The sequence below is a fragment of the Escherichia sp. E4385 genome, from assembly GCF_963883145.1.
Classification (GTDB): domain Bacteria; phylum Pseudomonadota; class Gammaproteobacteria; order Enterobacterales; family Enterobacteriaceae; genus Escherichia.
Genome location: NZ_CAWOOJ010000012.1, coordinates 1 through 115343, shown reverse-complemented (window position 1 = coordinate 115343; position 115343 = coordinate 1). Strand labels below are relative to the sequence as shown.

The window sequence follows — 115343 nt, the reverse complement described above, 5'->3', positions numbered from 1 at the left end:
GCCTGACGTTATTCTGGATGAATATGAATCCGATTTATCGCAGGATAACCTTGCAGAGATGATTCGTCGCTTTGATGAAACTGGTCACAGCCAGATAATGGTGGAGCCTGTTGCTGATGTGACGGCATATGGTGTTGTGGATTGCAAAGGTGTGGATTTAGCGCCTGGCGAAAGTGTACCGATGGTCGGCGTGGTAGAAAAACCGAAAGCAGATGTAGCGCCGTCTAATCTTGCTATTGTCGGCCGTTATGTTCTCAGTGCTGATATTTGGCCGCTGCTGGCAAAAACCCCTCCGGGAGCAGGTGATGAAATTCAGCTCACCGACGCGATTGATATGCTGATCGAAAAAGAAACGGTTGAAGCCTATCATATGAAAGGGAAGAGCCATGACTGCGGTAATAAATTAGGTTACATGCAGGCCTTCGTTGAATACGGTATTCGCCACAACACTCTGGGTACTGAATTTAAAGCCTGGCTTGAAGAAGAGATAGGCATTAAGAAGTAACATCTATCACGACGTTTTCTACGAAACGGCATTGAGTGATCAATGCCGTTTTTTTATAGCGTATTCTTATCAGCGAGTCTTAAAACGGACAATAAAAAATCCCGCCAATGGCGGGATTTTAAGCAAACAGAATCAAGAAAAGATTATTGCTTGATCAGGAAATCGTCGAGGGATTTACCTTGCTCATCCATTGCTTTTTTGATTACAGCTGGAGTACGGCCCTGGCCAGTCCAGGTTTTGGTTTCGCCGTTTTCGTCAACATAGCTATATTTAGCCGGACGCTGTGCGCGTTTAGCTTTGGTGCCAGATTTAACAGCAGCAATGCTATTCAGCAGTTCGTTCGGGTCAATACCGTCAGCGATCAGCATTTCACGATATTGCTGCAGTTTACGAGTACGCTCTTCAACTTCAGCAGCAGCTGCGCTTTCTTCTTCGCGACGTTCGTTAACAACAACTTCTAATTTTTCCAGCATTTCTTCCAGCGTTTCAAGTGTACATTCTCTTGCCTGCGCACGAAGAGTACGGATGTTGTTCAGAATTTTAAGTGCTTCGCTCATTGTAGTAATCTCAAACTTATATTGGGGTGGTTTGTTGAGGTAATAATAGAGCCTTAAATTCAGTTGTGCAATAGCCAGGAATGTAAGGAATTCAAAAATGTTCTTTATTTCGTACCGACAATAAATATCTTTTCATAAAATTAGCCAGAAATGACGTGGCATATAGCCCTATTTACATCGATGCTTTGACATCACTTAAGGTTAAAACTTCCTGATTCATGTCACATTTTATGTGGAGATTAACATGCGCTGGAACCTTTTCACTCTTGGGTATTAGCCCTGTTTATGAAAATCCCCTATTAAGCGAATGATGAAAAGTAGAACAGTCGCAATAAATGCAAGGACTTCGTATTGCTCTTTCCTGGAGGCCAACAGGGTTATTACGTGCGCAACAGGTTAAAGATTGTGAATAGTTACCAAGAGTCATTTACGCGTTTATAACAAGCAAGGCCGTGGTAAAGATAGCTCTGAAGGATTATGCCAGTCATTCGTAATGGATGACGAATATACTACTTCTGTGCGCACTGTTACGCTGTAAAACTGACGAATTATGATAAACTCCTGCCAACTTTATTTCATATCATTGAGGGCCTGTGGCTGATGGCGCAGCTATATTTCTACTATTCCGCAATGAATGCGGGTAAGTCTACGGCATTGTTGCAATCTTCATACAATTACCAGGAACGCGGTATGCGCACTGTCGTATATACGGCGGAAATTGATGATCGTTTCGGGGCAGGGAAAGTCAGCTCGCGTATAGGTTTGTCATCACCTGCAAAATTATTTAACCAAAATTCATCATTATTTGATGAGATTCGTGCGGAACACGAACAGCAGACAATTCATTGCGTACTTGTTGATGAATGCCAGTTTTTAACCAGACAACAAGTATATGAATTATCGGAGGTTGTCGATCAACTCGATATACCCGTACTTTGTTATGGTTTGCGTACCGATTTTCGCGGTGAATTGTTTGTTGGTAGCCAATACTTACTGGCATGGTCAGACAAACTGGTCGAATTAAAAACTATTTGTTTTTGTGGCCGCAAAGCAAGCATGGTGCTACGTCTTGATCTGGCGGGTAGACCTTATAACGAAGGTGAGCAGGTGGTTATTGGTGGTAATGAGCGTTACGTCTCGGTTTGCCGTAAACACTATAAAGAAGCGTTAGAGATCGGCTCTTTGACGGCGATTCAGGACAATCATCGGCACGACTAATAAATTTTTCTTTACTGACAGGGTGAATAGGGCGCTTTTATCCTGTCAGTCCGTTTTACTAACTTCTTCCGAGTCATCATCCTTTCTCTATTCTTAATCATCACTCAACGTACCACAGAACGATTTTAGTGCGTCGATGCCTCATTACCTACGAGGTAGAGTTATTTGTCGACAATCTCGCTTTGTGCTCGTTTTCCGACAATGCAAACATGATGAATTAATACAGCTGGATTATTTGAGTTTACATAGCCGTTCTTTGCCTGAAACAAAAAAACGGCCCCGAATGGGACCGTTTATGATGTTATACAGAGCTACCGATTAAGCGGATTTTTTCGCTTTTTTCTCTGCTTTAGCCGGAGCTGCTTCTTTAGCAACGGTTGCGCCTTCTACGTAATCACGACCGTAGTAGGTGTCCAGCAGAATCTGTTTCAGCTCGGAGATCAGCGGATAACGCGGGTTAGCGCCGGTGCACTGGTCATCGAATGCATCTTCAGACAGTTTATCAACGTTTGCCAGGAAGTCTGCTTCCTGAACGCCAGCTTCACGGATAGATTTCGGAATACCCAGTTCAGCTTTCAGCGTTTCCAGCCATGCCAGCAGTTTCTCGATCTTAGCAGCAGTACGGTCGCCCGGAGCGCTCAGACCCAGATGGTCTGCAATTTCAGCATAACGACGACGTGCTTGCGGACGGTCGTACTGGCTGAATGCAGTCTGCTTGGTCGGGTTGTCATTCGCGTTGTAGCGGATAACGTTACAAATCAGCAGGGCGTTTGCCAGACCATGCGGAATGTGGAACTGAGAGCCCAGTTTATGTGCCATTGAGTGACATACACCCAAGAAGGCGTTAGCAAACGCGATACCTGCGATAGTTGCCGCACTGTGAACACGTTCACGCGCTACCGGGTTTTTAGACCCTTCGTGGTAGGACGCTGGCAGATATTCTTTCAGCAGTTTCAGCGCCTGCAGAGCCTGACCATCAGAGAACTCAGAAGCCAGTACAGAAACATATGCTTCCATGGCGTGAGTTACTGCGTCCAGACCACCGAAAGCACACAGGGACTTCGGCATATCCATAACCAGGTTGGCGTCAACAATCGCCATATCCGGGGTCAGAGCATAGTCTGCCAGCGGATATTTTTGGCCAGTTGCGTCATCGGTTACAACCGCGAACGGTGTAACTTCAGAACCGGTACCGGAAGTTGTGGTGACTGCGATCATTTTCGCTTTCACGCCCATTTTCGGGAACTTGTAGATACGTTTACGGATGTCCATAAAGCGCAGCGCCAGTTCTTCGAAATGAGTTTCTGGGTGTTCGTACATAACCCACATGATCTTCGCGGCATCCATCGGGGAACCACCACCCAGCGCGATAATCACGTCTGGTTTGAAGGAGTTCGCCAGTTCTGCACCTTTACGAACAATGCTCAGAGTCGGGTCAGCTTCAACTTCGAAGAACACTTCAGTTTCTACGCCAGCTGCTTTCAGTACAGAAGTGATCTGGTCAGCATAGCCGTTGTTGAACAGGAAGCGGTCAGTCACGATGAGCGCACGTTTGTGGCCATCAGTAATCACTTCATCCAGCGCGATTGGCAGAGAGCCACGGCGGAAGTAGATAGATTTCGGAAGTTTGTGCCACAACATGTTTTCAGCTCGCTTAGCAACGGTTTTCTTGTTGATCAGGTGTTTCGGACCAACGTTTTCAGAGATGGAGTTACCACCCCAGGAACCACAACCCAGAGTCAGGGAAGGCGCGAGTTTGAAGTTGTACAGGTCACCGATACCGCCCTGAGAAGCCGGGGTATTGATCAGGATACGGGCAGTTTTCATTTTCTGACCGAAGTAAGAAACGCGTGCCGGCTGGTTATCCTGGTCGGTGTACAGGCAAGATGTGTGACCGATACCGCCCATAGCAACCAGTTTCTCTGCTTTCTCTACCGCGTCTTCAAAATCTTTCGCACGGTACATTGCCAGAGTCGGGGACAGTTTTTCATGAGCGAATGGTTCGCTTTCATCAACAACAGTCACTTCACCGATCAGAATCTTAGTATTTTCTGGTACAGAGAAGCCTGCCAGTTCAGCAATTTTATAAGCTGGCTGACCAACGATAGCTGCGTTCAGCGCGCCATTTTTCAGGATAACGTCCTGAACAGCTTTCAGCTCTTTGCCCTGCAGCATGTAGCCGCCGTGGGTGGCAAAACGCTCACGTACAGCATCATAAACAGAATCAACAACAACAACAGACTGTTCAGAAGCACAAATTACGCCGTTGTCGAAGGTTTTGGACATCAGTACGGATGCAACTGCACGTTTGATATCAGCAGTTTCATCAATAACAACTGGGGTGTTGCCTGCGCCTACGCCGATCGCCGGTTTACCGGAACTGTATGCTGCTTTAACCATGCCTGGACCACCGGTCGCAAGGATCAGGTTAATGTCAGGGTGGTGCATCAGTGCGTTGGAGAGTTCAACAGACGGTTGATCGATCCAGCCAATCAGATCTTTTGGTGCACCAGCAGCAATAGCAGCCTGCAGAACGATATCAGCAGCTTTGTTGGTTGCATCTTTAGCACGCGGGTGTGGTGAGAAAATGATGGCGTTACGGGTCTTCAGGCTAATCAGAGATTTGAAGATAGCGGTTGAAGTCGGGTTAGTTGTTGGAACGATACCGCAGATAATACCGATTGGTTCAGCGATAGTGATGGTACCGAAAGTGTCGTCTTCAGACAGAATACCGCAGGTCTTTTCATCTTTGTAGGCGTTATAGATATATTCAGAAGCAAAGTGGTTTTTGATCACTTTATCTTCAACGATACCCATGCCGGATTCGGCAACGGCCATTTTGGCGAGTGGGATTCGAGCATCTGCGGCAGCCAGAGCGGCGGCGCGGAAGATTTTGTCTACTTGCTCTTGAGTGAAACTGGCATATTCACGCTGGGCTTTTTTTACACGCTCTACGAGTGCGTTAAGTTCAGCGACATTAGTAACAGCCATAATGCTCTCCTGATAATGTTAAACTTTTTTAGTAAATCATCTGCTCGAATACGAGAGTATAGTCAGTGCGATGATGATTTGCTTAACCTTTGAAAATCAAAATCTTACTCGTGCTCACACTCACTGTGATTTACTAAAAGAGTTTAAACATTAGAGTCATTAATCTCTAATGCGTCACTTCCAGGTGGCGTAAGCAAGATTACTCACTTCTGGGTACCGATTAAGTGATCCAGATCAAAATTTCGCGAAGCTGACACCTTTCAGCTCCGCTTTTAGCCATAATAGCTAATAGTTAATAAATTGTAGTATTAATTGTTGGCTACCTTAGCATGTTTTGTACGACTAGATAACAATAATGAATGATAGTAATTTTAGATAGTTAGGAGGTGAAAAATGCTGACAAAAGGCGTATTGTCAGCACGTATTTTTACCCTTGTTTAAAGATAACATTATCCGGCTTTTGCTTCGGAGCTAACCGTGATTCAGACACTTTTTGATTTTCCCGTTTATTTTAAGTTTTTCATCGGGTTATTTGCGCTGGTTAACCCGGTAGGGATCATCCCCGTGTTCATCAGTATGACCAGCTATCAGACTGCGGCAGCGAGAAACAAAACAAATCTGACCGCCAACTTGTCTGTAGCCATTATTTTGTGGATCGCACTGTTTCTCGGCGACACGATTCTGCAACTTTTTGGAATATCTATTGATTCGTTCCGCATCGCGGGCGGCATACTGGTCGTGACAATTGCAATGTCGATGATCAGCGGTAAGCTTGGCGAGGATAAACAGAACAAACAAGAAAAATCAGAAACCGCAATTCGTGAAAGCATTGGCGTTGTACCGCTCGCATTACCTCTGATGGCAGGACCAGGGGCAATCAGTTCAACTATCGTATGGGGAACGCGTTATCACAGCATTGGTTATCTGTTCGGTTTTTTTGTAGCAATCGCGTTGTTCGCTTTATGTTGCTGGGGTTTATTCCGCATGGCACCCTGGCTGGTGAGGGTTCTGCGTCAGACAGGCATCAACGTCATTACCCGTATTATGGGGCTCTTGCTAATGGCATTAGGGATTGAATTTATCGTCAATGGTATCAAAGGGATTTTCCCGGGTCTGCTCAATTAATTCCTTTCATATGAAACGGAGTCATGATGCTCCGTTTCTTTCATCATTATTTTTACTGCAAGCCAACGTAGTTAACAAAAGAAATAGATAATTTTATCCCCATTTTACAGATAGTTATAAGACTATCCTTATCTGGCGATCCACAACATCATGTTATTTTCATCACATCATAATCCTGGGCCTTGCTGAAGAATAATTGAAATGATATTAGTAATTCTACTGGCTTTGGCAGAGAAAAGTGCTAAATAGCATTCATTTGTTAAATTATTGTGCGTATTTTCTATCTGGACTATAACCGGAAAAGGCAGTATTGCTTTCTTTAGTTATATCCCTTTGTTTTTAAATTATTTTATTGATTGGATAACGAGGGGTATACGTACTGGTATGGTTAGTAAAAGAGAATTGCGTAACAATTTTGCAAAATGTATTGGCTGGCAAGAAGGGCATTTGATACTTTTCGGCCAACCGTTTGGCGATTTTTATTGGCAATGAGAATGATTTGCGATTAAAAGACGCTGCAAAAAATAATGTGTCTCGACAGGGGAGACACAGTAAGAATCGACATAAGGTGGTCATCTGAATCACCAGAATAAATAAAGTCGGTGATAGCAATTAGTAACGATAAAGCAACCTGGCAGCAAAAAGTCTCCGAGCTGTACAGGTATCCTAATCCGGGATTACACATGCTGGTAAAAACCAGTAATTATAATGAGGGAGTCCAAAACACAATGACCAACATCACCAAGAGAAGTTTAGTGGCAGCAGGCGTTCTGGCTGCGCTTATGGCAGGGAATATCGCACTGGCAGCTGATGTACCCGCAGGAGTCACACTAGCGGAAAAACAAACGCTGGTTCGCAACAATGGTTCTGAAGTTCAGTCATTAGATCCGCACAAAATTGAAGGGGTTCCTGAGTCTAATATCAGCCGTGACCTGTTTGAAGGTTTGCTGGTTAGCGATCTTGATGGTCATCCGGCCCCTGGCGTGGCTGAATCCTGGGATAACAAAGACGCTAAAGTCTGGACGTTCCACCTGCGTAAAGATGCGAAATGGTCTGACGGCACGCCAGTCACGGCACAAGACTTTGTGTATAGCTGGCAACGTTCTGTTGATCCGAACACCGCTTCTCCCTACGCAAGCTACTTACAATACGGGCATATTGCGGGTATTGATGAAATACTGGAAGGGAAGAAACCAATTACCGATCTCGGTGTTAAAGCCCTCGATGACCACACATTAGAAGTCACCTTAAGTGAACCTGTTCCGTATTTCTATAAGTTACTGGTTCACCCATCTACTTCCCCGGTGCCAAAAGCCGCTGTTGAGAAATTTGGCGAAAAATGGACCCAGCCAGGCAATATCGTTACTAACGGCGCCTATACATTAAAAGATTGGGTTGTTAACGAACGTATCGTTCTTGAGCGCAGCCCGACCTACTGGAATAACGCTAAAACGGTAATTAACCAGGTGACCTATTTACCGATCGCTTCTGAAGTCACCGATGTTAACCGTTATCGTAGCGGCGAAATCGATATGACTTATAACAACATGCCGATCGAACTGTTCCAGAAACTGAAAAAAGAAATCCCGAACGAAGTTCACGTTGATCCATACCTGTGCACTTACTATTACGAGATTAACAACCAGAAACCGCCATTCAATGATGTGCGTGTGCGTACCGCACTGAAACTGGGTATGGATCGCGATATCATTGTTAATAAAGTCAAAGCGCAGGGCGATATGCCGGCCTATGGTTACACGCCACCATATACCGATGGCGCAAAACTGACGCAACCAGAATGGTTTGGCTGGAGCCAGGAAAAACGTAACGAAGAAGCGAAAAAACTGCTGGCAGAAGCGGGCTATACCGCAGACAAACCGCTAACGATTAATCTGTTATATAACACGTCCGATCTGCATAAAAAGCTGGCGATTGCCGCCTCTTCACTGTGGAAGAAAAATATCGGCGTGGACGTTAAACTGGTTAACCAGGAATGGAAAACATTCCTCGATACCCGCCACCAGGGTACTTTCGATGTGGCCCGTGCAGGCTGGTGTGCAGACTATAATGAACCAACTTCCTTCCTGAACACCATGCTGTCGAACAGTTCGATGAACACCGCGCATTATAAGAGCCCGGCCTTTGACAGCATTATGGCGGAAACCCTGAAAGCTACAGACGAGGCGCAGCGCACGGCGCTGTACACGAAAGCAGAGCAACAGTTGGATAAAGATTCGGCCATTGTTCCGGTTTATTACTACGTGAACGCGCGTCTGGTAAAACCGTGGGTTGGGGGTTATACCGGTAAAGATCCGTTGGATAATACCTACACCCGAAATATGTACATTGTGAAGCACTAATGGCAATGCGTGGGGCAGGTGTATCCTGCTCCACGGTGTCTGCTTTTTATCGCATTACAGAAGGCACAGGCCAGAAGGTACGGCAATGTTAAAATTTATTCTACGTCGCTGTCTGGAAGCGATTCCGACGCTATTTATTCTTATTACTATTTCGTTCTTTATGATGCGCCTCGCGCCGGGAAGTCCCTTTACCGGCGAACGTACATTACCGCCAGAAGTAATGGCCAATATTGAAGCGAAATATCATCTTAACGATCCCATCATGACGCAGTATTTCAGCTATCTGAAACAACTTGCTCATGGCGATTTCGGCCCTTCATTTAAATATAAAGATTATTCGGTCAATGACCTGGTCGCATCCAGTTTTCCCGTTTCAGCAAAACTGGGAGCTGCTGCATTTTTCCTCGCAGTGGTACTGGGCGTTAGTGCTGGCGTTATTGCCGCATTAAAACAAAACACCAAATGGGACTATACCGTCATGGGATTGGCTATGACGGGAGTGGTTATACCAAGCTTTGTCGTTGCGCCATTATTAGTCATGATATTCGCGATCATTTTGCATTGGCTACCGGGCGGTGGCTGGAATGGTGGGGCGCTGAAATTTATGATCCTGCCGATGGTTGCCTTATCACTGGCTTATATCGCCAGTATTGCGCGTATTACCCGTGGGTCAATGATTGAAGTTTTACACTCCAACTTCATTCGTACCGCACGCGCGAAAGGTCTGCCAATGCGGCGCATTATTTTCTGCCACGCATTAAAACCTGCGTTGCTACCGGTACTTTCTTATATGGGACCCGCATTTGTTGGCATTATCACCGGTTCTATGGTTATCGAAACCATTTACGGTTTGCCGGGCATCGGACAATTGTTTGTTAATGGTGCCTTGAACCGTGACTATTCATTGGTGTTAAGCCTGACCATTCTGGTTGGTGCTTTAACCATTTTGTTCAATGCCATTGTCGATGTGCTATATGCGGTTATCGACCCGAAAATCCGTTACTGATACTGGAGCTCGCGATGATGTTAAGTAAGAAAAACAGCGAGACGCTGGAGAATTTCAGTGAAAAGCTGGAGGTCGAAGGCCGCAGTTTATGGCAGGACGCACGTCGACGTTTTATGCATAACCGTGCGGCAGTGGCCAGTCTGATTGTACTGGTGCTTATTGCACTGTTTGTTATCCTGGCGCCGATGCTCTCGCAATTTGCCTATGACGACACCGACTGGGCGATGATGTCCAGCGCCCCGGATATGGAATCTGGCCACTACTTTGGTACCGACTCTTCCGGTCGCGATCTGCTGGTGCGCGTTGCAATTGGTGGGCGCATCTCATTAATGGTTGGTGTTGCTGCAGCACTGGTGGCAGTAGTCGTAGGAACGCTTTACGGTTCACTTTCCGGTTATCTTGGCGGCAAGGTGGATTCCGTAATGATGCGCCTGCTGGAAATCCTCAACTCCTTTCCGTTCATGTTCTTCGTCATTTTGCTGGTGACCTTTTTCGGTCAAAACATCCTGCTGATTTTCGTAGCGATTGGGATGGTTTCCTGGCTGGACATGGCACGTATCGTGCGTGGTCAAACACTTAGTCTGAAGCGCAAAGAGTTTATTGAGGCGGCACAAGTTGGCGGTGTATCTACGCCCGGCATTGTGATTCGCCACATTGTGCCGAATGTGCTTGGTGTGGTGGTGGTCTATGCCTCTCTGCTGGTGCCCAGCATGATCCTCTTTGAGTCTTTTCTTAGCTTCCTGGGACTGGGTACGCAAGAGCCATTAAGTAGTTGGGGCGCATTGCTCAGTGATGGCGCGAACTCGATGGAAGTCTCTCCGTGGTTGCTGCTATTTCCGGCAGGTTTCCTTGTGGTGACACTGTTTTGTTTCAACTTTATCGGCGATGGCTTGCGTGATGCCCTCGACCCGAAAGATCGTTAAGGAGTGCAGCCATGAGCGTAATTGAAACTGCAACCGTGCCGCTCGCACAGCAACAGGCTGACGCACTGCTGAACGTGAAAGATTTGCGAGTGACATTTAGCACCCCGGACGGCGATGTCACGGCGGTCAATGATTTAAATTTTTCCCTTCGTGCCGGAGAAACTCTGGGTATCGTTGGCGAATCTGGCTCCGGTAAGTCGCAAACCGCGTTTGCTTTAATGGGGCTGCTGGCGGCTAACGGACGCATTGGTGGATCGGCAACCTTTAATGGGCGCGAAATCCTCAATCTGCCAGAACGTGAACTTAATAAACTGCGCGCCGAACAAATCTCGATGATTTTTCAGGATCCGATGACCTCGTTAAATCCATACATGCGCGTCGGCGAGCAGTTGATGGAAGTGCTGATGCTGCATAAAGGTATGGGCAAGGCCGAAGCGTTTGAAGAATCGGTACGAATGCTCGATGCGGTGAAAATGCCAGAAGCGCGTAAGCGTATGAAGATGTTTCCTCATGAGTTTTCTGGCGGCATGCGTCAGCGTGTGATGATTGCGATGGCGTTGTTGTGCCGACCTAAATTGCTGATTGCCGATGAACCGACTACTGCGCTGGACGTGACCGTACAGGCGCAGATCATGACGCTATTGAATGAACTGAAACGGGAATTTAATACTGCCATTATCATGATCACCCACGATCTCGGCGTAGTCGCGGGGATCTGTGACAAAGTGCTGGTGATGTACGCTGGGCGCACAATGGAATATGGCAACGCGCGCGATGTCTTTTATGAACCCGTTCATCCTTATTCTATCGGTTTACTCAATGCGGTACCGCGTCTTGATGCGGAAGGTGAAACGATGTTGACCATCCCAGGTAACCCGCCAAACCTGCTACGTTTGCCGAAAGGTTGCCCGTTCCAGCCGCGTTGTCCGTATGCGATGGAGATTTGCAGTAGCGCGCCGCCGCTGGAAGAGTTCACGCCAGGCCGACTGCGTGCCTGCTTTAAACCGGTGGAGGAACTGTTATGAATGCTGCAACCGAAGGAAGAAAAGTCCTCCTCGAAATTGCCGATTTGAAAGTGCACTTTGAGATCAAAGATGGCAAACAGTGGTTCTGGCAACCGCCGAAAACCCTTAAGGCCGTTGATGGTGTGACGCTCAGGTTATATGAAGGGGAAACGTTGGGCGTCGTAGGGGAATCAGGTTGCGGTAAGTCTACCTTTGCTCGCGCTATCATTGGTTTGGTCAAGGCCACCGATGGTCATGTTGCCTGGTTAGGTAAAGAGTTGCTGGGCATGAAGCCCGATGAATGGCGTGCCGTCCGCAGTGATATTCAGATGATTTTCCAGGACCCGTTGGCATCGCTAAACCCGCGTATGACCATCGGCGAGATCATCGCTGAACCGCTGCGTACCTATCATCCGAAAATGTCACGCCAGGAAATTCGCGAGCGTGTGAAGGTGATGATGATGAAAGTCGGCTTGCTACCTAACCTGATTAACCGCTATCCGCATGAGTTCTCCGGCGGTCAGTGTCAGCGTATCGGGATTGCGCGTGCGCTAATCCTTGAACCGAAGCTGATTATCTGCGACGAACCGGTGTCGGCACTGGATGTGTCAATCCAGGCGCAGGTGGTGAATTTACTCCAGCAGTTGCAACGTGAGATGGGATTGTCATTAATCTTTATCGCTCACGATCTGGCCGTGGTAAAACACATTTCCGATCGCGTGCTGGTGATGTATCTCGGCCATGCGGTAGAGTTGGGGACGTATGATGAGGTCTACCACAATCCGTTGCATCCCTATACCAAAGCATTGATGTCGGCAGTCCCCATTCCAGATCCTGATCTGGAGAAGAACAAATCTATCCAGTTACTGGAAGGGGAATTACCGTCGCCCATCAACCCGCCTTCTGGATGTGTGTTCCGTACCCGTTGCCCGATAGCCGGTCCTGAGTGTGCCAAAACACGCCCGGTGCTGGAAGGCAGTTTCAGACATGCCGTCTCTTGCCTGAAAGTAGACCCATTATAACGTGTTAAGGGCTGGCAGATTGCCGGCCCTTTTTCATGGGAGGTACAGGTGACAGCACATCTTTCAGAGTATCGCCAACGGGTTTATCATTTCCTTTTTGATCAGCATACGAAAACCGGGCGACGCTGCGAGGCGCTGTTTGGTTTCCTCGCATTGTTAAGCGTTGGCGCTGTCTTCATAGAATCCGGTATTGGATCGCAATTCCAGCTAACCTACGACGAATGGCATATCTTTGTTTGGGTAGAATTCTTCTTTACTTTTGTCTTCACGATCGAGTATTTCCTGCGAATATTAAGCTGGCCGAATCCGGTACGTTATGTTTTTAGCTTTTGGGGATTTATCGATCTGGCCACCATTTTGCCGCTGTATGTCATCTGGCTATGGCCTGAAATTGGTTTTACTTATTTATTTGCCTGGCGAGCGATGAGAGCGATTCGTGCGTTGCGAATTTTGCGCCTGCTCCGCTTTATGCCTGCCTTAAACAGTCTATGGCGGGCGATAAATAATGCCCGCCATCAGTTGATTCTTTTTTATGCTTTTATTGCCATTGTGATGATCGTCGCTGGGGCGTTAATGTACGCCATAGAAGGTGCATCAAACGAATTTAACTCGCTGGGCACAGCCGTATACTGGGCGATAGTGACGGTAACCACCGTTGGTTATGGTGATATTACACCACATACTGCGGCAGGAAGGATGGTGGCTTCGGTATTAATCTTGATTGGCTATTCAGTCATTGCAATTCCGACGGGGATTATTACTGCGCAACTCACCAGTGAACTTGAACAGACTAAAAAACTTCTCTGTTGTCCTAAATGCAATACCCAACATCATGCACACGATGCGAAGTATTGTCGTATTTGTGGCAATGAACTGGGAGGAGGGGAAAGATAGATGTGTAAAAGGAAGAACGGATGTGACGCAGCTACGTCACATCCGATGGCAAGCGTTATTCCCGCCAGATAATATGGCAAAGTTTGTGATCTTTTTCGCGGCATAACAAAATACGGGCGAAAATATCGTTGATTTCGCCATCTTCACTGTCTGCCAGACCAATCACCACTTCGGCAAAAAAGTCCGGGTTCAAGTCGAAATCAACATGTTCCTGCCAGTCTTCTGCCGGGTCAAATAACTCTGCACCACCGCGCTCTTCAAACTGCAGATTGAACAACAGAACATCAGCCGGATCGAGATTATCAGCGGCCAGTTCAAGAAAAATATCGTAGGCCTGCTCAAGCGTTTCATCTTCAGTCAGGCGATTGTTTAAATCCATATCCATAGTCACTACCTGTTTAATCTCTGTTGGCGACGTTTTACAGCAACGGGCTGAAGAAGTAAAACAGTCGCTCGGCGACACGTTGCCAAAGTGGACGTTTTAACCACAGCCGTGCATCGAGCAGACGCGAACGAGAAATATAGTCGTCCTGAACGGCAGCCAGATCGGCACCAAAACCTTTATCGTCAATAGCCAGCGTGATTTCAAAATTCAGCCACAGACTACGCATGTCGAGGTTAACGGTGCCAACCAGACTTAATTCGCCATCGACCAGCACGCTCTTGGTATGCAGTAACCCACCTTCAAACTGATAAATCTTAACCCCAGCAGCAAGTAGTTCTGTAAAGAATGCGCGACTGGCCCAGCCTACCAGCATTGAGTCATTTTTCCTCGGCAAAATAATACTGACATCAACCCCGCGTTGCGCCGCCGTGCAGATTGCGTGAAGTAAGTCATCGCTGGGGACGAAGTAGGGCGTCGTCATGATTAAATATTCACGAGCTGAATAAGCTGCAGTCAGCAAAGCCTGGTGGATCAGGTCTTCCGGGAATCCAGGGCCGGAAGCGATGGTATGAATCGTATGACCGCTGGCCTGCTCGAACGGCATAATATTGACATCAGGCGGTGGTGGTAAAATACGTTTTCCCGTCTCAATCTCCCAGTCGCAAGAGTAGATAATTCCCATCGCGGTGGCGATAGGGCCTTCCATGCGAGCCATCAGATCAATCCATTGTCCTACGCCCGCATCCTGTTTGAAGAAGCGCGGATCGACCATATTCATGCTGCCGGTGTAGGCAATGTAGTTATCGATCATGATCATCTTGCGGTGCTGGCGCAGGTCCATGCGGCGTAAGAATACGCGCATCAGGTTAACCTTTAAGGACTCGACCACTTCGATACCGGCATTACGCATTAACTCTGGCCACGGGCTACGGAAAAAAGCAACACTCCCCGCAGAGTCGAGCATTAATCGGCAATGAATACCGCGTCGTGCTGCGGCCATCAAAGATTCTGCCACCTGGTCTGCCATACCGCCTGGTTGCCAGATATAAAACACCATCTCAATGTTATGGCGAGCGAGTTGAATGTCGCGAATTAACGCCTGCATCACATCATCAGACTCGGTCATCAGTTGCAGTTGGTTACCCTTGACCCCGGCGATCCCCTGACGACGCTCACAGAGCTTGAATAACGGTCCAGCGACGCTGCTATTTTCTTCAGCAAAAATATGCTTACAGGCTTTAAGATCGTTAAGCCATTTCGCTGTGGAAGGCCACATCGCTCTGGCGCGTTCGGCACGGCGTTTGCCTAAATGGAGTTCGCCAACGGCCAGATAAGCAATAATTCCGACCAATGGCAGAATGTAAATGATCAACAGCCAGGCCATGGCGGAGGGAACTGCGCGTCGTTTCATTAGAATGCGTAAAGTTACGCCTGCAATGAGCAACCAGTATCCCAGAATGGCCAACCAACTCACCAACGTATAAACGGTTGTCATAGATTAGAAATCCTTTTGAAAGCGCATTGTTATGAGTTTACGCATATGGATTCATCTGGCAAATAAAAACGCGGTAAAAGCACTGGTCAGCGTCGGGACCGGGGGTATAATGACCGCTCTGTTATTGCATAGAGTAGTTAACATGAAGCGGAGTAGAACGGAAGTGGGGCGCTGGCGCATGCAGCGTCAGGCTAGCCGACGGAAATCGCGTTGGCTTGAGGGGCAGTCACGCCGAAATATGCGTATCCACAGCATCAGGAAGTGCCTTCTAAACAAACAGCGAAACTCGTTATTGTTTGCGATCTACAATATCTAAATGTTCTGGGCACCAACGCGGTGCCCATTAAGATTATCTTTCCGCCGTTAAAATCTATTTTTGCGCAGATTCATTGTTGTCAGTTTTGGTTTCGTCGTCATTGTTATCGCTGAAAATGCCATGCCCGGAGTTCAGCAACATCGAGACGAGCATATCATTATTAATTTCTTCCCCATTGAGAATACGCGCCAGTATCTCGCTACCAAATAGCTGCGGTGAAAGAATAATATCCGGATGCACCATCTTAATCTTATTCAGGTTTTTGCTATCACTGACGGCAAGCACGGTTTTAACATCTTTGCTCATATCTTTCGCCGACAGAACGACAAAAGCATTATCGGCGTCATTATCACTTAACGCCAGAATAGCTCGACAGTGATCAATTCCAGCTTTTTTTAGTACTGAACTGTCATTGCTGTCACCGGGGATAACATCGGCATTGTCACCGAGTCTTTGTTCAAGCTGTTTTATGTCATCCTCTGGCAGGTTGCTGATAACCGTGACGTTTTGTCCGCGTTGATTCAGTTGCAGAATCGTGTTGATTGCCAGAATGGAATGCCCGCAAACAATAAAGTGATCTTTACGATGCATTGTATGATTGTTTCCTTTCACAAGTTTATTGAATCCTCCGCGGATAAGCGGGCCGAAAATCGAGGTCATGGAGGTGGCAAAAACGGTAATACCGGAAATAATGACCGAAATAGTAAACAGGCGCGCTGATTCAGAAACCGGGACGATATCGCCGTAGCCCACGGTTGACATAGTTTCTATCGAAAAATAGAACGCGGTCATTAGACTCTCTATTCGCGGATTAAAACCTTCGCTTAAATAAAGTGCGCCGTAGGTAGAGTAAAACAGTAACGTCGTAAAACTAATAAAAGCAAAAATTGTCCCGGCCGCAGCACTACTGTGAGAGAAGTCTTTACGCAGCACCAACAAAATTATCAAGGTAAAGATGCAAAAACCAATGCTGAATTTCAGCCAGGGATAAAAGTGCAGGGTGTAAATCAGCGTTATCAGCAATAAAATGATACTGATAGCCCATGCCAGCTTTGCCCGAAATAGCAAGCCGATCGAGTTCAAAACAAGAAAGACGCCGAGCATAAACAGTGGCGCATTGGCCAGCAAGGAGAGGTCAAGTTCTGAAAACGCCTGGATATGGAAAATATCGAGCAGATTGACCGACATGCCATAAATTGTTTTAAAAATAAGCAATCCATTTGAAAGGACCGCCAGCGCGATAACATCGTGCCGCAGGGTCACCCATAAATTTACCGCTGTTTGCTTGAATGTAGCCCAGTGACTCACTGATACCTCTGTAACCACAATTTTGTTTAATTATCTTCACGCGTACAGAATGTGAAAAACATGCGGCACGTGAATGTGTTAAACCATAGTAGATGACTTTATCCGCAGCAATCAAAGGTTTTGATTGATCAAAACCGAATCAGGCAGAGAAATTTTGTCATTTTTAGACGGAGATGCCGAGGGTATATAGGGAGATACAGATAAAGTTATTATCTGTTTGTGGTGGTGGATTGGGGGTATCGGTAAATATAAAGAAAAAACAAGAGCACGGTTTCTGTCACCGCGCCCCTGGATGTTGATATTCAGAACACTTTCTTAAAGGGTTTCACGGAAACTTGCGCATAGACTCCCGCTGCCACGTACGGATCGGCATCTGCCCAGGCCTGGGCTGCTTCCAGCGATTCAAATTCAGCAATAACGGTTGAGCCAGTAAATCCTGCGGCGCCTGGATCGTTACTGTCTACCGCTGGCATTGGACCGGCGGTCAGCAGACGCCCTTCATCATGCAGTAACTGCAAACGTGCTAAATGTGCCGGACGAACGGAAAGGCGCTTTTCGAGGCTATCGGCTTTGTCTTGAGCGTAAATAACATACAACACGGGCACAACTCCTTGTTCGGAAAAGTTATAAAGTACGTTATTTGAAAGGGCGAAGATCTGCAACGGAAAGATGATGTCTTTGTTAAGGCGTCACTAAAAGTAAGGTTAATAGCGCCAAAAATTGCGTTTTCACTGATCCTGATCGCCTTGTCTTATTGAATATGATTGCTATTTGCATTTAAAATCGAGGCCTGGTTTTTTTACTGAAACGATTATGACTTCAATGACCCTTGATTTACCTCGCCGCTTCCCTTGGCCGACGTTACTTTCGGTCTGCATTCATGGTGCTGTTGTGGCGGGTCTACTCTATACCTCGGTACATCAGGTTATTGAACTACCTGCGCCCGCGCAGCCGATTTCTGTCACCATGGTTGCCCCGGCCGAACTTGAGCCGCCACAAGCCGTTCAACCGCCGCCGGAACCAGTGGTGGAGCCAGAACCGGAGCCTGAGCCGATACCAGAACCGCCAAAAGAAGCACCGGTAGTCATTGAAAAGCCGAAGCCGAAACCTAAGCCAAAACCGAAGCCGGTGAAAAAGGTACAGGAGCAGCCGAAACGCGATGTCAAACCGGTAGAGTCACGTCCGGCGTCACCGTTTGAAAATACGGCACCTGCTCGCCCAACATCAAGTACGGCAACGGCTGCAACCAGCAAACCGGTCACAAGTGTCGCGTCTGGTCCACGGGCATTAAGCCGTAATCAGCCGCAGTATCCGGCGCGCGCGCAGGCACTACGCATTGAAGGGCAGGTTAAAGTTAAATTTGACGTCACACCGGATGGTCGCGTGGATAACGTACAAATTCTTTCAGCCAAACCGGCGAACATGTTTGAGCGCGAAGTGAAAAACGCGATGCGCAGATGGCGTTATGAGCCGGGCAAACCTGGAAGTGGGATTGTGGTGAATATCCTGTTTAAAATTAACGGCACCACCGAAATTCAATAAACAGAAAATCAAAAGCCTCCGACTTGGAGGCTTTTGACTATTACTCTACAGGTAAGGCACGAGGCTTTCCTTCAGGGTCGACGGCAACATACTTAAATAACGCTTCCGTCGCTTTATAGCGCTGCCCAATCGGTTCAGACGCCACTTTTTTCACCCATACTTCAATATTAATGCTGACTGATGTCGTCCCTTTTTGGAGACAGCGCGCATAGCAGCACACCACATCACCAACCGCAACTGGCCGTAAGAAAGTCATTCCTTCAACCCGCACGGTCACGACGCGACCGTGGGCAATTTCTTTTGCCAGAATGGCACCGCCAATATCCATCTGCGACATCAACCAACCACCAAAGATATCGCCATTGGCATTGGTATCGGCAGGCATGGCTAAAGTACGTAAAACAAGATCGCCCTGAGGGACGTTAGGTGTTGTAGACATGGTAAAACCGACATAAAAGGAAAATCACAGGCGCGATGCTACTATGATTTTCCAAATGAGAACAGAGGATATGCAGCGCCGGCCCCGAAGGGCCGGCAGACAGATTATGATTTATCTTCCTGCGGCATATGGCGGTAGATATAAATACCGCTTAACAGTGTGAAGATTAAGGTGAGGGCGGTCAGACCGAACACTTTGAAGTTGACCCAAATATTTTGCGGTAGCCAGAATGCGATGTAGATATTCGCCAGACCACAAAGAATAAAGAAGACTGCCCAGGCCAGGTTCAGCTTCGACCATACTGGCTGCGGTAGAGTGAGTTCTTTACCCAGCATCCGCTGAATCAGCGGTTTTTTCATTACCCATTGGCTAACCAACAAAGCACCGGCAAACAGAGCGTAGATGACGGTGACCTTCCATTTAATAAACTCATCATTGTGGAAGAACAGCGTCAGACCACCGAAAACGACCACCAGAACAAAGGTGATCAGGGCCATCTTCTCAACTTTCCGGAAGCGAACCCAGCTATAAATAAGCACAATTGCCGTGGCGACGATGAGCGCCGCAGTTGCCGCATAGATGTCATAAATTTTGTAGAACGCGAAGAAGACAACCAGCGGTAAAAAATCAAGAAACTGCTTCATTTTACGATTCCGTAATCAAATACTTCAGGTTATTGGCGAATCAACATGTACAGGCGGAACAGATAGATAAGCAATACGGCTGAAATCAGGTTGCTTAAAGTATTCGCCAGTACGGCACCAATTTCCGGGGTTAATGCGGCAAACGAAGAGGCAAACAGCAGCAACAGTGTTTTTGCCAGTAACCAGCTTAGTACTGCAGGTGCCACCAGACGCATATTCGCCCATGTCAGCCGCATACTGCTGCGCATAGAGGCGAAAACGCCCATTTTATCCTGCACCAACATCACCGGCGCCAGTGCCAGTAAAATGGCCATTAAAATCCCCGGAACGACCACCAGCATGATGCCAATCTGTACTAAAAGGGTAGTCAGAAAAATCAGAATAAATAACTTTGGCAATATCGGCGCACTGGCACCAATAGCGCGTAGCGCACTGACTCTCTGACCCGCAGACACCAGTTGGATGATTAATATTACGCCTCCGGCGAGTATGGCGTTACCGATTAATCCTGAAAAAGTGGACGCAGCGGAAGCACGCAGCAAAATTTGTTGCTGTTCCGGGGACATATTTTGCACCAGATCGAACAACCCACCGCCGCCACTAACGGGCGCGCCGTCATTGAGCTGCGCAAGCTGTGCGTCACTGGGTGAGAAAACATGTCCTAACACCACTGTGATAAATGCACAAAGCAACGATACCAACAGAATGGTCATAAATTGATTACGGAAGAAATTTCCGGTGTCACGGTATACGGACTGCGCCGTGATAGACATGCACTCTCCTTGAGTTTTATGCAGGTGTTAATTAGCGGGCAATTGTACCCTGGTTATCCCTTCAGTGGCAGCATCACGACTTGTATGGAAAAGCATATCTTTGTAAAGCGCAGGTAATCCACAGCGTGCGTGGGTGCGATCACAGGATCCATTGCTTTCTCCGGACACGACAAATTCCTGACAAGCAGAAGGGCTGTTTGCATAAATACCGCAACTTACCGCCTGCTTAAAAGGCCAATAAGGTAGCAAAAGAATACTTTCGGAGATGGAAAGCATTCAAATTGATTTGAATCATGTTAACCAGGATTTGCGATACAACTTCTAAATTAATCCAGATCAATAAATGGTCATTTAGCGAATGCAATGTGATCTATGTAGGATCATTTGTTACTCCAATGTAGGTATATTCGTCACGTTTTTATAACCATAACGACGGAGCGAATATGAAAAAATTAACAGTGGCGGCATTGGCAGTCAGTACACTTCTCTCTGGTAGCGTCTATGCTCACGAAGCAGGCGAGTTCTTTATTCGTGCAGGTTCGGCAACGGTACGTCCAACGGAAGGCGCGGATGGAACTCTGGGAAGCCTGGGTGGCTTTAGCGTGACCAATAACACCCAACTGGGCCTGACCTTCACCTATATGGCGACTGATAACATTGGTGTGGAATTGCTGGCGGCATCTCCGTTTCGTCATAAGGTTGGCACAGCCACAACCGGAGATATTGCGACAGTCCACCATTTACCGCCAACACTGATGGCACAATGGTATTTCGGCGATTCCAGCAGTAAATTCCGTCCTTACATTGGTGCGGGTATTAACTACACTACCTTTTTTAATAATGACTTCAATGACACCGGTGAAGGTCTTGGTTTATCCGACCTTAGTCTGAAGGATTCATGGGGCGTGGCGGGACAAGTAGGTCTGGATTATCTCATCAACCGTGACTGGTTGCTTAATATGTCGGTCTGGTACATGGATATCGACACTGAGGTGAAATATAAATCCAATGGCGCAGTGCTGCCTGCAGGACGCTATTCTGACAACGTACGCCTCGACCCGTGGGTATTTATGTTCTCTGCGGGTTATCGTTTTTAATTATTTGCCCGTCAATAAACCGCCAGATGTTTTCTGGCGGTTTGTCTCGTATTAACTGCGCGTCGCCGCTTTCATCGGTTGTACAAAAGCTTTCAGTGCTTCCAGCATTTTCTCTGGCTGATTAATATGTTGCTCGATGATTTTAACAATGGCCGAACCAGAAATCGCGCCTGCGGCCCCTGCATCAATCGCTGCTTTTACCTGGTCTGGGGCGGAAATGCCAAAGCCCTGCAATGGAGGCGCAGCATTGTATTCTTTCAGCTTCGTGACCAGATGATTGAGCGGTAATGCCGCGCGGTTTTCCGCTCCGGTCACGCCCGCACGCGACAGTAAATAGGTGTAACCACGACCGTAAGAGGCAATCTGGCGCAGCAAGTCGTCATCGGCATTTGGCGGGCAGATAAAGATAGGTGCGACATTATGGCGCAACGCGGCCTGGCGGAAGGGCGCGGACTCTTCAACTGGCACATCGGCAACCAGCACCGAATCGACGCCGACTTTCTCGCACTGGGCGTAAAACTCATCAATGCCTTTGTTAAACACCAGGTTGGCGTACATCAGCAGGCCAACAGGAATGGTCGGATGTTTTTGACGAATCAGTGCCAGCATCTCAAAACATTGTGCCGGGGTCACACCTGCCGCAAAAGCACGCAGTGTGGCGTTTTGAATGGTCGGGCCATCTGCCAGCGGGTCGGAGAAGGGGATGCCTAGCTCCAAAGCATCAGCACCTGCTTCGATCAACGTATCGATAATTTTCAGCGACTGCTCAATGCCCGGATCACCGAGGGTGACGAAAGGAACAAATGCGCCTTCTTTGCGCTCCTTCAACTGGGCAAACAGAGATTCGTAGCGTTCCATCAGATTTCCCCTCGTGCTTTCAAAATATCGTGAACGGTGAAAATGTCTTTATCGCCGCGACCGGAAAGGTTAACCACCAGTAGCTGCTCTTTTTCTGGGTTTTCGCGCATCATTTTCAGCGCATGGGCCAGGGCGTGGGAGGACTCCAGCGCCGGGATAATCCCTTCGTGCAGGCACAGCGTTTTAAAGGCTTCCAGTGCTTCATCATCGGTAATCGACACGTAATCAGCGCGACCGATGCTGTTGAGATACGCATGTTGTGGGCCAACGGACGGGAAATCCAGTCCGGCAGAGATGGAGTAAGATTCTTCAATTTGCCCGTCTTCGGTCTGCATCATCGGTGCTTTCATGCCGAAATAGATGCCTACGCGACCATGTTTCAACGGTGCGCCATGTTCGCCGGTTTCGATGCCGTGACCGCCTGGCTCCACGCCAATCAGGCCGACATTGGTTTCGTTGATGAAATCAGCAAACATGCCGATGGCATTCGAACCGCCGCCAACACAGGCGATAACAGCATCCGGCAGGCGACCTTCTCTTTCCAGAATCTGTGCTTTCGTTTCTTCGCCAATCATCCGCTGAAACTCACGCACAATGGTCGGATAAGGATGCGGGCCAGCTGCGGTGCCCAGCATATAGTGCGCGGTTTCGTAACTACCGGACCAGTCGCGCAGCGCCTCGTTACAGGCATCTTTCAGCGTCGCGGAACCGCTATGCACCGGGATCACTTCCGCACCCATTAAGCGCATACGAAAAACGTTAGGCGACTGGCGTTCAACGTCTTTGGCACCCATATAAATACGGCATTTCAGGCCGAGCAGGGCGCTGGCAAGGGCCGACGCCACACCATGCTGACCGGCTCCGGTTTCGGCGATGATTTCGGTTTTACCCATCCGCTTCGCCAGCAAAGCCTGGCCCAGAACCTGGTTAGTTTTATGCGCGCCGCCGTGCAATAAATCTTCGCGCTTCAGATACAGCGTGGTGTTCGTCCCGGCTGTAATGTTCTGGCATTTGGTCAGCGCGGTTGGGCGCCCGGCATAGTTTTTCAGCAGGCCGTTGAACTGGGCCTGAAATTCAGGATCTTTTTGCGCGCTGACAAAAGCTTCTTCCAGCTGGCGCAGAGCAGGCATCAGGATTTGTGGCACGTACATGCCGCCAAACTCACCAAAATACGGGTTAAGTAATGTTGTCATTGTTCCTTTCCTTAATATGCGCGCAGCGTCTGGAAAACCGAGGCCAAAAGGCGTGCGTCTTTAATGCCCGGTTGCGACTCTACAGCAGAATTAAAATCAAGCCCGGCGCAGCCGGTTTGTGCCGCTTCCACGCAGTTATCTGCGCCTAAGCCACCCGCCAGCAGGACGTTGCCAAGCGATTGACCATTTAACAGTGACCAGTCGAAACGTTGCCCGCTTCCACCCTGGCCGTTGTCGAAAACATATTTATCGACGTGCTGAAAATCGCGCGCGGGAAGAGTTTCACCGACGCTCAATGCTTTCCAGATGGCAACGTTAGCGGGCAGCACGTCACGCAGTGCGTCGATATATTGCTGATCTTCATTACCATGCAGTTGCACTGCTGCCAGCGATAACGCGTTAGTTTTGTCCACCACATCGGCAATATCGTGATTGCGGAACACACCAACATACTGCAACGGTGCCGCAGCCATCACTTCCTGCGCCTGTTCAACGCTGACGCAACGCGGTGATGTCGCAACAAAAATCAACCCACCGTAAATCGCGCCCGCGTCATAAGCTGCTTTAGCATCTTGCCCACGCGTCAGGCCACATACTTTATTCTCACCCAGCAACACCCGGCGCACGGCGGCGTTCAAATCGTCATGGGCCATCAACGCCGAACCAATCAGAAAACCGTTAGCAAAGTGGCTTAACTCGCGCACCTGAGCGTAAGTATTGATGCCGGATTCGCTGATTACCGTCACGTTGTGCCCCAGTTTCGGCGCAAGCTCGCGGGTACGGTTGAGATCAATCGACAAATCACGCAGATCGCGGTTGTTGATGCCAACGACCTTTGCCCCCAATGCAATGGCGCGCTCCAGTTCCTCTTCATTACTGACTTCGGTCAGCACACCCATCTTCAAACTATGGGCGACGGCTGCAAGCTGGCGATATTGTTCGTCATCCAGTACTGAAAGCATTAATAAGCAGGCATCGGCCTGGTAATAGCGCGCCAGATAGATCTGGTAAGGATCGATAATGAAGTCTTTACATAAAATCGGCTGCGGGGCGATTTGGCTGACGATGGGGAGGAAATCAAAGCTCCCCTGAAAATATTTCTCATCAGTCAGCACCGAAATTGCCGAAGCGTAATGCTTATAAATCGAGGCAATGCGTGCCGGATCGAAATCATCACGGATCACGCCTTTTGACGGCGACGCTTTCTTGCATTCCAGAATAAACGCCGTGCGTGCACCCTGTAGCGCATCATAAAAATGTCGCGTGCTCGGCTGAACCTCATTCTGAAAACTGGCCAGCGGTTGCTGCTGTTTGCGGGCTTCTACCCAAATCGCCTTGTCTGCGACGATTTTCGCTAAAACGGTTTGCATCATTTACCCTCGTGCCGCCAGTGCGGTGACTCTGTCGTAAGCGGAACCACTGCGCAGTACCTCAAGAACGGTTTGCGCATTGGCTTGCAGATCTTCATGGCCATGCAGGCGCATTAACATGGCGACATTCGCCGCGACGGCTGCTTCATGGGCGGCGTCGCCTTTACCTTGTAACAAGCGTGTTAAAATGTCACGGTTTTCTTCCGGTGTTCCGCCAGCCAGTTGCTCCTGGTGGTAGGGCGTCAGGCCAAAATCTTCAGCGGTCAGTTGATAGCTTTTAATTTCACCATCGTGCAGCTCGGCAACAATGGTCGGAGCGTGTAAGGAAACTTCATCCATTCCACCGCTGTGTACCACCGCTGCACGTTGATACCCCAGCACGCGCAAGGTTTCGGCAATTGGCAGCACCAGTTCCGGGCTGTAGACACCAATTAACGCCAGCGGAGGATGCGCCGGGTTAATCAATGGCCCCAGCACGTTGAACAGGGTGCGAGTTTTCAGTTGCTGGCGAACCGGCATCGCGTGGCGGAATCCGGTGTGATATTTCGGCGCAAAGAGGAAACAGACGCCTAATTCATCCAGCGCCTGGCGCGATTTATCGGCATTCATATCAAGATTAATACCGAACGCCGCCAGCAGATCCGACGAGCCAGATTTACTGGAGACGCTGCGGTTACCGTGTTTCGCCACTTTCAGCCCACAGGCCGCGGCGACAAACGCACTGGCGGTCGAAATATTGATACTGTTGCTGCCGTCACCGCCGGTGCCGACGATATCGGCAAACAGATAATCAGGGCGCGGGAACGGCGCGGCGTTTTCCAGTAGCGCAGTTGCTGCCCCGGCGATCTCGTTCGGGTGCTCGCCGCGAATTTTCATGCTCACCAGCGCCGCCGCGAGCTGTTCTGGCTTCAGCTCGCCACGTACCACCGCTGAAAAAAGCTGGTGGCTTTCTTGTTGGCTAAGCGTCTGTGCCTGATACAGTTTTTCCAGAATCGGTTGCAGCGTGTTGGTTGGCTCTAGTTTCTGCTGCGCCCAGGCCAGCGTTTGTTCCAGCAGGCGAGCGCCCTGAGTGGTAAGAATGGATTCCGGATGGAACTGGAACCCACAAACGCGATCCGCATCGTGACGCACCGCCATCACCATGCCATTAAAATGGGCGTTGATGGTTAAACCTGCCGGAATGTTGCTGCCAACCAGCGAGTGATAACGCGCCACCGGCAGCGGGTTTGTTAATCCGGCAAACATCGCCTGACCGTCATGTTCAATGCTCGACGCTTTACCGTGAAGAATTTCGCCCGCCTGACCGACATAACCCCCGTAAGCTTCGACAATCGCCTGATGCCCGAGGCAAATGCCAATGATTGGCAGCTTGCCGCGCAGTCGGGTGAGGAGTTCCGGCATACAACCGGCTTCGCTCGGCACACCGGGGCCAGGAGAAAGCATCAGTACCGGATTGCTCATCGTCGCCAGGCGTTCAATTAAGGTCTGCGCTGGAATATGGTTGCGGTAAATCACCACGTTATGACCATTGCTGCGCAACTGATCTGCCAGGTTGTAAGTAAAAGAGTCGATATTATCGAGCAGCAGAATGTCAGCCATCAGAATGTCTCCTGTGCATGATGCGCGGTGGCAATAGCGCGCAGTACAGCGCGGGCTTTATTACGGGTTTCGTCGGCTTCCGACTGCGGAACAGAATCAAGTACCACGCCAGCACCGGCCTGCACGGTGGCGACTCCGTTCTCTACCAGCGCCGAGCGGATCACAATGCAGGTGTCGAGATCGCCATGCGCGGTGAAATAACCTACTGCGCCGCCGTAGCTGCCGCGTCGACGACCTTCCGCTTCGGCAATTAACTGCATAGCGCGTACTTTCGGCGCACCGCTTAACGTCCCCATATTCATACAGGCGCGATAAGCGTGCAGGGCGTCGAGATCGTGGCGCAGCTCACCGACAACGCGGGAGACCAGGTGCATCACGTAAGAGTAACGGTCAACTTTGGTGAGATCGGCGACGTAGCGGCTGCCGGGGGTACAAATGCGTGCCAGATCATTACGGGCGAGATCCACCAGCATCAGATGTTCAGACAGCTCTTTATGATCGGTACGCATTTCCAGTTCGATGCGGCTGTCGAGGTCTCTGTCCAGTGAACCATCGGCACGACGACCGCGTGGGCGTGTTCCGGCAATTGGGTAGATCTCAATCTGGCGGCTGGTGGCGTCATACTTGAGCGAGCTTTCCGGCGACGCGCCAAACAGGGTGAAATCATTATCCTGCATAAAAAACATGTACGGGCTGGGATTACTCTTTTTCAGCACGTAATAGGCCGCCAGCGGTGACGGGCAGGGCAGAGAGAAACGGCGAGATGGCACCACCTGGAAAATTTCTCCGGCGCGAATCGCTTTTTGCAACAAACGCACTACGCCACCGAACTCTTCATCGCTCTGGTTACATTCACAACGCATATGCGGCACGGAAACCACCGGCAGCGGCGGCGCGTCTTCGGTCAGTCGCTGGCGCAACTCGTGCAGGCGCGTAGTGAGACGCTGTTTTTCTTCTTCATTGGGAGCAAACAGGCTTGCCTGAATGCGGGTGCTTTTTTTCTGATGGTCAATCACCATCAGCGTTTCAGCGAGATAAAAACAGAAATCAGGGCAGTTATTTTCCGCTGACAATTGCGGTAAATCTTCAAATCCCGCCACAAGGTCATAAGAGAACAGCCCGCCGAAGAACATTGCTTCTCGTTCTTCCTTCGGTACATTCAACAGATTCTGTAATAAGCGGAAAGCGTCAAAAACCGAAAGGGAGCATAAGCGGGCGTCTTCATCCAGCAGTGGACTGACAGGGGGGAAGCGCAGCACACGGCAGTTTGGTGCTTGTTCATTTTCCACACCCGCAGGCAGGGCGTTATCCAGTAGTATCAGCAGGGCTTCGCCATTGCCGGAAAGCGCCTGAATTGTGACAGTGTCACCTAAAGCCGTAATGCGCAGCGCACTGTCTACCAGCAGCAGGCTTTTTAAATCATCTTTGCTGTCGATATCTGCGGATTCCAGCAGCAGCGTTGCTGGACGATCCCCACACAACTGGTGAAAAAGCGCGGTGGGATTATCGCGATAAGCGCCTTCGCAGGTTAACAATTCGAGAGTCGGTTTTTGTGTTTGCATTGTTATTCTCTAATTTTGTTCAAAAAAAAGCCCGCTTATAAGGCGGGCTGGGTATCTGATTGCTTTACGCATGGTGAATACACTGCCCGTTTCAGGAAGTGCGCCACCAACCTTTCAGTACGAAAATCGCTTTCATTGTCGATACCCTTTTTACGTGAACTTACGTACTAGTTAACTAGTTCGATGGTTAATTGTCAACAGCTCATTTCAGAATATTTGCCAGAACCGTTATGATGTCGGCGCCAAAAACATTATCCAACACGGGAGTGCGCCTTGAGCGACACGAATTACGCAGTGATTTACGACCTGCACAGCCATACCACAGCTTCCGATGGCTGCCTGACGCCAGAGGCGTTGGTGCACCGTGCGGTCGAGATGCGCGTCGGCACTCTGGCGATCACCGACCATGACACCACAGCTGCAATCGCGCCAGCAAGAGAGGAAATTTCACGTTCGGGACTGGCGCTGAATCTTATTCCCGGCGTGGAAATTTCCACGGTCTGGGAAAATCATGAAATTCATATTGTCGGGCTGAATATTGATATTACTCATCCGCTAATGTGTGAGTTCCTCGCGCAGCAGACAGAACGGCGCAATCAGCGGGCGCAGCTAATTGCCGAAAGACTTGAAAAAGCGCAAATACCAGGGGCGCTGGAAGGCGCGCAACGACTGGCGCAGGGCGGTGCGGTGACGCGCGGTCATTTTGCTCGTTTCCTGGTGGAGTGCGGCAAAGCCAGTTCAATGGCGGATGTCTTTAAAAAGTATCTGGCGCGCGGGAAAACCGGATACGTTCCGCCACAGTGGTGTACAATAGAACAAGCTATTGATGTCATTCATCATTCTGGCGGTAAGGCGGTGCTTGCTCATCCAGGGCGGTACAATCTTAGTGCTAAATGGCTGAAAAGATTGGTTGCGCATTTTGCCGAACACCACGGTGACGCGATGGAAGTCGCGCAGTGCCAGCAATCGCCCAATGAACGTACCCAGCTGGCGACACTTGCCCGCCAGCATCATTTATGGGCATCACAAGGATCTGATTTTCATCAGCCATGCCCGTGGATCGAACTGGGTCGTAAACTCTGGCTGCCCGCAGGCGTTGAAGGCGTCTGGCAGCTATGGGAACAGCCGCAGAACACCACAGAGAGGGAATTATGAGCCAGTTTTTTTATATTCATCCTGATAACCCGCAGCAACGTCTGATCAACCAGGCGGTGGAGATCGTGCGTAAAGGCGGGGTGATTGTTTATCCAACCGATTCCGGCTACGCACTCGGCTGTAAAATTGAAGATAAAAACGCGATGGAGCGTATTTGTCGTATTCGCCAGCTGCCGGACGGTCACAACTTTACCCTGATGTGTCGCGATCTTTCTGAACTTTCGACCTATTCATTCGTGGATAACGTTGCGTTTCGTTTAATGAAAAACAACACGCCGGGCAACTATACCTTCATCCTGAAGGGGACGAAGGAAGTGCCACGCCGTCTGTTGCAGGAAAAACGCAAAACCATTGGGATGCGTGTGCCTTCTAACCCGATTGCGCAGGCGTTGCTTGAGGTATTGGGCGAACCGATGCTTTCCACATCGCTGATGCTACCGGGCAGCGAATTTACCGAATCCGATCCGGAAGAAATTAAAGACCGTCTGGAAAAACAGGTGGATTTGATTATCCACGGCGGCTATCTCGGGCAGAAACCGACAACGGTCATTGATCTTACCGATGATACGCCGGTCGTGGTGCGTGAAGGCGTGGGTGATGTGAAGCCTTTCTTATAAAAAATTGCGTTCCACGGATGGAAGATTATGGCAGGGATATATCGCTGCATTTTGCTGTTGATAGTTGGGCTTTTTTTCTCTTCGTTGAGTTATGCGATAAACACGGAGATCCCTTCATATGAAGAAGGGATCTCGCTCTTTGATGTTGAAGCCACTCTGCAACCGGATGGGGTGCTCGACATCAAAGAGAACATTCATTTTCAGGCGCGAAATCAGCAGATTAAGCACGGGTTTTATCGTGATTTACCCCGACTATGGCTGCAGCCTAATGGGGATGCTGCACTGCTGAACTATCGTATTGTTGGCGTCACCCGTGATGGCGTTCCTGAACTCTGGCATCTTGACTGGCATATCGGGTTAATGAGTATATGAGTATTGTCGTGGGCGATAAACAACGTTTCTTGCCTCAAGGCGACTATCATTATCAAATTCATTATCAGGTTAAAAATGCTTTCCTGCGCGAGGATGATTCTGACCTGCTAATCTGGAACGTGACCGGTAACAACTGGCCGTTTGAAATCTATAAGATCCGATTTTCACTCAAGTTCTCTAATATTGCGGGTAATCCATTTAGTGAAATCGATCTCTTTACCGGAGATGAGGGCGACACATATCGAAATGGCCTTATCCTTGAGGACGGAAGAATTGAATCCCGCAATCCGTTTTATCGTGAAGATTTCACGGTTCTCTACCGCTGGCCTCCTGCCTTGCTGGATAATGCCCCGGCACAACACACGACGAATATTTTTAGCCATCTTTTTGGGCCCTCAACATCGTCTCTTATCATTTGGTTACCGTGTTTGCTCCTGGCTTGCGGATGGTTATATCTCTGGAAGCGCAGGCCGCAATTTACGCCGGTAGATGTGATTGAAACCGATGTCATTCCGCCAGATTACACGCCCGGCATGTTACGTCTCGATGCGAAGCTGGTTTACGACGATAAAGGTTTTTGTGCCGATATCGTAAATCTGATTGTGAAAGGAAAAATTCATCTGGAAGATCAGTATGACAAGAACCAGCAAATCTTGATTCGTGTTAATGAAGGCGCGACCAGAAATAATGCGGTATTACTGCCCGCAGAGCAGTTATTACTGGAAGCGTTATTTCGTAAAGGCGATAAGGTCGTCCTTACGGGGAGGCGCAACAGAGTCTTACGCAGGGCATTTTTACGGATGCAGAAATTTTATCTGCCGCGTAAAAAGTCTTCGTTTTACCGACCTGATGCGTTTTTGCAATGGGGCGGAATGGCGATATTGGCGGTCATTCTCTACGGTAACCTGAGTCCCGTAGGTTGGGCAGGAATGAGTCTGGTGGGCGATATGTTTATTATGATCTGCTGGCTTCTTCCTTTTTTATTTTGTTCCCTTGAGCTTTTGTTTGCCCGCGATGATGACAAGCCTTGCGTTAATCGTGTAATCATCACTTTGTTCTTACCACTGATTTGTTCAGGCGTGGCCTTCTATTCTCTCTATGTCAATGTCGGAGATGTATTCTTTTACTGGTATATGCCAGCGGGTTATTTTAGCGCTGTTTTCCTGACCGGTTATCTCACTGGCATGGGGTATATTTTTCTGCCAAAGTTTACCCAAACTGGGCAGCAACGTTATGCCCACGGTGAAGCTATCGTTAACTATCTTGCGCGTAAAGAGGCGGCAACGCACAGTGGGCGGCGGCGGAAAGGGGAAACACGGAAACTGGATTACGCTTTGTTAGGTTGGGCTATATCGGCAAATTTGAGGAGGGAATGGGCGTTACGCATTGCCCCTTCGCTTTCTTCGGCGATTCGCGCTCCAGAGATTGCCCGTAACGGCGTTTTATTCTCATTACAGACGCACCTGAGTTGCGGGGCCTATACCAGTTTGTTGGGGCGGAGCTATTCCGGTGGTGGTTCTGGCGCTGGTGGTCGTTGGTAATAAAGCCGATGTTAATCGAAACAAGCTTTAACCATAAAGATCGTGTATGATGTTCCGCCTCAAAGGCAGGCCAGCTACGGCCTGAAGAGTTCAAACAGACTTTACTATCAGTGAGTCAGATGTAAGTTCTGACTCATTGTTGCACAAAAGCATACCAGACGCCTGGGAAGGCGACACCAAAAGGAAGCTCAATGAGCGAAAAGTTACAGAAAGTGCTGGCGCGTGCCGGCCACGGTTCTCGCCGTGAAATCGAATCTATTATTGAAGCCGGTCGTGTGAGTGTTGATGGCAAAATTGCTAAACTCGGCGATCGCGTTGAAGTTACCCCTGGGCTGAAAATCCGTATCGATGGTCATCTGATTTCGGTACGTGAGTCCGCTGAACAAATTTGTCGCGTTCTGGCCTATTACAAACCAGAAGGTGAGTTGTGTACCCGTAACGATCCGGAAGGGCGTCCAACGGTGTTTGATCGCCTGCCAAAACTGCGTGGCGCACGCTGGATTGCCGTAGGTCGTCTGGACGTTAACACCTGTGGTCTGTTGCTGTTCACCACCGATGGTGAACTGGCAAACCGTTTAATGCATCCAAGCCGTGAAGTTGAACGTGAATATGCCGTGCGTGTATTTGGTCAGGTTGACGACGCGAAACTGCGTGATTTAAGCCGTGGTGTGCAGCTGGAAGATGGTCCGGCAGCCTTTAAAACCATCAAGTTCAGCGGCGGTGAAGGGATCAACCAGTGGTACAACGTGACTCTGACCGAAGGCCGTAACCGTGAAGTTCGTCGTCTGTGGGAAGCGGTTGGCGTGCAGGTAAGTCGCCTGATCCGTGTGCGTTACGGTGATATTCCACTGCCGAAAGGTCTGCCACGCGGCGGCTGGACGGAGCTGGATCTCGCCCAGACTAACTATCTGCGCGAACTGGTGGAGCTACCACCAGAAACCAGCTCTAAAGTCGCTGTAGAAAAAGACCGTCGTCGTATGAAAGCAAATCAAATTAGACGTGCGGTGAAACGTCACAGTCAGGTGAGCGGCGGTCGTCGCTCTGGTGGACGTAATAACGGTTAATCAAAGTATGCCGGACGTCATATCCGGCATTTTTACAGATTAATAATCAATCCCTATCTGCGCTTTTACACCGGCATCAAACGCATGTTTCACGGGGCGTAATTCACTCACCGTATCCGCCAGTTCAAGAATATCCCGATGACAACCACGACCCGTGATAATCACCGTCTGCTGATCTGGACGTTCATTTAACGCCTGCACCACTTCTTCCAGTGGCAAATAGTCATACGCCACCATATAAGTCAGCTCATCGAGCAAAACCATATCCAGTGAAGGATCTGCCAGCATTCGTTTGGCATGTTGCCAGACTTCACGGCAGGCGGCAGTATCAGACTCGCGATTTTGCGTATCCCAGGTAAAGCCCGTTGCCATCACCTGAAACTCAACGCCATGTGGCTCCAGCAAATTGCGCTCGCCGTTAGGCCAGGTACCTTTAATAAACTGCACGACCCCCACTTTTTTGCCATGGCCAACCGCGCGAGTTGCGGTACCAAATGCCGCGGTGGTTTTGCCTTTTCCATTGCCGGTAAAGACGATGACAATGCCACGCTCATCCTGCGCTTGCGCCACGCGAGCATCAACTTTCTCTTTAACACGCTGCTGACGCTGTTGGTAGCGTTCATCACTCATTGGGAAATTCCTGGTTTGCGGCCCGGTTGGGCGTCAAAGGTCATGCCGGTTTTACGGCGGCTGTCATCGCCCATCAGCCATAAATAGAGTGGCATGATATCGGCGGGTGTTTTGAGTTTCTGTGGATCTTCGGTGGGGAAAGCACTGGCACGCATTGCAGTACGTGTACCGCCGGGGTTAATGCAGTTGACGCGCAGGCGCTGCTGATATTCATCGGCCAGCACTTGCATCATTCCTTCGGTGGCAAATTTCGACACCGCATATGCGCCCCAGTTGGCACGCCCCTGACGCCCAACGCTTGATGAGGTAAAGACCAGCGAACCGGCGTCCGATTTGAGTAATAAAGGAAGCAGTGCCTGGGTGAGCATAAAGGTGGCATTAACGTTGACCTGCATGACGTCCTGCCAGACCTGCGGATTTTGTTCGTGCATTGGGCAAACATCGCCGAGCAATCCGGCGTTATGCAGCACGCCGTCCAGACGCGGGTAATTAACAGCAATACGCTGTGCCAGTTGTTGGCAGTCTTCGGACGTACAGGTCAGCAAATCGAGAAGAAACCATTGCGGCTGGCGTCCTGTCTCTTCGAACATGCTCTGGGCCACCTGACGTAATTTTTCTTCGTTCCGGCTCAGCAGAATGACCGTCGCGCCATAGCGCGCATAAGTTAAAGCGGCTTCACGACCAATGCCGTCGCTGGCGCCTGTCACCAGGATAATACGATCATTGAGTAAATCTTGTTTTGGTTGGTAATGCATGGCTACTCCCCGACGACATCAACAGTCGCGCTGCCAGTGTACTTTATGACTTTGGGGTTTTATGCCTGAAACAGGAGGGCATTTCAATCAGCCTGGGGCGATAACGCCGTAAAATGAATACTTTGTCATACTTTCGCCGCAATAACATCTCTGCGAGACGGCTTAACATGCCTGTTGTAAACTGTGAGCCAAAGCGTTGTTTAACCAAGGTGGGACTCGTGGAATTGTTGTCTGAATATGGTTTGTTTTTGGCGAAAATCGTCACCGTTGTGGTGGCGATTGCGGCTATTGCCGCCATTATTGTCAATGTTGCTCAACGTAATAAACGCCAGCGTGGCGAGTTACGAGTCAACAATCTCAGCGAACAGTATAAGGAGATGAAAGAAGAACTGGCTGCGGCGCTGATGGATCCACATCAGCAAAAACAGTGGCACAAAGCGCAGAAGAAAAAGCACAAGCAAGAAGCGAAGGCAGCGAAAGCAAAAGCCAAACTGGGCGAGGTGGCAGCCGAAAGCAAGCCACGAGTCTGGGTGCTGGATTTCAAGGGCAGCATGGACGCCCATGAAGTGAACGCGCTACGTGAAGAGGTTACTGCGGTACTCGCGGCATTTAAACCGCAGGATCAGGTCGTTCTGCGTCTGGAAAGCCCCGGAGGCATGGTACATGGTTACGGTCTGGCGGCTTCACAGTTGCAGCGCCTACGCGATAAAAATATTCCTTTAACCGTTACGGTAGACAAAGTGGCTGCCAGCGGCGGTTACATGATGGCCTGTGTGGCGGATAAAATTGTTTCAGCGCCGTTTGCAATTGTTGGCTCTATTGGTGTTGTGGCGCAAATGCCCAACTTTAACCGCTTCCTGAAAAGCAAAGATATTGATATCGAACTGCACACTGCCGGGCAGTATAAGCGCACGCTGACAGTGCTGGGTGAAAACACCGAAGAAGGGCGCGAGAAATTCCGCGAAGAACTGAACGAAACGCATCAGTTATTTAAAGATTTTGTGAAGCGTATGCGTCCGTCTCTGGACATTGAAATGGTGGCAACCGGTGAACACTGGTACGGACAACAGGCGGTGGAGAAAGGGCTGGTTGACGAAATCAACACCAGTGATGAAGTGATCCTTAGCCTGATGGAAGGTCGTGAAGTGGTCAATGTACGCTATATGCAGCGTAAACGGTTGATCGATCGATTCACTGGCAGCGCGGCAGAGAGCGCCGACCGATTGTTGCTACGCTGGTGGCAACGCGGGCAAAAGCCGTTGATGTAAAAGATAAACGCGAGGATAAAACCTCGCGTTTTGCTTTAATCGACCAGATGGTATTTTTCCGAGAGCACATGGGCCAGGTGTTTGAACATATTAAACACAGCGGTGCTTTTCGCTGTCGGCAATCCTTGTTCATCTAAAAAATAATCGCCGCTAAACACCAGCACGCCATTACGCTGCGTGACGCCGGTGGCTTCAATCCCTGCGAGCGTATCCTCATGCTCACGTATGATTTTGTTAGCCTCTTTCAACAGCGTTTCGCGGTCGATGGGTTGTGTCTCTTTGTTCATTATTTACTCCTTAAACAAGGACATTAGTCTACGCCAGGCATGGCTTGCAGACAAATATACCACGCTGACGGCAAGAGCGCCTTACTGGCAACTTTGGATTTTGCATGCTAATAAAGTTGCGTAACGGATTTTATCAGGTACAGTGTGACGCTTTCGTCAATCTGGCAATAGATTTGCTTGACATTCGACCAAAATTACGTCGTGCTATAGCGCCTGTAGGCCAGACCTGTTAACTCAGTCACCTGAATTATCGTGAACAGAGTCACGACAAGGGGTTGATATCCGCAGAGAGCGAGTCCATATCGGTAACTCGTTGCCAGTGGAAGGTTTATCAATGTGCGACGCATTCCTGGAAGAATCAAATTAGGTAAGGTGAATATGGGTAAAGCTCTTGTCATCGTTGAGTCCCCGGCAAAAGCCAAAACGATCAACAAGTATCTGGGTAGTGACTACGTGGTGAAATCCAGCGTCGGTCACATCCGCGATTTGCCGACCAGTGGCTCAGCAGCCAAAAAGAGTGCCGACTCTACCTCCACCAAGACGGCTAAAAAGCCTAAAAAGGATGAACGTGGCGCTCTCGTCAACCGTATGGGGGTTGACCCGTGGCACAATTGGGAGGCGCACTATGAAGTGTTGCCAGGTAAAGAGAAGGTCGTCTCTGAACTGAAACAACTGGCTGAAAAAGCCGACCACATCTATCTCGCAACCGACCTTGACCGCGAAGGGGAAGCCATTGCGTGGCACCTGCGGGAAGTGATTGGTGGTGATGATGCGCGCTATAGCCGAGTGGTATTTAACGAAATTACGAAAAACGCGATTCGTCAGGCATTTAACAAGCCAGGTGAGCTGAATATCGATCGTGTTAATGCCCAGCAGGCGCGTCGCTTTATGGACCGCGTGGTGGGGTATATGGTTTCTCCGCTGCTGTGGAAAAAAATTGCTCGTGGTCTGTCTGCCGGGCGTGTGCAGTCGGTAGCGGTCCGCCTGGTGGTTGAACGTGAGCGTGAAATTAAAGCGTTCGTACCGGAAGAGTTCTGGGAAGTGGATGCCAGCACGACCACGCCATCCGGCGAGGCATTGGCTTTGCAGGTGACTCATCAGAATGACAAACCGTTCCGCCCGGTCAATAAAGAACAAACTCAGGCTGCGGTAAGTCTGCTGGAAAAAGCGCGCTATAGCGTGCTGGAACGTGAAGACAAACCGACCACCAGTAAACCTGGCGCTCCTTTTATTACCTCTACGCTGCAACAGGCTGCCAGCACCCGTCTTGGTTTTGGCGTGAAAAAGACCATGATGATGGCGCAGCGTCTGTATGAAGCAGGCTATATCACTTACATGCGTACTGACTCCACTAACCTGAGTCAGGACGCGGTAAATATGGTTCGCGGTTATATCAGCGATAATTTTGGTAATAAATATCTGCCGGAAAGTCCGAATCAGTACGCCAGCAAAGAAAACTCACAAGAAGCGCACGAAGCAATTCGTCCTTCTGACGTCAATGTGATGGCGGAATCGCTGAAGGATATGGAAGCGGACGCACAGAAACTTTACCAGTTAATCTGGCGTCAGTTTGTTGCCTGTCAGATGACCCCGGCGAAATATGATTCCACCACGCTGACCGTTGGTGCAGGCGATTTCCGCCTGAAAGCACGCGGACGTATTCTGCGCTTTGATGGCTGGACGAAAGTAATGCCTGCGCTGCGTAAAGGCGATGAAGATCGTATTTTACCGGCAGTCGATAAAGGCGACTCTCTGTCGCTTGTTGAACTGACTCCGGCACAGCACTTTACCAAGCCGCCAGCCCGTTTCAGCGAAGCCTCGCTGGTTAAAGAGTTGGAAAAACGCGGTATTGGTCGTCCGTCTACCTATGCGTCGATTATTTCGACCATCCAGGATCGCGGCTATGTGCGTGTGGAAAACCGTCGATTCTATGCGGAAAAAATGGGTGAAATCGTAACCGATCGTCTGGAAGAAAATTTCCGCGAATTAATGAATTACGACTTCACCGCGCAGATGGAAAACAGCCTCGACCAGGTGGCAAATCACGAAGCGGAGTGGAAAGCCGTACTGGATCACTTCTTCTCGGATTTCACCCAGCAGCTTGATAAAGCGGAAAAAGATCCGGAAGAGGGCGGTATGCGTCCAAACCAGATGGTTTTGACCAGTATTGACTGCCCTACCTGTGGTCGCAAAATGGGTATTCGTACAGCGAGCACCGGGGTATTCCTTGGCTGTTCTGGCTATGCGCTGCCGCCGAAAGAGCGTTGCAAAACCACCATTAACCTGGTGCCGGAAAACGAAGTACTGAACGTACTGGAAGGCGAAGACGCTGAAACTAACGCCCTGCGCGCCAAACGTCGTTGCCCGAAATGCGGCACGGCGATGGACAGCTATCTCATCGATCCAAAACGTAAGTTGCATGTTTGTGGTAATAACCCAACCTGCGATGGTTACGAGATCGAAGAGGGTGAATTCCGCATTAAAGGTTATGACGGCCCGATCGTTGAGTGTGAAAAATGTGGCTCTGAAATGCACCTGAAAATGGGGCGTTTCGGTAAATACATGGCCTGCACCAACGAAGAGTGTAAAAACACGCGTAAGATTTTACGTAACGGCGAAGTGGCGCCACCGAAAGAAGATCCGGTTCCGCTGCCAGAATTAGCGTGCGAAAAATCGGATGCTTATTTCGTGCTCCGTGACGGCGCTGCTGGAGTGTTCCTGGCTGCCAACACCTTCCCGAAATCTCGTGAAACGCGTGCGCCGCTGGTTGAAGAGCTTTATCGCTTCCGCGACCGTCTGCCGGAAAAACTGCGTTATCTGGCGGAGGCTCCGCAGCAAGATCCAGACGGTAATAAGACAATGGTTCGCTTTAGCCGCAAAACTAAACAGCAATATGTCTCTTCGGAAAAAGACGGAAAGGCAACTGGCTGGTCAGCATTTTATGTTGATGGCAAATGGGTTGAAGGGAAAAAATAACCTTTAAGTCTGTCAGGTTTTTATAAACAAAGGGTCGCAAAAGCGGCCCTTTTTCATTGCATATTATTTTTTCTACATACCTATACACTAAAGCTATAAATGATATAGTGGTTATAGTTATCACTTTTTTTATTATTAAATCGTATTAGTCACCCGCCAGGTGTGGCGAAAAAACGATGTTCTGATGGCGTCTAATTGGATGGTTTAACATGAAATTACAACAACTTCGCTATATTGTTGAGGTAGTCAATCATAACCTGAATGTCTCCTCAACGGCTGAAGGACTTTACACATCACAACCCGGGATCAGTAAGCAAGTCAGAATGTTGGAAGATGAACTGGGCATTCAAATTTTTTCCCGTAGCGGTAAGCACCTGACGCAGGTAACCCCCGCAGGGCAGGAAATTATCCGTATTGCTCGTGAAGTGTTGTCAAAGGTCGACGCCATTAAATCGGTAGCCGGTGAACACACCTGGCCTGATAAAGGCTCGCTGTATATTGCCACTACCCATACTCAGGCACGTTATGCGCTGCCAAATGTCATTAAAGGCTTTATCGAGCGTTATCCTCGAGTTTCTTTGCATATGCATCAGGGCTCGCCGACACAAATTGCTGATGCAGTCTCTAAAGGTAATGCTGATTTCGCAATTGCCACGGAAGCCCTGCATTTATATGAAGATTTAGTGATGTTGCCGTGCTACCACTGGAACCGGGCCATTGTGGTAACCCCGGATCATCCTCTGGCGGGCAAAAAGGAGATCACGATTGAAGAACTGGCGCAGTATCCGCTAGTAACGTATACCTTCGGCTTTACCGGCCGTTCCGAACTGGACACAGCCTTTAACCGCGCAGGGCTGACGCCGCGAATTGTCTTCACAGCAACTGATGCTGACGTCATTAAAACCTACGTTCGTCTTGGGCTGGGAGTAGGGGTCATTGCCAGCATGGCGGTCGATCCGGTTTCAGACCCCGATCTGGTGCGTGTCGATGCACATGATATCTTCAGCCACAGCACAACTAAAATTGGTTTTCGCCGTAGTACGTTTTTACGCAGCTATATGTATGATTTCATTCAGCGTTTTGCGCCGCATTTAACGCGAGACGTCGTTGATGCCGCCGTTGCACTGCGTTCCAATGAAGAAATTGAAGTCATGTTCAAAGATATCAAATTGCCAGAAAAATAATTACCCACGTTATTTCCGGCATCTTTTTATGTGACAAAGGTGCCGGAATATATTCTCTATTCCTTTTTATTTGTTAGTCGCTCACAATATAAATATCCACAAAATTTTTATGGCAAATCGAGCATAAAGTAGTGTCTATTTATCCGCGTTGCAAACTCCACTCTTCAAATATCTATTTCAGGTCAAAAGATTGAATTATTCACTGGAAGCGATTCGTAAATTCGCTGGATTTTTGACTAAAGTTTCATTAGGATTTGTCCTATCATTTGATTAATTATCCCAATCGTTTAGCATCTTTCTGATAAGTGATGGCGATTATATGAGGTTAGCAATGCCTTCTGGAAATCAGGACCCCCGCCGGGACCCTGAATTAAAACGCAAAGCCTGGCTTGCGGTATTTCTTGGTTCTGCGCTCTTTTGGGTGGTTGTCGCACTGCTGATTTGGAAAGTGTGGGGATAACTATGGTCGTTCAGGAGCAACATCAGGAACCGTCACCATTATGTCAGCAGAATGACAATGCAACGGAAACGAAACGGGACTGTTCCGTCGTTATACCCCATAGCTGGAAACTAACACCGCAACAGCAAGCCTTTATAGAGATGTTTGCTGAAGATGATCAGCAGAAACAATAATTATCATCATTCTTGTTCCCCAATATATTAATGAATATAACGGCTTTTATTACACCACAGCAATAACAGGTTGAGTTATCTCAACATAAAGTAATAACTGTTAAGGGTGTAGCCTATGATCACTACAAATACGAAATACTGGTCCTGGATGGGCGCATTTTCTCTGTCGATGCTCTTCTGGGCTGAACTCCTCTGGATCGTTACTCACTGATCCCTGACCCCGCTGCGGCGGGGTTTTCTTTTGCTTTGCCACACGTTTTCTCCTCTTTTATCAATTTGGGTTGTTATCAAATCGTTACGCGATGTTTGTGTTATCTTTAATATTCACCCTGAAGAGAATCAGGGCATCGCAACCCTGTTATTAAGGAGGAGCTATGTCGTCAACCCTACGAGAAGCCAGTAAGGACACGTTGCAGGCCAAAGATAAAACTTACCACTACTACAGCCTGCCGCTTGCTGCCAAATCACTGGGCGATATCACCCGTCTGCCTAAGTCGCTCAAAGTTCTGCTCGAAAACCTGCTGCGCTGGCAGGATGGCAATTCGGTCACCGAAGACGATATTCATGCGCTGGCGGGATGGCTGAAAAATGCCCATGCCGACCGCGAAATTGCCTACCGTCCAGCCAGAGTGCTGATGCAGGATTTTACCGGCGTACCTGCTGTTGTTGATCTTGCGGCGATGCGGGAAGCAGTAAAACGTCTCGGTGGCGATACCGCGAAGGTGAATCCGCTCTCACCAGTCGATCTGGTGATTGACCACTCGGTGACCGTCGATCGCTTTGGCGATGATGAGGCATTTGAGGAAAACGTACGCCTGGAAATGGAGCGCAACCACGAGCGTTATGTATTTCTGAAATGGGGGCAGCAGGCGTTCAGTCGTTTTAGCGTTGTGCCACCAGGCACTGGGATTTGCCACCAGGTGAACCTCGAATATCTCGGCAAAGCGGTGTGGAGTGAATTGCAGGAGGGGGAGTGGATTGCTTATCCGGATACGCTCGTTGGCACCGACTCGCACACGACCATGATCAACGGTCTTGGTGTGTTAGGCTGGGGCGTTGGTGGAATTGAAGCGGAAGCGGCGATGTTAGGTCAGCCAGTTTCCATGCTTATTCCTGATGTGGTGGGCTTTAAACTCACCGGTAAACTGCGTGAAGGCATTACCGCCACCGACCTGGTGCTGACCGTTACTCAGATGCTACGTAAACATGGCGTAGTAGGTAAATTCGTCGAATTTTACGGTGATGGTCTGGATTCACTGCCACTGGCGGATCGTGCAACCATTGCCAATATGTCGCCGGAATATGGTGCGACCTGCGGCTTCTTCCCAATCGATGCTGTCACTCTCGATTACATGCGGTTAAGCGGCCGTAGTGAAGACCAGGTTGAACTGGTTGAGAAATATGCTAAAGCGCAGGGGATGTGGCGGAACGCAGGTGATGAACCGGTGTTTACCAGTACGCTTGAATTGAATATGAACGACGTAGTCGCTAGTCTTGCCGGTCCAAAGCGTCCACAAGATCGTGTTGCGCTGCCTGATGTGCCAAAAGCTTTTGCCGCCAGTAATGAACTGGAAGTCAACGCCACGCATAAAGATCGCCAGCCGGTCGATTATGTTATGAACGGGTATCAGTATCAGTTGCCTGATGGTGCGGTGGTTATTGCTGCGATAACGTCGTGTACCAACACCTCTAACCCCAGCGTGCTGATGGCGGCCGGATTACTGGCGAAAAAAGCCGTCACCTTGGGGCTGAAACGACAACCGTGGGTCAAAGCGTCTCTCGCGCCTGGCTCGAAAGTGGTTTCTGACTATCTGGCAAAAGCCAAACTGACGCCGTATCTTGATGAACTGGGCTTTAACCTTGTGGGCTATGGTTGTACCACCTGTATTGGTAACTCTGGTCCGTTGCCCGATCCTATCGAAACCGCGATCAAAAAGGGCGATTTAACCGTTGGCGCGGTACTGTCTGGCAACCGTAACTTTGAAGGACGTATTCATCCGCTGGTTAAAACCAACTGGTTGGCTTCGCCGCCGCTGGTGGTTGCCTATGCACTGGCGGGCAATATGAATATCAACCTGGCTTCCGAACCTCTGGGGCACGATCGTAAAGGCGATCCGGTATATCTGAAAGATATCTGGCCATCGACTCAAGAGATTGCTCGCGCTGTTGCGCAAGTCTCCACTGAAATGTTCCGTAAGGAGTACGCGGAAGTTTTCGAAGGGACTGCGGAGTGGAAGGAGATTAAGGTTGTACGATCAGATACCTACGGATGGCAGGATGATTCGACCTACATTCGCTTATCCCCTTTCTTTGATGAAATGCAGGCAACCCCTGCGCCAGTGGAAGATATTCACGGTGCGCGAATTCTGGCAATGCTGGGGGATTCGGTTACCACTGACCATATCTCTCCGGCAGGCAGCATTAAGCCTGATAGTCCCGCGGGTCGATATCTACAAGGTCGTGGTGTTGAGCGTAAAGATTTTAACTCCTACGGTTCGCGTCGTGGTAACCATGAAGTGATGATGCGTGGCACGTTCGCCAATATTCGCATTCGTAACGAAATGGTGCCTGGTGTTGAAGGGGGGATGACGCGCCATCTACCAGGCAATGATGTTATCTCTATTTATGATGCGGCGATGCGCTATCAGCAAGAGAAAACACCGCTGGCGGTAATTGCCGGGAAAGAATATGGGTCAGGTTCGAGTCGAGACTGGGCGGCAAAAGGCCCGCGTCTGCTCGGTATTCGCGTGGTGATTGCAGAATCGTTTGAACGTATTCATCGTTCGAATTTAATCGGCATGGGTATTTTGCCGCTGGAGTTCCCGCAAGGTGTGACGCGTAAATCGTTAGGGCTGACGGGGGAAGAGAAGATTGATATTGCCGATCTGCAAAATCTGCAACCTGGCGCTACGGTTCCTGTGACACTAACGCGAGCTGATGGTGTGCAGGACGTTGTGCCGTGCCGTTGTCGCATCGACACTGCAACTGAATTAACCTATTACCAGAACGACGGTATTTTGCATTATGTCATTCGTAATATGTTGAAGTAATTCAGCTTTATTTGCCGGATGTGGATCATCCGGCAAATATATTAAGTCTGTATCGAACAGGGTTATTTGTTGAGCAAATGGCCCATTTTCTCGGCTTTAGTATCGAGATAGTGTTCATTATTTGGGTTACGGCCAACAATCAACGGCACGCGTTCAACAATGTTGATACCCGCTTCGGTCAGAATTTCGACTTTTTTCGGGTTGTTGGTTAACAGACGGACTTCATTAACGCCCAGTAACTTGAACATGTCGGCGCAGAGGGTGAAATCACGTTCATCAGCGGCGAAACCTAACTGATGATTGGCCTCTACAGTATCGTAACCTTGATCCTGTAACGCATAAGCACGGATTTTATTCAACAAACCGATGTTACGTCCTTCCTGACGGTGGTACAGCAAAATACCACGGCCTTCTTCGGCAATATGCGTCAGTGCCGCTTCAAGCTGGAAGCCGCAATCGCAGCGCAAGCTGAACAGGGCATCACCGGTCAGACACTCAGAATGGACGCGTGCCAGGACAGGAGTATGTCCTGAAATGTCGCCATAAACTAACGCGACATGATCGTGTCCGGTTGCCAGTTCTTCAAATCCCACCATCAGGAAATCGCCCCATGGGGTTGGCAGTTTGGCTTCTGCCACACGTTTAAGCTGCATGAAATTCTCCAGATAATGCTGGTTCTGTATTGGCTTATTTTGCCATAACGCGAAGGGGTTCTCCTAATCACGACGCGCCAATCGTTCACTGAATGGCACAAATCTGTCAATTTTTACTGGAGCAGGCATTTTCAGTTATGATTGTGGGAATTATAAAAAGGAGAGGCCATGCGTTCGATTGCCAGACGTACCGCAGTGGGAGCTGCACTATTACTTGTAATGCCGGTAGCTGTATGGATTTCTGGCTGGCGTTGGCAACCAGGAGATCAAAGTTGGCTGTTAAAAGCGGCCTTTTGGATCACTGAAACCGTTACTCAGCCCTGGGGCGTCATTACACATCTGATTTTATTCGCTTGGTTTCTCTGGTGTCTGCGTTTTCGCCTCAAAGCCGCAATTATGCTGTTTACCATTCTGGCTGCGGCGATCCTCATTGGACAAGGCGTGAAATCCTGGATAAAAGATAAAGTTCAGGAGCCGCGCCCCTTTGTGATATGGCTGGAAAAAACACATCATATTCCGGTTGAGGAGTTCTACACTTTAAAACGTGCGGAACGCGGAAGTTTAGTGAAAGAACAGTTGGCTGCAGAAAATAATATACCGGGCTATTTACGCTCTCACTGGCAGAAAGAGACGGGTTTTGCCTTTCCTTCCGGTCACACGATGTTTGCTGCCAGTTGGGCGCTGCTGGCCGTTGGGTTACTGTGGCCGCGTCGGCGAACGTTCACCATTGCACTCTTGCTGGTTTGGGCCACGGGAGTCATGGGAAGCCGCCTACTGCTCGGGATGCATTGGCCGCGTGATTTGGTGGTGGCTACATTGATTTCGTGGGCGCTGGTGGCGGTGGCAACCTGGCTTGCACAACGAATTTGTGGGCCATTAACACCACCTCCGGAAGAAAATCGTGAGATAGCGCAACGAGAAGAAGAAAGTTAACGCTGGTTGATTTTCTGATTTTCGCCCTTAAATCACCAACAATGCACGTAGTTGCCATTTCGCAGTCGGCGTGAAAATGGTACTTTAAAGGGCTATTGCGGTAAGTTGACCATAATTTATGCGCTCTAACCACATAACGGGAAGTAATGTGAAATATTTACTCATTTTCTTATTGGTGTTGGCGATTTTCGTGATTTCGGTCACGTTAGGTGCGCAGAACGATCAACAGGTGACGTTTAACTATCTGTTAGCGCAAGGGGAGTATCGTATCTCTACTTTGCTGGCGGTATTGTTTGCTGCGGGTTTTGCTATCGGTTGGTTAATTTGCGGACTGTTCTGGCTGCGAGTTCGTGTTTCTCTGGCGCGTGCTGAACGTAAAATAAAGCGACTGGAAAACCAGCTTTCACCCGCGACTGATGTGGCGGTAGCGCCGCATGCGTCAGTGGCGAAGGAATAACCTTCTATGCTGGAGTTGTTGTTTCTGCTTTTGCCTGTAGCCGCTGCCTATGGCTGGTATATGGGCCGCAGAAGTGCGCAACAAAACAAGCAAGATGAAGCCAATCGCCTGTCACGTGATTACGTGGCGGGGGTTAACTTTCTGCTTAGCAATCAACAAGATAAGGCGGTGGACCTGTTCCTCGATATGCTCAAAGAGGACACCGGCACCGTTGAAGCCCACCTTACGCTCGGAAACTTGTTCCGATCCCGTGGCGAAGTCGATCGCGCAATTCGCATCCACCAAACCTTAATGGAAAGCGCCTCGCTGACCTATGAACAGCGCCTGTTGGCAATTCAGCAACTGGGTCGTGATTACATGGCTGCCGGATTGTACGATCGTGCGGAAGATATGTTTAATCAATTGACTGATGAAACTGACTTCCGTGTTGGCGCTTTGCAACAACTCCTGCAAATCTACCAGGCCACCAGTGAATGGCAAAAGGCGATCGATGTCGCCGAACGTTTGGTTAAACTGGGTAAAGATAAACAGCGGGTCGAAATAGCTCATTTCTATTGTGAATTAGCTCTTCAATACATTGCCAGCGAAGATCTCGATCGTGCCATGACGTTGCTGAAAAAAGGGGCGGCGGCCGACAAAAACAGCGCGCGCGTATCCATCATGATGGGGCGTGTTTTTATGGCCAAAGGCGAGTATGGCAAAGCGGTCGAAAGCCTGCAACGCGTTATTTCTCAGGACAGAGAACTGGTCAGCGAAACGCTGGAAATGCTGCAAACCTGCTATCAGCAGTTGGGTAAAACTGACGAATGGGCAGAGTTTCTCCAGCGAGCGGTGGAAGAAAATACGGGTGCTGATGCTGAACTGATGCTTGCTGACATCATTGAATCGCGTGACGGGAGCGATGCAGCTCAGGTTTACATTACGCGGCAGTTGCAACGTCATCCAACCATGCGCGTGTTCCACAAATTGATGGATTACCACCTCAATGAAGCGGAAGAAGGGCGTGCAAAAGAGAGCCTGATGGTGCTGCGCGATATGGTTGGTGAGAAGGTACGCAGTAAGCCGCGTTATCGCTGCCAGAAGTGTGGTTTTACCGCTTATACCCTTTACTGGCATTGTCCGTCCTGTCGGGCCTGGTCGACCATTAAACCAATTCGTGGTCTGGACGGTCTGTAGTTTTTAAAAAAAATCAACTTTAGTTACAACATACTAATGGTTGTTATCAACAAATGTGCTTCGGTAACGCCTGCATGAAAAAGCCTGACAGGGGAGAAATCGCAACTGTTAATTTTTTATTTCCACGGGTAGAATGCACGCCGTTTACCTTTTTCGCGCCACTTCCGGTGCCCATCATCAAGAAGGTCTGGTCATGACGTTAACTGCTTCATCTTCTTCCCGCGCTGTTACGCGTTCTCCCGTCGTTGTTGCCCTTGATTATAATAATCGTGATGCTGCGCTGGCATTTGTCGACAAAATCGACCCACGCGATTGTCGTCTGAAAGTTGGCAAAGAGATGTTTACGCTGTTTGGGCCACAGTTTGTCCGTGAACTGCAAGAGCGTGGTTTTGATATCTTCCTTGACCTGAAATTTCACGACATTCCCAACACAGCAGCGCACGCCGTGGCCGCAGCGGCTGACTTAGGTGTGTGGATGGTGAATGTTCATGCATCTGGCGGGGCGCGTATGATGACCGCTGCTCGTGAGGCGCTGGTTCCGTTTGGCAAAGACGCGCCGTTGTTAATAGCGGTAACTGTGCTGACTAGCATGGAATCAAGCGATCTGGCGGATCTCGGCGTGACACTGTCACCAGCGGATTATGCAGAGCGTCTGGCGGCGCTGACACAAAAATGTGGTCTTGATGGCGTGGTGTGTTCTGCCCAAGAAGCCGTTCGTTTTAAACAAGCGTTTGGTCAGGACTTCAAACTGGTTACGCCGGGTATTCGTCCTCAGGGGAGTGATGCTGGAGACCAGCGCCGCATTATGACGCCAGAACAGGCGCTGGCAGCTGGGGTTGATTATATGGTGATTGGTCGCCCGGTGACGCAATCTGCGGATCCAGCGCAAACGCTGAAAGCGATCAACGCCTCGTTACAGCGGAGTGCATAATGAGTGATTCCAACAGCCGTCTGGTCTATTCAACGGAGACTGGACGTATCGATGAACCGAAATTAGCCCCTGTACGCCCTAAAGGTGATGGCGTTGTGCGTATTCAACGTCAAACCAGCGGTCGCAAAGGTAAGGGTGTTTGCCTGATTACTGGTGTTGATCTCGATGAAGCTGAACTGATAAAGCTAGCGGCAGAACTGAAGAAAAAATGCGGCTGCGGAGGGTCAGTAAAAGAAGGAATTATCGAAATTCAGGGAGATAAGCGTGATTTATTAAAATCAATGCTTGAAGCGAAAGGCATGAAGGTAAAACTCGCCGGCGGTTAACAAAAAAAGCCACGAAAATATTCCGTGGCTTTCGTTTATTTTACTGTGTGTATTATTCAGTTATTTCGTACTGAACAGAGTTAAGCGTATTATAATTGCGAGTCGCTAATCGACATTTATTTACGATTATTTACCGACCTGGTGACCGATAATACCACCGACTGCCGCACCGCCTAACGTACCCAGCGTGCTGCCATCAGTCAGTACTGCGCCACCTAAAGCACCTGCACCCGCACCGATTGCGGTATTACGATCTCGTTTAGACCAGTTAGAACAGGCACTCAGAGACATAGCCAGCGTAATCGCCAGAACAGCCGCGGTCATTTTTTTGCTCGTTACAAACATAATACTCTCTCCTGAATTTATGATTCACGGAAGTAAACTCTCTTTAACTATAATAGTTAAGACGCTTTCTGAAAAAGTTATTTTCCGTGAAATCCTCTCGCGCAGGGTTATATCACGCAGGTGACAGTCACTTCCTGTTATATCGCTAATGTTAAGTTTACAACTTTGAAGTTTTAAGGACAGGTAAATAGTCTTAATTAACAGCCAGGAATCATCTTAGAGCGGATGATTTGCGAAAGTGCAAATCATCCGTAGAGGAGGGGAAATTAATTGTCGACGACGTGAACTGTCAGTCTATTATGCTCAAGATGCAACAGGTGGCTGGCAGGTATCTTCGAGTCGGTAATGACCCGTTTGATTTTCTCAACAGGGCCGATGGAGTAAGAATGTACGGCACCAAATTTTGAGCTGTCCGTCAGAACTATTGCTTCGCACTCTTTTTCCAGCACTGCATTGACTACGTCGGTACGCATCATGTCGCGTCCAGTAAATCCAGTTTCAGGTTGCCAGCCATCAATACCAATAAATGCCTTACTGAAATGAACCTGCTGGATACACTGACGTGTCAGAGGGCCAACCATGCTTTCGCTTTTCTTCTGGTACACGCCACCAAGTAAAATGACTTCACAGGGGGCGTCTTTCAACAAATGCGCAATGTAGCTGCTAACCGTAATGATGGTAACATCTTTCTTCTGTTCGCCTAACGTGCGAGCCAAAAGGGCATTGCTGCTGCCATTTTCAATAAAGATAGTTTCACCTGACTGAACCAGAGAAGCCGCAAACTCGGCAAGTTTACGCTTCAGCGTATAATTACTCATCATCCGGGTTTCAACATCATCGCTATCAAGCGAAACTGCAAAACCATGCGCGCGGCGCAGATAACTCAGTTTTTCGAGGGTGTTGAGATCCTGGCGAATAGTAACTTCAGAAACACCAGTGGCTTTTGCCAGTTCGGTTACGCTAACCTGACCCTGGTCAATGACCATCTGTAGAATTGTTTGTTGTCGGGAATTCATCGCTGTAATTCTTATAACGTTATAATATTCAATAAAAAAGCTGACGCGCCTGGCATCCTTTTCTGCTAAATGGAAAGCCTGAAAGCACGACTGTTAAATCTCCCACGGTGCCTTCGGGATGTCTGGCGTAGATGCAGCAACCTGGCGCAAGAGTTCTGCTTTTAGTATCTCGAGATTATGGATCGCAGAGTGGTGATCGCCCGCCACAAGGATATCTAACACAATATCAATACGTTCGGCAACGCGCTGGGCATCAAATTCAGACATGAGGGTATCCTTATGGCAAATAAAGGCAAAAATGAATAATGCAAAAATTGCCACTAAAAGAGAAGCGTATAGTGGCAAAGGCCAATTTTCATTCAAGAAAATGATGTGTGATAAGATTATATATCGCTAATTATATACATTCGTCTCTTTATAAGCGTTTCAGGTAACGTTTAAACCAACGTTCAAAGGCCACGGCAGGCATTGGTTTGGCAAACAAAAATCCTTGCCTCTCATTGATGCCGTTTTTGGTTAAAAAGGCATCTTCTTTTGTGCTTTCCACGCCTTCGGCGATGACTTGCAGATTCAATGCCTGGGCGACGGCGACAATCGCGCGCACTAATGACTGCGAGACAGGTTGTTTGTGAATATTACGGACAAAAGCTTGGTCAAGTTTAATCGCATCGATGGGAAAACGGGCCAGTTGCGAAAGCGAAGAGTAACCGGTGCCAAAATCATCCAAATGCACTTGCGCGCCTAACTGACTAAATTGCTGAATGACGGAGAGGGCGAGTTCATCATTTTCTATCAGACAGCTTTCAGTTAACTCGATATCAATAGGGCAGTATTCAAAATTCAGTTCTTGAAGAACCTGCTTCAGATCGGTAAAAAGAGTTTGATCGGCAAACTGGCGAGCAGAGATGTTCACCGCTACCCGCAGATTAATGCCTTTATCACGCCATTTCGCCACCTGACGCACCACATCGAGAATCACCCAACGTCCTAATGGAACAATTAGCCCAGACTCTTCTGCATAGGAAATAAAGTCTAACGGGGGAATGAGTCCGCGTTCAGGCGACTGCCAGCGCACCAACGCTTCCAGGCTTCGAACTTCACCGCGCCAGGTGATTTTCGGTTGATAATGAATAACTAACTGATCGTTTTCCAGCGCTTTACGCAGGTTGGTATCAAGCCAAAGATATTCGAAAACACGTTGGTTCATTTCTGGCGAAAAAACACAGAACTGTCCGCGCCCACCTTCTTTTGCGGTGTACATTGCGGTGTCGGCATGGCGAATAATGGCTGCGCTGTCCATACCATGTTGTGGCGAAAGTGAAATACCGACGGAACAGCCAGTATAAACTTCAATTAAACCAATACGGAAGGGTTGGCGAAGCCGGGTTAAAATACGTGATGCCATCGCTTCCAGTGCGCTTTGTGATGTATTGGGTGCCAGCACCAGAAACTCATCCCCGCCAGGACGCGCCAGCACCTGATCCTGTTCAAGGCAGCTTAAAATGGCCAGTGACACCTCACGTAACAACTGGTCGCCAAATAAATGCCCGTAAGCGTCGTTTACCTTTTTAAAATTGTCTAAATCAAGATATACAACACCAACCTTACAGTCGTTAGCTTGATCAATGGCATGATCGATTAACGCCTGCATGGCGTTACGATTCGGTAGTCCAGTGATGCTGTCGGTATTTGCCAGTATGCGAAGTCGTTCCTGGGCGCGACGCTCTTCGGTAATATCGGTGCCGGAACAGATTAAATAGATCTCATTTTTGCCGCTACCGCTGTGCACAAATTTGTTGCGAAACAGAAATAGCCGTTGACCGTTGCGCGTTGGTATCCAGAGCTCAATTTCATAAGCATTACCACTGCGAAAAAAGCCTCGGTTATTGCGGCTGGATGCCGCAGCTTCACGACGGCTCATAAACAGCTTAAATACGCTTTGACCAATGACATCGTGCTCTTTGAAACCTGTGTATTCTTCACATAATCGGTTAAACCGTTGGATATTTCCCCGGCTGTCAAGAATGACTATCGCGGAATGAGCTTCAGACACTACCTGTTCAGCAAAAGAAAGCCCATGCGATAAATCGCGGGCTACTGCAAGTGTGTCATGCCATGCAGACGCGTTGCCGCCCCATTCGCGTTTATTGATTTTTCGTCCAACCAGATGCACAGAAACATCGCTCTCATTGACGGTCAGACTCATCATCAGGCTGGAAGTGATGACCGTCATTTCCCTGATGCGAGCAGCCTGTTCAGCAGTTAACTGCAAAGTACGTTCAGGTTCTGTGGTTTCGGTGGTGGAAAAGCGCAAAACATCGCTGCTTTCCGATAAACGCCAGTATGGATTGTGCGATCCGAGAAAGTTGTACAACGTTGTGGACTCCCTAACTGTTTTCATGAAGCGTGTCTTCCGGTTAACAGCGGAGTTCGCGATTAAAAGAAAGGTCCAACATGAATTACATAAAATTAGCGACGGCTAAACGTATTGTTTTATTTATATATTTATTTGTAATCCAGTTTTGGAAAAACGCCAGTTTACAAACGAAAGTCTGTGAAAAAAATCTGGGGGGATAAAAACGAATGCGGAGACGAGTAAAGTAAACGGCCCATCCGTAATGAATGGGCCGCAAAAGAATATTACGCTACCGGACGAGCAATAATGCTGCGAGTTTCCATACGAACTTCGGCAATAGTGACGTCGATAACATCGGTTACCTTGTAAACCGTTTCACCTTTAATTTGCACGGTGCCATTTTCCTGACTGCAAACCAGTTCGTCGCGTACGGCGTGTAAGAATGGCGCAGGAATAAAAGCGATAGCGCCATTATCAACCAGACGCACACGCATGCCGCCACGGCTGATATCGACAATTTCCGCCGCAAAACGGGTGTCGGTCCCGGCTTTGTCTTTCAGGAAACGGGCGTATAACCAATCACCGACATCACGTTCCGCCATCCGGTTGAGACGACGACGCTCGGCCATTTGAACGGTGATCTCATCCTGCGGACGCGTCGCCGTTTCGCCTTTGATGACCGCTTTCAGCAGACGATGGTTGATCATGTCGCCATACTTACGGATTGGTGAGGTCCAGGTGGCATACGCTTCCAGACCGAGGCCAAAGTGAGGGCCTGGCTCAGTGCTGATTTCGGCAAAGGACTGGAAACGACGAATACGGCTGTCGAGGAAACCGGTTGGTTGCGCATCCAGTTCGCGACGCAGCTTGCAGAAACCATCCAGCGTGAGCACTTCTTCAGCATCGACATGCAGACCGTGCGTTTTTAGCAATGCTGCCAGCGCTTCAGCATTTGCCGGATCAAAGCCCATATGCACGTTATAGATACCAAAACCGAGCTTATCGCGCAGTACGCGGGCAGCACAAATGTTAGCAGCAATCATCGCTTCTTCGACGATACGGTTGGCAATACGACGAGGCTCGGCGACGATATCCAGCACTTCACCTTTTTCACCGAGAATAAAACGGTAATCCGGGCGATCTTTAAACACCAGTGCATGGTTATGGCGCCACTCGCCGCGACGCTGGCAAATTTGCGCCAGAAGGCGAATTTGTTCGGCAATGGCCTCACTTTCTGGCTGCCAGTCGCCGGTGTTTTCCAGCCAGTCGGAAACCTGGTCATAAACCAGTTTCGCTTTGGACTCGATAGTCGCGGCAAAGAACTCGATATTGTCTTCAATGGTGCCATCTGCGGAGAGCGTCATCCGACACGCCAGTACCGGGCGAACTTCATTGGCGCGCAGTGAGCAGAGATCGTCGGAAAGCTCACGCGGCAGCATTGGGATGTTGAAACCTGGCAGATAGTTGGTGAATGCACGAACTTTTGCCGCTTTGTCCAGTTTGCTACCTTCTGCAATCCACGCGGTTGGATCGGCAATCGCCACGATCAGTTGCAGTTTGTCATCCGGGAGCGCCTTCGCGAAGAGGGCGTCATCCATATCTTCCGTGCTGGCGCTATCGATGGTGACAAAATCCAGTGCAGTCAGATCTTCGCGCACCAGACCTTCGTCGAGCATTTCAGTAGCAACGCCGTTCGGCGCTTCTTTTTCCAGGTTATGACGCGCCAGAGTTACCCACCACGGCACGAAGTGATCGTCGCCAAAAGTGATGTACTGCGTGAGTTCTGCATAGAAAGAACGATCGCCTTTCAATGGATGACGGCGCATTTCGGCAACTGCCCAGTCGCCTTCTTTAAATTCATGTGTCAGGCCACGGGCTGCGCGGCAAGGAATGGCATCTTTCAATAATGGATGATCAGGGACAATGGCCAGACGGTCATTCTTGCCCTGAACTTTACCCACGAAGCGGGTTAGAAAAGGTTCAACCAGTTCTTCTGGTTCGGCAGATTCACGATCTTTTTCGCTGTGGATGACTGCGATAATTCTGTCGCCATGCATCACTTTTTTCATTTGCGGCGGCGGAATGAAATAACTTTTCTGTGCATCGACTTCCAGGAAGCCAAAGCCTTTTTCAGTGGCTTTTACCACCCCTTCAGCGCGGGGCGTCTGGGAATGCAGTTGCTGTTTAAGCTGCGCTAGCAGCGGGTTGTCCTGAAACATAATTGTCTATTTTGGTGGCCATTAGAGCGGCTGACAGTTTTACGCGATTCTGTCTGACGCAGCAAGGTTAATATGTTTCACCCAACGCGATTTTTAAGCGATTGATCCAGCCACAAAGCCCGCTCCATACCAACAAATTAATAACCTGTGTTGATGATATTTCGTGTTCGAGTAATGGGCTGAACTGGGCGGCGCTAAAGCGATCGGGTGCTCGGGTCAGCCATTGTATCGCCTGAACGGTAGCGCGCTCAACACAATGGCTATCAGCCCACCGATTAATTTCATTTTCGCCCTGACGTAGAATGAGGATTGCCTCTTTATATTCTGTTGTTGAATATGTTTGACTAGCGAAGCAAGCGGCGCTGCCATTAATCCGCGCGGTTAACAACGTCGCAAGTTGATGGTTGGTTTTGGCGCTAACCAATGTGCTGGCGAATAGCTCCTCAAGGCGTGAAAGTAGAGCTGGGTGAAGATTGAGTATTTCGGTCAGTTGGCTGAGTTCAACCGACGAACTATTCACCGCATCTTCACATGATTTTTCTACGGCGTAGCAGGTACGCCAGCGAGTTGATTCATTCGCAAACAGTGATGCATCGGCGTAGTTTTGCATCTCCAGACCGGGTAGCCAACGAACTGGTTGCTCAAGATAAGCCTGCAATGAGGCAATCACTCGCGCCTGAAAACCGACAAAGCCAATAATTTGGGTAATGAACACACAGTCCCAGGCGGTAAGGCCGACATCTTTAAGATGCTCACGGGATCGACCGTCGATAATAGATGGAGAGAAGGCCAGTTGGCGGGCATATTGTGTGATTTGCGCCAGCCGATGATTACTTTCCCTGGAGGAATCCGGTCCAGGAAGTGGTGTCAGGCGCGCGGAATAGTAGTTGCACAACCGCTGGACGCCGCAGACCTGGGCAACAGTCAGGGCAGTCGACAGGCGTTCATAAGCGGTGAATGTCTGCAAGCGGGTCACGGCCAGCTGATCCGGGAACAATGCTCCAGCGAGTGCACGTGCGGGTGCCAGCCATGACTGAAAAGGGGCCAGCGTTTGTTCCTCAAGAATCACGTCGAGCAAAAAAGGGTCGTTGACCTTTGCGGCTTCGGGTACAAGTGGCAGAACGTTATGCTCTGAAGTGCTGGATTGGATTTCATGATACCAATGGCTTTTGCCTGAACTGTGGCGTTGTTCCATGGGCGCTCCTTGGTCATAACGGAAATCGTTATCCTGACGCAAGGCGGGAAGGGGAGAAAGACGGATCGGCGATAACAAATATCAGAAAGGTATAACAGAGAAAACGGGCGGCAGAACGCCGCCCATCTTGACCAACAGAACGATTATTTCAGTTCCAGTTCGTTCATTGCAGCGATGCTGAAACCGCCGTCAACGTGGACCACTTCACCGGAGATACCGGCAGAGAGATCGGAGCACAGGAACGCTGCGGAGTTACCCACATCTTCGATGGTAACGGTACGACGAATCGGCGTAACGGCTTCGCAGTGCGCCAGCATTTTACGGAAGTCTTTGATGCCGGAAGCGGCCAGCGTACGGATCGGACCTGCGGAAATGGCGTTAACACGCACACCTTCCGGCCCCATTGCGTTGGCCATATAGCGCACGTTAGCTTCCAGAGACGCTTTTGCCAGACCCATAACGTTGTAGTTCGGGATAGCGCGCTCAGCGCCCAGGTAGGAAAGGGTCAGCAGAGCAGAGCCCGGATTCAGCATGGAGCGGCAAGCTTTTGCCATTGCAACGAAGCTGTAGGAGCTAATGTCGTGGGCAATTTTGAAGCCTTCACGAGTTACGGCGTTAACATAGTCGCCATCCAGCTGATCGCCAGGTGCAAAACCAATAGAGTGTACGAAACCGTCAAATTTCGGCCAAACTTTACCCAGTTCAGCGAACATGGTGTCGATGCTGGCATCTTCGGCAACATCGCACTGCAGAACGATGTCAGAACCTAATTGAGCGGCAAATTCTTCTACGCGGCCTTTCAGTTTGTCGTTCTGGTAGGTGAATGCCAGTTCAGCTCCTTCGCGGTGCATCGCCTGAGCGATACCGTAGGCGATGGACAGTTTGCTGGCAACACCGGTTACCAGAATGCGCTTACCGGAAAGAAAACCCATAGCTTTAATCCTTATTGTTGATGCTTGTTGTGCCTGAAAATCAGGCGATTCGTCGTTTTAGTAAACAGTACGAACAGATAAACGGTTATTATAATCAACCTGGCTGTGGGTGGCTATAGTTGCGCTTTCTGTACCGGAGAGAATCAGCAGTCCAGAGCATTTTGCGACGCCTGCAAGGGGCAGGTTGTGGAAATATCTTATAGCGTCTGGCTTTAAAACTATTCGTATTACTTCCGGTAAGTTTGATGATAAAACAGACGCGGATTTATCAGGTCCGGCGTTTGTTGTGTCATCGGCGATTAATACTCTGGCGCCAATCAGTCGCTGTCTTATCTCTGACAAATAGCCCCCAAATTAATATTGTCAACTATCTTCACAGAATCTCCACAATCTCTTCATTATCAGAATATACACCATGAATAAGATAAAAATACTTTCCCTCACTTTGGAGAAATGTATAATTGGCAAAAATGAGAATGATCGTTCTCACTAAGTGGAAGGACAGGAGACAGAAATGACCAGCAAGCTGGAGATACGTCACAAACAGCGTCAGGATGAAATCATCAACGCCGCCCGTCGGTGTTTTCGTCGCTGCGGTTTTCACGCCGCCAGTATGTCGCAAATTGCCAGCGAAGCTCAGCTTAGCGTGGGTCAGATATATCGTTACTTCGCCAATAAAGACGCCATTATTGAAGAGATGGTTCGCCGTATCATCGACTTTCGTATTGCCCAGATGGACATTGACGCGCGTACCGATCACTTCCCGGAAGTTCTTGCTTTGCGGAAATCCTTAAATGAGGACGACGACGCGTTGATGCTGGAAGTGGCTGCAGAAGCCACACGCAACCCACGGGTGATGGCGATGCTCGAGGAAGCTGACGCCAGAATGTTCGCTAACGGTTGTGCACATATGAAAAGAATGCATCCCCATCTTAGCGATGAGCACATTCGTTGCTGCGTTGAAGTGCTTGCCACCATGATGGAAGGTACGGTTTATCGTCGCTTGACACCGCAAAAAAGCGATCCCCAACGTCTGCAAAAAATATATCAGGACATTGTTAGTATGTTGATAAATTAATAAGAAAAGAATTAACCGATAGTGGGGGATATTAATCCCCCTTATTTCATTGCGAAATTCATTTCGCGATGCGGGTTCGTTATATCTGAATATCCTTGGCATATCCTCATTAATTTTAATGAGGAGGGTATTGTTCACCCTGGAGAAAATAATGAAGTATATGGCAACGTCTGTAGTGGCAATGCTACTCTTATCTGGTTGTGATAATACGCAAAATAACAATTCATCCCCGTCGGAAACTGAAGTGGGCGTTGTTACGCTCAAATCTCAACCGGTTTCGGTAGTCAGTGAATTAACCGGGCGCACCAGTGCGGCACTCAGTGCTGAAGTACGTCCGCAGGTTGGGGGAATTATCCAGAAACGCCTATTTACTGAAGGCGATTTGGTTAAGGCCGGACAACCACTGTACCAAATTGATGCGGCCAGTTATCGGGCGGCATGGAATGAAGCCCGGGCAGCATTACAACAGGCACAGGCACTGGTAAAAGCCGATTGCCAGAAAGCGCAGCGTTATGCCCGACTGGTGAAAGATAACGGTGTCTCACAACAGGATGCTGATGATGCTCAGTCTACCTGCGCACAAGATAAAGCCAGTGTTGAAGCGAAAAAAGCCGCACTGGAAACCGCGCGCATTAATCTTGACTGGACCACGGTAACCGCGCCGATTTCGGGGCGTATTGGCATTTCGTCGGTGACCCCTGGCGCACTGGTGACCGCGTCGCAGGATACGGCGTTAACGACCATTCGTGGTCTGGATACAATGTATGTCGACCTCACTCGCTCCAGTGTCGATTTATTACGTCTGCGCAAACAGTCACTGGCGACCAACAGTGACACCATGAGCGTCTCACTTATTCTGGAAGATGGCACAACCTACAGCGAAAAAGGGCGTCTGGAACTCACCGAAGTCGCTGTGGATGAGTCTACCGGCTCGGTGACATTACGGGCGATTTTCCCCAATCCACAACAACAGTTATTACCAGGCATGTTTGTTCGCGCTCGTGTCGATGAAGGCGTGATGGAAGACGCTATTCTCGCGCCTCAACAGGGCGTCACGCGCGATGCTAAAGGCAATGCAACTGCGCTGGTGGTGAATAAAGACAATAAAGTAGAGCAGCGAACGCTCGAAACGGGAGAAACGTATGGTGATAAATGGCTGGTGCTGAACGGCCTGCATGACGGCGACCGACTGATTGTTGAAGGTTCCGCCAAAGTAACTTCAGGGCAGACCGTCAAGGCTGTTGAAGTTCAGGCTAATGGAGGCAACGCCTGATGTTTTCGCGCTTTTTTGTTCGCCGTCCGGTCTTTGCCTGGGTTATCGCCATTTTGATTATGTTGGCGGGTATTCTGGCCATTCGCACATTACCCGTCGCGCAATATCCTGACGTTGCGCCGCCGACCATAAAAATTTCAGCCACTTATACCGGTGCTTCAGCCGAAACGCTGGAGAACAGCGTGACCCAGGTTATCGAACAGCAACTCACCGGGCTGGATAATTTGCTCTATTTTAGCTCAACCAGCAGCTCTGATGGTTCGGTCAGTATTAATGTGACCTTTGAACAAGGTACCGATCCCGACACTGCACAGGTTCAGGTGCAGAATAAAATTCAGCAGGCTGAGTCACGCTTACCGAGTGAAGTGCAGCAAACGGGCGTCACAGTGGAAAAATCACAAAGCAACTTTTTGCTGATTGCTGCCGTGTATGACACCACTGACAAAGCCTCCAGTTCGGATATCGCCGACTGGTTGGTCAGTAACGTTCAGGACCCGCTGGCGCGCGTTGAAGGTGTGGGGAGTCTGCAAGTCTTTGGCGCAGAATATGCTATGCGCATCTGGCTTGACCCGGCCAAACTGGCGTCTTACTCGCTGATGCCTTCAGACGTGCAAAGTGCTATCGAAGCGCAAAACGTGCAGGTTACTGCCGGGAAAATTGGGGCATTGCCTTCACCGAATACTCAGCAACTGACGGCGACAGTACGTGCGCAGTCTCGTTTGCAGACGGTGGATCAGTTCAAAAATATTATCGTGAAAAGCCAGTCAGACGGTGCAGTTGTTCGCATAAAAGATGTGGCTCGCGTTGAGATGGGCAGTGAAGATTATACCGCGATCGGCAAACTTAACGGTCACCCGTCTGCCGGGGTTGCTGTAATGCTTTCGCCCGGTGCGAATGCGCTGAATACGGCGACGCTGGTCAAGGATAAGATTGCCGAATTCCAGCGCAATATGCCGCAGGGGTACGCCATCGCATACCCGAAAGACAGCACTGAATTTATTAAAATCTCCGTAGAGGACGTGATTCAGACACTGTTTGAAGCCATCGTACTGGTGGTTTGCGTGATGTATTTATTCCTGCAAAACCTGCGCGCCACACTGATTCCGGCGTTAGCTGTCCCCGTCGTTTTGCTGGGCACATTCGGCGTTCTTGCGTTGTTTGGCTATTCGATTAATACCCTGACGTTGTTTGCAATGGTGCTGGCGATCGGCTTGCTGGTGGACGATGCCATTGTGGTGGTGGAGAACGTCGAACGCATTATGCGTGACGAAGGGTTGCCTGCGCGTGAAGCCACGGAAAAATCAATGGGCGAGATTTCTGGCGCACTGGTTGCTATTGCGCTGGTGTTGTCAGCCGTATTCCTGCCGATGGCCTTCTTTGGGGGATCTACGGGAGTAATTTATCGTCAGTTTTCGATAACCATTATCTCCGCAATGCTGCTTTCCGTGGTGGTGGCATTGACCTTGACTCCCGCGCTGTGCGGTTCCGTCCTTCAGCATGTTCCACCGCATAAAAAAGGCTTTTTCGGCGCATTTAACCGCTTTTACCGCCGTACTGAAGATAAATATCAGCGAGGCGTAATTTATGTCCTGCGCCGTGCTGCCCGAACGATGGGTGTTTATGCCGTGCTGGGTGGCGGAATGGCCCTGATGATGTGGAAACTGCCGGGCAGTTTCTTACCCACTGAAGACCAGGGCGAAATCATGGTGCAGTACACGCTGCCAGCTGGGGCGACCGCGGCTCGTACAGCAGAAGTGAATCGCCAGATTGTTGACTGGTTCCTGGTAAACGAAAAAGCAAATACAGATGTCATCTTTACCGTTGATGGTTTCAGTTTTAGCGGCAGCGGACAGAATACCGGGATGGCGTTTGTCTCGTTGAAAAACTGGTCACAACGTAAAGGGGCAGAAAATACCGCCCAGGCTATCGCCTTACGGGCAACCAAAGAGTTGGGCACAATTCGTGATGCCACGGTATTTGCCATGACGCCGCCAGCCGTTGACGGACTGGGGCAAAGCAATGGCTTTACGTTTGAATTAATGGCAAGTGGTGCGACTGACCGTGAAACCTTACTTAAAATGCGTAATCAGTTGATTGAACAGGCTAATCAAAGCCCTGAATTGATTTCTGTGCGCGCCAATGACCTGCCGCAAATGCCGCAATTGCAGGTAGATATCGATAACAATAAAGCCGTATCGCTGGGGTTGAGCTTAAGCGATGTCACCAACACGCTGGCCAGCGCGTGGGGCGGTACTTATGTGAATGACTTTATTGACCGTGGTCGTGTGAAGAAAGTCTACATTCAGGGCGACAGTGAATTTCGTTCCGCGCCGTCAGATTTAGGGAAATGGTTTGTGCGCGGTAGCGATAACGCCATGACGCCGTTCTCTGCTTTTGCCACTACACGTTGGATCTATGGCCCGGAAAAACTGGTTCGCTACAACGGTTCTGCGGCTTATGAAATTCAGGGGGAAAACGCGACTGGCTTTAGTTCCGGCGATGCAATGACAAAAATGGAGGAACTGGCAAACAGTCTTCCTGCGGGAACGACCTGGGCCTGGAGTGGTTTGTCATTGCAGGAGAAACTGGCCAGTGGTCAGGCATTAAGTCTGTACGCAGTCTCTATTCTGGTGGTTTTCCTCTGTCTTGCAGCCCTGTACGAAAGCTGGTCAGTTCCGTTCTCGGTCATTCTGGTGATCCCACTGGGGCTTCTTGGCGCGGCGCTGGCGGCCTGGATGCGTGATTTAAACAACGATGTTTACTTCCAGGTGGCGCTATTAACCACTATCGGCTTGTCGTCGAAAAACGCCATTCTGATTGTTGAATTTGCTGAAGCGGCAGTTGCTGAGGGCCATTCCCTGAGTCGGGCGGCATTACGCGCGGCGCAGACTCGTTTACGCCCAATCATCATGACCTCGCTGGCGTTTATTGCGGGGGTAATGCCGCTGGCGATGGCGACCGGCGCAGGTGCGAACAGCCGTATCGCCATTGGTACGGGCATTATTGGCGGTACGCTGACCGCTACGTTGCTGGCTATTTTCTTTGTTCCTCTGTTTTTTGTACTGGTGAAACGTTTGTTTGCCGGTAAACCGCGCCGTCAGGAGTAAGTTATGTTGCGTCGTTCTCTTATTTTTCTGGTGCTGTTGAGTGCGGGATGTGTCTCGCTCGATCCTCACTACAGCACGCCTGAATCCCCAATCCCGGCGACCTTGCCGGGAGCACAGGGCCAGGGAAAGGCAATCAGCCATGACTGGCAGCAGGTGATCCACGATCCCCGATTGCAGCAGGTGGTGACCATTGCTCTGAACAGTAACCGCGATGTGCAAAAAGCGATAGCTGATATTGACTCCGCACGGGCGCTCTATGGGCAAACTAATGCGTCGTTATTCCCGACGGTGAATGCGGCCTTAAGTTCGACCCGCAGTCGTTCGCTGGCGAATGGTACGGGAACCACTGCCGAGGCTGACGGCACGGTGTCCAGTTTTACGTTAGATCTGTTTGGTCGTAATCAGAGTTTATCTCGGGCGGCGCGAGAAACCTGGCTGGCCAGTGAATTTACAGCCCAGAACACCCGTTTAACGCTGATTGCTGAAATCAGCACCGCCTGGCTGACCCTGGCGGCTGATAACAGCAATCTGGCCCTGGCAAAAGAAACGATGGCCAGTGCAGAAAACTCATTGAAAATTATCCAGCGCCAGCAACAGGTTGGCACAGCGGCAGCGACAGATGTCAGTGAGGCGATGAGTGTTTATCAGCAAGCGCGCGCCAGCGTTGCCAGCTATCAGACACAAGTGATGCAGGATAAAAATGCTCTGAACTTACTGGCCGGTACAACGCTTGCGGAAAATCTGCTACCGGGAACACTGGAAAGCCTGCCGGAACAGATGATAAGCCTGGTTCCTGCGGGAGTGTCATCTGACGTTCTGCTGCGTCGCCCGGATATCCAGGAAGCGGAACATAATCTGAAGAGCGCCAATGCTGATATTGGCGCCGCGCGGGCTAACTTTTTCCCGACGATTTCGCTGACTGCCAGCGCTGGTGTTGGCAGTGACGCATTGTCATCGCTGTTCAGCCACGGAATGCAGGTCTGGTCATTTGCGCCATCGGTCACATTACCGCTGTTCACCGGCGGTAGTAATCTGGCGCAGCTTCGTTACGCAGAAGCACAAAAGCGCGGGCTCATTGCCACCTATGAAAAAACCGTTCAGAGCGCGTTTAAAGATGTTGCTAACGCACTGGCGCGGCGGACCACGCTTGAAGAGCAACTGGATGCACAGCGTCAGTATGTTAAAGCTGAACAACAAACGGTCGATGTTGGCCTGCGTCGTTATCAGGCGGGTGTTGGTGATTACCTGACCGTGTTGACGGCACAGCGCAGTTTGTGGAGCGCACAGCAGGAGCTGCTGGCATTGCAACTGACTGATTTTACGAACCGGATCACGATCTGGCAGTCGCTGGGCGGCGGCATGTCATCACTCAAGTAAGGAATAGTATGGCTAGAGTCTCTCTTTCATGGGCATTGATTCTTGGTCTTTTAGCCGGTATCGGCCCGATGTGTACCGATCTTTATTTGCCGGCTTTGCCGGAGATGTCAGAGCAACTGGCGGCAACCTCGACCATAACGCAATTAACGCTGACCGCATCACTGATCGGTCTTGGCGTCGGACAACTGTTATTTGGCCCTCTGAGCGACAAAATAGGGCGTAAACGTCCGTTAATCTTGTCGTTGCTATTGTTTATTGTTTCTTCCATTTTGTGCGCGACAACGAACAATATTTACTGGCTGGTGGTCTGGCGTTTTATTCAAGGGATCGCGGGGGCAGGTGGTTCGGTGCTCTCTCGTTCTATTGCTCGTGACAAATATCAGGGAGTAACGCTGACCCAGTTCTTTGCGCTGCTAATGACGGTGAATGGCCTGGCACCGGTGTTGTCGCCAGTGCTGGGCGGTTATATTGTCAGCACGTTTGACTGGCGCACTTTATTCTGGGTGATGGCTGAAATTAGCACCGTACTGTTGCTGGGCTGCCTGTTATTTATCAATGAGACATTGCCAGAAAATAAAAGGGGCTCTTCATTGCTATTAACCGGACGAAGCGTGGTGCAGAACCGCCGTTTTACGCGCCTTTGCCTGATTCAAAGTTTTATGCTGGCAGGCTTGTTTGCGTACATCGGCTCTTCGTCGTTCGTGTTGCAGAAGGAATTTGGCTTTAGTCCAATGCAATTTAGCCTGGTGTTTGGCCTTAACGGCATCGGACTTATCATCGCTTCATGGATCTTCTCGCGCCTGGCGCGACGAGTTAACGCGATGAAATTGTTGAGAGGTGGCCTGATAGCGGCAATTTTGTGTGCATTGCACACGGTCTTATGCGCATGGTTGCAGTTACCCATTCCGGCACTGGTGGCATTATTTTTCACCGTCGCATTTTGTAGCGGCATCGGCACTGTTGGCGGGGCAGAGGCTATGAGTGCAGTAGGGACGCAGGAATCTGGAACGGCGTCTGCGTTGATGGGGATGAGCATGTTTGTCTTCGGCGGTATAGCCGCGCCATTGTCGGGGCTTGGTGGGGAAACGCTGTTAAAAATGAGCCTGGCAATTATGGTGTGTTATACGCTGGCATTGCTGGTTGCTCTCACCAGAATCGACAATCAAAAGTAATGAATACCTCATTCTGACGGGGATTTACCCTGTCAGAATGAGGTACCGAATACTAACGATCTTTACGCCACGCATCCGCCGTCAATGCTTCGCCAAAGTGGCCGGAAATTAGCCGTTTGGTGAGTTCGTGCAGCGGCGATGCCAACACATCCGCAGTGCTACCGCGTTCGACAACTTCTCCCTGATGCATGACCAGCACCTGGTCGCTGATGTGCTTCATCATTCCGATATGCTGGGTAACATAAATATACGAAATGCCCTGTTTTTCCTGTAACTCCAGCATCAGATTAATCAACTGCGAACGCATCGACATATCCAGCGAGGCGAGGGCTTCATCGGCAATAATCACTTTGGGGCGTAATATCAGCGCGCGCGCCAGACCAAGACGCTGTTTTTGCCCGGGGGCCAACATATGCGGATAGTAACTGACGTGATCCGGCAGCAGTCCGACCATCCGCATCGTTTCAATTATCTGTTTGCGGCGCTGTTCCGGTTCCAGGTCTGTGTTCAAACGCAGTGGAAAATCCAGGATCTGCGAAATACGTTGACGTGGATTCAATGAAGTCGACGGATCCTGAAATATCATGCGAATACGCTGGCTTCGGAAGGAATAATCGCCAAAATGCAGAGGATGATCGTCAATCAATAACTCGCCGCTGGTTGGCTCAATCATTCCTGCCAGCATCTTTGCCAGCGTCGATTTACCGGAACCGTTCTCACCAATAATCGCCAGTGTCTGGCGTTCACGCAGCGTAAAGCTCAATGGTTTTACCGCTTCGACTGTCTGACGGCGAAACCAGCCGGTCCTGTAGCGGAACGTTTTGCTTAAATTACGCACTTCGAGCAGAGTTTCTATCATCTCACTCTTTCTCCATGTTCAGCGGGAAATGACAGGCATAGAGATGATTTTTCGCCCCCATCAGACGCGGCGTCACAATGCATTCTCGTTGTGCATAAGGGCAACGCGGTCCCAGACGACAACCAATCGGTAATTGTTCCAGCAGCGGGATTGCGCCCGGCAGGGTATTGAGGCGGCTTTTATGCGGCATCGCACTGCCAAAGTCCGGTATCGCGCGTATCAGCGCCTGGGTGTAAGGATGATGCGGCATTGTCACCAGCTCCTTACTTGGCGCGGATTCCACTGTCTGGCCACAATAAAGCACGTTGATTTTATCCGCCCATTGGCTAAGCATTTGTAAGTCATGACTGATAAGCAAAATGGTGGTGTTGCTGTTTTGGTTGAGACGCGTCAACAGGCGGAAAATTTGCGCCTGCGTTGTTGGCTCCATCGAGTTGGTCGGTTCGTCGGCAATCAGTAGACGCGGTTGATTCGCCAGTGCGATGGCAATCATCACTTTCTGGCATTCACCTTCGGTCAACTCGTACGGGAAACTGCGCATCGCATCTTTATGATCTTTAATCCCCACGCGGTGTAGCAACTCAATGGCGCGACGTTTGCGCCAGCCAAAACGCTGCCACCAACGGCCTTTATAGGTCCAGGCCGGGATGTTCTGCATCAACTGGCGACCCACACGTTCCGATGGATCAAGACACGATTGCGGTTCCTGGAAAATCATCGACACGTTGTGTCCAACCAGTTTGCGCCGTTCGCGTGCGGAGAGACGCAGCAAATCGATATCATCAAAACGCATTCGGTCAGCGGTAACACGCCAGTTATCTTTATTCACCCCACAAATCGCTTTCGCAATCAAACTTTTGCCGGAGCCGGATTCGCCAACAAGACCGCGAATTTCACCTTCGGTTAAGGTCATACTCACGCGGTCGACGGCTTTAACCCATTCATCACCGGTTTTAAATTCAATAGTCAGGTTACGAATATCCAATAATGGCATTATTCCACCCCCGCAATAATCGCACGACGAACGCCATCGCCAAGGAGGTTAACCAACAACACGCTAATCATAATTGCCGCACCTGGCAGCATTACGGTCCACGGGGCGACATAAATCAGTTCCAGTGCGTCACCAAGCATCGCGCCCCATTCAGGCGAGGGCAGTTGTGCGCCGAGGTCAAGAAAGCCCAGCGCGGCGATATCGAGAATTGCCATCGACAATGCGCGAGTGATCTCGGTGACCAGTCCGGCGGTGATGTTAGGCATCACCGCAAACCAGAGAATATTCAGCGTCGTTGCGCCATCCAGACGGGCGGCGATAACGTACTCTTTTTCCAGCTCGTCATGAACCATGCTGTAAATCGAACGTACCATACGTGGCAGCAGTGCCAACCAGACGGCAAACATGGCGTGCGATAAACTCGGTCCGGCAAATGCTACTACGATGATCGCCAACAGCAGGGACGGAATCGCCAGCAAAGTATCCAGAATATGGTTTAGTACCGCTGACCGCAGACCGTGCGTTGCACCGGCGAAGGTGCCAAGTACCAGACCACAAATCGTCGCGGCGAGCGTCACCACAAATGCGCCCCCCACGGTAGGTGCTGCGCCACTCAATAAACGGCTTAAAACGTCGCGTCCCAGGTCGTCGGTCCCAAGGAAGAACGAGACTTCGCCATAGCGTGACCATGACGGCGGCAACAATTGATAACCAAGAAATTGCTGGTCGATGCCGTAAGGCGCAAACCAGCTACCAAAAATACACAGCACCGCCAGCCCCGCGCAGCCGTACAGGCCGACCATCGCAGCGGCGTCTCCATAGAATTTGCGCCAGGCAGTACGCAGCGTGCCCGGCGGGCGCTTCTCGCTGTATACGCTATCGTAAGGCATACCATTCCTTATGTTTCAGAGGGTTAGCCATGGCACCCAAAATATCAGATATCACGTTAATAATAATGACCAATGAACCGCACACCATCACTCCGGCGGAAATGGCTGCGTAATCCTGCTGGCGGATGGCGTTAATTAACCAGCGCCCTAAACCCGGCCAGCTAAAAACCATTTCGGTGATCATCGCCAGCGTCAGCATGGTGGAAAACTGCAAGCCCAGGCGAGGAATAACCGGAGGTAACGCGTTATGCAGCACGTGGCGACGCAAAATAGTAAAGCGCGACAAACCGCGAGTCGCCGCCGCTTTCACATAGTTTTGGTCATAGACTTCGATGGTGCTGATACGCATCAATCGGATCACTTCAGTTGTTGGCGCAACCGACAGGGTAATCACCGGTAGCACCATATGGCGAAGTGCGCTCATGATCATTTCGTCCCGCCACGGTGAGTCCGAAAGCCAGGCATCAATTAACGCAAAGCCGGTAATCGGTTTCACTTCATAGAGCAGATCGAAACGCCCTGAAACGGGCAGCCAACCTAGCGTGAGTGAACAAAACAGCGTCAACAGAAGCGCCAGCCAGAACACCGGGATGGAAAAGCCCAGCAAGGCGATGGCGTTGATCAAGTTATCCTGCCACTTATGGCGTGTAATCCCGGCAATCATGCCCACCGGGATCCCGACAATCAGCGCAAAACCGAAGGCGAGGATGCACAACTCCATCGTTGCCGGAAAGACTTCTTTTAACTGTTCGGCAATAGGCTGGCCGTTAATGCTGGAAACACCAAAATCCCAGTGGATCAGTCCATTAAACCAGAACACCCAGGCATTCCAAAGTGAAGCGCCTTGTAACGGCGCGTGTGGCGTGAAATAGCTCAAACTGAAGCCAACAAAGGTCAGCAGGAATAAGGTGACGATTAATAACAAAATACGACGTAAGGTGAAGATAATCATGGTTTTTTCACCTCTTCTTGCTTCTCGCGATACACCCCCGCGAAGGAGGCGTTACCGAACGGGCTCAGTACCAGACCTTTAATATCGTAACGGTAGGCCTGCAAGCGCAGTGATGAGGCCAGCGGCAGAATGGGCAGTTCCTGCGCCAGAATGCTTTGCGCTTCATCATAGGCTTCAATACGCGCCGCCAGTTGCTGCGAGGAGAGGGCATTACGCAACACGCTGTCGAATTTCGGATCGCACCAGTGGGCAAGGTTGGTTTGCGAGTGAATAGCCGCGCAGCTCAGTAACGGACGGAAGAAACTGTCCGGGTCGTTACTGTCCGTCGCCCAACCAGATAACGTCAGATCATGGCTCATATCCATCAACCGCGCCTCCTGAAAACGACCTTCTACCGGCACAATCACCACTTTCACGCCAACCTGCGCCATATCCGCCTGAATCAGTTCGGCAGTTTTCAGCGGACTGGGGTTCCATGCCTGCGATCGTGTCGGTACCCACAGTTTCAGCGTTAAGTTTTCCAGCCCCAACGCTTTCAGTTGTTCGCGCGATTTCGCTGGGTTGTATTCAGTAATTTTAGCCTCGTTGTCATAAGCCCACGAGGCGCGCGGTAAAATAGAGGCCGCAGTTTCAGCGGTACCATAATAGATGGATTGCATCAGGCGCTGGTTATTGATAGCCAACGCCAGCGCATGGCGGACAGCTGGATTATTTAGCGGTGGTTTAGCGGTATTAAACGCCAGATAGGCCACGTTCATCCCCGGGCGCAGCGTTAAACGCAAACGCGGGTCGTCGCGCAAAATGGATAACTGGCTGGCGGCAGGCCAGGCCAGAACGTCACATTCACCGGTCAAGAGTTTCGACAATCGTCCGGTGCCGCCGGAGCCTAAATCCACCACCACCTGCGGCATCAACGGTTTGCCACGCCAGAACTCATCGTGACGTTGTAAGCGAATATATTGCCCGGCGCGGTATTCCGACAATTGATACGGCCCGGTGCCGACCGGTTGACGGTCGAGTTGTTCCTGGCGATCTTCTTTCTCTAATTTCTGGGCGTATTCGGCAGACATTACCGACGCATAGTGGGTTGCCAGGTGCCATAAGAAGGATGCATCCGGCTGGGCGAGACGGAACTCAACGGTGTGATTATCCAGCTTGCGGACACTTTTAACGTTATCTGCAAATTGCAGACTGTCGAAATAGGGGAAGTTACTGCCGTTGACGTTATGCCACGGATTATTGCGGTCAAAAATCCGTTGGAAGGTAAACACCACATCATCGGCATTCATTTTGCGAGTGGGAGTAAACCAGGCGGTTTTTTGAAACGGGACATCGCGACGCAGGTGGAAGCGATAGGTTGCGCCGTTGTCGAGCACTTCCCAGCTTTCGGCAAGTTCTGGCATCAGGCGATAGGTATACGGATCGACATCCAGCAGTCGATCATAAAACTGGGCGGCAAGGGTATCGACAATTAACCCACTGCTCGCTTTGGATGGGTTAAAGGTGTTGACTTGCCCGCTGACGCAATAGACAAAACCGCTGTCGCGGATATCAGCATGCGGGGGGGATTCAGGCGCGGCTATTGCCTGACCACTCACAAGTCCAGCAATCACCAAAAGAGACGATAATACCTGGCGCATAATATTAAGGGATTTTATGTAAAGAGGCTATCTTACTAATATTTAATGACATTTGCCATTACCGTTTGTGTTCAGGGGTCGTAATGAGGGCCGAGTGGTTGGTCGTTGAACAGGTGGCGTCGCCATCTGTTCAACATTCGTACCCGTGATTTCTCTATAACTATAACTCACAGAACAACTTAGCGAAGAGCAGAGCGGTACGATCGTGAGAAACCCATTAAAGCAGGCTGCGGTGCGTGTCATTTATAGCCGGATGCGGCGTGAACGATTTATCCGGGCAACGATACTGACCGAGCGTCTGCAATTAAATAATTATTCATTACCCCATTGATTCAAAAACTCTGCGATTTCATCAATGCGCGCGGGATTAATCCCCGCCTCAGCGGCCATGTCATGCTGGGCTTCTTCGCTGATCTCTTCATTGTTCATAAAACGGGTGAGCAGTAACTGGAAGTAGTGGGCCAGCGGTGTGCGTTCAGCGTCTGCGACAGGTTCGGCGCATTCGGTCGCGTACTCGTCGGCAATATCGAAATATTTTAATGGGATATCGTGGTTCATTGTTTGCCCCTGGAGTTAATGCGCTAAGCATAAGGGCGGATGATAGCACTCGTGATCCGGGTCATACATCTTTTTATAGTTAATGGCGCGGCGCATTACCCTCAGGCAGGATAATGCGCCGTGTATCCTGGATATTACGTTTCGCTCACCGGCGTTCTGTCACCATCATACAACGGCACTTTGCGATAGCGGCGGATCAGATACCACAAATATGCGCCGCCTAACGAAGCCCATACCAGACCCAGCGTCAGCGAGGTGGCTTCGAGGTTAATCCACAGCACGCCCACCGTCAGCGCGCCAACCAGCGGCATTAATAAATAGTGGAAGTGTTCCTTCCAGCTTTTATTCATTCCTTTGCGCCGCCAGAAGTGGTTGAACACCGACAGGTTAACGAAGGTAAACGCTACCAACGCGCCGAAGTTAATTAACGCTGTGGCGGTAACTAAATCGAAGAACAGCGCCGACATCGCGACAATCCCGACCATAATGACGTTCAGCGCCGGAGTCCGCCATTTCGGATGGACATAGCCAAACACGCGCTCCGGAAACACATTGTCACGCCCCATCACATACAGCAGACGCGACACGCTGGCATGTGACGCCAGGCCAGACGCTAACGTGTTCACAAACGTGGTGCAGAGGAAAATCGACTGGAACAGCTTGCCGCCGACGTACAGCGCAATTTCCGGCAGCGCGGCGTCCGGGTCTTTAAAGCGGCTGATATCCGGGAAGAACAGCTGCATAAAGAACGACGCCGCAATAAAGATAACGCCACCGTAGACCGCCGTCAGGAAGATGGCTTTCGGGATCACGCGTGCGGCGTCCGGCGTCTCTTCCGAAAGCGTGGTCACCGCATCGAAACCGAGGAACGAGAAACAGACAATCGTCGCCCCGGTAATAATCGGGATCAAGTGCGCGTTCTCGCTGATAAACGGCTGAAGTGACCAGACGGTGCCAACGCCTTCTCCTTTATGCAGCCCCTGAACCACCAGGAAGATAAACACCACCATGATGGAGATTTGCACCAGCACAAACAGGGTATTGAAGTTGGCGACCAGGTTGACGCTCTTCAGGTTCGCGGCAGTTAAGATGGCGACGAACGTCACCACCCACACCCACGGTGGCACTTCCGGGAAGAGGGCGGAGAGATAGATCTTCGCCAACAAGACGTTGATCATCGGCAAAAAGAGGTAATCCAGCAGCGATGACCAGCCGACCATAAAACCGACGTGCGGGTTAATCGACTTTTGCGCGTAGGTATAGGCCGAACCTGCCTCCGGGAACTGGCGAACCAGTTTGCCGTAGCTGATAGCGGTAAACAGCACGCCCGCCAGCGCCAGCAAATAAGATGCCGGAACGTGACCGTTGCTAATACCGGAAACGATGCCAAACGTATCGAACACGGTCATTGGCGTGAGATAGGCCAGACCCATCATCACCACCTGCCACAACTTCAGCGACTTGCGCAGTTTAGTTTTGCCGGGTTGCGCAGCAATATTCAGTGGTGAATTAATAGCCATAATTGTTGCCTCCCCTGCGTAATAAGGTTTGCGGTCGTGTCGACCTGAAATCAAACCTGTTTAGCAAGGGAAGCAAAGGGGGCGGAGTCCAGTCAGTCGCAGGAAGGGCGCACACGCAGCCTCCCTCGCCATGCGGGGATTTAATCATCGGCATCATCTCATTTCCTCGTCACAGTCTTAATCGTTAACGGAAGCCCGTTGCCGCCTGCGCTCCATAACGCGACATCCGGGAAATGTCTGGATTACCAGCAAATGTCAGGCCTGGCTCCGCTCAGGCCGATGAAACAACCCCGCAAGGGGTACTATGCGTTTTTCAACATCCACTCAATTTCTGTTTCTGTGATGAGGCGCTCAAACTGCAACAACTCATCATTTTTACAGGCGTGATACACATGGCAAAAACGCTCGCCTAAATAGCGGCGCAAATGATCGTTCTCGATAAACTCCCACAGGGCATCGCTCTGGCGAATCGGGAAGGGTAAGCCTTCCTGCTCCAGCCCGTTGCCTTCTACTTCTTCCTGCAACGGCAGTTCGTTATCAAGGCCATGCAAAATACCGGCAAAAATCGCTGCCATCACCAGATATGGGTTGGCATCGGCACCTGCCACGCGATATTCCACGCGGTGGTTATGACGATCGCCGCACGGAATACGCAGGGCGACGGTGCGGTTGTTATGGCCCCACGACGCCTGCGTTGGCACATACATGCCTGGCTGGAAGCGGCGATAGGAATTCACGTTCGGCGCCAGCAGCGCCATTGATGACGGCATCAGGTCGATCATCCCGGCGAGCATCTTTTTCAGCAGCGGCGAATCTTCGCCTTCTGCGTCAGAAAGCACGTTCTCGCCACGATTATTTTGCATACTGATATGGATATGCATCCCGCTGCCCGCGTGCTCTTCATACGGCTTCGCCATAAAAGTGGCGTGCATCTTATGCTTTTCTGCCATCAGGCGCACCAGGCGTTTTAGCGCCAGCGCATCATCGCAGGCTTCCAGCACGTTATCGGTATGGTAAAGGTTGATTTCAAACTGGCCTGGCGAGGCTTCGGCGACCGCACCGTCGGCGGGAATTAACTGTAACTGCGCCAGTTCATCAATATCATTGAGCACATCGGCGAAGTGGTTGAGGTTATCAACCGAGTAAACCTGGCTTTGTGTATTGCGGTCATCGGTGCCGGGCGCGCAGGGCGGTTGCAGATACCCTTCAGCGTCGCGCTGGCGATCCAGTAAATAGAACTCCAGCTCTACCGCTACAACCGGGAACAATCCGCGCTGGCGTAGCTGCTGCCACAGGCGGTTAAGTACGTTCCGCGGCTCAACGTCAAAGGGAGCGCCATCTTCATCGACCATGGTCAGGAGTATCTGACCGATAAATTCTGGATCGGCAGCAGAAGGGGTTAAGGTACCGAGTATTGGCACACAAGTACGATCTGGTTCACCCATTTCCTGACCCAGGCCCGCTTCTTCTACTACATTGCCCAGAATATCCATTGCAAACACCGAGGCCGGGAAGTAACACCCTTTTTCCAGCTTCTGCAGACTTGAAACTGGAATGCGTTTCCCACGGAAGCAACCATTCAAATCAGTAAGTAAAACATCAACATATTGTGTATTCGGGTAGCGCTCCAGGTAGCGTTTCACTTCCTGCGTAAAGGCGCTACCCCGCCTCTCTTCTGACTGCTGAACAAAGTTCTCTACTTCAAGGATATTGGTTTCCATGATTCTTCGCCTTTGGTTTGTTTTCCGCTCGTTAGCAAAGCGTAAAATATAATGACCACTATTCGAATCTGTATGCAAACTAAATGTTTGTCAAATGTTAAATTGAGTTTGCAAAAATGAAAACCCACTGCTAGATTGAAAAAATATTGAACATAAAGGTCATTTAAACCGCAGTAATGGCGATAATTTAGTCCACTTTGTGAGATTGAGCATGGAAAATATAATGAACAATCCGGTTATCGGTGTCGTAATGTGCAGGAACAGGCTTAAGGGTCATACGACCCAGACTCTGCAAGAAAAGTACCTGAATGCCATCGTCCACGCGGGCGGTTTACCGATTGCGCTGCCACATGCGCTGGCGGAACCGTCATTACTTGAAGAACTGCTGCCTAAACTTGATGGCATTTATCTTCCAGGTAGCCCCAGCAATGTGCAGCCGCACCTATATGGTGAAAACGGCGATGAGCCTGACGCCGATCCCGGGCGTGATCTTCTGAGCATGGCGTTAATTAATGCCGCACTCGAAAGGCGCATCCCCATTTTCGCCATCTGCCGGGGGTTACAGGAACTGGTGGTAGCAACCGGTGGGTCGTTGCATCGCAAACTGTGCGAACAGCCTGAATTGCTGGAACATCGTGAAGATCCCGAACTGCCGGTGGAGCAGCAATATGCGCCGTCGCACGAAGTTCAGGTTGAAGAGGGGGGATTACTGTCTGCATTGTTACCTGAATGTAGCAACTTTTGGGTAAACTCTCTGCATGGACAAGGGGCGAAGGTCGTTAGCCCGCAGTTGCGTGTTGAAGCTCGCTCGCCGGATGGCCTGGTTGAGGCGGTGAGCGTCATCAATCATCCTTTCGCGCTGGGCGTACAGTGGCACCCGGAATGGAACAGTAGCGAGTACGCGCTTTCGCGTATATTGTTCGAGGGCTTTATCACCGCTTGTCAGAACCATATCGCTGAAAAACAGCGACTCTGACCACTACAGTTAAGGAAATGCAAATATGAGTGATGAGGGACTGGCGCCAGGAAAACGCTTGTCAGAAATCCGCCAGCAGCAGGGGCTTTCACAACGTCGTGCCGCCGAACTCTCCGGGCTGACTCACAGTGCTATCAGTACGATAGAACAAGATAAAGTCAGCCCTGCCATCAGTACGCTGCAAAAGCTGCTGAAGGTGTATGGTCTGTCACTCTCGGAATTCTTTTCCGAGCCGGAAAAACCTGATGAACCGCAGGTCGTCATTAATCAGGACGACTTAATTGAAATGGGCAGTCAGGGTGTGTCGATGAAGCTGGTGCATAACGGGAACCCGAATCGCACGCTGGCGATGATCTTTGAAACGTACCAGCCGGGTACCACGACCGGGGAGAGAATTAAGCATCAGGGTGAGGAAATAGGCACTGTACTGGAAGGTGAAATTGTTCTGACCATTAATGGCCAGGATTATCACCTCGTCGCGGGGCAAAGTTATGCCATTAATACCGGCATTCCGCACAGTTTCAGTAATACGTCGGCAGGCATTTGCCGAATTATCAGCGCCCATACGCCCACCACGTTTTAATCTTTTTGTTTTTATAGGCCGGGTAAGCGAAACGCCACCCGGCTAGCTATAAAGGCAATCTATAAAGAATGTCGCCGGAAATAAACGGGCTCATCGCCCGGGGATCTCTGCGCCCTGACGTTCACAAACTGCATATATCTGATAGACGTGAAACAGGAGTCATAATGAATTTTCATCATCTGGCTTACTGGCAGGATAAAGCGTTAAGTCTCGCCATTGAAACCCGCTTATTTATTAACGGTGAATATACCGCTGCGGCGGAAAATGAAACCTTTGAAACCGTTGATCCGGTCACCCAGGCACCGCTGGCGAATATCGCGCGCGGCAAGAGCGCCGATATCGACCGTGCGGTGAGTGCAGCACGCGGCGTATTTGAACGCGGCGACTGGTCGCAGGCCGCCCCGGCAAAACGTAAAGCAGTGCTGAATAAACTCGCCGATTTAATGGAAGCCCACGCCGAAGAGCTGGCACTGCTGGAAACTCTCGACACCGGCAAACCGATTCGTCACAGTCTGCGTGATGATATTCCCGGCGCGGCTCGCGCCATTCGCTGGTACGCCGAAGCGATCGACAAAGTGTATGGCGAAGTGGCGACCACCAGTAGCAATGACCTGGCGATGATCGTGCGTGAACCGGTCGGCGTAATTGCCGCCATTGTACCGTGGAACTTCCCACTGTTGCTGACCTGCTGGAAACTCGGCCCGGCGCTGGCGGCGGGTAACAGCGTTATCCTGAAACCCTCCGAAAAATCGCCGTTGAGTGCGATTCGTCTCGCGGGCCTGGCGAAAGAAGCGGGTCTACCTGACGGCGTGCTTAACGTGGTAACCGGTTTTGGTCACGAAGCGGGGCAGGCGCTGTCACGCCATGACGATATCGACGTTATCGCCTTTACCGGCTCGACCCGTACCGGCAAACAACTGCTGAAAGATGCGGGCGACAGCAACATGAAACGCGTCTGGCTGGAAGCGGGTGGCAAAAGCGCCAACATCGTTTTCGCCGACTGCCCGGATCTGCAAAAAGCGGCGAGCGCGACAGCCGCAGGTATCTTCTACAACCAGGGCCAGGTGTGCATCGCCGGAACGCGTTTGTTGCTGGAAGAGAGCATCGCCGATGAATTCTTAGCCCTGTTAAAACAGCAGGCGCAAAACTGGCAGCCGGGGCATCCGCTTGATCCTGCGACCACCATGGGCACCTTAATCGACTGCGCTCACGCCGACTCGGTGCATAGCTTTATTCGGGAAGGCGAAGGCAAAGGGCAACTGCTGCTGGATGGACGCAACGCCGAACTGGCTGCGGCCATCGGCCCGACCATCTTTGTGGATGTGGACCCGAATGCGTCCTTAAGTCGCGAAGAGATTTTCGGCCCGGTGCTGGTGGTTACCCGTTTCACATCAGAAGACCAGGCGCTACAGCTTGCCAACGACAGCCAGTACGGCCTCGGCGCGGCGGTCTGGACGCGCGATCTTTCCCGCGCACACCGCATGAGCCGCCGCCTGAAAGCTGGTTCCGTCTTCGTCAATAACTACAACGACGGCGATATGACCGTGCCGTTTGGCGGCTACAAGCAGAGCGGCAACGGTCGCGACAAATCCCTGCACGCCCTTGAAAAATTCACCGAACTGAAAACCATCTGGATAAGCCTGGAGGCCTGAAATGACCGAACATACCAGCAGTTACTACGCCGCCAGTGCGAATAAATACGCGCCATTCGACACGCTGAATGAGTCGATTTCCTGCGACGTTTGCGTGGTTGGCGGCGGTTATACCGGGCTTTCCTCCGCGCTGCATCTGGCGGAAGCGGGCTTTGACGTGGTGGTTCTCGAAGCCTCACGCATCGGCTTCGGCGCCAGCGGGCGCAACGGCGGGCAGCTTGTGAACTCCTACAGCCGTGACATCGACGTTATCGAAAAAAGCTACGGCATGGACACCGCCCGTATGCTCGGCAGCATGATGTTTGAGGGCGGGGAGATCATCCGCGAGCGCATCAAACGTTATCAGATTGACTGCGACTACCGCCCCGGCGGTCTGTTTGTAGCGATGAATGATAAACAGCTCGCGACTCTGGAAGAGCAGAAAGAGAACTGGGAACGTTACGGCAATAAACAGCTGGAGATGCTGGACGCCAACGCCATTCGCCGCGAAGTAGCCAGCGATCGCTACACCGGCGCGCTGCTGGATCACAGCGGCGGGCATATTCACCCCCTGAACCTCGCCATTGGCGAAGCGGACGCCATTCGTCTCAATGGCGGACGCGTGTATGAGCTTTCTGCGGTGACGCAGATCCAGCACACTACGCCCGCCGTGGTGCGTACTGCCAAAGGTCAGGTGACGGCGAAGTATGTGATTGTCGCCGGGAATGCGTACCTGGGCGATAAAGTGGAGCCGGAACTGGCGAAACGCAGCATGCCATGCGGCACACAGGTGATCACCACCGAGCGGCTGTCAGAAGATTTAGCTCGTTCGCTGATCCCGAAAAACTACTGCGTTGAAGACTGTAATTATCTGCTTGATTACTACCGTCTTACCGCCGACAACCGCCTACTGTACGGCGGCGGTGTGGTGTACGGCGCGCGCGACCCGGATGACGTTGAGCGTCTTGTGGTGCCGAAACTGCTGAAAACCTTCCCGCAGCTGAAGGGCGTCAAAATCGACTATCGCTGGACGGGCAACTTCCTGCTGACCCTTTCACGGATGCCGCAGTTTGGTCGCCTCGATACCAACATCTATTACATGCAGGGCTATAGCGGCCACGGCGTGACCTGTACCCATCTCGCTGGGCGTTTGATTGCCGAACTGCTGCGCGGTGACGCCGAACGTTTCGACGCCTTCGCCAATCTGCCGCATTACCCGTTCCCCGGCGGGCGTACGCTGCGCGTGCCGTTTACCGCGATGGGCGCGGCTTATTACAGCCTGCGCGATCGTCTGGGTGTTTAATTTCCGATTAACAGTGAAGAGTCAAAAGGTGTGAAACATGAGCAACAATGAATTCCATCAGCGTCGTCTTTCTGCCACTCCGCGCGGGGTTGGCGTGATGTGTAACTTCTTCGCCCAGTCGGCTGAAAATGCCACGCTGAAGGATGTTGAAGGCAACGAATATATCGATTTCGCCGCAGGCATCGCGGTGCTGAACACCGGACATCGCCATCCTGAACTGGTGGCGGCAGTGGAACAGCAACTGCAACAGTTTACCCACACGGCGTATCAGATCGTGCCATACGAAAGCTACGTCACCCTGGCGGAGAAAATCAACGCCCTGGCCCCGGTGAGCGGGCAGGCTAAAACCGCGTTCTTCACCACCGGTGCGGAAGCGGTTGAGAACGCGGTGAAAATCGCCCGCGCCCATACCGGACGCCCTGGCGTGATTGCGTTTAGCGGCGGCTTCCATGGTCGTACGTATATGACCATGGCGTTAACTGGAAAGGTCGCGCCGTACAAAATCGGCTTCGGCCCGTTCCCCGGTTCGGTGTATCACGTACCTTATCCGTCAGACTTACAGGGCATTTCAACGCAAGATTCCCTCGACGCCATCGAGCGTCTGTTTAAATCAGACATCGAAGCGAAGCAGGTGGCGGCGATTATTTTCGAACCGGTGCAGGGCGAGGGTGGTTTCAACGTGGCGCCAAAAGAGCTGGTTTCTGCCATTCGCCGCTTGTGCGACGAACACGGCATCGTGATGATTGCCGATGAAGTGCAAAGCGGTTTTGCGCGTACAGGTAAATTGTTTGCCATGGATCATTACGCCGATAAGCCGGATTTAATGACGATGGCGAAAAGCCTGGCGGGCGGTATGCCGCTTTCAGGCGTGGTCGGTAACGCGAATATTATGGACGCCCCTGCGCCGGGCGGGCTTGGCGGTACCTACGCCGGGAACCCGCTGGCGGTGGCTGCCGCGCACGCGGTGCTCAACATTATCGACAAAGAATCACTTTGCGAACGCGCGAATCAACTGGGCCAGCGCCTGACAAACACGCTGATTGAGGCCAAAGAAAACGCTCCGGCGATCGCGGCAGTACGTGGTCTGGGGTCGATGATTGCAGCAGAGTTTAACGATCCGCAAACGGGCGAACCGTCAGCGGAGATTGCGCAGAAAATCCAGCAACGTGCGCTGGCGCAGGGGCTGCTACTCCTGACCTGTGGCGCATACGGCAACGTGATTCGTTTCCTGTATCCGCTGACCATCCCGGATGCGCAATTCGATGCGGCAATGAAAATTTTGCAGGATGCGCTGAGAGATTAATACGCAGAAGCGAAGGCCAACGCAATAATGCCTGATGCGCCGCGCTTATCAGGCCTACAAATGACGTATTGATTATGTAGGCCGAATAAGGCGTTCACGCCGTATCCGGCAAGTTGTATTGCCCAACTTCGCTAAATCTGGTGCTTTTTCAACAACGCGCGGAACTGATGATAGGTTAATCCCAGCAATTCAGCTGCGCGTTTCTGGTTATATTTCCCCTGTTGCAAACTGAGTTGCAGCAACTCTTTTTCCTGCTGCATCTGAAACTCACGTAAATCCAGCGGCAGCGTCGGAAGCGAGGTGGTTTCTGAAACGGCGATGGCTTCTTCAGGTGGACGCCGTTTAAAGGGATCAATAATGATGTCATCAAGCGGATAATCGCTGGTGCCGTGGCGATACACCGAACGTTCCACCACGTTTTTCAATTCACGAATATTTCCCGGCCAGCGATAATTCAGCAACGTTTCTCTGGCGCGCTCGGTAAAACCCGGGAACAGAGGCAGTTTGATTTCCCGACACATCTGGATGGCAAAATGTTCTGCCATCAACATAATGTCGCTTTCGCGTTCGCGCAGTGGTGGCAGTTGCACAACATCAAAAGCCAGCCGGTCGAGCAGGTCAGCGCGAAAAGTACCTTCATTGACCATCGCCGGAAGATCGGCATTCGTCGCGCATACCAACCGCACATTCACCTGCAATGGCTGGCTGCCGCCAACGCGCTCCAGTTCACCGTACTCAATCACGCGCAATAATTTTTCCTGCACCATCATCGGTGCCGTAGCGAGTTCATCAAGAAACAGCGTACCGCCGTCGGCACGTTCAAATCTCCCTGGATGACGTTTTTGCGCACCGGTAAACGCCCCCGCTTCGTGACCAAATAGTTCGGAATCCAGCAGATTTTCATTTAACGCCGCGCAGTTAAGGGAAATAAACGGCCCTTGCCAACGAGAGGAGAGATAATGCAGACGGCTGGCGATCAGCTCTTTACCTGTTCCGCGCTCGCCGATGATGAGCACCGGTTTGTCCAGCGGTGCGAGATGCGAAACCTGCTCTAAAACTTCGAGAAAGCTGTTCGCCTCACCGAGTAAGTTATCTTTGTATTCTGCCATGATGAAATTCGCCACTTGTTAGTGTAATTCGCTAATTCATCCTGGCATGTTGCTGTTGATTCTTCAATCAGATCTTTATAAATCAAAAAGATAAAAAATTGGCACGCAAATTGTATTAACAGTTCAGCAGGACAATCCTGAACGAAGAAATCAAGAGGACAACATTATGGGTATTTTTTCTCGCTTTGCCGACATCGTGAATGCCAACATCAACGCTCTGTTAGAGAAAGCGGAAGATCCGCAGAAACTGGTGCGTCTGATGATCCAGGAAATGGAAGACACGCTGGTTGAAGTGCGTTCTACTTCGGCACGTGCGCTGGCGGAAAAGAAACAGCTGACTCGCCGTATTGAACAAGCGTCGGCGCGTGAAGTTGAGTGGCAGGAAAAAGCCGAACTGGCACTGCTGAAAGATAGAGAAGACCTGGCGCGTGCGGCGTTAATTGAAAAACAGAAACTGACCGATCTGATTAAGTCCCTGGAACATGAAGTGACGCTGGTGGACGATACGCTGGTGCGTATGAAGAAAGAGATTGGCGAACTGGAAAACAAATTGAGCGAAACACGCGCTCGCCAGCAGGCATTGATGTTACGCCATCAGGCGGCAAACTCGTCGCGCGATGTGCGTCGTCAGTTGGACAGTGGCAAACTGGATGAAGCGATGGCCCGTTTCGAATCTTTCGAGCGCCGTATCGACCAGATGGAAGCCGAAGCGGAAAGCCACAGTTTCGGCAAACAAAAATCGCTGGATGATCAGTTTGCCGAGCTGAAAGCTGATGATGCAATCAGCGAGCAACTGGCACAATTAAAAGCCAAAATGAAGCAAGACAATCAATAATAACATCCTGGCGGCGTCCGAACACGCCGCCGCTCATCCCTTAAGGAGTCCTTATGAGCGCGCTATTTCTGGCTATTCCGTTAACCATCTTTGTGCTGTTTGTTTTACCGATTTGGTTATGGCTGCATTACAGCAACCGCTCCAGTCGTGGAGAGCTTTCGCAAAGCGAACAACAGCGATTAGCGCAACTGGCTGATGAAGCAAAACGGATGCGCGAGCGTATTCAGGCGCTGGAATCCATTCTTGATGCTGAACATCCGAACTGGAGGGATCGCTAATGGCGGGTATTAATCTCAATAAAAAATTATGGCGCATTCCACAACAGGGCATGGTTCGCGGGGTCTGTGCCGGGATTGCTAACTATTTTGATGTACCGGTAAAACTGGTACGTATTCTGGTGGTGCTGTCGATTTTCTTCGGCCTGGCGCTGTTTACCTTGGTTGCTTACATCATTTTGTCATTTGCGCTTGATCCAATGCCTGACAACATGGCGTTTGGTAAACAACAACCTTCCAGCAGCGAATTGCTGGATGAAGTCGACCGTGAACTGGCGGCCAGTGAAACGCGTTTACGCGAGATGGAACGTTATGTCACTTCCGACACCTTCACGCTACGTAGCCGTTTCCGTCAACTGTGAGGAAAGTTATGAATACTCGCTGGCAACAGGCCGGGCAAAAGATGAAGCCTGGTTTCAAATTAGCAGGCAAGCTGGTACTTCTTACCGCACTGCGCTATGGCCCGGCGGGTGTGGCTGGTTGGGCGATAAAATCAGTTGCTCGCCGACCGCTGAAAATGTTGCTGGCTGTGGCGCTGGAACCGCTATTAAGTCGGGCTGCCAATAAACTGGCGCAGCGTTATAAAAGGTGAGGGGAGTTCCGCAAATATTGTTAGATCTCAGGCGTATAATGGATGGCAATTTTCATCCATAGAAGGATATTTATATGTTTAAAAAAGGCTTACTTGCTCTGACGCTGGTGTTTTCACTGCCTGTTTTCGCCGCTGAACACTGGATAGATGTTCGTGTTCCAGAGCAGTATCAGCAAGAGCACGTTCAGGGGGCCATCAATATTCCCCTAAAGGAAGTGAAAGAGCGCATAGCCACCGCCGTTCCGGATAAAAACGACACCGTGAAAGTGTATTGCAACGCCGGACGCCAGTCCGGGCAGGCAAAAGAGATCCTCAACGAGATGGGATATACCCACGTTGAGAACGTCGGTGGACTGAAAGACATCGAAATGCCGAAGGTCAAAGGTTAACAAATTATTGCCTGAGCGGTGTAAATAACGCCGCTTATTCATTTGATAAATCAAAATTAACCCATATTATTATCTCCAGTATCTAATCCTTTCTACGGCTTTCTGGCACAGGACAGCAATGAAGCGACTTAAAAATGAACTTAATGCGCTGGTGAATCGGGGTGTCGACAGACATCTGCGCCTCGCTGTAACCGGACTTAGCCGCAGCGGCAAAACAGCGTTTATCACCGCGATGGTTAATCAGTTGCTCAATATTCATGCCGGAGCACGCTTGCCGCTATTAAGCGCGGTGCGTGAAGAGCGCCTGCTGGGCGTAAAACGCATTCCCCAGCGTGACTTTGGTATTCCGCGCTTCACCTATGATGAAGGGCTGGCGCAGTTATATGGCGATCCTCCCGCCTGGCCGACGCCAACGCGCGGCGTCAGTGAAATCCGCCTGGCGCTACGTTTTAAATCGAATGATTCACTGCTGCGTCACTTCAAAGACACCTCCACGCTGTATCTGGAGATTGTGGATTATCCCGGCGAATGGCTGCTCGACCTGCCGATGCTGGCGCAGGATTACTTAAGTTGGTCGCGGCAGATGACGGGCTTACTCAATGGCCAGCGCGGCGAATGGTCGGCGAAATGGCAAATGATGTGCGAAGGCCTGGATCCGTTAGCGCCTGCCGACGAAAACCGACTGGCAGACATTGCCGCCGCGTGGACCGATTATCTCCACCAGTGTAAACAGCAGGGGCTGCACTTTATTCAGCCAGGGCGCTTTGTTTTGCCTGGCGATATGGCAGGAGCGCCCGCGCTGCAATTCTTCCCGTGGCCTGATGTCGATGCCTGGGGCGAGTCCAAACTGGCGCAGGCCGATAAGCATACCAATGCCGGAATGTTGCGCGAGCGGTTTAATTATTACTGCGAGAAGGTGGTGAAAGGGTTCTATAAAAACCACTTTCTGCGCTTTGACCGCCAGATTGTGCTGGTGGATTGCCTGCAACCTCTCAACAGTGGGCCACAGGCATTTAATGATATGCGTCTGGCGCTGACGCAGCTGATGCAAAGTTTCCACTACGGGCAGCGTACCCTGTTCCGGCGTTTGTTTTCGCCGGTTATTGATAAGCTATTGTTTGCTGCCACTAAAGCGGACCATGTGACCATCGATCAGCATGCCAATATGGTTTCATTACTGCAACAACTGATTCAGGATGCCTGGCAAAATGCGGCGTTCGAAGGGATCAGCATGGACTGCCTGGGGCTGGCGTCAGTTCAGGCGACCACCAGCGGCATTATTGATGTTAACGGTGAGAAAATCCCGGCGCTGCGCGGTAATCGACTCAGCGATGGCGCACCGCTCACTGTTTATCCTGGCGAAGTTCCTGCACGTTTGCCCGGTCAGGCGTTCTGGGATAAGCAAGGCTTCCAGTTTGAAGCGTTTCGTCCGCAGGTAATGGATGTCGACAAACCGCTACCGCATATTCGTCTTGATGCTGCGCTGGAATTTTTAATAGGAGATAAATTGCGATGACCGAACCGTTAAAACCACGTATTGATTTCGACGGTCCGCTGGAGGTCGATCAGAGTCCAAAATTCAGGGCGCAGCAGACCTTTGACGAAAATCAAGCGCAAAATTTTGCCCCGGCCACGCTCGACGAAGCGCAGGAAGAAGAGGGGCAAGTCGAAGCGGTAATGGATGCCGCGTTACGTCCGAAACGCAGTCTGTGGCGCAAAATGGTGATGGGCGGGCTGGCTCTGTTTGGCGCAAGCGTTGTCGGTCAGGGCGTGCAGTGGACAATGAACGCCTGGCAAACTCAGGACTGGGTGGCGCTGGGCGGTTGTGCCGCTGGGGCATTGATTATCGGCGCTGGCGTGGGTTCTGTGGTAACAGAATGGCGGCGCTTATGGCGCTTGCGCCAGCGTGCGCACGAACGCGACGAAGCACGCGATTTGTTGCACAGTCACGGCACGGGTAAAGGCCGCGCATTTTGCGAAAAACTGGCGCAGCAGGCGGGAATCGATCAGTCACATCCGGCGCTACAACGCTGGTATGCCTCAATCCATGAAACGCAGAACGATCGTGAAGTGGTTAGTTTGTATGCCCATCTCGTTCAGCCAGTACTGGATGCACAGGCGCGTCGGGAAATCAGCCGTTCGGCGGCGGAATCGACGTTGATGATTGCGGTCAGCCCGCTGGCGCTGGTGGACATGGCGTTTATCGCTTGGCGCAATCTGCGTTTGATTAATCGCATCGCCACGCTGTATGGCATTGAACTGGGGTATTACAGCCGTCTGCGCCTGTTTAAACTGGTCTTGCTGAATATCGCTTTCGCGGGTGCCAGCGAACTGGTGCGTGAAGTGGGGATGGACTGGATGTCGCAGGATCTCGCCGCGCGCTTGTCTACTCGCGCCGCTCAGGGAATAGGTGCCGGGTTACTGACCGCACGACTGGGGATCAAAGCTATGGAACTTTGCCGCCCGCTGCCGTGGATTGACAATGACAAACCACGTTTGGGTGATTTCCGTCGTCAGCTCATCGGTCAGGTAAAAGAGACGTTACAAAAGAGCAAAACGTCCGGCGAAAAATAGTGCACATTCGGGCGCTGATCGGATAGCTTTACGCCGAAGTGCCCGTTTATCCATCGTTGTGTCAATGTTTGTTGACAGAAACCTTCCTGCTACTCGAATAGTGTCATATCATCATATTTATTGTTCTTTTTCATGTGAAGGTTCCCATGCGTCTGGAAGTCTTTTGTGAAGACCGACTCGGTCTGACCCGCGAATTGCTCGACCTACTGGTGCTAAGAGGCATCGATTTACGCGGTATTGAGATTGACCCAATCGGGCGGATTTACCTGAATTTTTCCGAACTGGATTTTGACAGTTTCAGCAGTTTGATGGCGGAAATACGCCGTATTGCGGGCGTTACCGATGTGCGCACTGTGCCGTGGATGCCTTCCGAGCGAGAACATCAGGCGTTGAGCGCATTGCTTGAAGCATTGCCTGAACCCGTGCTTTCTGTCGATATGAAAAGCAAGGTGGACATGGCAAATCCGGCGAGCTGTCAGCTATTCGGGCAAAAACTGGAGCGCTTACGCAATCATACCGCTGCGCAATTGATTAACGGATTTAATTTTTTACGTTGGCTTGAGAGCGACCCGCAGGAATCACATAACGAACATGTAGTGATTAATGGACAAAATTTCCTGATGGAAATAACGCCTGTCTATCTTCAGGATGAAAACGACCAGCATGTCCTGACCGGTGCGGTAGTGATGCTGCGCTCAACAATCCGTATGGGCCGTCAGTTGCAAAATGTGGCTGCCCAGGATGTCAGCGCCTTCAGTCAGATTGTCGCCATCAGTCCTAAAATGAAGCATGCGGTAGAGCAGGCGCAAAAGTTAGCAATGTTAAGCGCACCGCTGCTGATCACGGGTGATACCGGCACAGGTAAAGATCTCTTTGCTTACGCTTGTCATCAGGCAAGCCCGCGTGCGAGTAAACCTTATCTGGCGCTGAACTGTGCTTCTATTCCAGAAGATGCTGTAGAGAGCGAACTCTTCGGGCATGCGCCGGAGGGGAAAAAAGGATTCTTTGAACAGGCGAACGGCGGCTCGGTTTTGCTGGATGAGATTGGCGAGATGTCGCCACGAATGCAGGCAAAATTATTGCGTTTTCTCAACGATGGCACTTTCCGTCGAGTAGGGGAAGACCACGAAGTGCATGTGGATGTGCGGGTAATTTGCGCGACGCAGAAGAATCTGGTCGAGCTGGTGCAAAAAGGCGTGTTCCGCGAAGATCTCTATTATCGTCTGAACGTGCTGACGTTAAATCTGCCGCCGCTACGTGACTGTCCGCAGGACATCATGCCGTTAACCGAACTGTTCGTCGCACGCTTTGCCGACGAGCAGGGCGTGCCGCGTCCGAAATTAGCTGCAGATCTAAATACCGTGCTTACGCGTTATGCATGGCCGGGTAACGTGCGGCAGTTGAAAAACGCTATTTACCGCGCACTGACGCAACTGGAAGGTTATGAACTGCGTCCGCAGGATATTTTGCTGCCAGATTATGACGCTGCAACTGTGGCCGTTGGTGAAGATGCTATGGAAGGTTCGCTGGACGAAATCACCAGCCGTTTTGAACGTTCGGTATTAACCCAGCTTTATCGCAATTACCCCAGTACGCGCAAACTGGCAAAACGTTTGGGCGTTTCACACACCGCGATTGCCAATAAACTGCGGGAATATGGATTGAGTCAGAAGAAGAGCGAAGAATAAGTGGGATAAATGCCTGATGGCGCAATACCATCAGGCATAATAATTTACGCTTTCAGTACCGCGAGAGCTGCTTCGTAATCCGGCTCGGTGGTGATTTCATTGACCAACTGACTGAAGATCACATTATCATTTTCATCAATTACCACAACCGCACGTGCTGCCAGACCTTTCAGTGGGCCTTCAGCGATCTCAACGCCGTAAGCTTGCAGGAATTCAGCGTTACGGAAAGTGGAGAGAGTGATAACGTTGTTCAGACCTTCCGCGCCGCAGAAACGAGACTGAGCAAACGGCAGATCGGCGGAGATGCACAGCACAACCGTGTTGTCGATTTCGGTTGCCAGTTGGTTAAACTTACGTACTGATGCGGCGCAAACACCGGTATCAATGCTCGGGAAAATGTTCAGCACTTTGCGTTTGCCCGCAAACTGACCGAGGGTGACGTCAGACAGATCTTTTGCCACGAGAGTAAAAGTCTGCGCTTTGCTACCCGCTTGTGGGATGGAATTGGCGACTGTAACCGGGTTGCCCTGGAAATGAACGATTTGTGACATGATTATCTTTCCTGTTTACATATAGTTAACGTCACGCCTAGTTTATGCTAACTGTCAATAACACAGCAATCGCTATTTGCGCTTAATCCGCAGACCACCGCGGCAACAAGGAGTAAAGATGAGAACCGTTAAGGTATTTGAGGAAGCCTGGCCGTTACATACCCCGTTTGTTATTGCGCGAGGAAGCCGCAGTGAAGCGCGCGTGGTGGTGGTTGAACTGGAAGAAGATGGCGTCAAAGGTACGGGCGAATGTACGCCTTATCCGCGCTATGGCGAAAGTGATGCCTCAGTCATGGCGCAAATAATGAGCGTGGTCCCACAACTGGAAAAAGGGCTGACGCGCGCAGAGTTGCAAAAAGTTCTGCCTGCCGGTGCAGCGCGTAATGCGCTGGATTGTGCGCTGTGGGATCTGGCCGCAAGACAACAGCAGCAGACGCTGGCTGTACTTACCGGTATCTCTCTTCCTGAAACGATCACCACTGCGCAGACGGTAGTGATCGGTACGCCGGATCAGATGGCAGCCAGTGCCGCAGCACTATGGCAGGCTGGGGCTAAGCTGCTAAAAGTGAAGCTGGATAATCATCTTATCAGCGAGCGGATGGTGGCGATTCGCGCGGCAGTGCCGGATGCGACGTTAATTGTTGATGCTAATGAATCCTGGCGTGCGGAAGGACTGGCGGCTCGATGCCAGTTGCTGGCCGATTTAGGCGTCGCAATGCTGGAGCAACCTCTCCCGGCTCAGGACGATGCGGCGCTGGAGAATTTTATCCATCCATTGCCTATTTGCGCGGACGAAAGTTGTCATACCCGCAGCAACCTGAAGGCGCTGAAAGGGCGCTATGAGATGGTTAATATCAAGCTTGATAAAACCGGCGGCCTGACGGAAGCGTTGGCGCTGGCAACAGAAGCGCGTGCACAAGGTTTCAGCCTGATGTTGGGCTGCATGTTATGCACCTCACGCGCCATTAGCGCAGCATTACCGCTGGCGCCGCAGGTCAGCTTCGCCGATCTCGACGGGCCGACCTGGCTGGCGGTGGATGTGGAACCGGCTCTTCAGTTTACGACCGGCGAATTGCATCTTTAGGATGCCAGCGCAGTAAATTCGCCATCGCAAAAAGATATTTTTCGCTGGCTTCATCGGCGGAGATGGGGGGAAACTCAGCAGTGATACAGTGCAAGTTCAGGTCTGCACACCAACTGCCAAAGGATCCGGGGGTGTCGTAGCCGACGCTGGTTACCAGCGGCAATTCAAATGCCTGGGCCAGCCATTCACCTAATTCGCTGTGTCTGGGATCTTCAATACACGCCAGCGGATCGTGGAACGAGACGACCCAGGCGGGCTGAATGCGGTGAATGAGTTGGCATAACGCCTGGGTTTCAGGTTCGGAGCCGGGTTTATCTCCGGTCAGCAAAACAACGTCGCGCTCTTCGGCGGCACTGTTCCAGCGATAAACCGTTTCTCCTTCCTTCCAGTTCGCTGCCGGAAAGTTTCGGTTTAAATCCACACCATTAGCATTGGCACGTAGACCCAACTGGCAACCGTCGGGATTCACACAGAGCACCACATGATGACGGCGCAAAGACGGTGTTAATGTGCGTAATGCGCAGGAGAGGGCGACGACGGAAGAATTCTCATCGCCGTGGGTACCAGCAAGAATCAAACCACTTTCGCTGCTGGCGGCATGGGCGGGAAACCAGAGCAGCGGCGCACCCAATAATGAACGTCCGTAATGTTCAGTTCCTGGGGGGAAAGCGCCCCGTTCGGCGCGTGGGCGAGTCACGGTCATAATCGTCTCTGACAATAGAAGTATTACAGGCAGTGTTGTGCAAATTTTGTGGATTATCAAATCCTTTTCGACAACGATATGTTATCGATCTTTTATCACTTTTTTGCCGGAAGTTATTTGCATTTCTTTAAGGAGAAACAAATAATTACGCATCAATATTAACGTCGGTTTGAGGGTAACTTATGAAGCACTCTGTTTCAGTAACTTGTTGTGCGCTGTTAGTCAGCAGCATTTCTCTTTCGTATGCTGCTGATGTTCCGAGCGGCACAGTACTGGCAGACAAGCAGGAGCTGGTGCGTCATATTAAGGATGAGCCTGCATCATTGGATCCCGCGAAAGCGGTTGGTTTGCCGGAGATTCAGGTGATTCGCGATTTGTTTGAAGGACTCGTGAATCAGAATGAAAAAGGGGAGATTGTCCCCGGCGTCGCCACCCAGTGGAAAAGCAATGACAACCGTATCTGGACCTTTACCCTGCGCGATGATGCTAAATGGGCAGATGGCACACCGGTTACCGCGCAGGATTTTGTCTATAGCTGGCAACGTCTGGTAGACCCGAAAACGTTGTCCCCATTTGCCTGGTTTGCCGCGCTGGCGGGGGTAAACAATGCTCAGGCGATTATTGATGGTAAAGCCACGCCTGACCAACTTGGCGTCACTGCCGTTGATGCCCATACCCTGAAAATCCAGCTTGATAAGCCATTGCCGTGGTTTGTTAATTTGACGGCCAACTTTGCCTTCTTCCCGGTGCAAAAAGCCAACGTTGAAAGCGGTAAAGATTGGACAAAACCAGGGAAACTTATCGGAAACGGCGCATATGTGCTTAAAGAACGCGTAGTGAATGAAAAGCTGGTGGTTGTACCGAATACCCATTATTGGGATAACGCAAAAACGGTACTGCAAAAAGTGACTTTCCTGCCGATTAACCAGGAGTCCGCTGCCACGAAACGTTATCTTGCAGGTGATATTGATATCACTGAGTCCTTCCCGAAAAATATGTATCAAAAGCTGTTGAAGGATATTCCAGGGCAGGTTTATACACCGCCGCAGCTGGGGACTTATTATTATGCCTTCAATACGCAAAAAGGTCCGACGGCAGATCAACGCGTTCGTTTGGCATTAAGTATGACGATTGACCGCCGCCTGATGACGGAAAAAGTATTAGGCACCGGTGAAAAACCAGCATGGCATTTTACGCCAGATGTTACTGCCGGATTTACGCCGGAGCCTTCGCCGTTTGAACAAATGAGTCAGGAAGAACTGAATGCGCAGGCAAAAACTTTGTTGAGCGCAGCCGGTTATGGTCCGCAAAAACCGCTGAAGCTGACGCTGTTGTATAACACTTCAGAAAACCATCAGAAAATTGCGATTGCCGTAGCGTCGATGTGGAAAAAGAATCTTGGTGTGGACGTCAAATTGCAAAATCAGGAATGGAAAACCTATATCGATAGCCGTAACACCGGTAATTTTGACGTTATCCGCGCATCATGGGTAGGGGACTATAATGAACCGTCTACCTTCCTGACGCTGTTAACGTCAACGCACTCGGGAAATATTTCACGGTTTAATAATCCGGCATACGATAAAGTGCTGGCCCAGGCGTCGACTGAAAATACCGTTAAAGCGCGCAATGCCGATTACAACGCGGCAGAGAAAATTCTCATAGAACAAGCGCCTATTGCACCGATTTACCAGTATACCAATGGGCGATTAATCAAACCGTGGTTGAAAGGTTATCCAATTAATAACCCGGAAGATGTGGCGTATAGTCGCACAATGTATATTGTGAAGCATTAATATGATGTCATCTGGCGCGTTTATGCGCGCCAGATTTAACAACCCCGATAAAATACCTTCTTTTTTAAAATCCCCCCTATAAAAATCACACCCAAGATAATTATTTGAATTTTTCTGCCAATGTCCAGCATAAATAATAATCAAATATTTTATTTAAAAGGTGTATTACATACTCCCAATATAAGCTGTGCTTTACTTTTCTTTACAACGCAAGACGTATTGCGTTCCTTGTGAAAATTTTCATTCGCAAACAGACACACAGCTAAAATGGGGTGGTAAAATGAAAAAATCCTTAGCTATTCCTTTAGTTATCTCGTTATTACTCCTTCATTATCCTTCTTTAAGCCTGGCCGCAGAATCACTGCCCGATGCCACGTCGTTGGGGCTGGAAAACTTAACGAATGATCTCTCACGACAAGAATTGTTTGTAAAAATACTGGAATCGGATCCATCTCGTGATAAAGAGTTTGATTCCTTTGCGGTAAAAAAATATTTTAAATTTCCGGCTGATGTCGCTTACGATTCGGTATTGAATCAACCACGACCCAGTTCTTTATTTGGTGTGGATATCAGCCATCATAACGGTAAAAACTTCCCGATCGAACTGTTGGCAAAAAATAAGTCTGTGTTCTTGTATATGAAGTCCAGTCAAGGAACGCGTTATGTTGATCCTGAATTCGCCGGTTTTTGGCAGCGGGCTGGGGATACTGAGCGAGGGATAAAACTTCACCGTGGGGCCTACCACTTTCTTTCCAGTGGCACACCGGCAGACGACGCGGAATTGTGGGGACGCAAGCAGGCAATGACGTTTGTTAAAGTTATTAAAGCCAATGGCGGGTTAAGGGCGACAGATATGCCACCGGCGGTGGATGTTGAGTGGGATGTAGATTCATCAACAGGTAAGGACCGCTGGCAGAAGCGTAAACCCACTGAAATAATCACGATGATCAAGGCATTCACCGCGCAGGTAGAAGCCGATTTAGGGCGTAAACCGGTTATCTACACTGCGCGGGCGTGGTGGAAAGATGCCGTCGGCGGAGAAAAAAGTTTTGCCCAGGTTGCAGAACATAATCTGTGGCTGGCTGATTATTCTAATCAGGCACAGGCCAGCGAAACGCCGCGTTCAATTAACCAGACAAAATGGGCAATCTGGCAGTTTACCGATGCTGCGCAGCTTAATTTGGGATCAAGTCAGAAATTCGATGCCAGTATATACAAGGGCCCGACCGCTGAGTTTTATTCCACTCTGGGTGTGCAGGAGTTTTAAATCATGAACAGGCGATGGCCAAATTTATGTAAAACGGTCCTGGGGCTGTTAATTGCAGGAATATCACTGGGAATGACTGATGCCCGCGCAGATGACATTTGCAAAAATGGCGCAATGGTCCCTGATGAATATTGTCATTTTTTTGTCCACTATGGGCCAGAGAACCCAGGGAAACTGGATATCCGGATCAGTGATGCGTTAAAAATACCCGATCAGGATGCAGCGAAAACGCGCTCCATCGGGTTGATTATTGCAATTTCAAAATATCCACTATTACATGCAGATATTCCGGCAGCCGCGGTGGATGGCCAAAGAATGGCTGATTTTCTGATCAACGGACAGAAGTTTGATGAGGTTATTTTATTGAGAGATCAGGAAGCTTCATTAGATAATATTAATTATTTTTTAAAGGAATATTTACCTGCCAGAGGGATGATGTTTGATAAGAAAGCTCGCTTGTTAATTGCTTATTCAGGCCATGGTCGTTTTGGCACTCAAAATGGTAATTCTGATAAAGCACCTGCATTTGTATTGAGCAACGCTACGGATATTGATGGTTCAAAAGGCATGTATGAAATGCCAGCTCTGAACACACAACTTAATATTCTGGCAAAGCGTTATTTCCATGTTCTGACTTTAGTCAATGCCTGCTTTGGTTCTGGCTTGTATGGCATGACTATCGGCGCGGGTAATTCTAACTCGTACAGTAATCCCGGTGCCTATGCAATAGCTGCCGGTGATGATAAAACAGAGGTTTACTCACTGGAGGCAAAGCGCGGCAGTGTCTTTTTCGATACAATTATCAAAGGAGTAACGAATGGCGTTGCCGACGAACGTTTTGGTAAGTCGTATATGGTAAAAGTAGATGGAAAAAAGGAATACTACGCAGGAATAACCAGAACGTTGAGTTTATTTATCTATGTTAATGATCAATATTCAGATATTAATGAAAAACTGGATGAACAAGGTAAGGGATTACATTTAAGCGATGCCTGGATAGGTGCAACAGAAATGCCAGCGGGTCCAGGGGGATTCTTCTTCATCAATGAACCTGCGGCAAGTCGTCTGGATAATAAGACTCAGCTGGCTGCGGGTAAAGCAGGGGAGTTTACGAATATTGATGTAGCCTCATTCTCGATTGATAAGCCAGCCTCTGTCCCCGCAGATAATCAGGAAAAAGATAATAAATCGATTGAGATTCCTTATGGCCCCGTAAGTGCAATTCCCAACCGTCCTGATATTCGTATTTTTAAAACGCCGGAAATTTACCCAATTCACGGACATGATATTTCTTCTAACGATGGTGAAATAGACTGGAAATTATTCCAGGAAAAATCGTCTGCGCGTTTTGTGTATGCGAGAGTAGTTGGCTGGAGAGGTCCTGATTCATCATTTAAGTCTCACTGGAAACAATTAGCAGATTCCAAATTTGACCGTGGAGGTTATTTCAAATTTGATTTTTGCCGCACACCTGAGGCGCAATTGGAAACGGCAAAAAGTCTCCTGCCCGCAGAGCCGAAAATGTTACCGCCCGGCATTTTATTGGTAAATCCTGAAGGTGAAGATACAACTCAACTAAACTGCTTTAAAAAATCGGGAATGGCTAATGCACGTAATGATATTTTGCGTTTTGCCGATTTAATCTACCAAAATTATCACAAAACCCCCATATTTTATGGAAATCATAATAACCTGTCACATTTCATGGATAGTCGATTCGAGCAGTATATGGTGTGGATGGGGTATTGGGGACAAGCTGGTGTGAAGCTTGAAGGACGCAATCCCTGGACGCTTTGGCAATATTCAGGGAATGAAACGGTACCGGGGATCGGTCACAGTACGGAGTCTGAAGTTTTCTTTGGTACTGAGGAACAATATGTTCAGTTTAAAGCTGGCGAGAATAATGTCGCGCTGGCTGCTGTTAATTGAATAATAAATAAGACTGGATGGCGAATAAGCATATCGCCATCCAGTTTCTGCAGGTTATTACTTCACCTGTTCTGGTAGTGTGTTATTCTCCATATACAACGTCTGGCTGGGGAAGGCAAAATCCGCGCCATGCGACTGTACAATATCGATAATTTTCAAATATACGTCCTGCTGGGCGGCAAGCCATTCGGCCCAAACCGTGGTTTTAGTAAAACAATAAACCATAATATTTAGCGACGAATCGGCAAACTGGTTGAAATAAACCAATAGGGTTTGCTGCTGGTCGATGGCGGGATGATTTGTAAGCATTTCGCGTACCGCTTCGACAATAGCGCCCACTTTAGCCGCATCTTCATAACGTAAACCAATGGTCGTAGTAATACGACGGTTGGTCATTCGACCGGGGTTTTCAACGCTGATAGATGAAAACAGTGAGTTCGGCACGTACAGCGGACGATGATCAAATGTGGTGATTTTAGTCATTCGCCAGCCAATTTCTGCCACCGTTCCTTCGATATTTCTGTCAGGAGAACGGATCCAGTCGCCAATACTAAAGGGGCGATCAAAATAGAGCATAATGCCGGAAAAGAAGTTGCTCAGAATATCCTTACCGGCCATACCTACTGCAAGGCCACCAATACCACCAAAAGTCAGCAAGCCTGAAAGGCTCATGCCGAAATGTTCGCCATAGAGCAGAACAATGACGACGATGATGCTGATTTTGATGATCCGCGACATAATCCGTGCACTGGTAATATCGCGGCCTTTTTTAATCTGCTTCCGTTCAAACTGATTGATTAGAAGGAATAACTTAACCGTCAGGATAAGGGCTATCAGTGACGTACAGATAAAATCAACGGCGTCCGGTGTGATAAATTTGAGTTTGTAGTTTTCGATGACATAATTAATGATGCTACCAACAGCACTGATAATTATGGTGTAGATTAAAAATTGCACTGCGTGGAATAAGAATCCTTTTCTTTTATGATTTCCACGGCGAAACCAAAAGCTCATAAGAATCAATGCTGCGCAGCTACCGAAAATAATGACCAGATTAAGCGCATTATTTGTAAACAGTTCAGCGATCATTGTTTTATTAGGCTCCTCCAGATTGTTGACGTCATGCCGGAAACCCCTGGCGGGGTTATTTTATCGCGATAATTCATGCATATCATCAATAGGCAGGGAAGGAAGTAGCAACATTAGCTAATTTATCAACGAGTTGATGATATGTTACGCGACAATCTATTGCTTTCAGGGCAGACAACACCAAAATGTCATGGTATTGTTACACACAAGTAACAAAGGGTTTATCTGCAAAAGGATTATATTATGATCATGGCGAAACTGAAGTCAGCGAAAGGGAGAAAGTTTCTCATAGGTTTGTTGGCGGTTTTCATTATTGCGGCGTCGGTAGTGACTCGCGCGACTATCGGTGGTGTTATTGAACAATACAATATCCCGCTGTCCGAATGGACGACATCCATGTATGTGATTCAGTCATCGATGATTTTTGTCTATAGTCTGGTCTTTACCGTGTTACTGGCAATCCCGCTGGGTATTTATTTCCTCGGTGGAGAGGAAAAGTAAGTAAAAGAAAAGGCCCGTAACTTCGGGCCTTGAAAGTAAGTGACGAACGATTAATCGTCGTCTTCGTCATCCAGTTCGACAGGTGTCTGGTATTGGTCGGGTTTAATCACCAGCAGGTCGCAGCGAAGATGATCAATCACTTGTTCCGCCGTATTGCCAAGGAATGCCGCAGAAATACCAGTGCGTCCTACGGTTCCCAGAACCACAATCCCTGCCTGTAAATGCTCCGCTAAATCGGGAATCACTTCTTCCGGTAGACCTTTTTCGACATGCGTCATTTTCTCGTCAATGCTGAATTTCTGCCGCAGGGCTTTCATCGCCAGTAAATGTTGCCCGCGAATAGCATCGTTATAAACGCTTGGATCAAATTCCGGCAGTTCAATCGCAATATTGATGGGGGTTACTGGATAAGCACCAACCAGATGTACCTCGGTGTGGTTGACCTGGTCCGCCAGTTCGATCGTCTCTTTCACCAATTTTTCATTGAGCGCATTATGATACGGCTCTTCGCTGGCGAGATTCACCGCCACCAGCGCCTTACCCCCTTCCGGCCACGGCTGGTCTTTCACCATCCACACCGGGCTCGGGCATTTGCGTAACAGGTGCCAGTCTGTTGGCGTAAAAATCACCGCTTCCAGGCGGTCATGTTGGTGCGCCATTTTTAGCACCAGATCGTGCCCACCGCTAAGTACTTCCTGAATGATGGCTTCGAAAGGACGGTTATGCCAGACCACTTTAATTTCAATGGGAACGCCAGCGTTAAGATAATATTTCGCCTGCTCGTGGATCCACGCAGTACGCTGACTAATGACGCCCTGACGCATGGCGGTCCGCTCATCCGGGGAGAGTAGGGTAGTCATCTCGTATGAGAAGTCATAAATAGGCAAAAAGGCTTTAATTTTGCCACCAATCCGTTGATGCAAATAAACAGCTCGCCGTAATGCGGGTTGATCGTCCTGATTAGGATCGATAACAACAAGCATGTTCTGATACATAGCCATACAGAGTCTCCTTACAACAACTGTCAATGCAGTTTGTATTAAAAGAGTAACCTAGATCTGGTGAATGAAACAGTGATGAACCTTCTGCCAGATCAATAAATGAGAAAAATTTAATGATATGACAGAAGGATAGTGAGTTATGCGGAAAAATCAGGCGACGTTGCGTGTATGACCGGCTAGTTGGGCCAGCGCATCGTTATTTTCGATGGTGATATATTTACCTTTGACTGCCAGCATGCCGCTTTTCTGGAAGCGCCCCAGCAGACGGCTGATGGTTTCAACTGTCAGGCCCAGATAGTTACCGATATCGCCACGAGTCATCGTCAGGCGGAATTCACGAGGGGAGAAGCCGCGTTGGGCAAAACGACGGGACAGATTATAGATAAATGCAGCCAGACGTTCTTCGGCATTTTTCTTCGACAACAGCAGGATCATGTCCTGATCGCCTTTAATTTCGCCGCTCATCAGACGCATCATTTGTTGGCGCAAATTTGGCATTTTACCGGACAGATCGTCCAGCGTTTCGAACGGAATTTCACACACCATCGAGGTTTCCAGCGCCTGGGCGAAGCTTGGATGATGACCGCTGCCTATGGCATCGAAACCCACCAGATCGCCTGCTAAATGAAAGCCAGTGATTTGCTCGTCGCCTTGCTCTGTAATGGTATAACTTTTAATCGTACCGGAGCGGATGGCATAAAGCGATTTAAGTTCATCACCAGCCTTAAACAGCGTCTGGCCTTTCTGAATAGGCTTCTTTCGCTCAATGATATTATCAAGCTGATCAAGCTCATGTTCGTTGAGTGTGAACGGGATGCAAAGCTGACTGATGCTGCAATCCTGGCAATGGATAGCACAACCGCCAGACTGAATGCGCCGTATAATTCGCTTTTCCGGGATCATAGGTCTGCTCAAGCCGTAATTGATATTTGTCAATTTTAACATCTTTTTAGGGAGCAAGTAAGTCTAAGCAAACCTTAACAGCGGAGAATTCCGATAATAGATGTAAATTTATGTCTATCTAATTGAAAAGCCTTAGATTGTTAAGGGTAACTTTACGTAAAACTGTGAACACGCAGGCACAAATTGCTTAATGTTTACAGTAAAAGATAACCTTCATGGCACAATAGCCACTCTTTTCGCTGCACTCCGCCTGCATATCCTGTCATCGTGCCGTTTCGGCCAATGACCCGGTGACAAGGCACTACAATACTGATCGGGTTTGCACCGTTGGCTGCGCCGACGGCACGCGCGGCCCCTGGGCGGCCTAGTTGTTCTGCCAGTTGACCGTAATGCATTACCTGTCCACACGGGATAGTGCGTAGCGTTTTCCATACTTCCCGTTGAAATGGCGTACCGCCGGTGGCAGTGGGTAGGGAACCAATAATGCTTAGATTACCGGCAAAATAATCACGAAGTTTATCGCTTAACCCGCCGGGATTGGTGGCGGAAATACGCTCATAACCTTCTTTGCGATAATGGATGTCCAGCAATTGCACCATGCGATCGCTATACTCTTCCCACTCAACCGCCCGCAGACGAAATTGTTCATCGCAAATAACCCACAGAGGACCCAGTGGCGTGGCAATTTTTTCTTCAAGTAATCTCAGCATCCGTTCTCTCTTAAGATAAATGTGGGTAAACCCCCGACTAATCAGCAGACCGACAAGATACCATGCAAGCAACATTAGCAGCCATACCACAAGAAGATAAGAGGGTACGGTACGACTAATGAATAGTAGGTACCTGGATTAGTTTCCGGTTTGATCGATAGCGCTGAGGTGGATTTCCGGGCTAAATGCGTCTGCCGCTTCGTTACTTCTCCCGACACCAGCGAGAATGTGGTTTTCTGCAATGCAAACAAATGAATAAAAAAATAGAGCCTGTCGACATCCGCCAGACTCTACAGTACACACAGCAGTGCATCCGCGTCTTGAATCCGGCCTGCTTCCTGTCAGCCGGTGACAGTGTTATAACGGTTTTGCCCATCAGTTGCCAATTTTCTTCAGTGACAGATTTCACGAAAATATAAGTTAAAACGGTCATCTCATGATTGAATAATCATGCATCGTTAATCGACTGGTGAATTTAGCGGATGATTAACCTGTGCGGGGGTTAAACATATTGCAGAGTGATTTGCTGAAGTATATTTCAGGCGAAGTGCAACAAATTACCGTCATCATATATTGGTTGCTGTGATGGACAAATCGCCTTAATTAGGGCCTGTGCAGGCTCACTCCCGGCTTAAACTGTTCGATACTGCAACCAGGCTGGTATAAAATGCCCCGCCTGCGGGGACACTAGCCTGTATGGAGCAAGATGTTGCTTCAACTTGCGAAGTGAACGATACAGCAGGCATCAGATGTATGAACAATTAACTCGTCTGGATCACGACGTGCGAAGGTACATAGGAGGTTACATGAACCTTGACGACAAATCGCTGTTTCTTGACGCCATGGAAGATGTCCAACCACTGAAACGTGCTACTGATGTCCACTGGCATCCTGTGCGTAACCAACGTGCGCCACAGCGTATAGACACGCTGCAACTTGATAATTTCCTCACCACAGGATTTCTCGACATCATCCCGCTAAATCAGCCCCTGGAATTTCGTCGGGAAGGTTTGCAACATGGGGTGATCGATAAGCTACGCAGCGGCAAATATCCGCAACAGGCTAGCCTGAATTTACTTCGCCAGTCGGTGGAAGAGTGCCGCAAAATGGTGTTTAGTTTTATTCATCAGGCGCGGGCGGATGGTTTGCGTAATGTACTTATTATTCACGGCAAAGGCAGAGAAGATAAGTCTCACGCCAACATTGTCCGTAGTTATGTCGCACGTTGGCTGACAGAGTTTGATGATGTACAGGCTTATTGCACCGCGCTACCGCATCATGGCGGCAGCGGGGCGTGTTACGTTGCACTGCGTAAAACAGCGCAGGCGAAACAAGAAAACTGGGAGCGTCACGCTAAACGCAGTCGATAATTCATTGACGCTTCCGCGCTATTGAAAATATCAAGCCGCCAGTACGCGGTTGCGTCCGTCATTTTTCGCCCGATACAACGCATCATCTACGCGTTTAAACAGTTCATCGATGCCTTCATTGCCTTCGTGATGTGCCACGCCAATGCTGACCGTAAAACGCGGTAAGCCAGAAATACTCACTTTTGCCACGCTCAATCGGATAGTCTCAGCGAGAGAAATTGCGGCATCCAGCGGAGTTCTGGGTAATAACAAGACGAACTCTTCACCTCCCCATCGAAACACCATATCGCCTTTGCGAGCGCAGTTTTCGAGCGTACGAGCCAGAGTGCATAAAACTTCATCACCTTTCTGGTGACCGTACAGGTCATTAATATGCTTAAAACGATCGGTGTCGATAAGCAGCAAACTGTAATCCTGAGCGATTGCGAGATGCTGCATCTGGCCTTGCTCGGTGATGTGATAAAATTGTCGGCGGTTAAGTAACCCCGTCAACGCGTCATGGTGAGCCGCGTGTTCCAGTTGTTGTTCCAGCCTTTTTTGCTCGGTAATGTCATGCACGATGCATAACATTAACTTGTCGCCATAAATCTCAATTGGCCCGGCATAAGTTTGCACATGGCGAGTGGAACCATCTGCCAGCTTATGGACAAAGTTAAGAGGTTTATGTCCGCCGGGTAAACGCGAAATTTCATGCATGACAGGCATCACGCGACGCCCAAGAATATTAATTTCCCAAGTGTGTTTCTGACAGATTGTTTCATGGTTATAGCCATAGAAATTGAGTGCGGCCACATTGGCGTCGACAATTTGGCCATCACGCGAGGGATCTATCAACAGCATTGGCGCGGAATTAGTCAGAAAAAAACGCGCATAAACCCCTTGTTTTTTACGCTGATAATTTGCAGATCGGCTGGCTTTTAAGCCCAGACTTGCGGGTGTCTCCATCCCTTCAAATATAATCACTTCCCCAGAATCACCAATCTCTTTGAGGGTTAACCGACAGCTTAGTGCTGTCTCTTCACCATTACGCTTGACCGTGAGAATTTCTACAATATCGAGTTGGTTATGCAGGTCTACGAGATATTTTGGCAGTTCGTTTTGGGAGGAGACGGAATAGAGGCCGGTTCGTAGCTGACTAAAAGTGAGTTCTTGCATCAACAGTTGCGCAGCGCTATTGGCATAAATTAACCGTTCCTCGAAGGGGGAAACGATCCAGACAGGACTGGTTAATAAGTCCAGGGTATTGAAGTTGTGCGTAGTCATTGAAATCCCGTTATTTTTATCAATTTTCTATTGTTATCTGATCGCAAAAATGCCACCACGAATGATCAGATAATTCTGATAATGATAGACGCTATTTAACACTTTACCCCTTTTCTAATCATGAAAAGTATTTTGCTTTCTGTATTTAGTTTTGACAGGATTTTATTAATCATTTCAGGGTAATGGGGTGAGGAGATGTTGCGTAAGATGACCAGAAGACTAGACTACAAAATAAAGCATTGATAATGGAGGCACTGTGGAAACGATTAAGGGAGCGGACATAAATGTACCGGATGCAGTATTTGCCTGGATGTTGGATGGTAAAGGCGGCGTTAAACCGCTGGAAAATACAGATGAGATAGATGAAGAGCATCCCTGCTGGCTCCACCTTAATTATGTGCACCATGACAGCGCGCAGTGGCTGGCAACGACACCATTGCTACCAAATAACGTGCGTGACGCGCTGGCAGGGGAAAGCACGCGACCCAGAGTCAGCCGTCTTGGTGAAGGGACGTTGATTACGTTGCGCTGCATTAATGGCAGTACTGATGAACGTCCCGACCAGCTGGTCGCCATGCGTGTTTATATGGACGGTCGGTTCATTGTCTCGACCCGACAACGTAAAGTACTGGCGTTAGACGATGTAGTTAGCGATCTGGAAGAGGGTACCGGCCCGACTGATTGCGGAGGCTGGCTGGTGGATGTGTGTGATGCATTAACCGATCACTCCAATGAGTTTATAGAGCAACTGCACGATAAAATTATCGACCTGGAAGATAATTTACTTGATCAACAAATTCCGCCGCGCGGTTTCCTGGCACTACTACGAAAACAACTCATTGTTATGCGTCGCTATATGGCGCCGCAGCGAGATGTTTATGCTCGCCTTGCCAGTGAGCGCTTGCCCTGGATGAATGACGATCAACGGCGCCGAATGCAGGATATTGCTGACCGTCTTGGGCGCGGTCTGGATGAGATTGACGCGTGCATTGCGAGAACTGGCGTGATGGCGGATGAAATCGCCCAAGTGATGCAGGAAAATTTAGCCCGCCGTACTTACACAATGTCATTGATGGCAATGGTCTTTTTACCCAGTACATTTTTAACCGGGTTATTTGGCGTTAACCTCGGCGGTATTCCAGGTGGAGGATGGCAATTTGGTTTTTCGCTTTTTTGTATTCTGTTAGTTGTTCTTATTGGTGGTGTTGCTTTATGGTTGCATCGTAGTAAATGGTTGTAACAAAAGCAATTTCCCCGGGTTTCTGTATACAAAAACGCCGTAAAGTTTGAGCGAGGTCAATAAACTCTCTACCCAATCAGGGCAATATCTTTCACGCAGGTGAATGCAACGTCAAGCGATGGGCGTTGCGCTCCATATTGTCTTACTTCCTTTTTTGAATTACTGCATAGCACAATTGATTCGTACGACGCCGACTTAGATAAGTCGGCTTTTTTTTGTCTGTTATCTGTCAACGTCTACCCTTTAAGAGTCTACCCAATGACCAAAGGGAAATATGATGACACTCATTTATTTGCAAATTCCTGTCCCTGAACCGATTCCTGGCGATCCCGTCCCAGTCCCCGATCCAATCCCTCGTCCACAACCTATGCCCGACCCGCCGCCCGATGAAGAACCGATTAAATTGTCGCAACGTGAGCGTAGATCTGCGAGGATACGCGCCTGCTAACTTTGCGCTGATGACCACGAGAATAGATTGTGACCGCTTTTTCTACCCTGAACGTTTTGCCTCCCGCCCAGCTCACTAACCTTAATGAGTTGGGTTACTTAACCATGACACCAGTGCAGGCCGCCGCACTTCCGGCGATCCTTGCTGGAAAAGATGTTCGCGTGCAGGCGAAAACCGGCAGCGGAAAAACCGCGGCATTTGGCCTCGGGTTGTTACAGCAAATTGATGCGTCGCTGTTTCAGACTCAGGCTTTAGTGCTGTGTCCGACTCGTGAACTGGCGGATCAAGTCGCAGGGGAGTTACGTCGGCTGGCGCGTTTCCTACCAAATACCAAGATCTTGACCTTATGCGGCGGTCAGCCGTTTGGTATTCAGCGCGATTCACTGCAACACGCGCCGCATATCATCGTGGCAACGCCGGGGCGTTTGCTGGATCACCTGCAAAAAGGCACTGTTTCGTTAGATGCGTTGAATACGTTGGTCATGGATGAAGCCGACCGTATGCTAGATATGGGGTTTAGCGACGCAATTGATGAAGTCATCGGTTTTGCGCCAGCTTCTCGCCAGACGCTTCTCTTCTCTGCCACCTGGCCGGAAGCGATCGCCGCGATAAGCGGTCGTGTGCAACGAGATCCCCTGGCGATTGAAATAGACACAACAGATGCTCTTCCGCCTATTGAACAACAATTTTATGAGACATCCAGCAAGGGCAAAATTCCGTTGTTGCAACGGTTATTAAGTTTGCATCAGCCAGCGTCTTGTGTGGTGTTTTGTAACACCAAAAAAGATTGCCAGGCTGTGTGTGACGCGCTGAATGAAGTAGGGCAAAGTGCATTGTCGTTACATGGCGATCTGGAACAGCGCGATCGCGACCAGACGTTGGTTCGTTTTGCCAACGGTAGCGCTCGTGTGCTGGTAGCGACCGATGTCGCTGCGCGTGGTCTGGATATTAAATCGCTTGAGCTGGTGGTGAACTTTGAGCTGGCGTGGGATCCTGAAGTTCATGTGCATCGTATCGGGCGTACGGCGCGTGCCGGGAATAGCGGTCTGGCAATCAGTTTCTGTGCGCCAGAAGAAGCACAGCGCGCTAATATCATTGCCGACATGTTGCAGATGAAACTTAACTGGCAAACGTTACCAGCCAGCAGGGACATTGTGCCGCTGGAGGCTGAAATGGCAACGTTGTGTATCGATGGCGGGAAAAAAGCCAAAATGCGTCCGGGTGATGTATTAGGTGCGCTGACAGGAGATATCGGGCTGGATGGCGCAGATATTGGCAAAATCACCGTGCACCCAGCGCATGTCTATGTCGCAGTGCGACAGACTGTTGCTCATAAGACATGGAAGCAGTTACAGGGCGGTAAGATTAAAGGAAAAACTTGCCGGGTACGGTTATTAAAATAACGAAATGTTGAATTGCCTGATGCAAGGCTAAACATCTTGCCGGATGCGACGCTGGCCGCGTCTTATCCGGCATGCATAAGAGTAGCCCGATAATCTTACGCATCGGGCGTTATCCTGATTATTTCACTTCAACCACATTCAGCCGCAGTTCATCCAGCTGATTTTCGTCTTCTTCAGGCTGCCAGCCCATCGGTTGTAGTGGAAGCTCTTCGCGATCAAACGCCAGATCACCGCCGTTAACCACTTCTGAACCGTGGGTAATGCCTTTGAAATCGAACAGACTGGTATCGCACAGATGAGACGGCACTACATTTTGCATCGCGCTGAACATTGTCTCGATACGTCCCGGATAACGCTTATCCCAGTCGCGGAGCATATCGGCAATCACCTGACGTTGCAGGTTAGGCTGCGAGCCGCACAGGTTGCACGGAATAATCGGGAACGCTTTCGCATCGGCAAAACGCTGAATATCTTTTTCGCGGCAGTAGGCCAGCGGACGAATCACGATATGTTTGCCATCATCGCTCATCAGTTTCGGCGGCATCCCCTTCATCTTGCCACCGTAGAACATATTTAAGAACAGCGTTTGCAGGATATCGTCGCGGTGGTGACCCAGTGCGATTTTCGTGGCACCCAGTTCTGTTGCGGTGCGATAAAGGATACCGCGACGCAGACGAGAGCAGAGCGAGCAGGTAGTTTTTCCTTCAGGGATTTTCTCTTTTACGATCCCGTAAGTATTCTCTTCAACAATCTTATACTCAATGCCCAGCTTATCGAGATACTCCGGCAGGACGTGTTCCGGGAAACCAGGCTGTTTCTGGTCGAGGTTAACGGCAACCAGCGAGAAATTGATTGGCGCGCTTTGCTGCAAATTACGCAGGATCTCCAGCATGGTATAGCTGTCTTTGCCCCCGGAGAGGCAAACCATAATGCGGTCGCCATCTTCAATCATATTGAAGTCAGCAATGGCTTCGCCCACGTTACGACGCAGACGTTTTTGCAATTTGTTGAGATTGTATATCTCTTTCTTCGTATTCTTTTGATTTTCTTGCATTATTTCTGTTCTCTGGTACTAAATGGGGCAAATTGGGGGCAAACTTTGCAACTACGATAACCGCGCATTCAACATAGCTACCTGTTCGTCGTTCATGTCATCAATCCACATACCGTAAATTTCATACACCATCTGCGCAGTTTCATGCCCCATCTGGCTGGCTATAAATGCCGGGTTCGCTCCTGCCGTCAACAGCCAGCAGGCAAAAGTATGTCGCGTATGGTACGGATTACGGCGGCGAATACCAGCACGTTTTACTGCTGCATTCCATCTCGCACCCAAACTGCTTACCGAGTAATAAGGTTTCTGTTTTCCGTTACACATCCTGGGCATGAAAACAAAATGCAGTTTTTGCTTTTCGGTTCTGCCGTACTCCCGATGATAAAAAGTGATTTCGCTTTTGCGATGATGCCCGGTCAGTTTGTATTGCTCCTTCAGTGCTTCAAGAGCTGGCTGTAGTAGTGTTACCGTCCGGATCCCCGCATTTGTTTTTGGGGGACCGAACATATCAAGTATCGTCAGGTTTCTTCTGACATTCACAATTCCCTTCTCGAAATCCACATCCTCCCACGCCAGAGCAGCCAGTTCCCCGTGACGAAGCCCGGAGTAAACGGCAAATTTCCACAAGTTCTGGCTCTGTCCTTTTTCACTTTCCATTAATGCATTGAATTCTGTTTTAGATAACGGATCAGGCTTTATTCTGTTTCGCTGTAATTTTTTTACTCCTTCAAATGGTTTGGTTGATATAAATCCCGACTGATACGCAAAACGTAACAACGAACAGAGCAGGGCTATATAGTTATCAACTGTGCGCACGGTTCTTCCTTTTTTGTTGGATCTTGGATTATCCAGGTAAAGCGTTTCTCCATGCAGCAGTTCATTCCGGTAGTTTAAGATATCGCTATAACGAATATGTGATATAGGGGTACTCTCACAAATTATTATCCTGAGTGTTTTTAATTGTGATTTCGTTTTCTTCATTGTGTTTGTTGTTAACTCTGTCTCTTTAATTTTTGTCCAGATATCACAAAGTTCCCCGAACGTTTTTATGACCCTCGTTGTCACCATTTTTGCCCCAGTGCTGGACTGGGGAAAACGTCTTAAATACTCAAATTCACCGGAGTTGATTTCATGAACTATCAACGCTCTTAAATTCCCGGCCTTTTTAATGTTACTGTTAGTAACCTCCCAGCCTTTCAATGTTTCCCGACATCGTTTTCCTCGAAACATGAACCAGATGCGAATGTATTTACCTCGAATCTCGACACCTGTTGGTAATTTAGACATATCATGAGTCTTTGATAAACTGATTTATCTTTGGATAGTTGTACCAGATAATCCCTCGCTTACTGTCTGGCTTCCCTAAAGGAGATACTCGTTTGAAGTGGAAGCCTTCCACCCAACAGTTCTGGCGGTATGCTTCAATTTGTCTGGCCCCCAGACCAGTGCGAAGCATCAGGCCGTATTCAACCATCCACTCTTCATTAAAGATTACTTGTGCCATCGCATCACCTCTGGCAGGCGCCAATGTTAGACTGAAATTGACGCCCGATGTTGATTATTAATAATCAGCTATGAAGTTTTAATTTGAATACAATGCAATTCACGAGGACTGAAGTTGCTCGCAATTAAAATTTATCAGTTTTACTTTCTGCTCTCTGGAAACGCCTGCTTCTTTTTTACCTGAGAGCATTTTTTTGCATTCTGATTTGGTTAATTTTGTTTTTGAGTACCTTGTCCAGTTAGTAGGAGTGCCACCTTCCTTTTCAATAGTGGCGGTAATTTTATACATGAACACCTCCATTATTATTTCCAGTGGTTCGTTTATTCCATCGTTCGAGTGCTTCTTTTTCACTTCCACCATAGCCGGTTCGGGATTCGCATCCGTTACACTTCGCGCGGTAATATCCTGAAATGGCTTTCACCGTTACTGATGGACAACCACAAAAAGGGCATGGTTTGACTTTTTCATACCGCATTGTCTTTTCTCTCATAAAATAAAATTTTGTGATGGCGGTGAGGCTACACCGCCAAAGTCAATATCAGGAGCCGATATATTCTGGTTTCATATCTGTCAGTGTCGTTTTATACGCCTCATATAATTCACCCAGATGTGGCCGGGCAGCATTCAGCGTATTTTCCAGAGCAGTAAATTTTTGTTCTGCTTCTGGATCACCTGAAGAAGGTAGGTCATTTATCATCTTCTCGATACGGGCAATAGCATTGAGACGGTGATGACGCTGAACCACTTTTCCTTTAAGTTCCGTATAGAGAGCGCCAAGTGTATTTTTATGATCTTCCACTTCCTGGCGAAGTGCTGTTGTTTCCCCGGTGCTTTGTGCCTGCTCAATACGTTCACGGAAAGCATCGATCCAGTTTTCCCCGGCATCCTGCTCAATAATTGTTGTTTCACGTTCCGCGCGGCAAGCGGAAGTGTTTTTATGTTCCTGAACCGGATTAATGATTTTTTCCTGTGGCTCGTCCAGTTCGTCCCTGGTGTACACTCCAAGAATCACTTCGGGGCAATAAAGGCGCGCCCAGCGTTTCAGCGCCAGATAGGCAAGCTGCTGGCGAGGATCGTCGGCCCATAGCGTTGAGTTACGTGTTCTGGCCTGCGCCAGAAGTAATTCCAGTACGCGTGGTTTACTTTCGCCGCGTAGTGTTGCCTGGACACGAACACCGATCCCGTTTTCATCGGCCAGCTTCCAGCCAGGTACACGATATTCTTTCCCTTTGTCGCTCTTCCTGATTTCAAATTTCCCGATAATTTTTTCCCACGGCCCGAACCAGTCATATTCAATACGCCCGGTTAGCGGCCCACGAGTACTGATTACGGCATTAACCAGTTGCGCTTCATATCCGAGCACACCATTCACAACGAAAGTTTTCTGAGCTACTGCGTAAGGGTTCATTTGCCACTGCATCGCCTGCATGGTGATGGCCATGCAGTCTGATGGATTTCCCCGGAGGTGTTCCGGTACAGTAGCCATGCCGGAAGCCATTACCTGGGAAAATGTCTGAATTGCAGCCAGGGACTGAGGGCTGAAAACCGCAACATTAGAGTTAATATTTTCTTGTTGAGTTAATTCGTTCATTGTGTCCTTCCTCAGATGCTCAGTGCTTCAAGACGACGAAGATCAAAGTCGTTTAATTCGTCGGTATAACTTTCGGTAATCGGTGCTGGCCAGTTGTTTGTCTCCAGGGCTTCGTTTATCTGGCGTAGCGTCCGGCGATATTCCTGTCGACCAAGTTCCAGGAGTTCCTGCGAGGCTTCCACGACTGCCACCCAGTGATAGCCAGCATCTTTGTTGACGAAGATCCAGAAAAATTTGTCCAGGTTTGCCACATCGCAATACATTGCGGCGCTGAGGTGATAATCACGCTCAATAATTTCACGGTGCAGGCGATCTTTAAGTCGTTCCTGTCGCACATAACCGAGGCTGACTGACTTCACGTCAGCGCAAATGCTTTCGTATGGCAGCCGGATTTCGATATCAGGACGGACCCTGATTTCCAGCCCGGTTTCTTCATCAAACCCGAAATAGCTGATTTCAGATTTGCGATCCGGGTGGTTAAGTAGCCTTGCTGCATCGGTATTGTTTTGCAGTGCCGCGTGAATATTTTTTGCCTGTTCATACATATCCGGACTGATAAACGTTTTCCCGGCATTTTCTTCTTGCTGGCGTTTTTGCCAGTCCTCCAGTGTCACCAGTTCCGGGCGAATTTTCCGTGCGATTTCGGTTAATTGCTCTTTTGTGCCACTGATGTTGTAAGGCAAAGATTTAGCACGTTCTTTTTTTGCCAGTTCTGGGTCTACAGTTTCAATTTGATCCAGAAGCTGCTCCCGTGCTCCACTGGTTTTCAACAGAGGAGGGAGGCTTGCGTTGTATTCTTTAATACAGGCTTTCATTGCTGATGCTGTGTGTTTTTCCCCCTCAGGAATACGCCGAAATTCCACCGGAAGCGAACCGTAAAGGATGCCTGTTTCTTCGGCCCCGGCACTTACAGACAGTGGCTGTATAAGAGTGCTGTTGTAGCTTTCGATCCACTCTTTCATCTGCTCTGGTGTCATCAGTGCTGGCAGACTGGCATTGTGTTTTTTAATGATGGCGATCAGTTCGCTAGAAGTAGTAACCACATATTCAGGAACCGGTACCGGAATGGCATATTCATCAGCGAATTTATCCGTTTCCAGAACATAGCTGTGAATGATCCGCCCACGCAGCAGTACATCACTTTCCTCGTTCGGAATAGTTCCGGCAATGTGCCGTCCGTGGTAATACATCAGGCTGATACGGGCATCCTTCAGCATCGTGCTGCTTATTCCGTTGGCGGAGTGATAAACCTCGTTCGGGAGGTTTTCATAGCGGCCAGGCTCGAAATATGACGGCCACATGATTTCAGTTGCTACAGGAGCTGACGCTTCACCAGTTTCATCACTGCAATCACGATGCGGATCGCTGCCAGCATTCTCATTGTGCGGATGTTCAGCGCCTTCCATTTCCACCGGATCTTTTTCCTTAGCTTCAACCTGATTCTCTTCATCGAATGTTTCCTGGTATGTTGCGTCCCCCGTCACCGCCCCACAGTCAGGGCAGTTATCTCCGCCAGTCTGACCGCAGGCATTGCAGACTATTTCCGGTTCCTGTTGCACTACTGGCTCAGGTTGTTTCACATCCGGGCTGGTTTTTTCCGTTTCTGGCTGGTTCTGGTACACAGAATCGCGAGTCTGGATCCCCTTAACCCATTTCGGATCGTTCGGGTCGCTAATTCCGTCAACAAATTCACCACGTGATGCAGCAAGTAATTTATCGGCATCGACAGGATTTTTTGATGGAATGTTTTTCCGGGCTTCATGGAGTTCTGCCCGCAGTTCCTGATATTTCGCATCAACAGAATTTACCTGTGACTGAGCATCCAGCGGCTGCGTGTCCTGATGATGTTCAGTTGCGTCCGGTTCCATTGTTTCAGCCTCTCCCTGTTCATCTGCCGTTGTTCCAGATGGTTGCGGTTTTTCTTCATCATCCTGTTTTCCTTCTTCTGTTACTCGCTGCGGCATCGGGGCAGAGGAGCGACCGCAGGCAATATCCACGATTTCCGGATCAGGGTTGGCATGATCGGTTTCAGTCAGTACTTTGTTCAGATATTCAGTGACGTGCGCGGGGATGACCTCGATCCCAATTGGTGCTTCTTTCACGGACGCAACCACGATGGCGCGTGAATAATCCAGCCCGCCAGGCATGGTGATGAATTTGTCGCGGAAAACAGAAAAGGGCGGTTTATTTTCAGCGATAATTTCCTCAATGCGTTTAGCGTGTGCCGGATGAAGGTTATAGATGTCCACGTCCATTGAACGGGCCAGTACACCAGTGGCTACATCGCGCGCCAGTGATGCATCATCGTGGACAAAACCTTCGCCACGGTCGGTAAGAATACCGCCACCGGCATTTGCGCCCGACGGGGTGCGATTGATTTCAGATACGCAATTTCCCTTCGCCAACTCTTTTGTCAGTAATCCCTGCTCCAGATAATCAGTTTTCATCCAGGTGGAAATGAATTTGTCGAATTCAGCAGGGCTGATGCGACGGGTTTCTGTGCGGGTAAACACTCTGGATACCGACTCCGCCAACCTGCCAAGATGATGGTTTGCCAGCTTATCCAGTTCAGGATGAGAACGTACTGCTGTAAGCAGGCTCTGGAGGTAGCTATCCTCCGTATCCATCTCCATCCGGATGACGTTATTACGCTGTTCCGGCGTGGCGTGATTGCTGTATTTTCCATCTTCCATCCGACCGAAAAAGAAGAGATGAAGGAAACGATGAGTAAGACTGAGTGTGGCTACAGGGATTTCGCAATCCTGGCAATCCCCGTGAGCGTCTGCCCGTGTGTTTTCTTCCTGGCCTCCCGCCGGTTCTTCGGTTTCCGGTGCATTCTCCTGATGGTGAACGTCGTCTGGCGCTGCTCCCGGTTTTAGTTCCCAGGTCATGGAGTCTTTGCTGAGTTGATAGCGTTCACTCCAGGTAAAATCGATCTCACCTTCAGGGGGAAGGTCATTAACGACAGGAAAATTCGTGGCAACAGGTTTAAAATAGCTGCTCAGTTTTTTACCTGACTTAACGAGCAGGTAGTCCAGAGTGGCACAGGTCGATTCAAAATCGTCGCTTGCCCACAGGACGACGTCAGGTTCACCGGATGATTTTTTCGCTTTCCGTAACAGGAAGAGTGGTTTTGTGCTCATTGTTTTTTAACCTCAACTCAGATTAAAATTCGTTTTGTTCAGTGAATGATCTTGCCGGATACACACTGTTCAAGCCTGCGCCATACGCAGGCTATTTCTTTCAGATTTCACCTTTTAATTTCATTGCAATCAGAGTTGCCAGAAATCCGGCTTTTTTTTCTGCGGGCAGATTCTTTCCGATGTGAACCAGGCACATTTTTGTGACACCTTCATCAAGTGTTTTTACGTTGCCTGATGGACCATCGATATCAACCAAAGTGAAGGGTGTTTCTTTATTTTCTGTTTTAATCACGTAGCCAATACGCTTTCCTTCCAGATTAACCTCGTGAACAATGTCATCGGTAGTTACAACAGTGGCTTCATAATTGGTAATCATGTTTTTCTCCTTAATTAAGGTTGAGCGAATCCCTGCCATTGCTGGCATAAATTCAGTTTCGAATACTCAGTTAATTAAAGTTCGTGTGCCATCTGGTCTTTTTCGGCACAGATTTCACTACAATATTTTTTCATTTCCGTCGTTGGGATAACTCCACGCATGAAATGAAGTGATCTTGTAATGCTTTTGCTTTCTTCAACTTCTTTATCGCAAAGGTGGTAAGCACATTTTATTTTCTTAGTCATCACCATGACTCCGCCTTTACAGGTAAACCATCACGACCGAGGAAGACTTTAATCATGCAGTCAGTAATGCATGTTTTTGTGGTCAGGTTACGAATATAAAGTTTTCGCTTTTTAATATTGTTTGCCGAGGCAATATATGTCCGGCCTTCATGAAGAACATAATCACCAGGAGTCACACACTGACGTGGTATTTCATCAGTTCCGAAGTGATGTGCAATCATAATTATCTCCATTTTTACAAATGAACTTTGTTGATGCGGCGCCTGGTGCCTCCAGGTGACTGCAACCAGTTAACAATTACAGTCGGCTTTCCCACCCAAACCAATAAGGACTAACATGACTTTTAACTATGCCGCGTGCGCTTAGCCGCATTCACCGCATCACAAAATTCACTTTAAAAAGGGCGGACATCAGTCGAACTTCAAGAAAAACTGATGCCGCCAAGACTACATACAGCAGTGTTGTTATTCACAACCGGAGGCGCACTCCCACCATTTAAATTTAACAGACAAGACCGACTCTTTATGGATATCGGAAATGCGCCTTCGTGTTGTGCGCCTGTCTTTTTACCACTTCAGGCTCGGTGGTATACTGGAGTTCTCACACAACCAGTAAGGAGAATAATTGTGCTATCCAATATGAATGAAATTGATTCGTTAGTTTTTGAATATTTGCGACTTAAGCACCCCAAAGGCTGGGATTGCAGTGAAGCCGATTTTATTTCAGAAGTTCAACGCCTGAGAGCGGAGTTTACCGAGCTTCTTAACCCGCCTCAGCGTGATATCCCCCCTGGGTTTATTGGTTAATCGCTAGAGTAATCATTGATTTGATACTGGCAACGGCTGCTGCGCTTGCCGTTGCCACAGCATTTTCAACAAACTCTTTATCTTTGCCTTTTAATGTTAGTTCTTCTATTATCCGGCAAAATGTAGGTTGATATTTTTCCAGAACAAAGTAAGCAAATTCTCTGTTAACGCTGTGCCCATAAACAATAATATTTTTATCTGTTTGCTTTGTATTTGTATCATATGCAGAATGTAGACTTTTATTAGCCATAATAATTCGTTCTTCAGTGCCTGCATTTGGTTCCAGCTGCTGGAGGCGCTTTGCATCCTCCAGAAGCAGAGCGATAACGTGTTTTAATTCTGTTTCGTTCATTTTATTCACCTGAATGTATTGCCAACCAGCGACGTGCGCCAGCTTCGGTTTTAAACGTTTTGCTTTTGGTATAAGTCATGGCGGTGAACGTTCCATCCTGGTTGGGGAACACGCCGCACACCAGGGATTCGTTGTTGCCGAGGCCGATTTTTTGCATTTTGCGAATCTCACATCTTGTTGTTGCGGATAGAGGCTTCTGCTTGCCAGAGATCCCAGTCGTTCCTGCGTAGAGCCTGTACAGCTTGGTTGTAAGTGATACCGCAACAATCCATCAAATACTGAACTACTTCGTAATGCTCCATCTTATCTCTCCCCTTAACGCCGGGTGGCGGAACTGTTTGCTGAGAACACCGTGCGGTGTCTTGATGGAATGTAATTTAGTTTTCTCATGTCTACAGGTCAAGTGTTTTTGATGAGAAAACTCAATATTAAATGTGAAATAAAGCCAACACATTGAAATGTAAGGCTTTAAATTTTTATGAAGGGATGATTATTGATGCTTATTACGTTTGCGAGCTTCTAGTAGCTCGGTGAATAGGCGATTAAAATTCTCAACGCGGGCACGAAGTTCGCTGATTTGTGCTTGTTGCTCTGATTTTGGTAGTGCGCGATATAATCGCAACATCTCAAACTCATCTTCCGATAAGTCTAAGGCGTTGTTGAGTGCAACTGGGGGATCCGGTGTTTTATCCTCGTCGCCAAACAGTATCCAAGTCGGTGAGCATTGCAATACCTCGGCTAGGCGATGCAAATTTTGCCCGCGCGGGGCTGTATGGTCACTTTCCCACAATGAAATTGATGAGCCAGATACGCCAGCAGCCTTGCTTAAATCGTTTTGACTTAAGCCAACCTGTTTGCGTCTTTCTCTAATTCGTTGACCTAAAGTTTTCTCGTTCATATTTAGATATCTTAATAATCCTTGACTTGAGATTCCTTGAGTGATTAATATTGAGAAAACTCAAGCGTGGGGGAGTGATGTTTAAATCAGACGTAATTAATTTTTATGGCACGAAGGCCAAAGTGGCGAAAGCTGCTGGCGTTGATCCATCTGCTGTTTCTCAATGGGGAGAACTGGTTCCCGAAGGTCGCGCGATGCGTCTACAAAAAGCATCTGGCGGGGAGCTTCAGTACGACCCCAAAGTTTATGACGAATATCGTAAGGCAAAACGACCTGGGAAGGTGATTCATGAAAATCAGGCATGAGCACATCGAATCAGTGCTGTTAGCCCTGGCAGCCGAAAAAGGGCAGGCGTGGGTCGCTAACGCAATTACTGAAGAATATCTGCGCCAGGGGGGCGGCGAATTGCCCCTGGTACCAGGCAAGGACTGGAATAATCAGCAGAACATCTATCACCGCTGGTTGAAAGGTGAAACAAAAGCGCAAAGGGAAAAAATTCAGAAGCTGATCCCAGCAATTCTGGCAATCCTTCCGCGCGAGCTGCGTCACCGACTCTGCATCTTCGATACCCTGGAACGCCGTGCATTACTGGCGGCGCAGGAAGCGTTGAGTACGGCAATTGATGCGCATGATGATGCAGTTCAGGCCGTTTACCGGAAAGCGCATTTCAGCGGCGGTGGGTCTTCCGACGATTCTGTCATTGTTCATTAAGCAAAAGTTTCCATGCTGGTTGTGCTTATTCTAAGCCACCGGGCAGCATCATACGGGGCAATTATGGCCGCATTACCATACATGCAACTGTACATAGCTGATTACCTGGCTGACACCATGCATTTGTCAGCAGAGGAACACGGTGCGTATTTGTTGCTGATGTTCAATTACTGGCAAACAGGAAAGCCAATACCCAAAAACAGGCTGGCAAAAATTGCCCGTCTGACTAACGAGCGATGGGCTGATGTTGAACCATCCTTGCGGGAGTTTTTTTGCGATAACGGCGACGAATGGGGGCATCTTCGGATTGAGGAAGATCTGGCATCAGTCAGGGAAAAGTTAACCAAAAAATCAGCCGCAGGAAAAGCATCTGTTCAGGCCAGAAGAAGCAGAAAGGAAGCAGATGTTCGAACAAAACAAGAGGGAAATTTAACAGGTGTTCAAACAGATGTTGGAGTGGTGTTTGAACATGATGCCAACACAAAGGCAACTAATAAAGATACAGATAAAGATCTAAAAACAGATCCCCCCCTAAATCCCCCCCGGGGGAATCGAGGTGTCAAAAAGTTTGACCCTCTGGATATTGCTTTGCCGAACTGGATTTCTGTCTCGCTTTGGCGTGAGTGGGTTGAATTTCGCCAGGCATTGCGAAAACCGATTCGAACGGAGCAGGGTGCTAACGGGGCGATACGGGAACTGGAAAAATTCCTCCAGCAGGGTTTTACCCCTGAGCAGGTGATTCGACACAG

At 49.5% G+C, this 115343-nt stretch carries 114 protein-coding genes, 4 pseudogenes and 1 other annotated feature (1 of these 119 running past the window's edge); of the genes and pseudogenes, 60 read left to right on the top strand and 58 right to left on the bottom strand.

Features of this window, described 5'->3' with window-relative positions; translation table 11 throughout:
• A protein-coding gene (gene galU, locus AACS80_RS12085; RefSeq protein ID WP_130208896.1) for a UTP--glucose-1-phosphate uridylyltransferase GalU crosses the window boundary here: on the top strand, positions 1–505 show its 3' portion. It extends 404 nt beyond the left edge of the window; the window shows 505 of its 909 coding nt (coding positions 405–909); its start codon lies off the left edge, out of view; the stop codon is at positions 503–505.
• Between the two features lie 143 nt (positions 506–648).
• Here the strand turns inward: galU and hns are convergent, their stop codons facing one another.
• The gene (gene hns / locus AACS80_RS12080) at positions 649–1062 is read right to left on the bottom strand and encodes a histone-like nucleoid-structuring protein H-NS (protein ID WP_105289150.1); all 414 of its coding nucleotides are present in this window, start codon (positions 1060–1062) and stop codon (positions 649–651) included.
• A 600-nt stretch (positions 1063–1662) separates the two neighbouring features.
• Here hns and tdk point away from each other — a divergent pair.
• Positions 1663–2280: a thymidine kinase gene (gene tdk, locus AACS80_RS12075; RefSeq protein WP_130208894.1), complete on the top strand. Its 618-nt coding sequence runs from the start codon at positions 1663–1665 to the stop codon at positions 2278–2280.
• 318 nt (positions 2281–2598) lie between these two features.
• Here tdk and adhE read toward each other — a convergent pair whose 3' ends face one another.
• Positions 2599–5271, bottom strand: coding sequence for a bifunctional acetaldehyde-CoA/alcohol dehydrogenase (adhE, locus tag AACS80_RS12070; RefSeq protein ID WP_138183807.1), 2673 nt, complete (start codon positions 5269–5271; stop codon positions 2599–2601).
• Positions 5272–5748: 477 nt separating this feature from the next.
• Here adhE and ychE point away from each other — a divergent pair, with 477 nt between their 5' ends.
• The 7 genes from ychE (at position 5749) to AACS80_RS12035 (ending at position 13605) form a co-directional block, all read left to right on the top strand.
• Entirely contained in the window at positions 5749–6396 is a 648-nt protein-coding gene (gene ychE / locus AACS80_RS12065) for an NAAT family transporter YchE (RefSeq protein ID WP_000616766.1), read from the top strand.
• Positions 6397–7124: 728 nt separating this feature from the next.
• Entirely contained in the window at positions 7125–8756 is a 1632-nt protein-coding gene (oppA, locus tag AACS80_RS12060; protein WP_131161789.1) for an oligopeptide ABC transporter substrate-binding protein OppA, read from the top strand.
• Between the two features lie 85 nt (positions 8757–8841).
• Complete coding sequence (gene oppB, locus AACS80_RS12055) at positions 8842–9762, top strand: oligopeptide ABC transporter permease OppB (RefSeq protein ID WP_135409874.1); 921 nt, start codon at positions 8842–8844, stop codon at positions 9760–9762.
• 14 nt (positions 9763–9776) lie between these two features.
• A complete protein-coding gene (gene oppC / locus AACS80_RS12050) occupies positions 9777–10685 on the top strand; it encodes an oligopeptide ABC transporter permease OppC (protein WP_000979659.1) in 909 nt (302 codons plus the stop codon).
• An 11-nt stretch (positions 10686–10696) separates the two neighbouring features.
• Complete coding sequence (gene oppD, locus AACS80_RS12045; protein WP_130208888.1) at positions 10697–11710, top strand: murein tripeptide/oligopeptide ABC transporter ATP-binding protein OppD; 1014 nt, start codon at positions 10697–10699, stop codon at positions 11708–11710.
• Complete coding sequence (oppF, locus tag AACS80_RS12040) at positions 11707–12711, top strand: murein tripeptide/oligopeptide ABC transporter ATP-binding protein OppF (RefSeq protein WP_131161791.1); 1005 nt, start codon at positions 11707–11709, stop codon at positions 12709–12711. The genes oppD and oppF overlap by 4 nt, the downstream gene beginning before the upstream one ends.
• A gap of 48 nt (positions 12712–12759) precedes the next feature.
• Positions 12760–13605 carry a potassium channel family protein gene (locus AACS80_RS12035; protein WP_130259717.1) on the top strand — a complete coding sequence of 282 codons (846 nt, stop codon included), beginning with the start codon at positions 12760–12762 and terminating at the stop codon, positions 13603–13605.
• A gap of 55 nt (positions 13606–13660) precedes the next feature.
• On the opposite strand, the gene AACS80_RS12030 is transcribed toward AACS80_RS12035, so the two are convergent.
• Positions 13661–13990 carry an HI1450 family dsDNA-mimic protein gene (locus AACS80_RS12030; protein WP_000366958.1) on the bottom strand — a complete coding sequence of 110 codons (330 nt, stop codon included), beginning with the start codon at positions 13988–13990 and terminating at the stop codon, positions 13661–13663.
• 34 nt (positions 13991–14024) lie between these two features.
• Positions 14025–15485, bottom strand: a complete 1461-nt coding sequence (gene cls / locus AACS80_RS12025) for a cardiolipin synthase (RefSeq protein WP_130208884.1) — start codon at positions 15483–15485, stop codon at positions 14025–14027.
• A gap of 142 nt (positions 15486–15627) precedes the next feature.
• On the opposite strand from cls, the gene AACS80_RS12020 reads away from it, so the two are divergent.
• Positions 15628–15801, top strand: a complete 174-nt coding sequence (locus tag AACS80_RS12020; protein WP_122983112.1) for a YciY family protein — start codon at positions 15628–15630, stop codon at positions 15799–15801.
• Positions 15802–15855: 54 nt separating this feature from the next.
• On the opposite strand, the gene kch is transcribed toward AACS80_RS12020, so the two are convergent.
• Both kch and AACS80_RS12010 read right to left on the bottom strand, forming a co-directional pair.
• Positions 15856–17109 (bottom strand): voltage-gated potassium channel protein, encoded by a 1254-nt coding sequence (gene kch / locus AACS80_RS12015; RefSeq protein WP_130259718.1) that lies wholly within the window; start codon positions 17107–17109, stop codon positions 15856–15858.
• Between the two features lie 302 nt (positions 17110–17411).
• A complete protein-coding gene (locus AACS80_RS12010; protein ID WP_135409875.1) occupies positions 17412–17708 on the bottom strand; it encodes a YciI family protein in 297 nt (98 codons plus the stop codon).
• 223 nt (positions 17709–17931) lie between these two features.
• On the opposite strand from AACS80_RS12010, the gene tonB reads away from it, so the two are divergent.
• On the top strand, positions 17932–18651 hold the full coding sequence (gene tonB, locus AACS80_RS12005) for a TonB system transport protein TonB (protein ID WP_064528843.1): 720 nt from the start codon (positions 17932–17934) through the stop codon (positions 18649–18651).
• A 40-nt stretch (positions 18652–18691) separates the two neighbouring features.
• On the opposite strand, the gene yciA is transcribed toward tonB, so the two are convergent.
• The 4 genes and pseudogenes from yciA to AACS80_RS11985 form a co-directional block, all read right to left on the bottom strand.
• Positions 18692–19090 (bottom strand): acyl-CoA thioester hydrolase YciA, encoded by a 399-nt coding sequence (yciA, locus tag AACS80_RS12000; protein WP_130208879.1) that lies wholly within the window; start codon positions 19088–19090, stop codon positions 18692–18694.
• Positions 19091–19194: 104 nt separating this feature from the next.
• Complete coding sequence (locus AACS80_RS11995) at positions 19195–19734, bottom strand: septation protein A (protein WP_000808667.1); 540 nt, start codon at positions 19732–19734, stop codon at positions 19195–19197.
• 29 nt (positions 19735–19763) lie between these two features.
• Positions 19764–20507, bottom strand: a complete 744-nt coding sequence (locus AACS80_RS11990; RefSeq protein ID WP_130208877.1) for a YciC family protein — start codon at positions 20505–20507, stop codon at positions 19764–19766.
• Between the two features lie 27 nt (positions 20508–20534).
• A pseudogene (locus AACS80_RS11985) lies at positions 20535–20726 on the bottom strand (YkgJ family cysteine cluster protein); the annotation flags it as partial.
• 224 nt (positions 20727–20950) lie between these two features.
• On the opposite strand from AACS80_RS11985, the gene ompW reads away from it, so the two are divergent.
• Positions 20951–21604, top strand: coding sequence for an outer membrane protein OmpW (gene ompW / locus AACS80_RS11980; RefSeq protein ID WP_135409876.1), 654 nt, complete (start codon positions 20951–20953; stop codon positions 21602–21604).
• A gap of 51 nt (positions 21605–21655) precedes the next feature.
• Here ompW and trpA read toward each other — a convergent pair whose 3' ends face one another.
• The 6 genes from trpA to trpL form a co-directional block, all read right to left on the bottom strand.
• Entirely contained in the window at positions 21656–22462 is an 807-nt protein-coding gene (gene trpA, locus AACS80_RS11975) for a tryptophan synthase subunit alpha (RefSeq protein ID WP_130216032.1), read from the bottom strand.
• A complete protein-coding gene (gene trpB / locus AACS80_RS11970; RefSeq protein ID WP_135409877.1) occupies positions 22462–23655 on the bottom strand; it encodes a tryptophan synthase subunit beta in 1194 nt (397 codons plus the stop codon). Before trpB ends, trpA begins: the two co-directional genes overlap by 1 nt.
• Before the next feature lie 11 nt (positions 23656–23666).
• Positions 23667–25028 (bottom strand): bifunctional indole-3-glycerol-phosphate synthase TrpC/phosphoribosylanthranilate isomerase TrpF, encoded by a 1362-nt coding sequence (gene trpCF, locus AACS80_RS11965; protein WP_171021442.1) that lies wholly within the window; start codon positions 25026–25028, stop codon positions 23667–23669.
• A complete protein-coding gene (trpD, locus tag AACS80_RS11960; protein ID WP_000763524.1) occupies positions 25029–26624 on the bottom strand; it encodes a bifunctional anthranilate synthase glutamate amidotransferase component TrpG/anthranilate phosphoribosyltransferase TrpD in 1596 nt (531 codons plus the stop codon).
• A complete protein-coding gene (trpE, locus tag AACS80_RS11955) occupies positions 26624–28186 on the bottom strand; it encodes an anthranilate synthase component I (protein WP_135409878.1) in 1563 nt (520 codons plus the stop codon). Before trpE ends, trpD begins: the two co-directional genes overlap by 1 nt.
• A 21-nt stretch (positions 28187–28207) precedes the next feature.
• Positions 28208–28301 (bottom strand) — a sequence feature (Trp leader region).
• A complete protein-coding gene (gene trpL, locus AACS80_RS11950; protein ID WP_001700591.1) occupies positions 28278–28322 on the bottom strand; it encodes a trp operon leader peptide in 45 nt (14 codons plus the stop codon). (Overlaps the previous feature by 24 nt.)
• A 137-nt stretch (positions 28323–28459) precedes the next feature.
• Between trpL and rnm the strand changes: the two genes are divergently transcribed.
• From rnm to rluB, 4 genes and pseudogenes are all read left to right on the top strand, one after another.
• Positions 28460–29341, top strand: a complete 882-nt coding sequence (gene rnm, locus AACS80_RS11945) for an RNase RNM (protein WP_001285663.1) — start codon at positions 28460–28462, stop codon at positions 29339–29341.
• Positions 29338–29958 carry an L-threonylcarbamoyladenylate synthase gene (locus AACS80_RS11940; protein ID WP_001516499.1) on the top strand — a complete coding sequence of 207 codons (621 nt, stop codon included), beginning with the start codon at positions 29338–29340 and terminating at the stop codon, positions 29956–29958. The genes rnm and AACS80_RS11940 overlap by 4 nt, the downstream gene beginning before the upstream one ends.
• A 27-nt stretch (positions 29959–29985) precedes the next feature.
• Positions 29986–31871, top strand: a pseudogene (locus AACS80_RS11935) (DUF2207 domain-containing protein).
• Positions 31872–32062: 191 nt separating this feature from the next.
• The gene (gene rluB, locus AACS80_RS11930) at positions 32063–32935 is read left to right on the top strand and encodes a 23S rRNA pseudouridine(2605) synthase RluB (RefSeq protein WP_001291216.1); all 873 of its coding nucleotides are present in this window, start codon (positions 32063–32065) and stop codon (positions 32933–32935) included.
• A gap of 39 nt (positions 32936–32974) precedes the next feature.
• On the opposite strand, the gene cobO is transcribed toward rluB, so the two are convergent.
• Complete coding sequence (gene cobO / locus AACS80_RS11925; RefSeq protein WP_135409879.1) at positions 32975–33565, bottom strand: cob(I)yrinic acid a,c-diamide adenosyltransferase; 591 nt, start codon at positions 33563–33565, stop codon at positions 32975–32977.
• Positions 33562–34320: a YciK family oxidoreductase gene (locus AACS80_RS11920; RefSeq protein WP_135409880.1), complete on the bottom strand. Its 759-nt coding sequence runs from the start codon at positions 34318–34320 to the stop codon at positions 33562–33564. The genes cobO and AACS80_RS11920 overlap by 4 nt, the downstream gene beginning before the upstream one ends.
• 218 nt (positions 34321–34538) lie before the next feature.
• Here AACS80_RS11920 and sohB point away from each other — a divergent pair, with 218 nt between their 5' ends.
• Positions 34539–35588 carry a protease SohB gene (gene sohB, locus AACS80_RS11915; protein WP_130259729.1) on the top strand — a complete coding sequence of 350 codons (1050 nt, stop codon included), beginning with the start codon at positions 34539–34541 and terminating at the stop codon, positions 35586–35588.
• Positions 35589–35623: 35 nt separating this feature from the next.
• Here the strand turns inward: sohB and AACS80_RS11910 are convergent, their stop codons facing one another.
• Complete coding sequence (locus AACS80_RS11910; protein WP_130208857.1) at positions 35624–35875, bottom strand: YciN family protein; 252 nt, start codon at positions 35873–35875, stop codon at positions 35624–35626.
• Positions 35876–36253: 378 nt separating this feature from the next.
• Here AACS80_RS11910 and topA point away from each other — a divergent pair, with 378 nt between their 5' ends.
• The 6 genes from topA to acnA all read left to right on the top strand — a co-directional run bounded on the left by topA (position 36254) and on the right by acnA (position 43718).
• On the top strand, positions 36254–38851 hold the full coding sequence (topA, locus tag AACS80_RS11905) for a type I DNA topoisomerase (RefSeq protein WP_130208855.1): 2598 nt from the start codon (positions 36254–36256) through the stop codon (positions 38849–38851).
• Between the two features lie 209 nt (positions 38852–39060).
• A complete protein-coding gene (cysB, locus tag AACS80_RS11900; RefSeq protein WP_064527218.1) occupies positions 39061–40035 on the top strand; it encodes an HTH-type transcriptional regulator CysB in 975 nt (324 codons plus the stop codon).
• Positions 40036–40354: 319 nt separating this feature from the next.
• Positions 40355–40495 carry a YmiA family putative membrane protein gene (locus AACS80_RS11895; protein ID WP_212741620.1) on the top strand — a complete coding sequence of 47 codons (141 nt, stop codon included), beginning with the start codon at positions 40355–40357 and terminating at the stop codon, positions 40493–40495.
• Positions 40496–40497: 2 nt separating this feature from the next.
• Complete coding sequence (locus tag AACS80_RS11890) at positions 40498–40668, top strand: hypothetical protein (protein WP_130208853.1); 171 nt, start codon at positions 40498–40500, stop codon at positions 40666–40668.
• Positions 40669–40783: 115 nt separating this feature from the next.
• A complete protein-coding gene (gene ymiC, locus AACS80_RS11885; RefSeq protein ID WP_130208851.1) occupies positions 40784–40879 on the top strand; it encodes a small membrane protein YmiC in 96 nt (31 codons plus the stop codon).
• A gap of 163 nt (positions 40880–41042) precedes the next feature.
• Entirely contained in the window at positions 41043–43718 is a 2676-nt protein-coding gene (gene acnA, locus AACS80_RS11880; protein ID WP_135409881.1) for an aconitate hydratase AcnA, read from the top strand.
• A gap of 62 nt (positions 43719–43780) precedes the next feature.
• Here acnA and ribA read toward each other — a convergent pair whose 3' ends face one another.
• Positions 43781–44371, bottom strand: coding sequence for a GTP cyclohydrolase II (gene ribA / locus AACS80_RS11875; RefSeq protein WP_064527224.1), 591 nt, complete (start codon positions 44369–44371; stop codon positions 43781–43783).
• A gap of 168 nt (positions 44372–44539) precedes the next feature.
• On the opposite strand from ribA, the gene pgpB reads away from it, so the two are divergent.
• The 5 genes from pgpB to yciH all read left to right on the top strand — a co-directional run bounded on the left by pgpB (position 44540) and on the right by yciH (position 48194).
• Positions 44540–45304 carry a phosphatidylglycerophosphatase B gene (gene pgpB, locus AACS80_RS11870; protein ID WP_130259732.1) on the top strand — a complete coding sequence of 255 codons (765 nt, stop codon included), beginning with the start codon at positions 44540–44542 and terminating at the stop codon, positions 45302–45304.
• Between the two features lie 148 nt (positions 45305–45452).
• Positions 45453–45761, top strand: coding sequence for a lipopolysaccharide assembly protein LapA (gene lapA / locus AACS80_RS11865; RefSeq protein ID WP_130208843.1), 309 nt, complete (start codon positions 45453–45455; stop codon positions 45759–45761).
• A 6-nt stretch (positions 45762–45767) separates the two neighbouring features.
• Positions 45768–46937: a lipopolysaccharide assembly protein LapB gene (lapB, locus tag AACS80_RS11860; RefSeq protein ID WP_130208841.1), complete on the top strand. Its 1170-nt coding sequence runs from the start codon at positions 45768–45770 to the stop codon at positions 46935–46937.
• Positions 46938–47130: 193 nt separating this feature from the next.
• A complete protein-coding gene (gene pyrF / locus AACS80_RS11855) occupies positions 47131–47868 on the top strand; it encodes an orotidine-5'-phosphate decarboxylase (RefSeq protein WP_130208839.1) in 738 nt (245 codons plus the stop codon).
• On the top strand, positions 47868–48194 hold the full coding sequence (gene yciH / locus AACS80_RS11850; protein ID WP_130208837.1) for a stress response translation initiation inhibitor YciH: 327 nt from the start codon (positions 47868–47870) through the stop codon (positions 48192–48194). Before pyrF ends, yciH begins: the two co-directional genes overlap by 1 nt.
• 126 nt (positions 48195–48320) lie before the next feature.
• Here yciH and osmB read toward each other — a convergent pair whose 3' ends face one another.
• The 3 genes from osmB to AACS80_RS11835 all read right to left on the bottom strand — a co-directional run bounded on the left by osmB (position 48321) and on the right by AACS80_RS11835 (position 49822).
• Positions 48321–48539: an osmotically-inducible lipoprotein OsmB gene (gene osmB, locus AACS80_RS11845; RefSeq protein WP_000498252.1), complete on the bottom strand. Its 219-nt coding sequence runs from the start codon at positions 48537–48539 to the stop codon at positions 48321–48323.
• Positions 48540–48805: 266 nt separating this feature from the next.
• Positions 48806–49555, bottom strand: coding sequence for a DNA-binding transcriptional regulator YciT (yciT, locus tag AACS80_RS11840; RefSeq protein WP_130259735.1), 750 nt, complete (start codon positions 49553–49555; stop codon positions 48806–48808).
• Between the two features lie 93 nt (positions 49556–49648).
• Complete coding sequence (locus AACS80_RS11835; protein WP_130208833.1) at positions 49649–49822, bottom strand: YciZ family protein; 174 nt, start codon at positions 49820–49822, stop codon at positions 49649–49651.
• A 38-nt stretch (positions 49823–49860) separates the two neighbouring features.
• Here AACS80_RS11835 and AACS80_RS23975 point away from each other — a divergent pair, with 38 nt between their 5' ends.
• The gene (locus AACS80_RS23975; protein WP_445236446.1) at positions 49861–49926 is read left to right on the top strand and encodes a hypothetical protein; all 66 of its coding nucleotides are present in this window, start codon (positions 49861–49863) and stop codon (positions 49924–49926) included.
• Between the two features lie 44 nt (positions 49927–49970).
• Here the strand turns inward: AACS80_RS23975 and pdeR are convergent, their stop codons facing one another.
• On the bottom strand, positions 49971–51956 hold the full coding sequence (gene pdeR, locus AACS80_RS11830) for a cyclic di-GMP phosphodiesterase (RefSeq protein WP_135409882.1): 1986 nt from the start codon (positions 51954–51956) through the stop codon (positions 49971–49973).
• A 53-nt stretch (positions 51957–52009) separates the two neighbouring features.
• Between pdeR and AACS80_RS11825 the strand changes: the two genes are divergently transcribed.
• Positions 52010–52132: a hypothetical protein gene (locus tag AACS80_RS11825; protein ID WP_130208829.1), complete on the top strand. Its 123-nt coding sequence runs from the start codon at positions 52010–52012 to the stop codon at positions 52130–52132.
• Positions 52133–52195: 63 nt separating this feature from the next.
• Here the strand turns inward: AACS80_RS11825 and AACS80_RS11820 are convergent, their stop codons facing one another.
• The 3 genes from AACS80_RS11820 to fabI form a co-directional block, all read right to left on the bottom strand.
• On the bottom strand, positions 52196–54130 hold the full coding sequence (locus tag AACS80_RS11820) for an exoribonuclease II (RefSeq protein WP_135409883.1): 1935 nt from the start codon (positions 54128–54130) through the stop codon (positions 52196–52198).
• A gap of 67 nt (positions 54131–54197) precedes the next feature.
• Positions 54198–55325 carry a carboxymuconolactone decarboxylase family protein gene (locus AACS80_RS11815; protein ID WP_135409884.1) on the bottom strand — a complete coding sequence of 376 codons (1128 nt, stop codon included), beginning with the start codon at positions 55323–55325 and terminating at the stop codon, positions 54198–54200.
• A gap of 143 nt (positions 55326–55468) precedes the next feature.
• Positions 55469–56257, bottom strand: a complete 789-nt coding sequence (fabI, locus tag AACS80_RS11810; protein ID WP_000506490.1) for an enoyl-ACP reductase FabI — start codon at positions 56255–56257, stop codon at positions 55469–55471.
• 514 nt (positions 56258–56771) lie between these two features.
• Here fabI and AACS80_RS11805 point away from each other — a divergent pair.
• From AACS80_RS11805 to AACS80_RS11785, 5 genes are all read left to right on the top strand, one after another.
• Positions 56772–57335: a TetR/AcrR family transcriptional regulator gene (locus AACS80_RS11805; RefSeq protein WP_130208821.1), complete on the top strand. Its 564-nt coding sequence runs from the start codon at positions 56772–56774 to the stop codon at positions 57333–57335.
• Positions 57336–57486: 151 nt separating this feature from the next.
• A complete protein-coding gene (locus tag AACS80_RS11800) occupies positions 57487–58608 on the top strand; it encodes an efflux RND transporter periplasmic adaptor subunit (RefSeq protein WP_135409886.1) in 1122 nt (373 codons plus the stop codon).
• On the top strand, positions 58608–61715 hold the full coding sequence (locus tag AACS80_RS11795; RefSeq protein ID WP_167852398.1) for an efflux RND transporter permease subunit: 3108 nt from the start codon (positions 58608–58610) through the stop codon (positions 61713–61715). The genes AACS80_RS11800 and AACS80_RS11795 overlap by 1 nt, the downstream gene beginning before the upstream one ends.
• A 3-nt stretch (positions 61716–61718) precedes the next feature.
• Positions 61719–63092 (top strand): efflux transporter outer membrane subunit, encoded by a 1374-nt coding sequence (locus AACS80_RS11790; RefSeq protein ID WP_135409887.1) that lies wholly within the window; start codon positions 61719–61721, stop codon positions 63090–63092.
• 8 nt (positions 63093–63100) lie between these two features.
• Entirely contained in the window at positions 63101–64264 is a 1164-nt protein-coding gene (locus AACS80_RS11785) for a multidrug effflux MFS transporter (RefSeq protein ID WP_138183806.1), read from the top strand.
• A gap of 52 nt (positions 64265–64316) precedes the next feature.
• Here AACS80_RS11785 and sapF read toward each other — a convergent pair whose 3' ends face one another.
• The 9 genes from sapF to puuA form a co-directional block, all read right to left on the bottom strand.
• Complete coding sequence (gene sapF, locus AACS80_RS11780) at positions 64317–65123, bottom strand: peptide ABC transporter ATP-binding protein SapF (protein WP_000573415.1); 807 nt, start codon at positions 65121–65123, stop codon at positions 64317–64319.
• Position 65124: 1 nt separating this feature from the next.
• Complete coding sequence (gene sapD / locus AACS80_RS11775; RefSeq protein ID WP_130258932.1) at positions 65125–66117, bottom strand: peptide ABC transporter ATP-binding protein SapD; 993 nt, start codon at positions 66115–66117, stop codon at positions 65125–65127.
• A complete protein-coding gene (gene sapC, locus AACS80_RS11770; protein ID WP_130208813.1) occupies positions 66117–67007 on the bottom strand; it encodes a peptide ABC transporter permease SapC in 891 nt (296 codons plus the stop codon). Before sapC ends, sapD begins: the two co-directional genes overlap by 1 nt.
• Positions 66994–67959, bottom strand: coding sequence for a putrescine export ABC transporter permease SapB (gene sapB / locus AACS80_RS11765; protein WP_064527260.1), 966 nt, complete (start codon positions 67957–67959; stop codon positions 66994–66996). Before sapB ends, sapC begins: the two co-directional genes overlap by 14 nt.
• Positions 67956–69599 carry an ABC transporter substrate-binding protein SapA gene (sapA, locus tag AACS80_RS11760; protein ID WP_130208811.1) on the bottom strand — a complete coding sequence of 548 codons (1644 nt, stop codon included), beginning with the start codon at positions 69597–69599 and terminating at the stop codon, positions 67956–67958. The genes sapB and sapA overlap by 4 nt, the downstream gene beginning before the upstream one ends.
• Before the next feature lie 312 nt (positions 69600–69911).
• Positions 69912–70157 carry a YmjA family protein gene (locus tag AACS80_RS11755; protein WP_135409888.1) on the bottom strand — a complete coding sequence of 82 codons (246 nt, stop codon included), beginning with the start codon at positions 70155–70157 and terminating at the stop codon, positions 69912–69914.
• A 134-nt stretch (positions 70158–70291) separates the two neighbouring features.
• Entirely contained in the window at positions 70292–71677 is a 1386-nt protein-coding gene (gene puuP / locus AACS80_RS11750) for a putrescine/proton symporter PuuP (protein WP_131161809.1), read from the bottom strand.
• Positions 71667–71831, bottom strand: a complete 165-nt coding sequence (locus AACS80_RS11745; protein ID WP_130208911.1) for a YmjE family protein — start codon at positions 71829–71831, stop codon at positions 71667–71669. The genes puuP and AACS80_RS11745 overlap by 11 nt, the downstream gene beginning before the upstream one ends.
• A 148-nt stretch (positions 71832–71979) precedes the next feature.
• Positions 71980–73398, bottom strand: a complete 1419-nt coding sequence (gene puuA, locus AACS80_RS11740) for a glutamate-putrescine ligase (RefSeq protein ID WP_135409889.1) — start codon at positions 73396–73398, stop codon at positions 71980–71982.
• A 211-nt stretch (positions 73399–73609) separates the two neighbouring features.
• Between puuA and puuD the strand changes: the two genes are divergently transcribed.
• The 5 genes from puuD (at position 73610) to puuE (ending at position 79194) form a co-directional block, all read left to right on the top strand.
• Entirely contained in the window at positions 73610–74374 is a 765-nt protein-coding gene (puuD, locus tag AACS80_RS11735; RefSeq protein WP_130260919.1) for a gamma-glutamyl-gamma-aminobutyrate hydrolase, read from the top strand.
• 25 nt (positions 74375–74399) lie between these two features.
• Positions 74400–74957, top strand: coding sequence for an HTH-type transcriptional regulator PuuR (gene puuR, locus AACS80_RS11730; RefSeq protein ID WP_001278727.1), 558 nt, complete (start codon positions 74400–74402; stop codon positions 74955–74957).
• Positions 74958–75121: 164 nt separating this feature from the next.
• Complete coding sequence (gene puuC / locus AACS80_RS11725) at positions 75122–76609, top strand: aldehyde dehydrogenase PuuC (protein ID WP_135409890.1); 1488 nt, start codon at positions 75122–75124, stop codon at positions 76607–76609.
• Position 76610: 1 nt separating this feature from the next.
• A complete protein-coding gene (gene puuB, locus AACS80_RS11720; protein WP_088376288.1) occupies positions 76611–77891 on the top strand; it encodes a gamma-glutamylputrescine oxidase in 1281 nt (426 codons plus the stop codon).
• Positions 77892–77928: 37 nt separating this feature from the next.
• Positions 77929–79194 carry a 4-aminobutyrate transaminase gene (gene puuE / locus AACS80_RS11715; RefSeq protein WP_130260917.1) on the top strand — a complete coding sequence of 422 codons (1266 nt, stop codon included), beginning with the start codon at positions 77929–77931 and terminating at the stop codon, positions 79192–79194.
• A 131-nt stretch (positions 79195–79325) separates the two neighbouring features.
• Here puuE and pspF read toward each other — a convergent pair whose 3' ends face one another.
• Positions 79326–80303, bottom strand: coding sequence for a phage shock protein operon transcriptional activator (pspF, locus tag AACS80_RS11710; protein ID WP_001602351.1), 978 nt, complete (start codon positions 80301–80303; stop codon positions 79326–79328).
• Between the two features lie 166 nt (positions 80304–80469).
• On the opposite strand from pspF, the gene pspA reads away from it, so the two are divergent.
• The 8 genes from pspA to tyrR all read left to right on the top strand — a co-directional run bounded on the left by pspA (position 80470) and on the right by tyrR (position 86656).
• Positions 80470–81138: a phage shock protein PspA gene (gene pspA / locus AACS80_RS11705; protein ID WP_000511019.1), complete on the top strand. Its 669-nt coding sequence runs from the start codon at positions 80470–80472 to the stop codon at positions 81136–81138.
• Positions 81139–81191: 53 nt separating this feature from the next.
• Positions 81192–81416: an envelope stress response membrane protein PspB gene (gene pspB / locus AACS80_RS11700; protein ID WP_001274965.1), complete on the top strand. Its 225-nt coding sequence runs from the start codon at positions 81192–81194 to the stop codon at positions 81414–81416.
• Positions 81416–81775, top strand: coding sequence for an envelope stress response membrane protein PspC (gene pspC, locus AACS80_RS11695; RefSeq protein WP_130222740.1), 360 nt, complete (start codon positions 81416–81418; stop codon positions 81773–81775). The genes pspB and pspC overlap by 1 nt, the downstream gene beginning before the upstream one ends.
• Before the next feature lie 8 nt (positions 81776–81783).
• On the top strand, positions 81784–82005 hold the full coding sequence (gene pspD / locus AACS80_RS11690; protein ID WP_096839698.1) for a phage shock protein PspD: 222 nt from the start codon (positions 81784–81786) through the stop codon (positions 82003–82005).
• A 74-nt stretch (positions 82006–82079) separates the two neighbouring features.
• Complete coding sequence (gene pspE, locus AACS80_RS11685; protein ID WP_064527288.1) at positions 82080–82394, top strand: thiosulfate sulfurtransferase PspE; 315 nt, start codon at positions 82080–82082, stop codon at positions 82392–82394.
• Between the two features lie 118 nt (positions 82395–82512).
• Positions 82513–83910, top strand: coding sequence for a YcjX family protein (locus AACS80_RS11680; RefSeq protein ID WP_135409891.1), 1398 nt, complete (start codon positions 82513–82515; stop codon positions 83908–83910).
• Positions 83907–84968 carry a YcjF family protein gene (locus AACS80_RS11675; RefSeq protein ID WP_130216090.1) on the top strand — a complete coding sequence of 354 codons (1062 nt, stop codon included), beginning with the start codon at positions 83907–83909 and terminating at the stop codon, positions 84966–84968. Before AACS80_RS11680 ends, AACS80_RS11675 begins: the two co-directional genes overlap by 4 nt.
• Before the next feature lie 146 nt (positions 84969–85114).
• Entirely contained in the window at positions 85115–86656 is a 1542-nt protein-coding gene (gene tyrR, locus AACS80_RS11670; RefSeq protein WP_135409892.1) for a transcriptional regulator TyrR, read from the top strand.
• A 44-nt stretch (positions 86657–86700) separates the two neighbouring features.
• On the opposite strand, the gene tpx is transcribed toward tyrR, so the two are convergent.
• Positions 86701–87207 (bottom strand): thiol peroxidase, encoded by a 507-nt coding sequence (gene tpx, locus AACS80_RS11665; protein WP_064527317.1) that lies wholly within the window; start codon positions 87205–87207, stop codon positions 86701–86703.
• A 118-nt stretch (positions 87208–87325) separates the two neighbouring features.
• Here tpx and ycjG point away from each other — a divergent pair, with 118 nt between their 5' ends.
• Positions 87326–88291, top strand: coding sequence for an L-Ala-D/L-Glu epimerase (ycjG, locus tag AACS80_RS11660; protein WP_135409893.1), 966 nt, complete (start codon positions 87326–87328; stop codon positions 88289–88291).
• Here ycjG and mpaA read toward each other — a convergent pair.
• The gene (gene mpaA, locus AACS80_RS11655; protein WP_064527321.1) at positions 88266–88994 is read right to left on the bottom strand and encodes a murein tripeptide amidase MpaA; all 729 of its coding nucleotides are present in this window, start codon (positions 88992–88994) and stop codon (positions 88266–88268) included. The genes ycjG and mpaA overlap by 26 nt on opposite strands.
• Before the next feature lie 182 nt (positions 88995–89176).
• Between mpaA and mppA the strand changes: the two genes are divergently transcribed.
• The 3 genes from mppA to AACS80_RS11640 all read left to right on the top strand — a co-directional run bounded on the left by mppA (position 89177) and on the right by AACS80_RS11640 (position 93986).
• Complete coding sequence (gene mppA / locus AACS80_RS11650; RefSeq protein ID WP_135406509.1) at positions 89177–90790, top strand: murein tripeptide ABC transporter substrate-binding protein MppA; 1614 nt, start codon at positions 89177–89179, stop codon at positions 90788–90790.
• Positions 90791–90977: 187 nt separating this feature from the next.
• Positions 90978–92057 carry a glycoside hydrolase family 25 protein gene (locus tag AACS80_RS11645; protein ID WP_240727103.1) on the top strand — a complete coding sequence of 360 codons (1080 nt, stop codon included), beginning with the start codon at positions 90978–90980 and terminating at the stop codon, positions 92055–92057.
• A 3-nt stretch (positions 92058–92060) separates the two neighbouring features.
• The gene (locus AACS80_RS11640) at positions 92061–93986 is read left to right on the top strand and encodes a GH25 family lysozyme (protein ID WP_135409894.1); all 1926 of its coding nucleotides are present in this window, start codon (positions 92061–92063) and stop codon (positions 93984–93986) included.
• A gap of 57 nt (positions 93987–94043) precedes the next feature.
• On the opposite strand, the gene ynaI is transcribed toward AACS80_RS11640, so the two are convergent.
• The gene (ynaI, locus tag AACS80_RS11635; RefSeq protein ID WP_130208775.1) at positions 94044–95075 is read right to left on the bottom strand and encodes a low conductance mechanosensitive channel YnaI; all 1032 of its coding nucleotides are present in this window, start codon (positions 95073–95075) and stop codon (positions 94044–94046) included.
• A gap of 243 nt (positions 95076–95318) precedes the next feature.
• Here ynaI and AACS80_RS11630 point away from each other — a divergent pair, with 243 nt between their 5' ends.
• Entirely contained in the window at positions 95319–95576 is a 258-nt protein-coding gene (locus tag AACS80_RS11630) for a DUF2534 family protein (RefSeq protein ID WP_130208773.1), read from the top strand.
• A 50-nt stretch (positions 95577–95626) separates the two neighbouring features.
• Here AACS80_RS11630 and uspE read toward each other — a convergent pair whose 3' ends face one another.
• From uspE to AACS80_RS11610, 4 genes and pseudogenes are all read right to left on the bottom strand, one after another.
• The gene (uspE, locus tag AACS80_RS11625) at positions 95627–96577 is read right to left on the bottom strand and encodes a universal stress protein UspE (protein ID WP_130208771.1); all 951 of its coding nucleotides are present in this window, start codon (positions 96575–96577) and stop codon (positions 95627–95629) included.
• A 150-nt stretch (positions 96578–96727) separates the two neighbouring features.
• Positions 96728–97480 carry a fumarate/nitrate reduction transcriptional regulator Fnr gene (fnr, locus tag AACS80_RS11620; RefSeq protein WP_000611911.1) on the bottom strand — a complete coding sequence of 251 codons (753 nt, stop codon included), beginning with the start codon at positions 97478–97480 and terminating at the stop codon, positions 96728–96730.
• Positions 97481–97674: 194 nt separating this feature from the next.
• Entirely contained in the window at positions 97675–98190 is a 516-nt protein-coding gene (gene ogt / locus AACS80_RS11615; RefSeq protein ID WP_135409895.1) for a methylated-DNA--[protein]-cysteine S-methyltransferase, read from the bottom strand.
• Between the two features lie 10 nt (positions 98191–98200).
• Positions 98201–98342 (bottom strand): annotated as a pseudogene (locus AACS80_RS11610) (AbgT family transporter); the annotation flags it as partial.
• 654 nt (positions 98343–98996) lie between these two features.
• Here AACS80_RS11610 and smrA point away from each other — a divergent pair.
• Positions 98997–99560 (top strand): DNA endonuclease SmrA, encoded by a 564-nt coding sequence (gene smrA / locus AACS80_RS11605; protein ID WP_130208769.1) that lies wholly within the window; start codon positions 98997–98999, stop codon positions 99558–99560.
• A 30-nt stretch (positions 99561–99590) separates the two neighbouring features.
• On the opposite strand, the gene AACS80_RS11600 is transcribed toward smrA, so the two are convergent.
• Complete coding sequence (locus AACS80_RS11600; RefSeq protein WP_138183805.1) at positions 99591–100823, bottom strand: sensor domain-containing diguanylate cyclase; 1233 nt, start codon at positions 100821–100823, stop codon at positions 99591–99593.
• Between the two features lie 256 nt (positions 100824–101079).
• Here AACS80_RS11600 and zntB point away from each other — a divergent pair, with 256 nt between their 5' ends.
• From zntB to dbpA, 3 genes are all read left to right on the top strand, one after another.
• Positions 101080–102063 (top strand): zinc transporter ZntB, encoded by a 984-nt coding sequence (zntB, locus tag AACS80_RS11595; protein WP_130208765.1) that lies wholly within the window; start codon positions 101080–101082, stop codon positions 102061–102063.
• Between the two features lie 274 nt (positions 102064–102337).
• The gene (gene ynaL, locus AACS80_RS11590; RefSeq protein ID WP_276319618.1) at positions 102338–102511 is read left to right on the top strand and encodes a proline-rich small protein YnaL; all 174 of its coding nucleotides are present in this window, start codon (positions 102338–102340) and stop codon (positions 102509–102511) included.
• 29 nt (positions 102512–102540) lie between these two features.
• The gene (gene dbpA / locus AACS80_RS11585; RefSeq protein ID WP_135409896.1) at positions 102541–103914 is read left to right on the top strand and encodes an ATP-dependent RNA helicase DbpA; all 1374 of its coding nucleotides are present in this window, start codon (positions 102541–102543) and stop codon (positions 103912–103914) included.
• A 118-nt stretch (positions 103915–104032) separates the two neighbouring features.
• Here dbpA and ttcA read toward each other — a convergent pair whose 3' ends face one another.
• From ttcA to AACS80_RS11520, 13 genes and pseudogenes are all read right to left on the bottom strand, one after another.
• The gene (ttcA, locus tag AACS80_RS11580; protein ID WP_138183804.1) at positions 104033–104968 is read right to left on the bottom strand and encodes a tRNA 2-thiocytidine(32) synthetase TtcA; all 936 of its coding nucleotides are present in this window, start codon (positions 104966–104968) and stop codon (positions 104033–104035) included.
• Positions 104969–105019: 51 nt separating this feature from the next.
• Complete coding sequence (locus AACS80_RS11575; RefSeq protein ID WP_001516465.1) at positions 105020–106255, bottom strand: tyrosine-type recombinase/integrase; 1236 nt, start codon at positions 106253–106255, stop codon at positions 105020–105022.
• Between the two features lies 1 nt (position 106256).
• Entirely contained in the window at positions 106257–106472 is a 216-nt protein-coding gene (xisR, locus tag AACS80_RS11570; protein ID WP_000079604.1) for an excisionase XisR, read from the bottom strand.
• A gap of 99 nt (positions 106473–106571) precedes the next feature.
• On the bottom strand, positions 106572–106760 hold the full coding sequence (locus AACS80_RS11565) for a DUF1187 family protein (protein ID WP_138183803.1): 189 nt from the start codon (positions 106758–106760) through the stop codon (positions 106572–106574).
• Positions 106753–106947 carry a type I toxin-antitoxin system endodeoxyribonuclease toxin RalR gene (gene ralR / locus AACS80_RS11560; protein ID WP_021500490.1) on the bottom strand — a complete coding sequence of 65 codons (195 nt, stop codon included), beginning with the start codon at positions 106945–106947 and terminating at the stop codon, positions 106753–106755. Before ralR ends, AACS80_RS11565 begins: the two co-directional genes overlap by 8 nt.
• A 63-nt stretch (positions 106948–107010) precedes the next feature.
• A complete protein-coding gene (locus AACS80_RS11555) occupies positions 107011–108063 on the bottom strand; it encodes a RecT family recombinase (protein WP_001004422.1) in 1053 nt (350 codons plus the stop codon).
• A gap of 11 nt (positions 108064–108074) precedes the next feature.
• Positions 108075–111206 carry an exodeoxyribonuclease VIII gene (gene recE / locus AACS80_RS11550; RefSeq protein WP_138183802.1) on the bottom strand — a complete coding sequence of 1044 codons (3132 nt, stop codon included), beginning with the start codon at positions 111204–111206 and terminating at the stop codon, positions 108075–108077.
• A 100-nt stretch (positions 111207–111306) separates the two neighbouring features.
• Positions 111307–111582: a hypothetical protein gene (locus AACS80_RS11545; protein ID WP_138183801.1), complete on the bottom strand. Its 276-nt coding sequence runs from the start codon at positions 111580–111582 to the stop codon at positions 111307–111309.
• Between the two features lie 74 nt (positions 111583–111656).
• A complete protein-coding gene (locus tag AACS80_RS11540; RefSeq protein WP_138183800.1) occupies positions 111657–111827 on the bottom strand; it encodes a YdaE family protein in 171 nt (56 codons plus the stop codon).
• Positions 111827–112048, bottom strand: coding sequence for a killing protein KilR (kilR, locus tag AACS80_RS11535; protein ID WP_000560220.1), 222 nt, complete (start codon positions 112046–112048; stop codon positions 111827–111829). Before kilR ends, AACS80_RS11540 begins: the two co-directional genes overlap by 1 nt.
• 817 nt (positions 112049–112865) lie before the next feature.
• Positions 112866–112985: pseudogene (locus tag AACS80_RS23970) on the bottom strand (hypothetical protein); the annotation flags it as partial.
• A gap of 1 nt (position 112986) precedes the next feature.
• Complete coding sequence (locus tag AACS80_RS11525) at positions 112987–113142, bottom strand: DUF1391 family protein (RefSeq protein ID WP_135410072.1); 156 nt, start codon at positions 113140–113142, stop codon at positions 112987–112989.
• A 333-nt stretch (positions 113143–113475) separates the two neighbouring features.
• Positions 113476–113883, bottom strand: coding sequence for a helix-turn-helix domain-containing protein (locus AACS80_RS11520; protein WP_001003377.1), 408 nt, complete (start codon positions 113881–113883; stop codon positions 113476–113478).
• A 77-nt stretch (positions 113884–113960) separates the two neighbouring features.
• Between AACS80_RS11520 and AACS80_RS11515 the strand changes: the two genes are divergently transcribed.
• From AACS80_RS11515 to AACS80_RS11505, 3 genes are all read left to right on the top strand, one after another.
• Positions 113961–114188, top strand: a complete 228-nt coding sequence (locus tag AACS80_RS11515; protein WP_000476989.1) for a Cro/CI family transcriptional regulator — start codon at positions 113961–113963, stop codon at positions 114186–114188.
• Positions 114172–114594, top strand: a complete 423-nt coding sequence (locus tag AACS80_RS11510; protein WP_001585636.1) for a toxin YdaT family protein — start codon at positions 114172–114174, stop codon at positions 114592–114594. The genes AACS80_RS11515 and AACS80_RS11510 overlap by 17 nt, the downstream gene beginning before the upstream one ends.
• A gap of 12 nt (positions 114595–114606) precedes the next feature.
• Positions 114607–115343, top strand: a 737-nt coding sequence (locus AACS80_RS11505; protein WP_138183799.1) for a YdaU family protein, incomplete at its 3' end; no start/stop codon positions are given.

Coding starts and splice junctions, on each gene's coding strand:
- hns (WP_105289150.1), bottom strand. CDS start 1,062: ATGAGCGAAGCACTTAAAATTCTGAACAACATCCGTACTCTTCGTGCG.
- tdk (WP_130208894.1), top strand. CDS start 1,663: ATGGCGCAGCTATATTTCTACTATTCCGCAATGAATGCGGGTAAGTCT.
- adhE (WP_138183807.1), bottom strand. CDS start 5,271: ATGGCTGTTACTAATGTCGCTGAACTTAACGCACTCGTAGAGCGTGTA.
- oppA (WP_131161789.1), top strand. CDS start 7,125: ATGACCAACATCACCAAGAGAAGTTTAGTGGCAGCAGGCGTTCTGGCT.
- oppB (WP_135409874.1), top strand. CDS start 8,842: ATGTTAAAATTTATTCTACGTCGCTGTCTGGAAGCGATTCCGACGCTA.
- oppC (WP_000979659.1), top strand. CDS start 9,777: ATGATGTTAAGTAAGAAAAACAGCGAGACGCTGGAGAATTTCAGTGAA.
- oppD (WP_130208888.1), top strand. CDS start 10,697: ATGAGCGTAATTGAAACTGCAACCGTGCCGCTCGCACAGCAACAGGCT.
- oppF (WP_131161791.1), top strand. CDS start 11,707: ATGAATGCTGCAACCGAAGGAAGAAAAGTCCTCCTCGAAATTGCCGAT.
- AACS80_RS12030 (WP_000366958.1), bottom strand. CDS start 13,990: ATGGATATGGATTTAAACAATCGCCTGACTGAAGATGAAACGCTTGAG.
- cls (WP_130208884.1), bottom strand. CDS start 15,485: ATGACAACCGTTTATACGTTGGTGAGTTGGTTGGCCATTCTGGGATAC.
- AACS80_RS12020 (WP_122983112.1), top strand. CDS start 15,628: ATGAAGCGGAGTAGAACGGAAGTGGGGCGCTGGCGCATGCAGCGTCAG.
- tonB (WP_064528843.1), top strand. CDS start 17,932: ATGACCCTTGATTTACCTCGCCGCTTCCCTTGGCCGACGTTACTTTCG.
- yciA (WP_130208879.1), bottom strand. CDS start 19,090: ATGTCTACAACACCTAACGTCCCTCAGGGCGATCTTGTTTTACGTACT.
- AACS80_RS11995 (WP_000808667.1), bottom strand. CDS start 19,734: ATGAAGCAGTTTCTTGATTTTTTACCGCTGGTTGTCTTCTTCGCGTTC.
- AACS80_RS11990 (WP_130208877.1), bottom strand. CDS start 20,507: ATGTCTATCACGGCGCAGTCCGTATACCGTGACACCGGAAATTTCTTC.
- ompW (WP_135409876.1), top strand. CDS start 20,951: ATGAAAAAATTAACAGTGGCGGCATTGGCAGTCAGTACACTTCTCTCT.
- trpA (WP_130216032.1), bottom strand. CDS start 22,462: ATGGAACGCTACGAATCTCTGTTTGCCCAGTTGAAGGAGCGCAAAGAA.
- trpB (WP_135409877.1), bottom strand. CDS start 23,655: ATGACAACATTACTTAACCCGTATTTTGGTGAGTTTGGCGGCATGTAC.
- trpCF (WP_171021442.1), bottom strand. CDS start 25,028: ATGATGCAAACCGTTTTAGCGAAAATCGTCGCAGACAAGGCGATTTGG.
- trpD (WP_000763524.1), bottom strand. CDS start 26,624: ATGGCTGACATTCTGCTGCTCGATAATATCGACTCTTTTACTTACAAC.
- trpE (WP_135409878.1), bottom strand. CDS start 28,186: ATGCAAACACAAAAACCGACTCTCGAATTGTTAACCTGCGAAGGCGCT.
- AACS80_RS11940 (WP_001516499.1), top strand. CDS start 29,338: ATGAGCCAGTTTTTTTATATTCATCCTGATAACCCGCAGCAACGTCTG.
- rluB (WP_001291216.1), top strand. CDS start 32,063: ATGAGCGAAAAGTTACAGAAAGTGCTGGCGCGTGCCGGCCACGGTTCT.
- cobO (WP_135409879.1), bottom strand. CDS start 33,565: ATGAGTGATGAACGCTACCAACAGCGTCAGCAGCGTGTTAAAGAGAAA.
- AACS80_RS11920 (WP_135409880.1), bottom strand. CDS start 34,320: ATGCATTACCAACCAAAACAAGATTTACTCAATGATCGTATTATCCTG.
- AACS80_RS11910 (WP_130208857.1), bottom strand. CDS start 35,875: ATGAACAAAGAGACACAACCCATCGACCGCGAAACGCTGTTGAAAGAG.
- topA (WP_130208855.1), top strand. CDS start 36,254: ATGGGTAAAGCTCTTGTCATCGTTGAGTCCCCGGCAAAAGCCAAAACG.
- cysB (WP_064527218.1), top strand. CDS start 39,061: ATGAAATTACAACAACTTCGCTATATTGTTGAGGTAGTCAATCATAAC.
- AACS80_RS11895 (WP_212741620.1), top strand. CDS start 40,355: ATGAGGTTAGCAATGCCTTCTGGAAATCAGGACCCCCGCCGGGACCCT.
- AACS80_RS11890 (WP_130208853.1), top strand. CDS start 40,498: ATGGTCGTTCAGGAGCAACATCAGGAACCGTCACCATTATGTCAGCAG.
- ymiC (WP_130208851.1), top strand. CDS start 40,784: ATGATCACTACAAATACGAAATACTGGTCCTGGATGGGCGCATTTTCT.
- acnA (WP_135409881.1), top strand. CDS start 41,043: ATGTCGTCAACCCTACGAGAAGCCAGTAAGGACACGTTGCAGGCCAAA.
- ribA (WP_064527224.1), bottom strand. CDS start 44,371: ATGCAGCTTAAACGTGTGGCAGAAGCCAAACTGCCAACCCCATGGGGC.
- pgpB (WP_130259732.1), top strand. CDS start 44,540: ATGCGTTCGATTGCCAGACGTACCGCAGTGGGAGCTGCACTATTACTT.
- lapB (WP_130208841.1), top strand. CDS start 45,768: ATGCTGGAGTTGTTGTTTCTGCTTTTGCCTGTAGCCGCTGCCTATGGC.
- pyrF (WP_130208839.1), top strand. CDS start 47,131: ATGACGTTAACTGCTTCATCTTCTTCCCGCGCTGTTACGCGTTCTCCC.
- yciH (WP_130208837.1), top strand. CDS start 47,868: ATGAGTGATTCCAACAGCCGTCTGGTCTATTCAACGGAGACTGGACGT.
- osmB (WP_000498252.1), bottom strand. CDS start 48,539: ATGTTTGTAACGAGCAAAAAAATGACCGCGGCTGTTCTGGCGATTACG.
- yciT (WP_130259735.1), bottom strand. CDS start 49,555: ATGAATTCCCGACAACAAACAATTCTACAGATGGTCATTGACCAGGGT.
- AACS80_RS11835 (WP_130208833.1), bottom strand. CDS start 49,822: ATGTCTGAATTTGATGCCCAGCGCGTTGCCGAACGTATTGATATTGTG.
- pdeR (WP_135409882.1), bottom strand. CDS start 51,956: ATGAAAACAGTTAGGGAGTCCACAACGTTGTACAACTTTCTCGGATCG.
- AACS80_RS11825 (WP_130208829.1), top strand. CDS start 52,010: ATGAATTACATAAAATTAGCGACGGCTAAACGTATTGTTTTATTTATA.
- AACS80_RS11820 (WP_135409883.1), bottom strand. CDS start 54,130: ATGTTTCAGGACAACCCGCTGCTAGCGCAGCTTAAACAGCAACTGCAT.
- AACS80_RS11815 (WP_135409884.1), bottom strand. CDS start 55,325: ATGGAACAACGCCACAGTTCAGGCAAAAGCCATTGGTATCATGAAATC.
- fabI (WP_000506490.1), bottom strand. CDS start 56,257: ATGGGTTTTCTTTCCGGTAAGCGCATTCTGGTAACCGGTGTTGCCAGC.
- AACS80_RS11805 (WP_130208821.1), top strand. CDS start 56,772: ATGACCAGCAAGCTGGAGATACGTCACAAACAGCGTCAGGATGAAATC.
- AACS80_RS11800 (WP_135409886.1), top strand. CDS start 57,487: ATGAAGTATATGGCAACGTCTGTAGTGGCAATGCTACTCTTATCTGGT.
- AACS80_RS11795 (WP_167852398.1), top strand. CDS start 58,608: ATGTTTTCGCGCTTTTTTGTTCGCCGTCCGGTCTTTGCCTGGGTTATC.
- AACS80_RS11790 (WP_135409887.1), top strand. CDS start 61,719: ATGTTGCGTCGTTCTCTTATTTTTCTGGTGCTGTTGAGTGCGGGATGT.
- AACS80_RS11785 (WP_138183806.1), top strand. CDS start 63,101: ATGGCTAGAGTCTCTCTTTCATGGGCATTGATTCTTGGTCTTTTAGCC.
- sapF (WP_000573415.1), bottom strand. CDS start 65,123: ATGATAGAAACTCTGCTCGAAGTGCGTAATTTAAGCAAAACGTTCCGC.
- sapD (WP_130258932.1), bottom strand. CDS start 66,117: ATGCCATTATTGGATATTCGTAACCTGACTATTGAATTTAAAACCGGT.
- sapC (WP_130208813.1), bottom strand. CDS start 67,007: ATGCCTTACGATAGCGTATACAGCGAGAAGCGCCCGCCGGGCACGCTG.
- sapB (WP_064527260.1), bottom strand. CDS start 67,959: ATGATTATCTTCACCTTACGTCGTATTTTGTTATTAATCGTCACCTTA.
- sapA (WP_130208811.1), bottom strand. CDS start 69,599: ATGCGCCAGGTATTATCGTCTCTTTTGGTGATTGCTGGACTTGTGAGT.
- AACS80_RS11755 (WP_135409888.1), bottom strand. CDS start 70,157: ATGAACCACGATATCCCATTAAAATATTTCGATATTGCCGACGAGTAC.
- puuP (WP_131161809.1), bottom strand. CDS start 71,677: ATGGCTATTAATTCACCACTGAATATTGCTGCGCAACCCGGCAAAACT.
- AACS80_RS11745 (WP_130208911.1), bottom strand. CDS start 71,831: ATGCCGATGATTAAATCCCCGCATGGCGAGGGAGGCTGCGTGTGCGCC.
- puuA (WP_135409889.1), bottom strand. CDS start 73,398: ATGGAAACCAATATCCTTGAAGTAGAGAACTTTGTTCAGCAGTCAGAA.
- puuD (WP_130260919.1), top strand. CDS start 73,610: ATGGAAAATATAATGAACAATCCGGTTATCGGTGTCGTAATGTGCAGG.
- puuR (WP_001278727.1), top strand. CDS start 74,400: ATGAGTGATGAGGGACTGGCGCCAGGAAAACGCTTGTCAGAAATCCGC.
- puuC (WP_135409890.1), top strand. CDS start 75,122: ATGAATTTTCATCATCTGGCTTACTGGCAGGATAAAGCGTTAAGTCTC.
- puuB (WP_088376288.1), top strand. CDS start 76,611: ATGACCGAACATACCAGCAGTTACTACGCCGCCAGTGCGAATAAATAC.
- puuE (WP_130260917.1), top strand. CDS start 77,929: ATGAGCAACAATGAATTCCATCAGCGTCGTCTTTCTGCCACTCCGCGC.
- pspF (WP_001602351.1), bottom strand. CDS start 80,303: ATGGCAGAATACAAAGATAACTTACTCGGTGAGGCGAACAGCTTTCTC.
- pspA (WP_000511019.1), top strand. CDS start 80,470: ATGGGTATTTTTTCTCGCTTTGCCGACATCGTGAATGCCAACATCAAC.
- pspB (WP_001274965.1), top strand. CDS start 81,192: ATGAGCGCGCTATTTCTGGCTATTCCGTTAACCATCTTTGTGCTGTTT.
- pspC (WP_130222740.1), top strand. CDS start 81,416: ATGGCGGGTATTAATCTCAATAAAAAATTATGGCGCATTCCACAACAG.
- pspD (WP_096839698.1), top strand. CDS start 81,784: ATGAATACTCGCTGGCAACAGGCCGGGCAAAAGATGAAGCCTGGTTTC.
- pspE (WP_064527288.1), top strand. CDS start 82,080: ATGTTTAAAAAAGGCTTACTTGCTCTGACGCTGGTGTTTTCACTGCCT.
- AACS80_RS11680 (WP_135409891.1), top strand. CDS start 82,513: ATGAAGCGACTTAAAAATGAACTTAATGCGCTGGTGAATCGGGGTGTC.
- AACS80_RS11675 (WP_130216090.1), top strand. CDS start 83,907: ATGACCGAACCGTTAAAACCACGTATTGATTTCGACGGTCCGCTGGAG.
- tyrR (WP_135409892.1), top strand. CDS start 85,115: ATGCGTCTGGAAGTCTTTTGTGAAGACCGACTCGGTCTGACCCGCGAA.
- tpx (WP_064527317.1), bottom strand. CDS start 87,207: ATGTCACAAATCGTTCATTTCCAGGGCAACCCGGTTACAGTCGCCAAT.
- ycjG (WP_135409893.1), top strand. CDS start 87,326: ATGAGAACCGTTAAGGTATTTGAGGAAGCCTGGCCGTTACATACCCCG.
- mpaA (WP_064527321.1), bottom strand. CDS start 88,994: ATGACCGTGACTCGCCCACGCGCCGAACGGGGCGCTTTCCCCCCAGGA.
- mppA (WP_135406509.1), top strand. CDS start 89,177: ATGAAGCACTCTGTTTCAGTAACTTGTTGTGCGCTGTTAGTCAGCAGC.
- AACS80_RS11640 (WP_135409894.1), top strand. CDS start 92,061: ATGAACAGGCGATGGCCAAATTTATGTAAAACGGTCCTGGGGCTGTTA.
- ynaI (WP_130208775.1), bottom strand. CDS start 95,075: ATGATCGCTGAACTGTTTACAAATAATGCGCTTAATCTGGTCATTATT.
- AACS80_RS11630 (WP_130208773.1), top strand. CDS start 95,319: ATGATCATGGCGAAACTGAAGTCAGCGAAAGGGAGAAAGTTTCTCATA.
- uspE (WP_130208771.1), bottom strand. CDS start 96,577: ATGGCTATGTATCAGAACATGCTTGTTGTTATCGATCCTAATCAGGAC.
- fnr (WP_000611911.1), bottom strand. CDS start 97,480: ATGATCCCGGAAAAGCGAATTATACGGCGCATTCAGTCTGGCGGTTGT.
- ogt (WP_135409895.1), bottom strand. CDS start 98,190: ATGCTGAGATTACTTGAAGAAAAAATTGCCACGCCACTGGGTCCTCTG.
- smrA (WP_130208769.1), top strand. CDS start 98,997: ATGAACCTTGACGACAAATCGCTGTTTCTTGACGCCATGGAAGATGTC.
- AACS80_RS11600 (WP_138183805.1), bottom strand. CDS start 100,823: ATGACTACGCACAACTTCAATACCCTGGACTTATTAACCAGTCCTGTC.
- ynaL (WP_276319618.1), top strand. CDS start 102,338: ATGATGACACTCATTTATTTGCAAATTCCTGTCCCTGAACCGATTCCT.
- ttcA (WP_138183804.1), bottom strand. CDS start 104,968: ATGCAAGAAAATCAAAAGAATACGAAGAAAGAGATATACAATCTCAAC.
- AACS80_RS11575 (WP_001516465.1), bottom strand. CDS start 106,255: ATGTCTAAATTACCAACAGGTGTCGAGATTCGAGGTAAATACATTCGC.
- xisR (WP_000079604.1), bottom strand. CDS start 106,472: ATGGCACAAGTAATCTTTAATGAAGAGTGGATGGTTGAATACGGCCTG.
- AACS80_RS11565 (WP_138183803.1), bottom strand. CDS start 106,760: ATGTATAAAATTACCGCCACTATTGAAAAGGAAGGTGGCACTCCTACT.
- ralR (WP_021500490.1), bottom strand. CDS start 106,947: ATGCGGTATGAAAAAGTCAAACCATGCCCTTTTTGTGGTTGTCCATCA.
- AACS80_RS11555 (WP_001004422.1), bottom strand. CDS start 108,063: ATGAACGAATTAACTCAACAAGAAAATATTAACTCTAATGTTGCGGTT.
- recE (WP_138183802.1), bottom strand. CDS start 111,206: ATGAGCACAAAACCACTCTTCCTGTTACGGAAAGCGAAAAAATCATCC.
- AACS80_RS11545 (WP_138183801.1), bottom strand. CDS start 111,582: ATGATTACCAATTATGAAGCCACTGTTGTAACTACCGATGACATTGTT.
- AACS80_RS11540 (WP_138183800.1), bottom strand. CDS start 111,827: ATGACTAAGAAAATAAAATGTGCTTACCACCTTTGCGATAAAGAAGTT.
- kilR (WP_000560220.1), bottom strand. CDS start 112,048: ATGATTGCACATCACTTCGGAACTGATGAAATACCACGTCAGTGTGTG.
- AACS80_RS11525 (WP_135410072.1), bottom strand. CDS start 113,142: ATGCAAAAAATCGGCCTCGGCAACAACGAATCCCTGGTGTGCGGCGTG.
- AACS80_RS11520 (WP_001003377.1), bottom strand. CDS start 113,883: ATGAACGAGAAAACTTTAGGTCAACGAATTAGAGAAAGACGCAAACAG.
- AACS80_RS11515 (WP_000476989.1), top strand. CDS start 113,961: ATGTTTAAATCAGACGTAATTAATTTTTATGGCACGAAGGCCAAAGTG.
- AACS80_RS11510 (WP_001585636.1), top strand. CDS start 114,172: ATGAAAATCAGGCATGAGCACATCGAATCAGTGCTGTTAGCCCTGGCA.